Origin of the sequence: Marinobacterium stanieri, from assembly GCF_900155945.1 — a bacterium.
GTDB lineage: Bacteria > Pseudomonadota > Gammaproteobacteria > Pseudomonadales > Balneatricaceae > Marinobacterium > Marinobacterium stanieri.
In genome coordinates, this window is record NZ_FTMN01000011.1 from 1 (window position 1) to 115,343 (window position 115,343).

At 56.9% G+C, this 115,343-nt stretch carries 100 protein-coding genes and 7 tRNA genes (1 of these 107 running past the window's edge); 67 read left to right on the forward strand and 40 right to left on the reverse strand.

Translation table 11 applies throughout. The annotated features are described in order from the left end of the window. Positions 1–132: 132 nt before the first annotated feature. From tatC to BW956_RS19180, 9 genes are all read right to left on the reverse strand, one after another. Positions 133–933 carry a twin-arginine translocase subunit TatC gene (gene tatC, locus BW956_RS19140; RefSeq protein WP_076465444.1) on the reverse strand — a complete coding sequence of 267 codons (801 nt, stop codon included), beginning with the start codon at positions 931–933 and terminating at the stop codon, positions 133–135. Next, complete coding sequence (tatB, locus tag BW956_RS19145; protein ID WP_076465447.1) at positions 930–1,289, reverse strand: Sec-independent protein translocase protein TatB; 360 nt, start codon at positions 1,287–1,289, stop codon at positions 930–932. Before tatB ends, tatC begins: the two co-directional genes overlap by 4 nt. A gap of 11 nt (positions 1,290–1,300) precedes the next feature. Beyond that, positions 1,301–1,558, reverse strand: coding sequence for a Sec-independent protein translocase subunit TatA (gene tatA / locus BW956_RS19150; RefSeq protein ID WP_076465450.1), 258 nt, complete (start codon positions 1,556–1,558; stop codon positions 1,301–1,303). Between the two features lie 90 nt (positions 1,559–1,648). Continuing rightward, positions 1,649–1,978: a phosphoribosyl-ATP diphosphatase gene (locus BW956_RS19155; protein WP_010324389.1), complete on the reverse strand. Its 330-nt coding sequence runs from the start codon at positions 1,976–1,978 to the stop codon at positions 1,649–1,651. Between the two features lie 3 nt (positions 1,979–1,981). Then, positions 1,982–2,380: a phosphoribosyl-AMP cyclohydrolase gene (hisI, locus tag BW956_RS19160; RefSeq protein ID WP_010324390.1), complete on the reverse strand. Its 399-nt coding sequence runs from the start codon at positions 2,378–2,380 to the stop codon at positions 1,982–1,984. Between the two features lie 68 nt (positions 2,381–2,448). Beyond that, on the reverse strand, positions 2,449–4,080 hold the full coding sequence (gene ubiB, locus BW956_RS19165) for a ubiquinone biosynthesis regulatory protein kinase UbiB (protein ID WP_076465453.1): 1,632 nt from the start codon (positions 4,078–4,080) through the stop codon (positions 2,449–2,451). Positions 4,081–4,118: 38 nt separating this feature from the next. After that, positions 4,119–5,684: a GGDEF domain-containing protein gene (locus BW956_RS19170; RefSeq protein ID WP_139327236.1), complete on the reverse strand. Its 1,566-nt coding sequence runs from the start codon at positions 5,682–5,684 to the stop codon at positions 4,119–4,121. 125 nt (positions 5,685–5,809) lie between these two features. Beyond that, positions 5,810–6,436 carry a thiol:disulfide interchange protein DsbA/DsbL gene (locus BW956_RS19175; protein ID WP_076465458.1) on the reverse strand — a complete coding sequence of 209 codons (627 nt, stop codon included), beginning with the start codon at positions 6,434–6,436 and terminating at the stop codon, positions 5,810–5,812. Positions 6,437–6,584: 148 nt separating this feature from the next. Next, positions 6,585–7,187, reverse strand: a complete 603-nt coding sequence (locus BW956_RS19180; protein WP_010324394.1) for a c-type cytochrome — start codon at positions 7,185–7,187, stop codon at positions 6,585–6,587. A 200-nt stretch (positions 7,188–7,387) separates the two neighbouring features. Between BW956_RS19180 and yihA the strand changes: the two genes are divergently transcribed. After that, the gene (gene yihA, locus BW956_RS19185) at positions 7,388–8,035 is read left to right on the forward strand and encodes a ribosome biogenesis GTP-binding protein YihA/YsxC (RefSeq protein ID WP_076465461.1); all 648 of its coding nucleotides are present in this window, start codon (positions 7,388–7,390) and stop codon (positions 8,033–8,035) included. 170 nt (positions 8,036–8,205) lie between these two features. Here the strand turns inward: yihA and polA are convergent, their stop codons facing one another. Then, on the reverse strand, positions 8,206–10,950 hold the full coding sequence (gene polA / locus BW956_RS19190) for a DNA polymerase I (protein WP_076465686.1): 2,745 nt from the start codon (positions 10,948–10,950) through the stop codon (positions 8,206–8,208). Between the two features lie 95 nt (positions 10,951–11,045). Here polA and BW956_RS19195 point away from each other — a divergent pair, with 95 nt between their 5' ends. From BW956_RS19195 to uvrD, 3 genes are all read left to right on the forward strand, one after another. Continuing rightward, positions 11,046–11,330 carry a DUF2782 domain-containing protein gene (locus BW956_RS19195; protein WP_237708666.1) on the forward strand — a complete coding sequence of 95 codons (285 nt, stop codon included), beginning with the start codon at positions 11,046–11,048 and terminating at the stop codon, positions 11,328–11,330. Positions 11,331–11,336: 6 nt separating this feature from the next. Continuing rightward, on the forward strand, positions 11,337–12,320 hold the full coding sequence (locus tag BW956_RS19200) for a homoserine kinase (RefSeq protein ID WP_076465689.1): 984 nt from the start codon (positions 11,337–11,339) through the stop codon (positions 12,318–12,320). Positions 12,321–12,437: 117 nt separating this feature from the next. Continuing rightward, the gene (uvrD, locus tag BW956_RS19205; RefSeq protein WP_076465464.1) at positions 12,438–14,648 is read left to right on the forward strand and encodes a DNA helicase II; all 2,211 of its coding nucleotides are present in this window, start codon (positions 12,438–12,440) and stop codon (positions 14,646–14,648) included. A gap of 17 nt (positions 14,649–14,665) precedes the next feature. Here uvrD and BW956_RS19210 read toward each other — a convergent pair whose 3' ends face one another. Both BW956_RS19210 and BW956_RS19215 read right to left on the reverse strand, forming a co-directional pair. Then, entirely contained in the window at positions 14,666–15,445 is a 780-nt protein-coding gene (locus BW956_RS19210) for a sulfite exporter TauE/SafE family protein (protein ID WP_076465467.1), read from the reverse strand. After that, positions 15,445–16,692: an EAL and HDOD domain-containing protein gene (locus BW956_RS19215; protein ID WP_237708667.1), complete on the reverse strand. Its 1,248-nt coding sequence runs from the start codon at positions 16,690–16,692 to the stop codon at positions 15,445–15,447. Before BW956_RS19215 ends, BW956_RS19210 begins: the two co-directional genes overlap by 1 nt. Positions 16,693–16,831: 139 nt before the next feature. Here BW956_RS19215 and BW956_RS19220 point away from each other — a divergent pair, with 139 nt between their 5' ends. The 3 genes from BW956_RS19220 to BW956_RS19230 all read left to right on the forward strand — a co-directional run bounded on the left by BW956_RS19220 (position 16,832) and on the right by BW956_RS19230 (position 20,945). Next, positions 16,832–17,623, forward strand: coding sequence for a TIGR00266 family protein (locus BW956_RS19220; protein ID WP_076465469.1), 792 nt, complete (start codon positions 16,832–16,834; stop codon positions 17,621–17,623). Between the two features lie 65 nt (positions 17,624–17,688). After that, on the forward strand, positions 17,689–20,064 hold the full coding sequence (locus tag BW956_RS19225) for a bifunctional diguanylate cyclase/phosphodiesterase (protein ID WP_083703159.1): 2,376 nt from the start codon (positions 17,689–17,691) through the stop codon (positions 20,062–20,064). Then, positions 20,046–20,945, forward strand: coding sequence for an ABC transporter substrate-binding protein (locus BW956_RS19230; protein ID WP_076465475.1), 900 nt, complete (start codon positions 20,046–20,048; stop codon positions 20,943–20,945). Before BW956_RS19225 ends, BW956_RS19230 begins: the two co-directional genes overlap by 19 nt. 35 nt (positions 20,946–20,980) lie before the next feature. Here the strand turns inward: BW956_RS19230 and BW956_RS19235 are convergent, their stop codons facing one another. The 5 genes from BW956_RS19235 to BW956_RS19255 form a co-directional block, all read right to left on the reverse strand. After that, positions 20,981–21,532, reverse strand: coding sequence for a hypothetical protein (locus BW956_RS19235; RefSeq protein WP_010324405.1), 552 nt, complete (start codon positions 21,530–21,532; stop codon positions 20,981–20,983). Between the two features lie 173 nt (positions 21,533–21,705). Continuing rightward, positions 21,706–21,782: transfer RNA gene (locus BW956_RS19240), tRNA-Asp, on the reverse strand. Positions 21,783–21,791: 9 nt separating this feature from the next. Further along, a tRNA-Asn gene (locus BW956_RS19245) sits at positions 21,792–21,867 on the reverse strand. A gap of 12 nt (positions 21,868–21,879) precedes the next feature. Further along, positions 21,880–21,955, reverse strand: a tRNA-Thr gene (locus tag BW956_RS19250). Positions 21,956–22,066: 111 nt separating this feature from the next. Further along, positions 22,067–22,143, reverse strand: a tRNA-Arg gene (locus BW956_RS19255). Positions 22,144–22,370: 227 nt separating this feature from the next. On the opposite strand from BW956_RS19255, the gene BW956_RS19260 reads away from it, so the two are divergent. The 6 genes from BW956_RS19260 (at position 22,371) to BW956_RS19285 (ending at position 28,343) form a co-directional block, all read left to right on the forward strand. Continuing rightward, positions 22,371–22,658, forward strand: a complete 288-nt coding sequence (locus BW956_RS19260) for a hypothetical protein (protein WP_076465478.1) — start codon at positions 22,371–22,373, stop codon at positions 22,656–22,658. Positions 22,659–22,948: 290 nt separating this feature from the next. Beyond that, entirely contained in the window at positions 22,949–23,374 is a 426-nt protein-coding gene (locus BW956_RS19265) for a c-type cytochrome (RefSeq protein WP_010324406.1), read from the forward strand. Between the two features lie 97 nt (positions 23,375–23,471). Beyond that, positions 23,472–24,317: a DNA ligase gene (locus tag BW956_RS19270; RefSeq protein WP_076465481.1), complete on the forward strand. Its 846-nt coding sequence runs from the start codon at positions 23,472–23,474 to the stop codon at positions 24,315–24,317. A 72-nt stretch (positions 24,318–24,389) separates the two neighbouring features. After that, on the forward strand, positions 24,390–25,313 hold the full coding sequence (locus tag BW956_RS19275; protein ID WP_083703160.1) for a phosphate/phosphite/phosphonate ABC transporter substrate-binding protein: 924 nt from the start codon (positions 24,390–24,392) through the stop codon (positions 25,311–25,313). After that, positions 25,310–27,460, forward strand: a complete 2,151-nt coding sequence (locus BW956_RS19280) for a putative bifunctional diguanylate cyclase/phosphodiesterase (RefSeq protein WP_076465487.1) — start codon at positions 25,310–25,312, stop codon at positions 27,458–27,460. Before BW956_RS19275 ends, BW956_RS19280 begins: the two co-directional genes overlap by 4 nt. Next, positions 27,435–28,343 carry a hypothetical protein gene (locus tag BW956_RS19285; RefSeq protein ID WP_139327237.1) on the forward strand — a complete coding sequence of 303 codons (909 nt, stop codon included), beginning with the start codon at positions 27,435–27,437 and terminating at the stop codon, positions 28,341–28,343. Before BW956_RS19280 ends, BW956_RS19285 begins: the two co-directional genes overlap by 26 nt. A 148-nt stretch (positions 28,344–28,491) precedes the next feature. Here the strand turns inward: BW956_RS19285 and hisF are convergent, their stop codons facing one another. The 4 genes from hisF to hisB are packed head-to-tail and all read right to left on the reverse strand — an operon-like array spanning position 28,492 to position 31,313. Then, complete coding sequence (gene hisF / locus BW956_RS19290) at positions 28,492–29,265, reverse strand: imidazole glycerol phosphate synthase subunit HisF (RefSeq protein WP_010324411.1); 774 nt, start codon at positions 29,263–29,265, stop codon at positions 28,492–28,494. A gap of 11 nt (positions 29,266–29,276) precedes the next feature. Beyond that, a complete protein-coding gene (gene hisA / locus BW956_RS19295; RefSeq protein ID WP_010324412.1) occupies positions 29,277–30,017 on the reverse strand; it encodes a 1-(5-phosphoribosyl)-5-[(5-phosphoribosylamino)methylideneamino]imidazole-4-carboxamide isomerase in 741 nt (246 codons plus the stop codon). A 51-nt stretch (positions 30,018–30,068) separates the two neighbouring features. Beyond that, entirely contained in the window at positions 30,069–30,716 is a 648-nt protein-coding gene (gene hisH / locus BW956_RS19300; RefSeq protein ID WP_010324413.1) for an imidazole glycerol phosphate synthase subunit HisH, read from the reverse strand. A 3-nt stretch (positions 30,717–30,719) separates the two neighbouring features. Next, on the reverse strand, positions 30,720–31,313 hold the full coding sequence (gene hisB, locus BW956_RS19305; RefSeq protein WP_010324414.1) for an imidazoleglycerol-phosphate dehydratase HisB: 594 nt from the start codon (positions 31,311–31,313) through the stop codon (positions 30,720–30,722). 145 nt (positions 31,314–31,458) lie between these two features. On the opposite strand from hisB, the gene BW956_RS19310 reads away from it, so the two are divergent. The 4 genes from BW956_RS19310 (at position 31,459) to BW956_RS19325 (ending at position 35,075) form a co-directional block, all read left to right on the forward strand. Then, the gene (locus BW956_RS19310) at positions 31,459–33,618 is read left to right on the forward strand and encodes an AsmA family protein (RefSeq protein ID WP_076465492.1); all 2,160 of its coding nucleotides are present in this window, start codon (positions 31,459–31,461) and stop codon (positions 33,616–33,618) included. Further along, positions 33,615–34,658 carry an A/G-specific adenine glycosylase gene (gene mutY / locus BW956_RS19315; RefSeq protein WP_076465495.1) on the forward strand — a complete coding sequence of 348 codons (1,044 nt, stop codon included), beginning with the start codon at positions 33,615–33,617 and terminating at the stop codon, positions 34,656–34,658. The genes BW956_RS19310 and mutY overlap by 4 nt, the downstream gene beginning before the upstream one ends. A 14-nt stretch (positions 34,659–34,672) precedes the next feature. Further along, on the forward strand, positions 34,673–34,945 hold the full coding sequence (locus tag BW956_RS19320) for an oxidative damage protection protein (RefSeq protein ID WP_076465498.1): 273 nt from the start codon (positions 34,673–34,675) through the stop codon (positions 34,943–34,945). 54 nt (positions 34,946–34,999) lie between these two features. After that, positions 35,000–35,075: transfer RNA gene (locus tag BW956_RS19325), tRNA-Phe, on the forward strand. A gap of 476 nt (positions 35,076–35,551) precedes the next feature. On the opposite strand, the gene BW956_RS22555 is transcribed toward BW956_RS19325, so the two are convergent. Continuing rightward, positions 35,552–35,728 carry a hypothetical protein gene (locus BW956_RS22555; RefSeq protein WP_217695154.1) on the reverse strand — a complete coding sequence of 59 codons (177 nt, stop codon included), beginning with the start codon at positions 35,726–35,728 and terminating at the stop codon, positions 35,552–35,554. A gap of 293 nt (positions 35,729–36,021) precedes the next feature. On the opposite strand from BW956_RS22555, the gene BW956_RS19335 reads away from it, so the two are divergent. The 18 genes from BW956_RS19335 to BW956_RS22805 all read left to right on the forward strand — a co-directional run bounded on the left by BW956_RS19335 (position 36,022) and on the right by BW956_RS22805 (position 59,689). Next, positions 36,022–36,909, forward strand: coding sequence for a hypothetical protein (locus BW956_RS19335; RefSeq protein WP_076465500.1), 888 nt, complete (start codon positions 36,022–36,024; stop codon positions 36,907–36,909). Positions 36,910–37,366: 457 nt separating this feature from the next. Further along, complete coding sequence (locus BW956_RS19340) at positions 37,367–38,248, forward strand: PhnD/SsuA/transferrin family substrate-binding protein (RefSeq protein ID WP_076465503.1); 882 nt, start codon at positions 37,367–37,369, stop codon at positions 38,246–38,248. Continuing rightward, complete coding sequence (locus BW956_RS19345; protein ID WP_076465506.1) at positions 38,241–41,696, forward strand: response regulator; 3,456 nt, start codon at positions 38,241–38,243, stop codon at positions 41,694–41,696. The genes BW956_RS19340 and BW956_RS19345 overlap by 8 nt, the downstream gene beginning before the upstream one ends. Continuing rightward, positions 41,696–43,774, forward strand: a complete 2,079-nt coding sequence (locus BW956_RS19350; protein ID WP_076465509.1) for a putative bifunctional diguanylate cyclase/phosphodiesterase — start codon at positions 41,696–41,698, stop codon at positions 43,772–43,774. Before BW956_RS19345 ends, BW956_RS19350 begins: the two co-directional genes overlap by 1 nt. A 253-nt stretch (positions 43,775–44,027) precedes the next feature. Continuing rightward, on the forward strand, positions 44,028–44,309 hold the full coding sequence (locus BW956_RS19355) for an STAS domain-containing protein (protein WP_076465512.1): 282 nt from the start codon (positions 44,028–44,030) through the stop codon (positions 44,307–44,309). A gap of 9 nt (positions 44,310–44,318) precedes the next feature. Next, positions 44,319–44,681 carry a response regulator gene (locus BW956_RS19360; protein ID WP_010324422.1) on the forward strand — a complete coding sequence of 121 codons (363 nt, stop codon included), beginning with the start codon at positions 44,319–44,321 and terminating at the stop codon, positions 44,679–44,681. A 19-nt stretch (positions 44,682–44,700) separates the two neighbouring features. Beyond that, on the forward strand, positions 44,701–47,136 hold the full coding sequence (locus BW956_RS19365) for a chemotaxis protein CheA (protein ID WP_076465515.1): 2,436 nt from the start codon (positions 44,701–44,703) through the stop codon (positions 47,134–47,136). Position 47,137: 1 nt separating this feature from the next. Next, positions 47,138–47,641, forward strand: coding sequence for a chemotaxis protein CheW (locus BW956_RS19370; protein WP_010324424.1), 504 nt, complete (start codon positions 47,138–47,140; stop codon positions 47,639–47,641). A gap of 20 nt (positions 47,642–47,661) precedes the next feature. Next, entirely contained in the window at positions 47,662–50,001 is a 2,340-nt protein-coding gene (locus tag BW956_RS22800) for a methyl-accepting chemotaxis protein (protein WP_076465518.1), read from the forward strand. A gap of 12 nt (positions 50,002–50,013) precedes the next feature. After that, on the forward strand, positions 50,014–50,901 hold the full coding sequence (locus BW956_RS19380; RefSeq protein ID WP_083703161.1) for a CheR family methyltransferase: 888 nt from the start codon (positions 50,014–50,016) through the stop codon (positions 50,899–50,901). 1 nt (position 50,902) lies between these two features. Beyond that, the gene (locus BW956_RS19385; RefSeq protein WP_076465522.1) at positions 50,903–51,514 is read left to right on the forward strand and encodes a chemotaxis protein CheD; all 612 of its coding nucleotides are present in this window, start codon (positions 50,903–50,905) and stop codon (positions 51,512–51,514) included. Beyond that, on the forward strand, positions 51,514–52,602 hold the full coding sequence (locus tag BW956_RS19390; protein ID WP_076465524.1) for a protein-glutamate methylesterase/protein-glutamine glutaminase: 1,089 nt from the start codon (positions 51,514–51,516) through the stop codon (positions 52,600–52,602). The genes BW956_RS19385 and BW956_RS19390 overlap by 1 nt, the downstream gene beginning before the upstream one ends. Further along, positions 52,599–53,774: a methyl-accepting chemotaxis protein gene (locus BW956_RS19395; protein ID WP_076465526.1), complete on the forward strand. Its 1,176-nt coding sequence runs from the start codon at positions 52,599–52,601 to the stop codon at positions 53,772–53,774. Before BW956_RS19390 ends, BW956_RS19395 begins: the two co-directional genes overlap by 4 nt. Positions 53,775–53,787: 13 nt before the next feature. Further along, the gene (locus tag BW956_RS19400) at positions 53,788–54,096 is read left to right on the forward strand and encodes an STAS domain-containing protein (RefSeq protein ID WP_076465528.1); all 309 of its coding nucleotides are present in this window, start codon (positions 53,788–53,790) and stop codon (positions 54,094–54,096) included. Between the two features lie 2 nt (positions 54,097–54,098). Further along, on the forward strand, positions 54,099–55,805 hold the full coding sequence (locus BW956_RS19405; RefSeq protein WP_076465531.1) for an ATP-binding SpoIIE family protein phosphatase: 1,707 nt from the start codon (positions 54,099–54,101) through the stop codon (positions 55,803–55,805). 132 nt (positions 55,806–55,937) lie between these two features. Further along, positions 55,938–56,927: a substrate-binding domain-containing protein gene (locus BW956_RS19410; RefSeq protein WP_083703162.1), complete on the forward strand. Its 990-nt coding sequence runs from the start codon at positions 55,938–55,940 to the stop codon at positions 56,925–56,927. Next, positions 56,924–58,981, forward strand: a complete 2,058-nt coding sequence (locus tag BW956_RS19415) for a putative bifunctional diguanylate cyclase/phosphodiesterase (protein ID WP_076465534.1) — start codon at positions 56,924–56,926, stop codon at positions 58,979–58,981. The genes BW956_RS19410 and BW956_RS19415 overlap by 4 nt, the downstream gene beginning before the upstream one ends. Positions 58,982–59,563: 582 nt before the next feature. Continuing rightward, on the forward strand, positions 59,564–59,689 hold the full coding sequence (locus BW956_RS22805) for a hypothetical protein (RefSeq protein ID WP_276327840.1): 126 nt from the start codon (positions 59,564–59,566) through the stop codon (positions 59,687–59,689). Positions 59,690–59,883: 194 nt separating this feature from the next. Here BW956_RS22805 and BW956_RS19420 read toward each other — a convergent pair. From BW956_RS19420 to BW956_RS19430, 3 genes are all read right to left on the reverse strand, one after another. Beyond that, positions 59,884–59,970, reverse strand: a tRNA-Leu gene (locus BW956_RS19420). Positions 59,971–60,044: 74 nt separating this feature from the next. Next, positions 60,045–60,131: transfer RNA gene (locus BW956_RS19425), tRNA-Leu, on the reverse strand. Between the two features lie 62 nt (positions 60,132–60,193). After that, the gene (locus BW956_RS19430; RefSeq protein WP_076465537.1) at positions 60,194–61,261 is read right to left on the reverse strand and encodes a zinc ABC transporter substrate-binding protein; all 1,068 of its coding nucleotides are present in this window, start codon (positions 61,259–61,261) and stop codon (positions 60,194–60,196) included. Between the two features lie 68 nt (positions 61,262–61,329). Here BW956_RS19430 and BW956_RS19435 point away from each other — a divergent pair, with 68 nt between their 5' ends. The 5 genes from BW956_RS19435 to BW956_RS19455 are packed head-to-tail and all read left to right on the forward strand — an operon-like array spanning position 61,330 to position 65,902. After that, entirely contained in the window at positions 61,330–61,827 is a 498-nt protein-coding gene (locus tag BW956_RS19435) for a Fur family transcriptional regulator (RefSeq protein WP_076465539.1), read from the forward strand. Beyond that, positions 61,820–62,608 (forward strand): zinc ABC transporter ATP-binding protein ZnuC, encoded by a 789-nt coding sequence (znuC, locus tag BW956_RS19440; RefSeq protein WP_076465541.1) that lies wholly within the window; start codon positions 61,820–61,822, stop codon positions 62,606–62,608. The genes BW956_RS19435 and znuC overlap by 8 nt, the downstream gene beginning before the upstream one ends. After that, positions 62,547–63,398 (forward strand): zinc ABC transporter permease subunit ZnuB, encoded by an 852-nt coding sequence (znuB, locus tag BW956_RS19445; RefSeq protein WP_420173856.1) that lies wholly within the window; start codon positions 62,547–62,549, stop codon positions 63,396–63,398. The genes znuC and znuB overlap by 62 nt, the downstream gene beginning before the upstream one ends. Beyond that, on the forward strand, positions 63,395–64,741 hold the full coding sequence (locus tag BW956_RS19450) for an MATE family efflux transporter (RefSeq protein ID WP_076465544.1): 1,347 nt from the start codon (positions 63,395–63,397) through the stop codon (positions 64,739–64,741). The genes znuB and BW956_RS19450 overlap by 4 nt, the downstream gene beginning before the upstream one ends. Before the next feature lie 60 nt (positions 64,742–64,801). Continuing rightward, the gene (locus BW956_RS19455; RefSeq protein WP_076465546.1) at positions 64,802–65,902 is read left to right on the forward strand and encodes a PQQ-dependent sugar dehydrogenase; all 1,101 of its coding nucleotides are present in this window, start codon (positions 64,802–64,804) and stop codon (positions 65,900–65,902) included. 66 nt (positions 65,903–65,968) lie between these two features. Here the strand turns inward: BW956_RS19455 and BW956_RS19460 are convergent, their stop codons facing one another. Both BW956_RS19460 and prlC read right to left on the reverse strand, forming a co-directional pair. After that, the gene (locus tag BW956_RS19460) at positions 65,969–66,244 is read right to left on the reverse strand and encodes a YheV family putative zinc ribbon protein (RefSeq protein WP_076465549.1); all 276 of its coding nucleotides are present in this window, start codon (positions 66,242–66,244) and stop codon (positions 65,969–65,971) included. Between the two features lie 11 nt (positions 66,245–66,255). Beyond that, entirely contained in the window at positions 66,256–68,286 is a 2,031-nt protein-coding gene (gene prlC, locus BW956_RS19465) for an oligopeptidase A (RefSeq protein ID WP_076465552.1), read from the reverse strand. Between the two features lie 100 nt (positions 68,287–68,386). On the opposite strand from prlC, the gene BW956_RS19470 reads away from it, so the two are divergent. From BW956_RS19470 to BW956_RS19500, 7 genes are all read left to right on the forward strand, one after another. Further along, positions 68,387–68,926, forward strand: a complete 540-nt coding sequence (locus tag BW956_RS19470) for a gamma carbonic anhydrase family protein (protein WP_010324442.1) — start codon at positions 68,387–68,389, stop codon at positions 68,924–68,926. A gap of 124 nt (positions 68,927–69,050) precedes the next feature. Further along, positions 69,051–70,364 carry an imelysin family protein gene (locus tag BW956_RS19475; RefSeq protein WP_076465554.1) on the forward strand — a complete coding sequence of 438 codons (1,314 nt, stop codon included), beginning with the start codon at positions 69,051–69,053 and terminating at the stop codon, positions 70,362–70,364. Positions 70,365–70,372: 8 nt separating this feature from the next. Further along, positions 70,373–71,809: a di-heme oxidoreductase family protein gene (locus tag BW956_RS19480; RefSeq protein ID WP_076465556.1), complete on the forward strand. Its 1,437-nt coding sequence runs from the start codon at positions 70,373–70,375 to the stop codon at positions 71,807–71,809. After that, positions 71,809–72,879 carry an imelysin family protein gene (locus BW956_RS19485; protein ID WP_076465558.1) on the forward strand — a complete coding sequence of 357 codons (1,071 nt, stop codon included), beginning with the start codon at positions 71,809–71,811 and terminating at the stop codon, positions 72,877–72,879. Before BW956_RS19480 ends, BW956_RS19485 begins: the two co-directional genes overlap by 1 nt. Further along, a complete protein-coding gene (locus tag BW956_RS19490; protein WP_076465560.1) occupies positions 72,869–73,993 on the forward strand; it encodes a DUF1513 domain-containing protein in 1,125 nt (374 codons plus the stop codon). Before BW956_RS19485 ends, BW956_RS19490 begins: the two co-directional genes overlap by 11 nt. A gap of 2 nt (positions 73,994–73,995) precedes the next feature. Continuing rightward, complete coding sequence (locus tag BW956_RS19495; protein ID WP_076465562.1) at positions 73,996–75,123, forward strand: cytochrome-c peroxidase; 1,128 nt, start codon at positions 73,996–73,998, stop codon at positions 75,121–75,123. A 133-nt stretch (positions 75,124–75,256) separates the two neighbouring features. Beyond that, a complete protein-coding gene (locus BW956_RS19500) occupies positions 75,257–77,743 on the forward strand; it encodes a TonB-dependent receptor plug domain-containing protein (protein WP_083703163.1) in 2,487 nt (828 codons plus the stop codon). A 66-nt stretch (positions 77,744–77,809) separates the two neighbouring features. Here BW956_RS19500 and BW956_RS19505 read toward each other — a convergent pair whose 3' ends face one another. From BW956_RS19505 to BW956_RS19540, 8 genes are all read right to left on the reverse strand, one after another. Continuing rightward, positions 77,810–80,182, reverse strand: a complete 2,373-nt coding sequence (locus BW956_RS19505) for a Lon protease family protein (RefSeq protein ID WP_076465566.1) — start codon at positions 80,180–80,182, stop codon at positions 77,810–77,812. 103 nt (positions 80,183–80,285) lie between these two features. Next, positions 80,286–81,116, reverse strand: coding sequence for a shikimate dehydrogenase (gene aroE, locus BW956_RS19510; RefSeq protein ID WP_076465568.1), 831 nt, complete (start codon positions 81,114–81,116; stop codon positions 80,286–80,288). 1 nt (position 81,117) lies between these two features. Next, entirely contained in the window at positions 81,118–82,032 is a 915-nt protein-coding gene (gene hemF, locus BW956_RS19515) for an oxygen-dependent coproporphyrinogen oxidase (RefSeq protein WP_076465570.1), read from the reverse strand. 32 nt (positions 82,033–82,064) lie between these two features. Next, positions 82,065–82,622: an L-threonylcarbamoyladenylate synthase type 1 TsaC gene (gene tsaC, locus BW956_RS19520; RefSeq protein WP_076465572.1), complete on the reverse strand. Its 558-nt coding sequence runs from the start codon at positions 82,620–82,622 to the stop codon at positions 82,065–82,067. 75 nt (positions 82,623–82,697) lie between these two features. Beyond that, positions 82,698–83,762: a 5-(carboxyamino)imidazole ribonucleotide synthase gene (purK, locus tag BW956_RS19525; RefSeq protein WP_076465574.1), complete on the reverse strand. Its 1,065-nt coding sequence runs from the start codon at positions 83,760–83,762 to the stop codon at positions 82,698–82,700. Between the two features lie 5 nt (positions 83,763–83,767). Further along, positions 83,768–84,256 (reverse strand): 5-(carboxyamino)imidazole ribonucleotide mutase, encoded by a 489-nt coding sequence (gene purE / locus BW956_RS19530; protein ID WP_076465576.1) that lies wholly within the window; start codon positions 84,254–84,256, stop codon positions 83,768–83,770. A 163-nt stretch (positions 84,257–84,419) separates the two neighbouring features. Next, positions 84,420–85,529 carry a DNA-processing protein DprA gene (gene dprA / locus BW956_RS19535; protein WP_076465579.1) on the reverse strand — a complete coding sequence of 370 codons (1,110 nt, stop codon included), beginning with the start codon at positions 85,527–85,529 and terminating at the stop codon, positions 84,420–84,422. Between the two features lie 14 nt (positions 85,530–85,543). After that, positions 85,544–86,566 carry a LysM peptidoglycan-binding domain-containing protein gene (locus BW956_RS19540; protein ID WP_010324456.1) on the reverse strand — a complete coding sequence of 341 codons (1,023 nt, stop codon included), beginning with the start codon at positions 86,564–86,566 and terminating at the stop codon, positions 85,544–85,546. A 153-nt stretch (positions 86,567–86,719) separates the two neighbouring features. Between BW956_RS19540 and def the strand changes: the two genes are divergently transcribed. Genes def through BW956_RS19565 form a run of 5 tightly spaced genes read left to right on the forward strand, consistent with a single transcriptional unit; the run spans position 86,720 to position 92,399 of the window. Continuing rightward, positions 86,720–87,235 (forward strand): peptide deformylase, encoded by a 516-nt coding sequence (gene def / locus BW956_RS19545; protein ID WP_076465581.1) that lies wholly within the window; start codon positions 86,720–86,722, stop codon positions 87,233–87,235. Between the two features lie 60 nt (positions 87,236–87,295). Then, positions 87,296–88,246, forward strand: a complete 951-nt coding sequence (gene fmt / locus BW956_RS19550; protein WP_076465584.1) for a methionyl-tRNA formyltransferase — start codon at positions 87,296–87,298, stop codon at positions 88,244–88,246. Next, entirely contained in the window at positions 88,239–89,567 is a 1,329-nt protein-coding gene (gene rsmB, locus BW956_RS19555; RefSeq protein ID WP_244894396.1) for a 16S rRNA (cytosine(967)-C(5))-methyltransferase RsmB, read from the forward strand. The genes fmt and rsmB overlap by 8 nt, the downstream gene beginning before the upstream one ends. Beyond that, on the forward strand, positions 89,564–90,940 hold the full coding sequence (gene trkA / locus BW956_RS19560) for a Trk system potassium transporter TrkA (protein WP_010324460.1): 1,377 nt from the start codon (positions 89,564–89,566) through the stop codon (positions 90,938–90,940). Before rsmB ends, trkA begins: the two co-directional genes overlap by 4 nt. Positions 90,941–90,950: 10 nt before the next feature. Beyond that, entirely contained in the window at positions 90,951–92,399 is a 1,449-nt protein-coding gene (locus tag BW956_RS19565; protein ID WP_076465587.1) for a TrkH family potassium uptake protein, read from the forward strand. On the opposite strand, the gene BW956_RS19570 is transcribed toward BW956_RS19565, so the two are convergent. Then, positions 92,400–93,299, reverse strand: coding sequence for a lysophospholipid acyltransferase family protein (locus BW956_RS19570; protein WP_083703164.1), 900 nt, complete (start codon positions 93,297–93,299; stop codon positions 92,400–92,402). A 163-nt stretch (positions 93,300–93,462) separates the two neighbouring features. On the opposite strand from BW956_RS19570, the gene glyQ reads away from it, so the two are divergent. The 3 genes from glyQ (at position 93,463) to BW956_RS19585 (ending at position 97,321) form a co-directional block, all read left to right on the forward strand. Further along, a complete protein-coding gene (glyQ, locus tag BW956_RS19575; protein WP_076465589.1) occupies positions 93,463–94,428 on the forward strand; it encodes a glycine--tRNA ligase subunit alpha in 966 nt (321 codons plus the stop codon). Between the two features lie 2 nt (positions 94,429–94,430). Continuing rightward, positions 94,431–96,479: a glycine--tRNA ligase subunit beta gene (gene glyS / locus BW956_RS19580; RefSeq protein WP_076465592.1), complete on the forward strand. Its 2,049-nt coding sequence runs from the start codon at positions 94,431–94,433 to the stop codon at positions 96,477–96,479. Between the two features lie 266 nt (positions 96,480–96,745). Further along, on the forward strand, positions 96,746–97,321 hold the full coding sequence (locus BW956_RS19585; protein ID WP_076465594.1) for a glutathione S-transferase family protein: 576 nt from the start codon (positions 96,746–96,748) through the stop codon (positions 97,319–97,321). Positions 97,322–97,381: 60 nt separating this feature from the next. Here BW956_RS19585 and gyrB read toward each other — a convergent pair whose 3' ends face one another. From gyrB to dnaA, 4 genes are read right to left on the reverse strand one after another with little or no spacing between them, the layout of a single operon-like run. Next, positions 97,382–99,802, reverse strand: coding sequence for a DNA topoisomerase (ATP-hydrolyzing) subunit B (gene gyrB / locus BW956_RS19590; RefSeq protein WP_076465597.1), 2,421 nt, complete (start codon positions 99,800–99,802; stop codon positions 97,382–97,384). Further along, on the reverse strand, positions 99,799–100,908 hold the full coding sequence (gene recF / locus BW956_RS19595) for a DNA replication/repair protein RecF (protein WP_076465600.1): 1,110 nt from the start codon (positions 100,906–100,908) through the stop codon (positions 99,799–99,801). The genes gyrB and recF overlap by 4 nt, the downstream gene beginning before the upstream one ends. A 48-nt stretch (positions 100,909–100,956) precedes the next feature. After that, on the reverse strand, positions 100,957–102,063 hold the full coding sequence (dnaN, locus tag BW956_RS19600) for a DNA polymerase III subunit beta (protein ID WP_010324468.1): 1,107 nt from the start codon (positions 102,061–102,063) through the stop codon (positions 100,957–100,959). A 30-nt stretch (positions 102,064–102,093) separates the two neighbouring features. Then, positions 102,094–103,737, reverse strand: a complete 1,644-nt coding sequence (gene dnaA, locus BW956_RS19605; protein ID WP_076465603.1) for a chromosomal replication initiator protein DnaA — start codon at positions 103,735–103,737, stop codon at positions 102,094–102,096. 460 nt (positions 103,738–104,197) lie between these two features. Between dnaA and rpmH the strand changes: the two genes are divergently transcribed. The 12 genes from rpmH to atpB form a co-directional block, all read left to right on the forward strand. Beyond that, the gene (gene rpmH, locus BW956_RS19610; RefSeq protein ID WP_010324470.1) at positions 104,198–104,332 is read left to right on the forward strand and encodes a 50S ribosomal protein L34; all 135 of its coding nucleotides are present in this window, start codon (positions 104,198–104,200) and stop codon (positions 104,330–104,332) included. Between the two features lie 37 nt (positions 104,333–104,369). Continuing rightward, entirely contained in the window at positions 104,370–104,738 is a 369-nt protein-coding gene (rnpA, locus tag BW956_RS19615) for a ribonuclease P protein component (protein ID WP_010324471.1), read from the forward strand. An 18-nt stretch (positions 104,739–104,756) separates the two neighbouring features. Then, the gene (gene yidC / locus BW956_RS19620) at positions 104,757–106,430 is read left to right on the forward strand and encodes a membrane protein insertase YidC (protein ID WP_076465606.1); all 1,674 of its coding nucleotides are present in this window, start codon (positions 104,757–104,759) and stop codon (positions 106,428–106,430) included. Between the two features lie 71 nt (positions 106,431–106,501). Next, positions 106,502–107,869, forward strand: a complete 1,368-nt coding sequence (mnmE, locus tag BW956_RS19625; protein WP_076465609.1) for a tRNA uridine-5-carboxymethylaminomethyl(34) synthesis GTPase MnmE — start codon at positions 106,502–106,504, stop codon at positions 107,867–107,869. Positions 107,870–107,996: 127 nt separating this feature from the next. Further along, positions 107,997–108,563, forward strand: a complete 567-nt coding sequence (locus BW956_RS19630) for a cytochrome b (RefSeq protein ID WP_076465611.1) — start codon at positions 107,997–107,999, stop codon at positions 108,561–108,563. Between the two features lie 3 nt (positions 108,564–108,566). Further along, positions 108,567–109,145: a YceI family protein gene (locus BW956_RS19635; protein WP_076465614.1), complete on the forward strand. Its 579-nt coding sequence runs from the start codon at positions 108,567–108,569 to the stop codon at positions 109,143–109,145. Between the two features lie 848 nt (positions 109,146–109,993). Continuing rightward, positions 109,994–111,898, forward strand: coding sequence for a tRNA uridine-5-carboxymethylaminomethyl(34) synthesis enzyme MnmG (gene mnmG, locus BW956_RS19640; RefSeq protein WP_076465616.1), 1,905 nt, complete (start codon positions 109,994–109,996; stop codon positions 111,896–111,898). Continuing rightward, complete coding sequence (gene rsmG, locus BW956_RS19645; RefSeq protein WP_076465620.1) at positions 111,898–112,521, forward strand: 16S rRNA (guanine(527)-N(7))-methyltransferase RsmG; 624 nt, start codon at positions 111,898–111,900, stop codon at positions 112,519–112,521. Before mnmG ends, rsmG begins: the two co-directional genes overlap by 1 nt. A gap of 2 nt (positions 112,522–112,523) precedes the next feature. Next, positions 112,524–113,366, forward strand: a complete 843-nt coding sequence (locus BW956_RS19650; RefSeq protein ID WP_010324480.1) for a ParA family protein — start codon at positions 112,524–112,526, stop codon at positions 113,364–113,366. After that, entirely contained in the window at positions 113,366–114,262 is an 897-nt protein-coding gene (locus tag BW956_RS19655; RefSeq protein ID WP_076465623.1) for a ParB/RepB/Spo0J family partition protein, read from the forward strand. Before BW956_RS19650 ends, BW956_RS19655 begins: the two co-directional genes overlap by 1 nt. 145 nt (positions 114,263–114,407) lie before the next feature. Continuing rightward, positions 114,408–114,830, forward strand: a complete 423-nt coding sequence (locus BW956_RS19660) for an ATP synthase subunit I (protein WP_010324482.1) — start codon at positions 114,408–114,410, stop codon at positions 114,828–114,830. 26 nt (positions 114,831–114,856) lie between these two features. After that, positions 114,857–115,343, forward strand: partial view of a F0F1 ATP synthase subunit A gene (gene atpB / locus BW956_RS19665; RefSeq protein ID WP_010324483.1) — the 5' portion only. Its footprint extends 353 nt past the window's final position; 487 of the gene's 840 nt are visible here — the first part of the coding sequence; its start codon is at positions 114,857–114,859; the stop codon falls past the right edge of the window.

The window sequence follows — 115,343 nt, forward strand, 5'->3', positions numbered from 1 at the left end:
GAAAGGGCTTCAAAAGGCAACCAAGGAGTCCCGCTCAAATGATCTCAGCCTATACACATATAGAAGAGTAGAACAGAAACGACAACGGGCACCCAAGGGTGCCCGTTGTCGTCATATGAAGAGAGTCTTCACTCAGGAATTCGAATTCCTGTTTTCCTGCTCTTCATCGATTGCATCATCCAGTTCCTGATCCAGCTCTTCATCGGGTTTCGGCTTGATCAGGATACGCCCCATCAGAATACCCACTTCAAACAAGAGCCACATGGGAACAGCCAGCAGGCTTTGCGAAATGATATCAGGCGGTGTCAGCAGCATACCCAATACAAAGCAGGCAACGATCACATAATGACGCTTTGACTTGAGACTCTCTACCGTCACGATACCGGACCAGAGCAACAGCAAGGTTGCTACCGGAATCTCAAATACCACGCCAAAGGCGAAAAACAGCTTCAGCACGAAGTTGAGGTAGCTGCTGATATCGGTCATAACCGCGATATTTTCCGGCCCCACACTGGTGAAGAAGCCAAAGATCAGCGGAAACACCACGAAGTACGCAAAAGCGATACCGAGATAGAACAGCAGGATGCTCGATAGCAGCAGGGGAATAGCCAGGCGTTTTTCGTGTGTATACAGGCCTGGTGCAATAAAGCTCCAGGCCTGATGCAGCAGAAAGGGCATCGCCAGAAAGGCTGAAAACACCAGCGTCAGCTTGAAAGGTGCAAAAAACGGAGAGGTCACATCCGTGGCAATCATGCTGGTGCCTTCCGGCAAGAGCGCGGTCAGCGGTGCGGACAACCAGGTGTAGAGATCATTGGCGAAATAGAACAGGCACAGGAAAATAACCAGAATCGCCAACACACTGTAGAGCAAGCGTTGCCGTAACTCGACAAGGTGCGCAATCAGAGGTTGCTCCTGATCGGTATGCTGACTCATCGTGTTTCCTTGTTATCACTGCTCTGCTGTGTGCGGGTGTCGGTTTCACTGGTGGACGATGCTTCTGCGGCACCGGCCTCACTGTCGGCGCAGCTGTCAGCAAAAGGCTGTTGAAATGGCTGCCGCATTTCATTCAGCTCTTTGTCCAGCTGTTCTTTCTGCATGGCCGTGGTGCGTTTCAGCTCTTCCACACGTAACTCTTCGCGAATTTCCGTTTGGATCGAGGTAAGTGAACGACGCACCCGACCCAGCCAGAGTCCGCAAGTGCGTGCAGCCATAGGCAGACGTTCAGGCCCCAGCACCAGCAGAGCCACCACGCCAACCACCATCAGCTCAAAAAATCCGATATCAAACATCGGCTGCGATCTTACTTGTCTGTCTTACTGTCAGCTTTGCTGCCAGTCGTATCGCTGTCTTTGAACTGGGCGTCCTGCTCTTCAGACAATTTCTTCTGCGTATCAGCATCGTTCTTGGCACTGGTCTCGTCTTCGTTGACCGCCTTTTTGAAGCTTTTCAACGCGCCGCCCAGGTCACCGCCAATGTTGCGCAGTTTTTTGGTTCCGAACAGCAGAATGATGATTACCAGGACAATCAACAGCTGCCAAATACTAATACCACCAAGCATGATGCCTCCCGCAGGTACACATAAGGGCTAATTCGATGGGATAACGTTATACGCTATTTCCATGACATCGGCACCCTTGCCGATGTGCAATCACTTACTTCGTGACGCTTTTTCTTCCAGTCCGGACAGGTCAAAGCGTCGGGCCAACTCTTCCAGCACCGCTTCATGGCTCTCGCCCAGGTGTGACAACATCACCAGGGAGTGAAACCAGAGATCAGCCGTTTCATAAATCAGTTCACTGTGGTCGCCACTTACTGCAGCGTCCTTGGCCGCCAACAGCGTTTCCACGCTCTCTTCACCGACCTTTTCCAGAATCTTGTTCAAGCCCTTGGCATGCAATGAAGCCACATAGGAGCTGTCCGGGCTGGCGTTCTTGCGCGCCTCCAACACTTCGGCGAGGCGATCCAGTACTTCACTCATGGTTCAGTCCTTGTTTGCGTAGATCTGATTGGGGTCACGCTGGACCTCGTCCACTGTTTCCCACTCATGTTTATCATTCAGTACACGGTAGAAACAGCTTTCACGGCCGGTATGACAGGCAATGCCACCCAGCTGCTCAACACTGAGCAGGACGACATCCGCATCACAGTCCAGACGAATCTCGTGCAGCTTTTGCACATGACCGGATTCTTCACCCTTGCGCCAGAGGCGGTTGCGTGAGCGTGACCAGTAGATACCGCGGCCCTCTTCGACGGTCAGTCGCAACGCTTCCTCGTTCATCCAGGCAACCATCAGGATACGGCCGCTGATATGGTCCTGTGCAATAGCCGGTACCAGACCTTTTTCATCCCACTTGACCTGTTCGATCCATTGCTCAGACATATATCACCCACCGTCGTTGGTTAGTTAAGGGGGCGAAAGCATAACCGATCGATTGCACAGCGACCACCTCAGGCGCGCCAGAGCAGGATCCAGCCCGCACCTGCAGCCACACCGGCCAGCAGAGGCAGCTGCTGCAACGACTGCCAGAGTTGCGGCTGACTGGCAGCCAGGGCCGCTGCGACCAGTGTCGCGCCCGCCAGTAGGCTGCGACGCGTGCGGCGGCGCTCAACCTGTTGCTCCCGCGCCAACTGACGCTGAAACTCGGCATCGGTGGCCGAATGCAGTTTCATCTGTTCAAGACTGTCATAGACCATTTGTGGCAGGTGCGGCAGTTTTTCCAGCCACTCCGGCGCCTGCTCCTTCACATTACGGTAGACCGCCTTAACGCCCATTCGCTCCTGCATCCAGTTTTCCAGGAAGGGTTTGGCCGTTTGCCAAAGGTCCAGGTCCGGATACAGCTGACGCCCGAGGCCTTCAATATTGAGCAGGGTTTTCTGCAGCAGTACCAGCTGAGGCTGTACTTCCATATTGAATCGACGTGCCGTCTGGAACAGCCCCAGCAGCACCATGCCGAAGGAAATATCTTTCAGCGGTTTTTCGAAGATCGGCTCGCATACACTGCGAATGGCGGTTTCGAACGCATGTACGTTGGTATCCCTTGGTACCCAGCCCGAATCGATATGCAGCTGGGCAACCTGGCGATAGTCTCGTTTGAAGAACGCCAGGATATTACGCGCCAGGTAGTTCTGGTCTTCCGCGTTGAGCGACCCGATGATGCCGAAGTCCACTGCGATGTACTGAGGATCAGAAGGGTTATCTCGGGATACAAAAATATTGCCTGGGTGCATATCGGCATGGAAAAAGCTGTCACGGAACACCTGGGTGAAAAAGATCTCCACGCCACGTTCGGCCAGGCATTTCATATCCGTACCCTGAGCCCGCAGCTGAGCCACGTCTGCAACGGGCACGCCGTGGATACGCTCCATCACCAATACCTGCTGGCGGGTGTGGTCCCAAAAGATTTCGGGCACATAGAGAATACCTGAACCTTCGAAGTTGCGGCGCAGCTGGGAGCCGTTGGCCGCTTCCTTGCGCAGGTCGAGCTCATCAAAGATGGTTTGCTCATACTCGGCAACCACTTCCACCGGACGCAAGCGACGCCCTTCAACCCAGAGCTTTTGCACCAGACGTGCCAGCAGGTAGAGGAGGGCGACATCCTGGCGGATCACACGACCAATACCCGGTCGAATGACTTTCACCACCACCGAGCGACCATTCTTCAGTGTCGCGGCATGTACCTGAGCCACCGACGCAGACGCCATGGGTTCCTGTTCGAACACGGCGAAGATTTCACTCACCGGTTGCTTCAGTTCACGCTCAATAATCTGGCGTGCGCGCGCGCCTTCGAAAGGCGGCACCCGATCCTGCAAACGGGCCAGCTCTTCTGCCAGATCATCCGGCAGCAAGTCACGGCGCGTGGACAGCATCTGGCCAAACTTGATGAAGACCGGCCCCAGCGCTTCCAGCGCCAGACGCAACCGCTCGGCCTGGGAGTGTCGAGCCGGTATCAGGTAACGCCAGAACATGAGCCGGAACATCAGCTGCACGTACCAGGGCATCAGTGGCTGGGTGAAGAAGGTATCGAGTCGGTATTTGGCAAAGATCCAGGCGATCTTCAGCGAGCGGATCAGGGTTCGCACGGCGCGGTCTATCCTGTCATGGCACAAAAGAGGCTATTCTAGCCTTTTCCGCCCACCTGTGTCTGGTTGCGACCCTGTTGTTTTGCCAGATAGAGCGCCTGGTCGGCACGGTTGAAAAGGGCTTCAGGGTCATCCGCATCACGTATTTCGGCCACACCAAAGGAGAGTGTCACCTCAACGCGCTCGCCCTTGAAGTTGAACGGGCTGTCGGCGATCGCCTGACGCAGTTTCTCCGTTGCCTGCAGCGCCTCCTCCGCCCCGGTTGAGGGGAACAGGATCACGAACTCTTCACCACCGTAACGTGCGATAAAATCGTTGGAGCGCAGGTTGTGTTTCAAGACTTTCGCCACCAGGCGCAATACACGGTCACCCGCCAGGTGCCCGAGGTGGTCATTGATCTTCTTGAAGAAATCGATATCGCCCACCGCCAGCGAGAACTGGGTGCCATAGCGCTGCCAGCGTTCATGCTCGGAGCTCAGGTGATGGTCATAGGAAGTACGGTTGGGCAGTCCGGTAAGCGGATCAGTACGTGCCCGCAGCTGTTCCTCCTGCATCCGGGCTTTGACCTTGCTGGTTTCCAGCTCCATCTGCTCAACCTTGGTCAGCAGATCATCGTAGCGACGGTTAAGGCGCGTTTCGCGCTCCTGTTCCTGCTGACGATAACTGTCCATGGCCCGCACAATGGATGCCAGTTGCTGGGACACACTCTGCTTCAGGGTTTTGAGATCTTCAGATTCTTTCACAGAGCGGTGGATGTTACGCACATCCCGGCGCACCTGGGAGTCCAGCTGGCTGTGCGTCTGCACCGCCGAAAGCTCATCGTTGCGACTTTCTTCCAGAAACTGCTGCACAAAGCTGAGCTGGGAGTTCAGCGTGAGCAAATAGTTTTCAAAATCTTCCTGAGTATTGCCGTTTGCCAGGCGAACCAGCTGTACCAGTGACGACAGGATGGCCGGCAGACGCTCAAGGGTAATGCCCTGTTCAATTTCAAGCACCAGCCCACGTGCCTGTTCCACACCCTCGGCCGGAATCTGCAGCAGCTCGATCATCTGCAAAAGCTCTGCCGCCATGGACGCACCCAGCGTCTCAATGTCGCTGTCCTGCGAGGAGTTAAGCTCGAAATCCTGATCGGACTCGGGCATGGCACCGTTTCCAAGCATGCCGGCCTGTATTTCGATCAGTTCACTGATCAGCTCGGCCAGCGCATACAAATGCTCGGTTGCTTCAGGAACTCGGGTATCGATACTGCCAATCAGATTTGCGACCGAGGGCGCCGGATTGGCACGTCGCAACTGTTGCGTCCAGCGGTGGAGAATACGGATAAGCAGTTCGCGGCTGCTCTGCCGCTCCATATCCAACTGGCCAACTTCTTTCTTGATCTGGCGAAGAATAGAGGGAATACGTTTGCGGTTTTGTTCTTTGAGCACTTCGCCCAGCTGGGTCAACTCGGTGTCCAGCGAGCCGGATATGCCGTTCATACCCAGAGAAAGGTGGTCTACGAGGGAGCGGAGCTGTTCGTGGTAACGTTCTTCACTTTGCTGTTTGCGTTCAACTTCAAGCGTCAGTTCCGTGTATTTACGTTTCCAGTTTTCCTGGTCTGGCACCACGCGGTCCCCTCGTCGCAATACTCTATGAATATATCCCTAAAGCATATTCCCTTAGCCCCGGAATTGGAAATTTAAAACCGCCGTATGACGGCGGTTTTATTGAACTCAGATCAAGGCCGCGTTTACTGAGCAGCACGTTCCTTTTCGATCAGGTAATCCACCACTTCCAGCATCTGTTTGTGGCCACCCGCCGACTGGGCAGTGACGCGATACTTGCCATTCACGATCATGGACGGCACGCCAGTTACTTCATAACCTCGCAGCTTGGCATCACCCTGTTTCAGCTTCATATTGACCGCAAAAGAGTCATACAGCTTGTTGAACTTCTCTTCGGGCAGTCCCAGATCCGCATAGAACTCGGCCAGATCTTCAGCCGTGCGGAACCGCTTGCGCTGCAGGTGGATGGCATCAAACATCGGCTGGTGTGTGTCTTCCACCTTATCGGACAGTTCAGCTACGTAATAGGCACGCGCCAGCGGCTCCCAGCTGCGACCAAACACCACCGGCAAGCCAACAAAGGCCACGTCGTCAGCTTTCTTCTCGCGCCAGCTGGACAGCAGGGGCTCAAAGGTATTGCAGTGCGGGCAGAGATAGCCGAAGGCTTCAGTCACTTCAATCTTGTTTTCGTCCACGGTTTTCACCGGGAAGGGCAACTCGAAATAGTGCTGATTGGCACGGTATTCTTCAGCCCAGGCGGGCAGTGCCGCGAGCATGGATACACAGAGGGCGGCAAACAATTTCTTGAACATATAAGCGTCCTTTAGTGAGTCTGTTCAGTACATCGCGGATAGACCACCATACAGACCAATTGGTTCAGTCCGGTATAGCGCAACCGGTAGCTGGTGACAAAAAAGGCAGCCGAAGCTGCCCTTTAGGTCATGATGACTGTTTAGCCGATCAGTGCAGGCCCTGCACGTACTGGGAAACAGCCTTCATCTCTTCTGCACTCATCTTGGAGGCGATATCACGCATCATGCTGGACGGATCGTTGGCACGATCGCCGCTGGCAAATTTCTGCAGAGAGGTTTCGATGTACTGTGCGTGCTGACCACCCAGTTTCGGGTAGGCAGCCGTATCGATGCCAGCGCCGGACGGACCGTGACAAGCGGTACAGGCCGCAACACCTTTCTCGGCAACACCCGCGCGCCAGATTTTCTGACCCAGCTCGATCTGATCTTCAGCCGCCTGGCCCAGCTGCATGTTCTTGCTGGCGAAGTAGGCTGCGATATCGGCCAGATCCTGATCGCTCAGGTTGGTCAGCATGCCGGTCATTTCCGGAACCATGCGCGCACCGCTTTTGATGTCGTTCAGCTGTTTCAGCAGGTATTTTTCACCCTGTCCAGCCAGCTTCGGGAAGTTACCGACAACACTGTTGCCATCTGCACTGTGGCAGGCTGCACAAACGGCAGTCTTGGCCTGGCCTGCAGCTGCATCACCTGCCGCGTGAGCGACGCCGGTGAGGCCGATGCTTACCAGTAAGCTGATCAGTAGTTTGTTCATTGACTAACCCAGACTCTTGCTTGACGAAATGTGTGCATATCCCGGCATCTTGGATTGTAATTGTGCCAGAACAACCAATTTCCACTATTACCCTGACTGGAGACAGACTCTGTTCGCGGGTAAAATTGGCGGCATTATAAACCAATATCCCCACAAACTGGAACGGATATGTTCAGTTTGTGGCCACTGAGTGCTGCGCCATGTCAACCCCAGAGCCTGTCATCCATTACAACCTCGCCCGTTTTGAAACCAGCGCCGCACGTCTGGACCAGTGTCCAGCGGACGAGGGCGCAGAAGTCGCCTTTGCCGGTCGCTCCAACGCGGGCAAGTCCAGCGCCATCAATGCCCTGACCCAGCAAACCGGTCTGGCACGCACCTCGAAAACCCCGGGGCGCACCCAGTTGATCAACTTTTTCAGTCTGAATATCGAAGGCCTGAAGATTGTCGATTTGCCTGGTTACGGCTATGCCAAGGTGCCGATTGCCATGAAACAGCACTGGCAGCGCCATCTGGATGCGTACCTGCAGCACCGGGAGAGCCTGCGCGGCGTCGTGCTGGTGATGGATATTCGCCACCCGATGAAAGAGTTCGACGAGATGATGGTGCATTGGTGTGAAGCCACCGGCGTGCCGCTGCACGTGCTGCTGACCAAGGAAGACAAGCTCAAGCGCGGCCCGGCCAAAAGCACGCTGCTGCAACTGAAGAAAGCTCTGAAAGAACGTCTGGGCGACAAAGTCAGTGTACAGACCTTCTCTGCCCTCAAGCGTAGCGGTGTCGACCAGCTGCGCCAGCGCATCGACAACTGGCTGCTGGCCGATTTGATCGAGCCTGAGTCAGACGACATCTGATACAAATAAAAACCCCGGCTGGTGGAAGGGGAGCACCACAGCCGGGGCAAGGGATGTCATGACAGAGCGAGCCACGGTCCACGCTGGCACAGACAATGGACGTTTCTTACACGCGGCTCGTTAAATCAGACAATGTGTGTAGAAAAAGTTCACCACTGAGCAAAAAAAGATCAGTGTGCCTGCTCCCAGTTATCGCCGACGCCCGCATCCACCAGCAGCGGCACCGCCAGCTCGGCAGCATCCTCCATTAGGGGCTTCAGCTGGGCACAGAAGTTATCCACTTCGCCCTCACGCACTTCAAAGATCAATTCATCGTGCACCTGCATAATCATGCGGGCATCCATGTCACCCTGTTCCAGCCAGTTATCCACTGCCAGCATCGCCTTCTTGATGATGTCGGCCGCAGTCCCCTGCATGGGCGCATTGATCGCTGTACGTTCAGCGGCCTGACGCTTCATCGGGTTGCGGTTGTTGATATCCGGCAGGTAAAGGCGACGCCCGAACAGGGTTTCAACATAGCCCTGATCCCGGGCCTGGGCACGGGTTTCATCCATGTAGCGCTGAACACCGGGGTAGGTGGCAAAGTAATGCTCGATATAGGTACCGGCTTCCTTGTTGCCAATGCCCAGCTGCTTGGCCAGGCCAAACGCCGACATGCCGTAAATCAGACCGAAGTTGATCGCCTTGGCACTGCGGCGCTGGTCGGCGGTTACATTATCCACAGTGGTGCCAAAGACCTCGGCCGCCGTTGCCTTGTGGATATCTTCACCGTGACGGAAAGCATTCAACAAGCCCTCATCGCCGGACAGGTGCGCCATGATGCGCAGCTCAATCTGTGAATAATCCGCCGCTACGATCTTGTACCCATCGGGAGCGACAAAGGCGTTACGAATACGACGCCCCTCGGGCGTGCGCACCGGGATGTTCTGCAGGTTGGGCTCGGATGAAGACAGACGACCGGTCGCCGTCACCGCCTGGTGATAAGAAGTATGCACACGCCCCGTCGCCGGATTGATCATCTGCGGCAGCTTGTCGGTATAGGTGCTCTTGAGCTTGCTCAGACCACGCTGTTCGATCAGCAGCTTGGGTAATGGGTAATCCAGCGCCAGCTCCTGCAGTACTTCTTCAGCGGTTGAAGGTGCGCCCTTGGGCGTTTTCTTCTTAACCGGAAGGCCCATTTTTTCGAACAGGATCGCCTGCAGCTGTTTGGTGGAATTGAGATTGAACTCCTCGCCGGCCAGCTCGAACGCTTCTTTTTCGATTTCGCCCAAACGCTGTTCAAGTTCCCGACTCTGTTCACCGAGAATGCGAGCATCCACCAGCGCACCGCGATACTCCATCCGCGACAGTACCGGGATCAGTGGGCGCTCAATCTCGTCAAACACCCTCAGCAACTCACCTTCGGCCGCCAGCTGAGGCTGCAGTTTTTGATGCAGACGCAGGGTGATATCGGCATCTTCCGCGGCATAAGGCGCTGCCTGTTCCAGCTCGACCTGGTTGAATGTCAGCTGCTTCTTGCCCTTGCCGGCAATGCTTTCAAAACTGGTAGTGGTCACACCCAGATGACGATCCGCCAGGGTATCCATGTCGTGACGGCTGGCGGTGGAGTTGAGTACATAGGACTCCAGCATGGTGTCCGCTCCCACGCCCTGCAGTTCGATATCGTAGTGGCGCAGCACGTTCATGTCGTATTTGATGTGCTGGCCGATCTTTTTCAGCTCGGGATCTTCCAGTAGTGGTTTCAGCTGCGCCAACACCTCGGCGCGGTCCAGCTGCTCAGGGGCCCCCATATAGTCATGCGCCAATGGCACATAGGCCGCCTTGCCGGGCTCAACGGCGAAAGACACACCGACCAGCTGCGCTTCCATGTAATTCAGGCTGGTGGTTTCGGTATCAAAGGCAAATTCACCGGCAGCTTTCAGCTGCTTCAGCCAAGCATCCAGTGCTTCCTGGGTCAGCAGGGTTTCATATTCGGTTGCTATATCAGGTTCCGCTGTCACCGGTTCGTCGGCACCCAGCTCCTCGGCGTCACCGGCTTCCAGCTCACGTACCCAGCTTTTGAATTCGAACTGTTTGAACAGCTCGACCAGCTTTTCCGGCTCAGGGGCGGGCATGCCAATGTCATGCAGATGAATATGCAGGGGAACGTCGGTCTTGATGGTGGCCAACAGGTAGGACAGCTCCGCCGCTTCGCGATTGGCTTCCAGCTTTTTCGGCATGGACTTGGCACCACGGAAGGTCAGCTCCGGAATCTTGTCGAGGTTGTCGTAAAGATCGCTGATTCCGCCGATGCCCTGAAGCAGAGCCAGCGCTGTTTTCTCACCCACGCCCGGCACACCGGGGATGTTATCGACCTTATCGCCCATGAGCGCCAGCAGATCGATTACCAGGCGTGGCGGCACACCGAACTTCTCTTCAACCCCGGCTTCATCCATGGTGGTGTCGTTCATGGTGTTGATCAGGGTGACATGCTGATCCACCAGCTGCGCCATATCCTTATCACCGGTGGAGATCACCACCGGGCGACCGGATTCACTGGCCTGACGCGCCAGCGTACCGATCACATCATCGGCTTCGACGCCTTCTTCCACATACAGGGGCAGACCCATGGCACGGATAATGGCGTGAATCGGTTCCACCTGAGAGCGCAAGTCATCCGGCATGGGTGGCCGCTGTGACTTATACTCAGCATAGATCTCGTCGCGGAAGGTTTTGCCCTTGGCATCAAAGATCACCGCGACCGGACTGTCGGGATAGTCCTTCAGCAGCCGCTTGAGCATGGAGGTCACCACCCGGATGGCGCCCGTCGGAGTGCCATCGGCGGTGCGCAAATCCGCCTGCTGAGAGGCAAAGAAAGCGCGATAAAGGTAGGAGGAGCCATCCACCAGAATGACCGGGGCGTGCTGTTCGCTCATGGGAATATCCGTTAAAAGCTGTTTGGGGTTGTTCATGCCTGCGACAAGGCCCACAATCATAGACAATTCAACCCGGACTCACCAACTGAGACGCAATGATGCTGAAACAACTGACCCTGGCGACACTTCTTGCAGTGGCCCCCTTGGCTCAGGCCGAGGTCGTGGATGACCCGGCGGCGAACGAGCCTGAGATCACGATCACCCACGATGCTGGCAACACCTACTATGAGTACACCATTAATGGTCAGCTCAAGGAGATCAAGGTCGTGCCCAAGACAGGCAAGCCGTATTATCTGGTGCCGGCCGAGGGTTCACAAAAATTCATCCGCATGGACGAATCACAGTTGCTGATTCCGAAATGGGTTATCTTCCGCTGGTAATTGATCTTGGCCGTATACACCCATATCAGCCGCCCCCAACTTGAAGCCCTGCTCGAGGACTATAGCCTCGGCCAGCTGGTGGAATTCAAGGGCATCGAAGGCGGCATCGAAAACTCCAACTATTTCGTCACTCTGGAGCAGGATGGCAGCCAGATCGACTACGTGCTGACGCTCTTTGAAGAGCTCGGCTACGACGAAATGCCCTTTTTCGTAGAGCTGGGGCAATGGCTACAGGCACGTCAGGTACCCGTACCCTTCGCGATCAAGGACAGAAATGGTATTGCCCTGAAGCAGCTCGGTGGCAAACCCGCATTCTTCCAGCCCCGCTTCCATGGCCAGCATGTAGAGCGTGCCGAGATAACACCCGAGCACTGTGCCGAAATCGGTGCGGCCCTGGCGCGCTTTCACCTGGCCGGTGAAGAATTTTACCTGCGCCGCCAGGCACAGCGCGGTGTTTTCTGGTGGCGCCGCGAAAGCCAGGCAATCCAGCACCTGCTCAAGCCCGAAGATGCGGAGCTGCTGCGTCAGGAAGTGGCCCTGTTCGACGAGTTGCGTGACAAGCCATTCGGCCTGCCGCTGGGCACCATTCATGGCGATCTCTTCCATGACAACGCCTTGTTCGCCGGCGATCGCCTGGAAGCCATACTGGATATCTATAACGCCGCTACCGCATTTCTGCTGTTCGACCTGGCCATCGTCGCCAACGACTGGTGCACCGATGCTCAGGGCAATGTAGACCCTCAACGCGAACAGGCACTGACCCGAGCTTACGCCGGTGTCCGTCCCTTCAGCGATGAAGAGTGCGCTGCCTGGCCCAAGCTGACCCGAACCGCTGCCATGCGTTTCTGGCTGTCACGCCTGATTCCCTGGCTCGGTGTGGAACAGGCATCACGGCAGGGCGCGGAGATGCGCCTCAAGGATCCGGACGAATTGCGCCGCATTCTGCTCAATCGCATCGCCCAGCCAGCCAGTATCAGCCCCGCTGGCTAAGACAATACACGGCCCCGGCTGCCCGAGAGTTCAGGCAGAGCACCCGGGGCTGGTATACTGACTGCATTTCCCGCACGCGACTCTCGCTTCAACCCAGGTTTCAATTCGGCAGGTCCCATGGACGTTACACATATCATCGATTCGCTCAACGACGCCCAGCGGCAGGCAGTGTCCGCTGATCTGAAAAACCTGCTGGTACTGGCCGGTGCCGGTTCCGGCAAGACCCGTGTGCTGGTGCACCGTATCGCCTGGCTGATCGAGACCGAAGGTCTCTCGCCCTATTCGATCATGGCGGTGACCTTTACCAACAAGGCCGCACGAGAGATGCGTGGGCGTATTGAACATCTGCTGGGGATCAACACCCACGGCATGTGGGTCGGCACCTTCCATGGTCTGGCGCACCGACTGCTGCGCGCCCACTGGCGTGATGCCGGCCTGCGCGACAACTTCCAGATCATGGACAGCGACGACCAGCTGCGTCTGCTCAAGCGGTTGTGCAAGGAGATGAACCTGGACGACAGCCGCTGGCCGGCACGCCAGTTCCAGTGGTTTATCAACGGTCAGAAGGATGAAGGACTGCGCAGCGCGCATATCGAGCGTACCGGCGACCCCTACCAGACCATGATGATCCGGGTATACGAAGCCTACGAAGATGCCTGCGAACGCGGCGGCATGATCGACTTCGGCGAGCTGCTGCTGCGGGCACTTGAGCTGTTGCGTGATCGTGCGCCCCAACTGCTGGCACATTACCGTGAGCGCTTCCGCTATGTCCTGGTGGACGAGTTTCAGGATACCAACGCCATCCAGTACGCCTGGCTACGTCTGTTGTGTGAAGGCGAGAACAAGCTGATGGCGGTGGGTGATGACGACCAGTCGATCTACGGCTGGCGTGGCGCCCGCATCGAGAACATCCAGCACCTGGAAGAGCATTTCCCGGGTACCGAAACCATCCGTCTGGAACAGAACTACCGTTCCACCGGCACCATTCTGCAGGCCGCCAACGCGGTTATTCAGAACAACTTCGGTCGTCTGGGCAAGCAGCTGTGGACCGAGCTGGGCGAGGGCGAGCCGATCTCTCTCTACAGCGCGTTCAACGAACAGGACGAAGCCCGTTTTATTGTCGACCAGATCCAGAAGTGGGTCGATGACGGCAACCGCCGCGACGAGTCAGCCATTCTTTACCGCTCCAACGCCCAGTCCCGTGTACTGGAGGAGATGCTGATCCGTGCCGGCATGCCCTACCGCATTTATGGCGGCCAGCGCTTCTACGACCGTCTGGAAATCAAGAACGCGCTGGCTTACCTGCGCCTGCTGGCCAACCGCGATGACGACACCGCCATGGAGCGTGTCATCAACGTGCCCACCCGCGGCATCGGCACCCGTACCATCGAAGCCATCCGTGAACATGCCCGTGGTGAAAACGTTTCCATGTGGCGCGCCGCCAATGAAATTACCGAGCTGCGCACACTGCCGGCACGGGCCAACAATGCCCTCCAGGCCTTTATCGACCTGATCAACCAGCTCGATTCCGGCACTCGCGAGGTGGAGCTGCATGAGCAGACCGAACATGTAATCGAACACTCGGGACTGATCCAGCATCACGAGAAAGAGAAGGGCGAGAAGGCTCAGTCACGTATCGAGAACCTGGAAGAGCTGGTCACCGCCACCCGGCAGTTTGCCGGTCAGTGGCAGGAAGATAATGAAGAGGGCTTCAACTCGCCTCTGGCTGCTTTTCTGGACCAGGCCGCGCTGGATGCCGGCGAGACCCAGGCCGATGTGAATACCGACAGCGTACAACTGATGACGCTGCACTCGGCCAAGGGTCTGGAGTTCCCGCTGGTGTTCCTGGCAGGTATGGAAGAGGGCCTGTTCCCGCACAGCATGTCGGCGGAGGAACCGGGCCGTCTCGAAGAAGAACGCCGCCTCTGCTACGTCGGCCTGACTCGCGCCATGCAGAAGCTGCACCTGACCTATGCCGAGTCCCGCCGCCTGCACGGCAAGGAAACCTTCAACCGGGCATCCCGCTTCGTTAACGAGATCCCCAGCGAGCTGATCGAAGAAGTTCGCCTCAACGCCAGTGTGCGCCGCCCATACGGTGCTCAGGACGACAGGGGCAGCAGCCTGTTCGGTGGCGGCTCATCCCTGTCCAGCGCGGAAGTCCCCAGCACGGATCTCAAGCTTGGCCAGACCGTAATGCATCAAAAATTCGGCATGGGCATGGTGACCAACTTTGAAGGCAGCGGCCCCAAGGCACGGGTGCAGGTGAACTTTGAAGAGGTGGGCAGCAAGTGGCTGGTGGTGGGCTTTGCCAACCTGCAGCCGGTCTAAACCAGAGGGCTGCAGGCCTAACCCAGGAGGCGGGGCAAAAGCGTCTCGCCGGCCTGCCACAACAACCGCAGCGCCAGCAGGGTCACCACCACACGGAACAGGCGGTTGAACCAGACCGATGACACCCGGTGCAGCAGGTTAAGCCCGATCCAGGTGCCCAGCATGCCGCTGAGCACCATCGCGACTATCAATGGCAGCCAATCGGCAAAGGAAAATCCCACCACCGAAAACACCACCCCCTTAAGCAGATGCTGGCCGGTCATGGTGGTGGCGAAGGTCGCTACCGTCTGCATTTTGTCGTGGCTGTGACGATGCACAAAAGCCGCAACCAGTGGCCCGGTGGCACCAACAAACATGGAAAAGAAGGTGGTCAGGCCACCTGCCATCAGGGTTTTCAGCGGTGACAATGTCTTGGCCGCCGGCTTGGGGCCCCAAATCATCCACAGAATAAAACCGCCCACCGCCAGCTGAATCAGCTCCAGCGGCAGCTGCACCACCACCAGCGACGCCAGTGCAGCACCGCAAGCAGCCCCAATCAGAAAACGCCGGCTCAAGGGCCAGTCGATATGCTGACGCGTCATCAGCGCACGGTTGGCGTTGGACCCCAGCTGCACCAGACCATGTACGGGAATAAGCGCAGCAATGGGCACCAGCTGTGCCATGATCACCAGCAGCAAGACACCCCCGCCAATACCCAGAGTGGCTGTCATGAGCGAGGTCAAACCCGCCATTGCCACCAGCAATAAAGCATCCAGTGGCAGCAGGTCGGCGGGAATAAGGCTGAGGAGTTCGGGCATTAACCGTCCTGCATCGCCTGCAGGATCTGCTGTGCCCAGTTCAGGCTGTGGCGATAGGCCACTTCATAGAAGGGTCGGTCGAGGCCGGTATTAAGCTGGTCGAACTGGCCGCGCTCATAGAATTCGATCTGTTTGAGCAGCTCACCGTAGGAATGCGCCCGGCTCAGCAGGGCGTCTTTCATCTCCTGCTGCAGTGGCACCTGGTCCATCAGGTCATCCATGCTCATGTCGAGCAGGACATCCAGCTGTGACAACAGGCCAACGATAAAGTGGTTGATCGGCTCATCACGCCCCATCATCTCCGCCAGCAACTCACAGAAGCGGCCTCGAATCAGCATGTTGCGGGTCAGTTCGTCCGGCTTGGTACTGTCACTGCTGGTCAGGAACAGCATCACCCAGCGCTTGATCTGATCGACACCCAACAGGGAAATGGCATGGGACAGGGAGCTGATTTCGCGCTGCAGGTTGAAGGCCGCCGAGTTCACCACACGCAGAATACGGTAGGTGAGGGCAGGGTCATGCAGGGCGACCTGCTCGATCGACTGGGCCGTCGCGGCCGGACGTTGCAGTTCTGCCAACAATTGCAGCAGCACCACCTTGTTACCGGTGATCTTCTTGCCTTTCACCGGCTCAGGCTTGTTGAGGAAGTACCCCATATACAGCGCGAAGCCCATCTCCAGACAACGGCGAAACTCGTCCTGAGTCTCCACCTTATCCGCCAGCAGTTCCAGCTGGTAAGGGCGCAGACGCTGCAGCAGCGCCGGAATGTTGTCCAGGCCCAGCAACTGAATATCCAGCTTGAGCACATGCACAATATTGAGCAGGGGTTCGAACTTGGGATCACGCGGGTCATAGTCGGCCAGCGCCAGACGATAGCCCTGGCGTGCCAGCCCTTTCACGCGGCTGATCAGCTCAGGGGTAATATCTGAATGCCCCAGCAGTTCCAGTACAAAGCTCTCGCGAGGCAACTCGGGCACATCGTTGTTGAGCAGGAAACTGTCGGTCACTTTAAGGAAACAGGGTACTGACCGGATGGCGCCTTTCTTGAAGATACTGGAGTAGGTACCCAGCAGGACACCCAGAGTGGCCTCCTCGTCCTTCAGCCCTTCAACAAAGCGGCCTTCAGAGTCACGGAACAGCAGCTCGAAGGCTACCACGTCCTGGCTTTTGGTATAGATGGGCTGACGCGCCATCAATACATCCAGCTGCGGCTCTTCGGCCATTAATTTTGCACCGGTCGATGCCACTGATGTCTCCTTTTCAATGCGATGCGGACCCAAAACTATCGTTTGAGTATATCGGCTCTGCTACGGGTCGAACAGAGTCTTGGCAACCTTCCCGGTGAGCGGCATGATAACCTTTTAACCACTTAGCAGGAGCACGACGATGCGCTGTCATGAACTGGACTACGAGCTGATCGGCTCTGAAATGCAATTGGTCGAGGTGGAGCTGGACCCCAACGAGACCGTTATCGCCGAAGCCGGCGCCATGACCTACATGGAAGAGGACATCCAATTCGAGACGCGCATGGGCGATGGCTCCAACCCGGATGAAGGTATTATGGGCAAGCTTTTTTCAGCCGGCAAACGGGTTTTCACCGGCGAGTCCATTTTTACCACCCACTTTACCAACCAGGGCATTGGCAAGCGCCGCGTTGCTTTTGCAGCACCCTACCCGGGCAATATCGTGCCGCTCAACATGGCTGAGCTGGGTGAGCGCATTGTCTGCCAGAAAGATGCCTTCCTTTGCGCCGCACTGGGCACCCGAGTCAGCATCACCTTCAACCGCAGGATTGGCGCCGGCTTTTTCGGCGGCGAAGGCTTTATCCTGCAGACGCTGGAAGGTGATGGCATGGCCTTTATCCAGGCCGGTGGCACCGTGATCAAAAAAGAGCTGAAGGGCGAAACCCTGCGCGTGGATACCGGCTGTCTGGTCGGCTTTACCGAAGGCGTCGAATACGACATCCAGCGTGCCGGCGGCCTCAAGTCGATGGTATTTGGCGGCGAAGGTCTGTTCCTGGCCACCTTGAAAGGCACCGGCACCGTCTGGTTACAGAGCCTGCCATTCTCACGCATGGCCGACCGTATTCTGGCCCACGCGCCCTCCAGCGGCGGCAGTGACCAGGGCGAAGGATCGGTACTGGGCGGCATCGGTCGCATGATCGGCGGCGACCGCTAGCCCCTCTGTACACAAGCCTCATCATCCCCTAATGTTTGAACCATATAACAGGAGATGATGGGGCTATGCCAAAGCGGTTAAGGACCTTGCTGCAGGAGCGGCGACTATCGCTGAAAGTGCTTGCTGCAATCCTGGCCTGCAGCAGTCTGGTGGCACTGGCTGTGGCCAGTATTCAGCTCTACACACGCTACCTGTCTGACACAAAAGTGCTTGAGGAGCGCCTGGCCGATGCCGAGGTGATGTTCCTGGACGACCTGAGAGAGTCACTCTGGCGTCTGGATGAACCCATGATAAAGCACAACATCCGTTCCCTGACCCGTCTCCCTTTCATTACCAGAGCGCAGCTGCTGACCGCGGAACTGAAGGTTTACTCAGCCGGCAAAGACACCGAAAGCCCCTGGGTCAGTCAACGGCAGTATGCGATCACCTATCACTTCGCCGGCGAGCAAGTGCCTCTGGGCGAGTTGAACATCTGGGTGGATCAACGCTTCATTCTCACCAACCTCAAACGCCAGGCCTGGCAGACACTGGTACTGCAAACCAGCAAGACGCTGATCGTCTCCTTCCTGATACTGGCTATTCTGCACTTCTTCCTGTTTCGGCATCTGCGCACACTCTACCGCACCGCCATGAATCTCAGTGCGGATGACCTGAGCACCCCTTTCCAACTGAAACGCAATATCACACACCCTGATGAGCTGGGCAGCATGTGTGATGCGCTCGAGAACATGCGCCTGCGTCTTCGCGATGGGCTGGACGAAATCCACAGCATGCAAAGCGAAATGCAGCGTGTGTTCATGGCCGCCAACAGCAGCCCATCGGCCATCGCCATTTTCAATGCCGACAATGGTATACGGGTGTACAGCAATTCGGCCTACGAAAACTACTTCGGCGCGCGGGACCACCTGATGCAGGTATTGCACATAGTCGCGCCGGAACAACAGTTCCCTGAGTGGCTGGGCCAGCTCAAGCAGAAAGGCAGCTGGAAGAATGAGCGTTTCTGGCCCGACAAGGATCAGCCCCGATGGCTCAGTACACGCTGCCTGTTCTATCGTTCCGATGGCGAAGAGCTGATTCTTGTCACCACCACCGATATCAGCGAGCTGCGTCAGGCGCGCGACCAGGCCCGCCACCTGCTGGAACATGACAACCTGACAGGACTGCCCAACCTGCAGGTAGGCCTCAAAGAAGCCCGGGGCCTGCTGACAAAAGCCGATAGCGAAGGCTTGCGCGTTGCGATGGTGACCTTTTCTCTGGAAGCCTATAAAGCGGTCAAGGAATCCTTTGGCAGCGAATGGGCCAACCAGTTGGTACAGGAGGTGGCCGAGCTGCTGGATACGTCATTGCCGGATGATGCCCAACTGGCACGCAGTGCGGATAACCAGTTTTTGTGTGTACAGATACTGGACAAGGAAGGGGACGATTATCTGTTACGAATGCTGGAGCAACTACGCGCCCTGCTGGCCCAGCCTATCCAGCTGCAGCAACAGAATATCGACTGTGGCTTTTATGCAGGCGTAGCCCTTTACCCCCGCGATGGCGGGGATGTAGACACCCTCTACCAGCGCGCCCTGTCTGCCTTGCAGCAAGCCGAAAACCAGCGTGCACGCATTCGGCACTGCTTCTTTGCCCCATCCATGGAGGGGATTGCTTCACGCAAGCTGAAGATTCAGAGTTTGCTCAATACCGGGTCGGCTCTCGAAGAGCTTGATGTCTATTACCAGCCCCTCATCGACGCCACGACCGGTCACATTGTCAGCTTTGAAGCCCTGGCACGCTGGCACAATGCCGAGCTGGGGTTTATTCCGCCACCGGAATTCATCACCGCGGCAGAGGACGGCGGGCAGATTGTCGAGCTGGGTGAGCTGATCATGCAGACTGCCTGTCTGCAGCTGGCTCAATGGCGTCGACTGGCGCCTGCGCTCAAGATCAGCGTCAACATCTCCCCGCTGCAATTACTGGACCCCGCATTTGAATCCATGGTCGCCAATGCGCTGCAACTGGCTGGCTTGCCGCCGCAGGCATTGAAGCTGGAAGTCACGGAACAGCTGATGCTCCAGTCCAGTGACCAGGTCTTACACAAACTGAACAGCCTGCAGTCGCAAGGTATCCAACTGGCCATCGATGATTTTGGCAGTGGCTACGCCTCATTGAATTATCTCAGCAGCTATCCTTTTGAATTACTGAAAATCGATCAATCCTTCATCATGGATATTATGCGGGAAGAGCGGTTATTAACCCTGACACGCACCATTACCGAACTGGCCCATTCACTGGGTTTGAAAGTTGTTGCTGAAGGCGTGGAAACAACCGAAATTGCCAGCCTGCTTCAAACGCTGGAGTGCGACCTGATGCAAGGCTACCTGTTCAGCCGACCATTGCCGGTTGCTGAGGTTACCAGCATGTTAGAGAACGGTGTCCCATGGCCCCCCAACGCCTGACAGTCCTGCTGCTGGTACTGATTCTGTGCTGGGCCGGCACTCTGCAGGCACAAACACTCGGCATCCGTTACCAGCTGGGCGAGAGCACCAATGACGCCCGATACAGTTACTTCTTGACCATATTGAACATGGCACTGGAGGCAACACGTCATGATTATGGTCCCTATCAGTTGATCCGGCCCGAAACCGGCACCTCACAACAGCGTGCCTTCGAGCTGGTCAGCTCGGGACAGGGGCTGGATATTTTCTGGGGCATGAGCAGCATTCGCCGCGAGCACCTGGCACATGCGGTGCCGTTTCCGCTTATGCGAGGACTATTGGCCGTTCGTGTTCCCCTGGTGCCAAAAAACAAAACGCAGATATTCAATGACATCGACAGCGTCAAAGCGCTCAGTGCATTGACCGCTGTACAAGGAGCCGGTTGGCCGGATACCCGAATCCTGCGACACAATGGTCTGCCCGTGCTGACATCAAGCCGGTATGAAAGCCTGTTCGACATGTTGCGCAGAGGACGCGCCGATTATTTTCCGCGCAGCGTGATGGAAGTCTGGGACGAGCTGAACAGCCCATTGGGGCAGGATCTCAGTATCAGTTCAAAACTCCTGCTGGTCTACAAGGGGCCGATCTACTTCTTTGTCCACAAGGAGAATCATGCCCTGGCAGAGCGTTTACAGGTGGGGTTGGAGCGCTTATGGAGAAGTGGCCGTTTTAACAGCCTGTTTTTTTCCCGGCCTGAAATCAGGAAGGCCCTGGCCCTGATCAATAACCGTGGGTATCAGGTAATTCGCCTGTCCGCACCCTGGCGACTGCCATCACTGGATAAAGTCCAGGATGCATACTGGCTGCCGTTGCCGGCACAGGCACGTGAACAGCGCAGGTAGCCTGTACATCGAGCAGGCTACCTGACCAGACCACATTACATGTTGTGCTGTTTGAACGCCTGCATCAGCTCAACCGGCTTCTGCTTTTTGTTGTCGCTACGCAGCACGTACACCAGTGTTTCACCCTTGGGACCCGCGCCGATCTGGGTAAAACGTAGCGGTGCTTCACCGGTGGCACGGACAGCTTCCATGTCGGCCAGGCTATCGAAAATGTAGATGCGGCCTTCCATGCGCATTTCGCCATAGAACCCTTCCGCCGGCTTCAGGTTGCCGTGGTACAGGTTATAGCCTGCAATTTTGTCGTAGGTTTTTTTCTTGTCCGCGCCGGTAACACCGAACACCAGGGTTTCACCCTTGGGACCAGCACCGATAAAGGTCTGGCGGAAGGAGGTTTCACCCACTTCCAGATACTGCTTGTAGGTGGCCAGATCATCGAATACATGTACTCGGCCATCGTGGTGAACTTCGTACAGGTCTTCGTTGTTCAGGTCCATCTGCGCAGCAGACTGTTCGGTTTTGGTACCGGTGGTGCAGGCAGTGATTGCAGCGACAAGGCCGCCCAGAATGGCTGTTTTGAGTACTCGCATCAAAATCTCCCAGGAAAGTCAGGCAATAGGCAAACCCTGAGCCTAACGTCGGAGTATTTCGATTATTTTACAGCCGGCAGATCAACCCTTGGCATCAGGCGTTAGGAGGCAGTTGAAACACGTTTAGCCGGGAGAGGTAACAAATCGAGCCCATGGATATGGGATAAATGAAGTGGCGGAACGGACGGGACTCGAACCCGCGACCCCCTGCGTGACAGGCAGGTATTCTAACCAACTGAACTACCGCTCCGCATCAGGATGGCTCCTCGAGCTGGACTCGAACCAGCGACCAATAGATTAACAGTCTACTGCTCTACCAACTGAGCTATCGAGGAATACCCTGTAAATGGTGCCGGCACCAAGAGTCGAACTCGGGACCTACTGATTACAAGTCAGTTGCTCTACCAACTGAGCTATACCGGCACTGAAGACCAAATTATGACTGTATCAGCCTTTTGAACGCAAGCAAATTTCGTAAAAAAACCACACTCAGTTCAAGTAAAATTCCATTATATACAAGCACTTGCATAAAAATGGCGCGCCTGGAGGGATTCGAACCCCCGACCAACAGGATCGGAACCTGCTACTCTATCCAGCTGAGCTACAGGCGCGCAATGGAAGTGTTTGCGGGCAGCAATGTTACCTGTTCGGCAGCGCTTTGCAAGTTCTCAGTAATAGTCCTGTCATTGCCCCTCCAGGGGGCCAGCCGCGCTGGCCAGACAGGCCCGAACTGCTATGCTGCTCATATTGTTTTTGCTCTAACCTTTACCCCGCTTTAAGCAGATCACAGTTCACCAGCAGGGCCTAAAGCCCGGTAAACGTTGTTAAGGAGAACAGTATGTACAAAGTGACTTTGATGTTGGCCCTTGCGTTAACGGCTGCACCGGCAAGTGCCGACCTGCTTGACCCTGACTGTAATGCCGAAAAGGCTGCCAAAAGTGCGGTGGCCAAATCGACCATTGGTGTCGGCGGACGTTGTACACCGGCGGAAGCCGCCAAGGATATGGCTACGGACAAGGTTGAAGACATGGCTCCACAGGGAAAAGTCGCCGGCAAAGTGAAGGACAAGATCGACGATAAAAAGGAGCCTAAGGTGAAAAAGGCGGTCAAGAAAGCGCTCGACTGAACAGGTGTTACCGCCGGTGAACCCTGGCCTGAACCTGTACGTACACAGCCTGGGTATCCGGCTCGGGAGTTGCTCAACGCCTGAAATGGTATCTTTTACAGCCGGCAATCGACATAAAGATCGAATGCTGTTTTAGCGCAATTTCCGTACGGGCATTTTTGCCGGTATAATCCCCGATCAGATTTTGAGAGCGCAGTCATGTCTGCATCAGGTCCCAGCCACAGGCACTCCAAGGCCTTCAGCCAGGCATCACTGCTCCGACAACTTACTCAAGTGATGAGGTCGTGACTGTGAAAAAATTTGCTGCCAAAGCTGCATCCGCACTCTGTGCATTCGGTCTGGGTATGGCGCTGACTGCGTCCGTTCAGGCAGCTACCGATGAAGCCATTATCGAACGCATCAAACCGGCAGGTTCTGTATGTGTTCAGGGCGACGACAGCTGTGGTGGCGCTGCTGCAGCGGCTCCGGCATCTTCCGGCGGTGCTCGCTCCGGTGAAGAGATCTACACTGGCAAGTGTGCTGCCTGCCACGCCAGCGGCGTTCTGGGTGCACCGAAGTTCGGCACCAACGAAATGCAGCTGCGTCTGGACGAGAAAGGCATGGAGACCCTGCTGTCACACGCTATCAACGGTTTCAACGCAATGCCGCCGCGCGGTACCTGCGCTGACTGTTCTGACGACGAAATCCAGGCCGCTATCGATCATATGCTGAAGTAATATGATGATCGCCTGAACCCAAAAAGGGCTGCTTCGGCAGCCCTTTTTGTTATGCGCCGGTCACGGATCGACCGGTTTGTCATTCAAGGAGAGAATAATGCTCAAATATCCTGCCCTGATACTGGCTGGCCTGGTGGCCGTGCCTGCCCAGGCTGACGCGGAACTGACTCTCATGCACGGCATGGAGATTGGCGACCAGCTCAGCCAACCGGAAGATCTTGCCAACTGGCTGGTCAGTGAAAAATTCGATGGTGTCCGCGCCTACTGGAACGGTCAGCAACTCCTGACCCGCAGCGGTTACCCCATCCATACCCCACCCGGTTTTACGGATGGTTGGCCAGGCCAGCATCTGGAAGGCGAACTGTGGATCGGATATGGCCAGTTTTCCCGGCTGTCCGGACTGGTTCAGCGTTACGATACCCAACCCGATGACTGGCACGACGTACGTTTTATGGTGTTTGATCTGCCCCAGTGGCCCGACACCTTCACCGGCCGTCAGCAGCGTTTGCAACAGTTGCTAAAGAGTCATCCCGTCCCGCTCAACCTGAAGCTTGTCCCGCAATACTCGGGCCTTGATGAAGCGGCCTTGCAAGCTCGGTTACAGCAGGTTCTGGCCAAAGGCGGCGAAGGGCTGATGCTGCACCGCGCCAACGCGCTCTATCAGGTGCAGCGTACGGCTGACATTCGCAAGCTCAAACCCTTTCAGGATGCCGATGCCAAAGTCCTGGCACACCTGCCAGGCAAGGGTAAATATGTCGGTATGCTGGGTTCAGTTCAAGTCGAGCTGGAGGATGGCACCCGGTTGAGAATAGGTTCCGGCTTCAGCGATACCGAACGCGCCGACCCGCCACCGATCGGCAGTACAATCACCTTCAGATATAACGGTCTGACTCGTCATGGCAAGCCTCGCTTTGCCCGCTTTCTCCGAATAAGGCCAGACTAGATCAAGGCGGCGGTCATCGGTTTATTGGAACTATGGTATAAGGCGGGCCTCTCGAGTAGGATCAACCTGATAATGACTACTCCAAGCGTACCGGCCATGATGACACGCCTACTGCTGCACCCGACGGTTACACTGCTCTGTTGTCTTGGGCTGATGTTGTCCTCACTGCCGGCATCAGCCAAGACACTGGTGCTGGCCCAGATCAGTGACCGCCCCAAGAAAGACTTCCGCCAACTAAGACCCATGGCCGACCACATCCAGTCCTTGATGGCGCACCAGGGCTATGATCGCGCTGATGTCGAGCTCTTTCCGGACATAGAGTCTCTCATGTCTGCCATCCGCCAGGGCCGGGTGCATTGGGTGTCGGAGACTGCACTGACATCCGCCAAACTGGTTCAGGCCGGGTTGGCCAGCCCGGTAGCGCTGAAGTGGAAGCGTGGCCAGGCAGAATATCGCAGCCTGATTTATGTGCGTAAGGATAGCCCGGTAGAAACCCTGGCGGATTTGCAAGGACGGCGTGTTGCCTTTGAGCATCCGAACTCGTTCAGCAGTTATTATCTGCCCGCAATCGCGCTGAAGCAGGCTGGCTTGAACCTGCAACAGTTGGATACCCCCACCAGTAGCGTCGCGCCGGACAAGGTTGGCTATATTTTCAGCCGGAATGAACGTAACAATCTGCTCTGGGTCCACAAATCGATCGTCACCGCCGGCAGCCTCAACGACGGCGACTGGCAGCACCCACAGCGTTTGCCTGAAAGCCCCAAGCAGGCCATGCGCATCATCCACCGCTCAGCGGCTTTTCCAAGGGCTTTTGAACTGGCAACTTCAGTACTTTCGCGTGAAGAGCGCCAGGCTCTCAAAAAGGCGCTGCTATCGCTGAGCCCTGAGGAGCACGCAAACCTGTTGGCACGCTATGAACAGACCGAGAGACTGACGCCGGTTACTCAGGAACACACAACGCTATTACAGCAGCTGGACCTGAGCATCCTGCCATGAAAGTACGCTTACTGACGTCGTTGGCTAACCGGCTGACGCTGGGGTTTACCCTGCTGGCCTGCATCCTGGTCGCCATCATGCTGGTGACTCTGCACCACAGCCTGAATCGCTTCACTGAAGACACCATTCAGCAGGGCAAACAGCAGTTGGCAGAGGCACTGCGGGCACAGCTGGAACAGGACGCCCAGCTCCTGTCCCGAACCCTGAGCTCTCATCTGAGCATTCCGCTCTATCATCTTGATCTCAGCGCTATCGAAAAACAGCTATCGCTGGTTCGCCAGCACCGCAGCCTTGAGTACGCTTACCTGTTCAGCCGTGAAGGAAGATTAATCCACGACGGCAGCGAGACCATCCCCGAGTTTGGTCTCGCCATGAAATCGCTCACTCCACTGTCACCAGAAGCAGACCTGCACTTTGCCTGGCATGGCAGAACCCTGCATCTGTTGCAGCCGGTGATGACTTCCAGCCAGCGCTCGGGCTACCTTGCACTTGGCGTGGACTTCACCCAGGCGCTGACGGCACTTGACCGGCATGGCGAAGTGATCGGTGCCAGCGCGGAAGCCACCTCAGAAAACACCTTCAATGAGCTGTTTCTGATCGCCTTGCTGATTCTGGCCGTGACTATCTGGTTCATGTACCGCTTCTGCCGCCACCAGTTTGCACCGCTACAGGCTCTGACAGAGAAGAGTATCGCCTTTGGTGAAGGCGACCGCAGCGTACGCTTTGGTGTCACCCAGTCCGGCGAACTGGGCCTGCTCGGCAAGGCACTGGAACAGATGCGCCTGAGTCTGGAGCAAAGCCACCGCCAAACCACTCAGCTTGCCTATCTGGATAACCTGACACAGCTGCCCAACCGGCACTGGTTCCAGCAGTCACTGGAACGCCTGCTGGAGCTAAGCCGACAGAATCAGCAGCGCATGGGCGTCGTCTTCATTGATCTGGACCACTTCAAGGAAGTCAACGACACAGCGGGTCACGATATGGGCGACCTGCTGCTATTCGAGGCAGCCGCACGTCTGCGTAACCTGCTGATGGAGATGGATATCTCCGCGCCCGATACCGAAGAGCCGTTGCTGGCACGCCTGGGTGGCGACGAATTCGTAACGCTGTACCCGGACCTCCAGCACACCGAGCAGTTATCAGAGCTGGCGCGACGTATTGCCCAGACACTGGATGAGCCTTTCCTGATCGATGGCCGTTACTTCAACATCTCCAGCAGCATCGGCATCACCATCTATCCGGACGACGGCAACAGCAGCAGCGAGATTCTCAAGCATGCTGATATCGCCATGTATGCGGCCAAGCAAAGCGGGCGTAACCAGTACGCCTTCTTCTCCATGCAGATGAACCACCAGCTGCAACAACGTATCGAAACCATTCAGGGGGTGCGCACCGCACTGGACCAGGGCCATTTCCACCTGGAATACCAGCCGGTGGTCGACTTGAGCACCAACCGCATCCGTGCCGCTGAAGCCCTGCTGCGCTGGAATCACCCCGAACGGGGCCTGATCCCGCCCGGCCTGTTTATTCCTGTTATAGAAGACTCCGACCTGATCGAACCCGTCACCCAGTGGGTGGCCCAGCAGGCCGTACGTGATCTGATGACCTTGCAGGCCCTGAAACCGGGGTTTGCCATCTCGATCAATATCTCCGGCGCAGCCCTGCACCAGGAAAGTACCCGCGACTTCCTCACCGACCTGAAACAGCGTGAGCAGGTACCGGACTACTGCCTGAGCATAGAACTGACCGAGACCAGCATGATTCGCCATCTGGATGACTGTCGCCAGACACTCAAGCAGTGGAAGGATGCCGGCATGAATATCTGGATTGATGATTTTGGTACCGGGTATTCCTCGCTGAGCTACCTGCACCAGCTCCCCATTGACGGCCTCAAGATAGATCGCAGTTTTACCCGTGATCTCAAGCCGGACAGCAGTAATTCACTGGTGGCAACCGTACTGACACTGGCCGAGTCCATGCAACTGCAGGTGGTAGCGGAAGGCATCGAAACTGACTCCCAGCTGGAATGTTACCGCCGCCTCGGCAGCCGTTATGGCCAGGGATTCGGCCTTTACCGCCCCATGCCCTATAACGACCTGAAAGCCCTATTGGAAACAACCGATGAAGTACACACTGCCACTTCTTAGCCTGTGCCTGCCCATGCTGGCACAGGCCATGGACCTGGAGCTCAAGACGGACCTGGAGTACAACCGCTCCCCATCCAGCAACACCATCAAGTACGACGATGGCGAGTTCGACGAGCGCGATTATCGGCGCAAGGAAAAATACGAAAGCAAAACCCTGTTCCTGCTGAACCAGCCGGTCAATGAACGTCTGGAGTGGCAAGCCCGCCTGGGCATGCAATATGAGCGCACCCGCGATACCAAAAAGGAGTACCGCGAGGATGGTTCACTGAAAAAAGACAAAAGCCGGACCGAATGGCAAAACACCCCGATTATCGGACTGGGCTTTGACTGGGAAATTGGCCGCGCACTGGGGGGCTATCATTGGCGGATACAGGGCTATCATGACCGCCTGTTTGATATTGAATACAAGGCCACCAGTCTGGCAGAAGATGCCAAACCCAGAGCTGGCCGCGGCGCCGGTTACGAAACACGCCTGCGCTTGCAGGGCGAATACATGACGCCTGTCAGCAGCCTGTTTTTAACGCCCCGGCTGGAGGTAAAGCACGAACGCTACCAGCAATGGTATGACTCGGCCCGTGAACGTGAAGAAGATGCCGAGCAGGAGCTGCAGTACGAAGCCAGTCTCTGGCTCAATTGGATTCCGCCTGTGGATGGCTGGGAAATGACGTTTGGCCCTACCTGGCAACGGGAAAACAAGGCGGAACGTGACAGCGACACTCACCGCTGGGAATGGGAAGACGAGGAGCGCTGGCAGGCCCGCGTGCAGCTGGAATACGAAACGCCGATGCCCGGCTTCGAATTTGAGTTCAAGGTGGAGCGCGACCTGAACGGTCCCGATGAGGACAAGATGAAGTATGAAGTGGGGTTAAGCTACGAGTTTTAACACAGGCTAATGAAAAACTATCTGCGTTACCGAGGACATCGTTAAAAACAGGCTCAAAATGCTCATTTAGTTCACTAAACTGCGCTTTCTCGCCTGTTTTTGCCTTGCCTCGGCGGCCTCGATAACGTTTTTCAAATAGCCTGATTACTCAAAGACGGACTTCAATCCCGCGTTCGCGCATGTACTCTTTCGCCTGCGGAATGCTGTACTCGTTGAAGTGGAAGATCGATGCTGCCAGCACCGCATCCGCCTTGCCTTCTATACAGCCTTCCACCAGGTGATCCAGGTTGCCCACACCACCGGATGCGATGACCGGTACGTGCACGGCTTCGCTGATGGCGCGGGTGACGCCGATATCATAGCCGCTTTTGACGCCATCCTGGTCCATGGAGGTGAGCAGGATTTCACCGGCACCCAGCTCGACCATCTTTTTCGCCCACTCAACCGCATCCAGGCCGGTCGGCTTGCGACCACCATGGGTGAAGATCTCCCACTTGTCCGGCTCGCCCGGCTGACTGACCTTCTTGGCATCGATCGCTACAACGATACATTGGCTGCCAAATCTTTCCGCTGCTTCGCGCACGAAGTCAGGATTTTTCACCGCCGCGCTGTTGATCGATACCTTATCGGCACCGGCATTGAGCATGGTGCGGATGTCTTCACAGGTACGGATACCACCGCCAACGGTCAGCGGGATAAACACCTGTGACGCCATCTTCTCCACGGTATGTACCATGGTGTCACGGCCTTCGTGGGTCGCGGTGATATCGAGGAAGGTGATCTCGTCGGCACCCTGCTCATCGTAGCGCTTGGCCACTTCCACCGGGTCGCCGGCGTCGCGGATGTCGAGGAACTTCACCCCTTTCACCACTCGGCCGTTTTCCACGTCGAGGCAGGGAATAATGCGTTTTGCCAGAGCCATATCCGGTCCTCTTACTTGGCGGTCAGCTCGTCGCTCAGGGTCTGAGCTTCAGCCACATCCAGCGTACCTTCATAGATGGCACGGCCGGTGATGGCGCCCAGAATGCCCTGATCCGCCACTTCAGCCAGCGCCTTGATATCGTCGATGTTGGTCACGCCACCAGATGCGATCACCGGGATACCCGCTTCACGAGCCAGCTCAACCGTGGCATCCACGTTCACACCCTGCATCATGCCGTCACGGCTGATATCGGTATAGACAATGGCGCTGACGCCATCGTTCTTGAAGCGCTTGGCCAGGTCCACCGCTTTAACGTCGGTGATTTCCGCCCAGCCATCAATCGCCACGTAACCGTCCTGTGCGTCCAGACCTACAATGATGTGGCCTGGGAACTGCTTACACATTTCGGTAACGAAGTCCGGCTCTTTCACCGCCTTGGTGCCGATGATGACGTACTCAACACCTGCATCCAGGTATGCCTGGATGATTTCGGCCGAGCGGATACCGCCACCGATCTGAATCGGCAGATCCGGGTAGGCTTCGGCAATTTTCTTAACGATCTCGCCATTTACCGGCTCGCCGGCGAAGGCACCGTTGAGGTCAACCAGATGCAGACGACGGCAACCGGCCTCGACCCATTTGGCGGCCATCTCAACCGGGTTATCGGAGAATACAGTGGAGTCGTCCATGCGGCCCTGACGCAGGCGGACACAGGCACCATCTTTGAGGTCAATCGCGGGAATAATCAGCATAAGGGTTGAATCCGGAATCAGTCTCTAAAAATTGTCGGGCGAATGTTTAGCTCAAGGCTGGCCATTCCAGTTAAGGAAATTCTGCAACAGTTGCAGGCCTACCTTTTGGCTTTTCTCCGGGTGGAACTGCACCGCAAAGACGTTATCGCGGGCGATGGCCACGTCGAAGTCCACGCCATAGTTGCAAGTCGCGGCGACCAGGTCGTTCTGCTGCGCTTTCACGTAATAGCTGTGCACGAAGTAGAAGCGGCTGCCGTCTTCGATATTGGCCCAGAGCGGATGATCCTGCGTCTGGTACACCTGGTTCCAGCCCATGTGGGGCACTTTCAGACGCTCGCCATCGGCATCCTTGAGATCATCGCCAAAGAAATTGACGCGACCCTCAAATTCACCCAGACAATCGACGCCGTTGTTCTCCTCGGAGAACTGCATCAGTGCCTGATAGCCAACACAGATACCCAGAAACGGCTTGCCGGAGGCGATCGCTTCGCGCACCTCAGCATCCACACCCAGACGTCGAATTTCAGCCATGCAATCACGGATGGCGCCAACACCGGGCAGCAACACACGGTCAGCCGTGCGCACCTGTTCAGGGTCAGCCGTCACACGGACTTCTACACCGGGCTGTACATGCTCCAGCGCCTTGGCAACGGAGTGCAGGTTGCCCATGCCATAGTCAATTACTGCAATACTGCTCATCGCTTAGAGACACCCTTTGGTAGACGGCATCATGCCCTTGCCACGCGGATCGACTTCCAGCGCCATGCGCAATGCGCGACCAAAGGCCTTGAAGATGGTTTCAGCCTGGTGATGGGTGTTTTTGCCCTTCAGGTTGTCGATGTGCAGGGTCACCATCGCGTGGTTGACGAAGCCATGGAAAAACTCGGAGAAGAGGTCCACATCGAAGCTGCCAACGCGGCCACGGGTGAATTCCACATCCATTTCCAGGCCCGGACGGCCGGAGAAGTCGATAACAACACGGGACAGGGCTTCATCCAGCGGCACGTAGGCGTGGCCGTAACGGAAGATGCCTTTCTTGTCGCCCACGGCCTGCTTGAAGGCCTGACCCAGCGTGATGCCGATGTCTTCAACCGTGTGGTGGTCATCGATATGCAGGTCGCCGATCGCGCTGATCTCCAGATCGATCAGGCCATGTCGGGCGATCTGATCCAGCATGTGATCAAGAAAGGGGACACCGGTATCCACGTCCAGCTGTCCGGTGCCATCAAGGTTAACCGCTACGGTAATCTGCGTTTCCAACGTATTGCGGGTTACCTGGGCTTTGCGCTCGGCCATTTTTCTCTCCGCCTGGGGTTTCCGAAAGCGCTCATTATACATCCAACGGCACCGTAACGGCAGGCTCATCCACCCATGCCAATCGGCAAGGCAGATCCGCTATACTGCCGGTGTCTAATATGCAGGGAAACAACGGGACCTCGTCATGAAAGCATTCAAGTGGATTTTTGGCCTGCTGCTGGGGCTGGTAGTACTGGTAGGCGTCGCATTGACGGTGCTGGCAATGGTGATCGATCCCAATGACTACAAGGATGATATCCGCCAGGCGGCGCTGGATAACGCTGGTGTCGAGCTGGAACTGGACGGTGATATCGGCTGGTCCTTTTTCCCCTGGCTGGCACTTGAACTGAACGCGGTTGGCGTGGGCTACCCTGAACAACCTCAGGTCGGCCGCCTGCAGCGTGTAGAAGTTTCCCTGAGTATCCCTGCACTGCTGCAGCAGGAGTTGCAGATGAACCGGCTGGTGCTGGATGGCCTCAGCCTGAACCTGGTACAGAAGGCCGACGGCAGCAATAACTGGCAGCCAACGGCAACCAGCAACACTGAATCCGCCAGTAAGAGCGCATCTGACACCTCGACCGGCAGTGCCACCGAATCCACCCCGCTGACCCTGAACATCGAAGCCATTGAGGTACGTAATGCCGCCCTGAGTTTCACCGATGAAGGCAGCGGCACGCGTTCTGAGCTTGCCGAGCTGAACCTGACCACCGGTCGCATCAGCACCGAACAGGCCATTCCACTGGAACTGTCCTTTGCCCTGCGCCAGTTTGCCAATGATCAGTTGCAGCTGAGCACTCAGGCCGAGCTGGATACCGTTGTTCTGCTGGACCTGGACAATCAGCATTACCAGCTATCAGACCTCAGCACCCGCATTCAACTGCTGCAGGGCGCAAGTCTGCCTGCCGAGCTGCAAGCAGCTTTGGCGGCCAGTAAGCTGGACGTTCGCCTCAACGAACAACAGCTGGCCATACACGACCTGAAAATCGAGTCGGACCCGGTCCAGATCGATGGCGAACTCAATGTGGAAAACTTCAGTCAGCCGCAGATCACCGGCCAGATCAGCAGCAACAGCATCAATCTGAAGCAGCTGCTGGAAAAACTGGGACAGGCAGTGCCCGAAACCGCCAGCGACAAGGCACTGACCGATCTGTCGTTCAGCGCCAGCATTAACGGCACCGCCGACGCGATCAGTCTCAAGCCACTGACGCTGAAGCTCGATGACACTCAACTGGACGGCGAAGCCAGTCTGGCACTGGCGACTCAGGCCATTGGGCTCAAGTTGAAAGGCAACGACCTGAACGTTGATCATTACCTGCCACCCAAGGCAACTGCTGAAAACACTCCGAAGCAGAGCGAAGAGAGCACCCCGGCCAACAAGACACCCCAGGAGTGGCCCAAGGATGAAATCGTGCCGCTGGAGCCCCTGCGCGCGCTCAACCTGAATGCCGTCCTGGATATGGACAGCCTCACCGTCAATGGCATCGAGCTGGGCCAGCCGGGACTGAGCCTGAGTGCCGATGCCGGCCTGATCCAGCTGACCCGTTTCAACGCCAAGGTATTTTCCGGGCAGGCCAAGGCCAGTGCCCGTATCGATGCCCGCAAGGCCCCGCTGAAAGTGAGCGTCAACAAGCAGCTCACCAACCTGGAGATGGGTGACGCTCTGCAAACCCTGGCCAATAACGACACCCTGGCCGGCAAATTCAGCGCCAGCACCGATCTGAGCATGAGCGGCCAATCTATCCACGCCTGGGTGAACTCCCTCAACGGCAACGCTCGTATTCAAATGGCAGAAGGTGTGATTAACGGTATCGATGCGGCCCAGTCCCTGTGTCAGGGCATCAATAATGTCTCCGCCCTCTGGGTGGATGCCGAACAGGTGGACAAATCCACGCCCTTCGCCGATATGAGCGCCAGCTTCGCTATCCGCAACGGTGTAGTCAGCAACCAGGACTTGAGCGCCAAGCTGGATGCCATCAGCGTAGCGGGCAAGGGCAGTGTCAATCTGCCTCAGCAGACGCTGGATTATCGCGTCGGGGCAACCGTGGAGAACAACCTGTTCAACGAGAGCTGCTCGGTCAACAACCGTCTGGAAGGACTGGAGGTCCCCGTTGACTGTAAAGGCAGCTTCTACGATGAACCTGCCAAGCTCTGCCGCCTGGATACCCGTTTCATCACCGATATCCTCAAGGCCGAAGCCAAACGCAAGGTAGAAGAAAAAGTGAACGAAGAACTGGAAGACAAACTGAAAGAGAAGCTGGGCGAAGAGGGCGCCGGCAAGCTGCTGAAGGGGTTGTTCGGACAATGACACCTGATCAGTTTCATACTGCCGTACTGGAATGGTATGACCGGCACGGCCGCCATGACTTGCCCTGGCAAGCGGAAAAGACTGCCTACTTCACCTGGATCTCCGAGATCATGCTGCAGCAAACCCAGGTAAAAACGGTCATTCCCTATTTCGAGCGCTTTATCGAACGTTTTCCTAGCGTGCATGACCTGGCCGATGCCGAGCAGGACGAAGTACTGCACCTCTGGACCGGGCTGGGCTATTACGCCCGTGCACGCAACCTGCACAAGACCGCGCGCATCGTCAGCCGCGAGCTGGGCGGCGAGTTCCCGACCACAGTAGACGACATGGAAGCTCTGCCCGGTATAGGCCGCTCCACTGCCGGTGCCATCGTTTCCATCTCCACCGGCAACCGCGCCGCCATTCTGGATGGCAACGTCAAGCGAGTGCTGGCGCGTTTCTACGCCATCGAAGGCTGGCCCGGCTCGCCTGCCGTGATGAAGGAGCTGTGGGGCTACGCCGAACGCAACACTCCGCACCAGCGCGTGGGCGACTACACCCAGGCAATGATGGACCTGGGCGCAACCCTTTGCACCCGCAGCAAGCCCAGCTGCCTGCTATGTCCACTGCAGTCGCATTGTGAAGCCAAAGCACTGAGCCTGACCGACAAACTGCCGTCACCACGACCGAAAAAAACCCTGCCGGTCAAACAGACGCTCATGCTGATGATCCACAACGACGCCGGTGAAGTGCTACTGCATCAGCGTCCACCCAGCGGCATCTGGGGCGGGCTCTGGAGCCTGCCGGAAGTGGCTGATCTGCGCGATGCCCCTGCAACCCTGGGTGTAGAGCTGGAGGCTGATGCCACTGAAGTGCTGGAGCCGCTGCGCCACACCTTCAGTCACTACCATCTGGACATCACCCCCGCCCGAGTGACGCTGAAAAGCCCTACAAACTCTGTCATGGAAGGTGCGCCGGCACTCTGGTATAACGTGGACCAACCTGCAAATATTGGTCTGGCAGCCCCGGTCAAGCGACTGCTTGAGCGCTACGCCAGCTGACACCGGAGATCGACATGACACGCACCGTTTTCTGCCGTAAATACAAACAGGAACTGGAAGGCCTGGAGCGTCCGCCGTATCCCGGCGAACTGGGCCAGAGCATCTTCGACAATGTATCCAAGAAAGCCTGGCAGGAGTGGACCGACCATCAGACCATGCTGATCAACGAGAAGCACCTGAGCCTGATGGATCCGGAAAGCCGCAAGTACCTGCAGCAGGAGATGGAGAAGTTCCTGTCGGGCGAAGAGTACGACAAAGCTGACGGTTACGTACCGCCGGGAAAATAATTTTAAATTATTGCTTGACCGATCAGAGGCTTTCCGGTTTAATACGCCCCCGTTGCCCGGATAGCTCAGTCGGTAGAGCAGGGGATTGAAAATCCCCGTGTCGGTGGTTCGATTCCGCCTCCGGGCACCAAAATTTCACAAAAGAGCCTCGCGCAAGCGGGGCTTTTTTGTATCTGTCGTGTGCCGATAATGTGCCTTCAACATGTTGTCCCGCCGCCGCTTTCAGCACTCTCCCGCCATATGCTGCGCGTAACGCAGCACCATGTCTAACGACGACCAACTTCCCAACTCCATCAACTCGTACAGACTGCACATGCCTTAACGCCCAGATGTGCCTGAGATCATGCCAGCGAAAATCGATAACACCCGCTCGTTCCAGATCCACCTAATCCCACCGCAGATAACTGACATTCCGTTGCCGCAGTCCGGTCGCCAGTGAAAATGCCGTCATCGCTTTCAAATGGGGAGGCAGTTCGGCCAACAACTACTCCGCTTCCTTGGGTTTGAGCCAACGCACACGCTTTTGTGGCTCACGATACAGTTGAAAATGCGGTACCCGGTCGATCCAGTCCCACTCATCCCGCGCCATCCGCAGAATTGCCCTAACTAGGGATTGGCCGTTGAAGGGCTGGACTCATCCCGTTTCAGGCGTCCAATAGTATCGATAAGGTCACGGTCGATCTGATCGAGGTGCTTATCGCCCAGGTGTTCGCCCAACCACTTCAGTTTGCCAATGTCCTTGGAGTGGTCCGCTTTTTCTTTCGTATCGGCAAGCCACCGCACCACAGCTTCCTGCCGGGTGTGCCGGAGCTTCTCCTCCAGCATGTGTACACGCCAAGCTGCATGCTTCAATTGATCGTGGTACTGCTGTGCTAGCGTTTTGTCCGAAGCCCCAGCAGAGCTGGATATAGGCTAGTAGTAAACGACTCGCCTTGGTGCTCGACACCGCAAACGGTTGATCAGTGAGGAGTAGCCTGCTCACCACTTTTCCAGCCGGAAATTCAATGCTGGCATTACAATAAAAAACTCATTACCGTTTTCAAAAGCCTTTCCAACTGTAAGCAACAAATTAAACGATGCCAGAAGACGACGACCAAGCCCAAGCCGCAGTACATGAGATACAGCGTAAAGTTGGCCGCAACTTGCTGATGTTTCAGGAATTCGAAAGGCTCTTTAAAGTACTGCTCATAGAAAGCGACATCTCAGGCCCAGCTGAACAGCTTTTAGAGTGTCGTGAGATGCGGAAAGCCCGTGTCCATAACAAAACTCTGGGGTACGTGACGAGTGAGCTTGCACAAACTGTTTATGGGGAGGAGAGCGTCTCAGAAGACGAAGATGAGTATCCTGGTTCGCTCTACTTTAGAATCCGCATAACTTTATCGGGAGAGGATTCACTCTACCAAGAGAAGCAAAAGGAGCTACATGCCTCTCTGGTAGAGGCTAGAAACGAGCTCGTTCACCACCTATTTCACAAGTTTGATTTTAAACCAACAGCGTATAAGCAAATCGAAAGCTACCTTGATGAGCAACATGAACGATTCCTACCCGAAATAGACAAGCTACAACGCCAACTCAAAGCTGTTGATGAGGCAAGGAAAATTCAATCCCGTGTCCTGTCATCTCAAAGATACCAGCAGTTCTTTGTCGACGGAGTCCCATCCGATGAAACTAAATTTGAAGGTTTGATGCGCGAGCTCTGCGAGCTTACTCGAAGAGATGATGGTTGGATGCCACTAGCCACCGCAGGAAAACTATTGCGTGGGCTACCACCGGAGAAGGTATCTAAGGTTTACGATGAGCTTGGCGTTACTAAGATCAGCAATCTCAAAAACAGGATAGAAGCGTCGCAATACCTGGAGCTCAAAGAAGAGACTCGGAACGGGCAGTCAACATGGCTTTACCGCTACAAGCAGACCCTAGAGTATGACTTGGCCTATTTTCTAGAGCATGTGCCAAAGCCGTGACACTTCTCAGCTCGGTCACTGCACTCAATCATATTGCTAAAAGGCATTGCAATGGATAAAGCGCCGTAAGTGATTGAAAAATAGACAAGCAAAATCTAACTAAAAAATTGAAAGTCCCCATATCGGTGACCGAAGGCGGCCCCGTTCGATTCCACCACCAAACACCAAAACGTCACAAGAGCCTCGCGTAAGCGGGGCTTTTCTGTTTCTACGCAACCTTCCACTCCCGCCCAAAACGCCCTTTACACCTGATGTCTTCGAAGCAGCAATAGAACAACCAACAGAATGAAACTCACATATGGTGCAAAACAGATACACTTTATTTTGCACAAATGTCGCATAGTATATAAAATACAGCAATAAATAAGCCCACGCTTTTCCATAATGCACTAATATAAGGCAGAAGCGCGCAATACCCTTTTCGTTTCAAGCCCTTCACCATGCTCGGGGACCTGTGATGCGACACCTGCTCAGCTGCTTCAGCTTCACCATCTATCTCTGTGCATTACCGGCCGACGCGCAGCCATCTCAACAGCGCCCCTACCGTTTTGCTCCCATCCCCATGGCCAGCGAGGCGCAGATGACACGCACCTACCTGCCCTTTTTGAGCTATCTGGAACAGGAGACGGGTGAAGCCTTTGAACTGAGCTATTTCGCCAGCTACCAGGACTTGCTGGACGCATTCACGGCAGGCGAGGTCGATCTGGCCTATCTGGGGCCGCTGCCCTATGTGGTATTACGCCAGCAAAGCGATGCGGTTGAGCCACTGGTACAGCTGTTGGACCAACAGGGCAACAGCCAATACACCTGCGCCATCGTCAAGTTTCTTGGCCCACCTGAACACCACAACTCATCCCGCAAGGTTGCCCTGACGCAGCCCCTTTCTACCTGCGGCTATCTGGCCATGGAGACCTATTTCAGCCGCCTGGGCAAAAGCCTGGAAGATACCGATATCCGATACTCTTTTACCGGTAACCATGAGCAAGTTGCATTGAAGGTGATTCTGGGACAGTTTGACCTGGGTAGCATGAAAACCCGGATTGCCCAACGCTACCAACATCTGGGACTGCGCGTGATCGATCAAACCGCACCGGTACCCGGTTTCCTGCTGGTCGCCAACCGCCACACGCTCCCTACCGAGACAGCGGACAGAATTCGCAGCCGCTTGCTGGCATTGCAACCCTTAAGCAGCGAAACAGACCGCCGCACCGTCCAGAGCTGGAGTAACAACCTGCGTTACGGCGCGACACCTGTTGAACTGTCACCCTACGATCTCATCGCCGAACAGTGGCAGCAGATCAGGGCTGATCTGCTGAGCGAGGTGCACACGCATGACTAAACACCTTGCCGCACTTTCCATCAGTGGCTTTCTTCTGGCCAGCATACTGGGGCTTGCCGTAACCGAAATGCTGCTGGAAGACGAACAGGTTGAGCAACTCGAGGTTCGACTGAGCAACGAACACGTCGCCTACACAGCCACGCTGAGAGCCCAGGAGCGCCTGGCGAATACCCTGTTTGCAGAACACATCAACCAGCCAGCAGTCACCTCATTGATACGCAGGGTGACCGAATCCAGTGGTGACGCCCGAGATATCGCCAGGGGTCTGCTGTTTCGCCAGCTTCACCCGCTGTACCTCAGCCTGCAACAACAGGGGTTTCGTCAGTTTCATTTTCATACTGCAGAGGGCAAAACCCTGCTGCGCTTTCACAGCCCGCTGAATTACGATGACGAGCTCTTTGATATCCGCCCCTCAGTCAAACTGGCCAATACCGAGCAAACAGCGGTAGAAAGTTTTGAGATGGGCCGCCTGTTTCATGGCTTCCGTTTCGTTTACCCCCTGTTTGACGGCGAGCAGCACCTGGGAAGCGTGGAGTTGGGCGTACCCTTCAGCACGCTTGAGCAGGAACTGGATGCGCTGGTGGAAAACGACTTTTTCATTTTTGCGCTCGAGCGTGACACCGTATTTGCAAAACTGAGCCCGAGCCAGCAGTCGATCTACTTTCCCCTGGCGCTGAATGAAGATTTCGTAGTTGAAGATACCGGGGCACGTATGGGCCATCCCGCGCCCAGGCTCCCGATCCAGACAGCACTGGAACAGGCACTCAGCGACCACCATGGCGACATTCGTGGTGGCATGAGCTCAGGCGAACCTTTCGGCATGACGCACGATATTGCCGGGACGCTCTACGCTGTTCTGTTCTTGCCTGTGCCCGACCTGTCCGGTGCAACACGGGCCTACATCATTACCGCCACCCAGGTGCCCGAAATCGAAGCGCTGTATTTCCGAGGCCGCTGGTTACAGTTATTGCTGGTGGTTATGCTGGCCGGCCTGGCCCTGCTGTTTTACCGCAAGGAACAGAGTGCGCGCAGTACTCTCAACGAGCGCAACAAGCTGCAGGCAATCACTGAACGCATGGCGGAAGGCCTGTTTGTACAGGACAACAGAGGGCGTATCACCTTCATCAACACCGCCGCTCAACGCACCCTCGGTATCAGTGAAGAGGAAGCCCTGGGCCAGATCGCCCACGACCTCTTCCATGTCCATTACGGCGATGATGGCAAACCGGTGCCAATCGAACAGTGCCCCATCCGCACCACCACAGCCAGGGGCCAGGTATATTCCAGCGAGGATGAATATTTCCGCCGCTTTAGTGACCATGAACTGGTGCCGATCCAGGTTACCAGCGCCCAGCTCAGGGTTAATGAAGAAGACACCGGTTCCATTACCATCTTTCGTGATATCACCCTGCGCAAGCAGTATGAATCACAACTGGTGCAGGCACGCCAGGAAGCGCTGCAAAGCACCCAGGCCAAATCCGAATTCCTGGCCAACATGAGCCATGAGATACGCACGCCCATGAACGGCATTCTGGGCATGCTGGAGCTGGTACTGGATGCCGACCTGCCGCCAGAGCAGAAAGACTATATCCGCATTGCCAACAGTTCCGGCCAAACCCTGCTCGCGCTGCTCAACAGCATTCTCGATCTGTCCAAGGTCGAGGCCGGCAAGATGGAGCTGGAACACCTGGATTTCAACCTGCGTGAAACCCTGGAAGAAACCACCAAACTCTTTGCGCCCCAGGCGCAGGGCAAAGGGCTCGAAATTGCAGCCCTGATCGATGACAGCGTGCCCGAGTATGCCAATGGCGACCCGACCCGGTTACGCCAGGTCATCACCAACCTGCTGGGAAATGCCATCAAATTTACCGAACAGGGTGAGATCACACTGGCAGCCGATGTTACTCAGGAAGCCGATCAGAGCTGGCGTTTGCACATCGGTATTCGCGATACCGGTATCGGCATAGCCGCAGACGCCCAGGAACGGATTTTCGAAGGTTTTACCCAGGCGGATGGCTCCACCACCCGGCGTTATGGCGGCACCGGTCTGGGCCTGACGCTGAGCCGAAGGATTGCGACCCGCATGGGTGGCCAGATCTGGCTGGAATCGACGCTGGGTCAGGGCAGTACCTTCCACTTTACAGCGCACCTGAAACCAGCCCTGGAACCCGAGGCACTTTTCGTCCCCAACGAAGACTTGCGCGGCCTGCGTGCGCTGATTGTGGATGACAAGGTCACCAACAGGGTTATTCTGCAACGCTTCTGCGATGCCTGGGGCATCTATCATCAAAGCGCCGACAGTGGCGTCAACGCACTGGCCAAACTGGAACAGGCAGCCGAGCAGGGCAAGGCATTCGACTGTGTTCTCAGCGATATGATGATGCCGGATATGGATGGTGTGGAGCTGGCCCGACAGATACATTCCAATGCGCAACTTGGCGACCTCAAGCTGTTGTTGATCACCTCTTACACTGGCCGCGGCCTGAGGGATAAAGCCCGATTGGCCGGTTTCGACCGCCTGCTGCCCAAGCCCATTGGCCGTCGTGAGCTGCATGATGCGCTGGAACAGGTGCTCCTGGGCCCTGCTCAAACGCCCGCAAGCGCCCCCGCATCAGGTGAACACTCAGCCACGCCGGGAGGCCTTCGCATTCTGCTGGCGGAAGACAATCAGGTGAATCGCCAGGTGGCCTCTGCCCATCTGGAGAAATTCGGCTGTACTGTCGTATCGGCCGAGCATGGTGCCGAAGCCCTTGAGCGGTTCTGCCAGCAACCCTTTGACCTGGTTTTGATGGATTGCCAGATGCCGGTGATGGATGGTCTTGAAGCCACTCGGGCCATACGCCAGTGGGAAGGGGTGCAGGGCTGTGACAGCACACCGATCATTGCCATGACGGCTTTCAGTTCGGAGCAAAACCTGTCCGACTGCCGGGCAGCTGGCATGGATGGCAAGATCGGCAAGCCCTTCCGGCCCGAAGCGCTCTATCAGCTGCTGCTCGAGCACGCAGCGAAAGAGCCAGCCCACTCTTCTTTCACGGAACCCGAGCACCCGGCTAACAATACGGCCACAGCGGTCACAACCGATACCGGCTATACAATCTTGCATCAGCAGACGCTGGATGAACTGAATGTGCTGCTGGATGGGGAAATTGACACCATTATTGTGCCCTTCATGGAGCAGCTGCCGCCTCTGATTACACAGCTGAGGCAGGCACTGGAGCATGTGGACAGGGAAGCTTTGTTCATGGCAAGCCACACATTGAAAAGCAGCGCTGCCAACGTGGGGGGCCTTGAAGTCTCCGAACGGGCACGCAAGCTTGAAGCAGGCGCCAAAACAGGCGCTATAGCCGAGCTGGAAACCGGCGTGTCACAACTGGTACAGGCCACCGAACGCTTGACCCAGGCACTGGCCACCTATACTGATACTGAAAATGAGGCTCTGGAGAGTTGATGCCTACCGAAATGCGCGCTGAAGCCCCTGTTGAACGTATTCTGGTTGTCGACGACGATGTCGCCACGCGCCTGACACTGGTCAAGCTCCTGAGCAAGGAAGGATACGAGGTACTCCAGGCCAGCAATGGCGAGCAGGCACTGGATGCCATTGCCGAGCAGATGCCCAGCCTGATTCTGCTGGATGTCATCATGCCCGGCATCAGCGGTTTCGAGGTCTGTGAAGCCATTCGTGCAAGGGATACCAGAGTCCCGATCATCATGCTCACCGGCATTGAGGATGTATCCTCCATCGATAGCGCCTTCGCCAAAGGCGCTACTGACTTTATTACCAAACCGATCAACTGGCCCCTGCTGATTCGCCGTGTGCGCTACTCGCTGCGCACCCATGCGCTCAGGGTCGATCTGGAGCGCATCCAGATCATCCAGTCCGAGGCTCAGGAAATCGCGCGCCTTGGCTATTTTGAATGGTGCCCGACCTTCAACCGCATTCACTGGTCATCCGGTCTGCTGAATCTGTTCGAGCTGCCAAAGAGCATTGACGGTACAGGCCTGTCCACCTACCTCAGCATGTTGCCACCTCAGGACAGGACCGACATCAGCATCCAGCTTGATCAGGTCGCAAGCGGGCAGCTGAAGAAAGCGGTCTTTGAACATGCATTCTCCACCGACGCCGGCAACTTTCATGTCAGAGCCATGGCGCGCAGCACCCGTGACAAGCAGGTACTGGTGGTACTTCAGGATGTTACCGACAGTTACCAGGCCAAGGCGACGGTCGAGTTCCAGCGCTCGCACGATACCCTGACTCACCTGGTCAACCGTACCCAGTTTTTCCGCCTGCTTGATGACAGCCTGGCACAGCAGCAGCGTTGTGCCGTGATCACCATCGACATCGATCGTTTCCACATGATCAATGATTCGTTCGGGCAGGATGAAGGCGATAACCTGCTGCAGCTGTTTTCACTAAGGCTGCATGCGCTAACCCACGGCTTCTACTCTCTGGCACGGCTGGGCGGTGACGAATTCGGCATTCTGGTGGAAGAACTTGAAGGAGAAGACGAACTGCACGAATGGCTCTCAGCCATGCAGAAACGCCTGAGCGAACCCTATGAGCTGGCGGGTCAGCCCGTGTTTATCGAAACCAGTGTGGGGGTATCGGTTAGCCCCGAACATGGTAACAACGCGCATGCACTGCTCAGTGCCTCCCTGCAGGCACGCCTGGTCGCCAAACGGCGTGGCGGCAGCTGCTATCAGGTATTTGACCAGAGCTGTCAGCAGGACTATGCGCGCCAGCTGTACCTGGAAACCGAACTCAGGCACGCCATCTCACGGGATGAATTCGAGCTGTTCTATCAACCGCAACTGGAGCTGGCCACAAACCGCATCATTGGTGCCGAGGCACTGATCCGCTGGCGTCACCCCGTTATGGGGCTGGTGTCCCCGGGTGAGTTCATCCCGCTGGTTGAAGAGATGGAGCTGATTCACAACCTGGGCAGCTGGGTAGCGGAAGAGGCCGTGAGACAGCAGGCACGCTGGCAAGCCGAGGGCCTGCAGCTGCGTCTAGGCTTCAACATGTCGGCTCGACAGTTCAATGATACCTATTTCGCCAATCGTCTCGAGCGCATGTTGGCTGCGGCCGGGGTCGCCGCCGAGTCCATGGATATCGAGATCACCGAAAGCAGCGCCATGGATAACCCGGGCAATGCCATGGGCATGGTGAAGTCTCTCAAGGCACTGGGCTGCAGCATCGCCATCGATGACTTCGGTACAGGCTATTCGTCGCTTGAGTACATGCAGAAATTTGCTGTGGACTACATCAAGATCGACCGTGTCTTTATCTGCAACCTGCTTAACAGCACTGCGGACCAGGGCATCGTTAAGGCAATTCTGGGCATTGCTGCCAGTATGGATATGAAAGTGATCGCAGAAGGGGTTGAGCAAAAAGAAGAGATGGACTTCCTGCGTGACCTGGGCTGTCATGAAATGCAGGGGTTTTATCTCAGCAAGCCTTTGCCGGCGGAGGAGTTTGCCTGCTTTACTCATCAACACAACGGCCAGCAAAGTCCCTTACCTGCGTGATATGTGCGCAAACAGGGGGCCTTTCGTCTGTTGTTTGCGCCGCATCAATCCGGCACCCGCCTTCCGCAACTATAGTGGCAGCCAGGATCGGGGCTCCCCCTAAGCACAGCTGTAACTTTCTTATGACAGAATCGAAATTCTCGGCTAGAGTGAAGTGAACGGCAAAACCTGAACTAAAGTCTCAAATGTCATCATTGCGACATCCATAGAGACATGCTTTGATTAACTACAGTTCGCTTTCAGGGGTTTCCCAATGGCTGATTCCACACTTCAGTTGCCCAATTCACTTGTTATACAGAATGTCGCCGAATGGAAAGAGCGCTTTGTGGCGCTGCTTGCGAACGGAGGACTGCCATCGCTGGATGCAAGTCCATTAAAGGATATCGATACTGCCGGCCTGCAACTGCTGCTGGCGGTAGCCGTCGAAGCTGAAAAGCAGGGAAGCACAATTAACTGGGAGTCGACTTCGTCCGAACTCCAAGATTTTGCCAAGGTTCTCGGTGTCACGGAGCCGCTGAATCTCGAACCTGCATGAGGAAATGACATGGCCCACATTCTCGTTGTCGACGACTCCGCTTCCCTGCGCAGCATGGTTGCTTTTACACTCAAGAAAGAGGGACACCAGGTAACCGAAGCCGCCAATGGTCAGGAAGCACTGACCAAGGCTGATGCCGGCAATTACAATCTGGTGCTGACCGATGTCAACATGCCACAGATGGATGGCGTAACCCTCTGCGGAGAACTGCGCAAGAAGCCTGCCTTCAAGTTCACACCCATCCTGATCCTGACCACCGAAAGCTCAGCCGAGATGAAGCAACGCGGCAAGGCCGCGGGCGCCACCGGATGGCTGGTTAAACCATTCAACCCGGATACTCTGCTCAGCACGATCAAGCGCGTCATCCGTTGACACCCACTGGAGTCTTTAGATGAGTGTCGACCTGTCGCAATTTATCCCGGGTTTTCTGGAAGAAAGTGACGAGGGTCTCCAGGTCATGGAGACTTCGCTGCTGGCATTAGCCCCCGGTGATAACGAGACCATCAACGAAGTGTTCCGCGCCGCCCACTCCATTAAAGGCGGTGCCGGCACCTTTGGTTTCACCGGAGTGGCCGAGTTCACCCACGAAGCGGAAACCCTGCTGGATGCCATGCGCAACGGCAGCGTTGAAGTCACCTCGGCACGCACCCAGCTGTTGCTGCAATCCGTGGATATAATTCGCGACCTGCTCGACCGTGCCGCCGGCGGTGATAACGCACTGCCCCCCGAGGCACAGGCCCTGGCAAGTGCACTGGCACAGGCGCAGACCGACTCATCACCTGCCGCCTCAGATTCGGGTGACGAGCCCTCAGCGCAGACTAAAGAGCCTTCGGTGCAGGATACAGCGCCATCAGCGACGCAAGCAGACGACCTCAACACCGGCTCAGCCATCTGGCAGATCAGCTTCAAGGCTGACCCGAGCCTGCTCGCTACCGGCAACGACCCCTTATTCCTGTTTCAGGCACTGGCAGACCTGGGCCCCTTAAGGGTTCAGGTATTGCAAGATACGCTGCCGGCACTGTCAGAACTGGACCCTGAGCAGCTTTACCTGCAGTGGCAGCTACAGCTGGACGCCGATTGCAGCGAAGCCGATATCCGCGAAGTGTTTGAATGGGTGGAGGATGATATCGAGCTGGAGGTATCTCGCGGCGGCGCCGATGATCTCTCTTCCGCGACCGATACAGCTCAAGGTTGGCAGATCCGTCTACACCCCAGCGAAGATCTGCTGCACACCGGCAACGACCCGCTATTGCTGTTCGCCTCTCTGGCAGATCTGGGCCGTCTGGACGTTCAGGCCCATTTCGAGCGTTTGCCCGACCTGGCCCTTCTCGACCCGTCAGCACTTTATTTGGACTGGTCTCTGACGCTTTACAGCGAGTGTGACGAAGCCGCCATTCGCGAAGTGTTCGAATGGGTAGAGGATGAGGTCGAACTGGAGATCCAGCCGCTTACCCCAGCCGCTCCTGAGCCTGAAGAAGAGACCATCGAAGCAGTCCCTGAGACTGCCGCCGAGCCAAGCGCAGCAGAACCCTCACCCGCCCCCCAGGCAGCGCCAGCTCCACGTCCTGCTGCAACAGCAAAAGCCAAGCCCGCGGCGCGGGAATCCTCCATCCGTGTCGATACCGGCAAGGTCGATTCACTGGTCGACCGTGTTGGCGAACTTGTGATTACCCAGGCCATGCTGCTGGAAGTCAGCCAGGCGCTGGAAGAACTGGAACATCCGGCGCTGGAGGAGCTGCAAAAGGGTCTGCTACAGCTGGAGCGCAACACCCGCGAGCTGCAGGAAGACGTCATGCGTATTCGCATGCTGCCTATCAGCTTCGTGTTCAACCGGTTTCCACGTCTGGTCCACGACGTCAGTCAGCAGCTGGGCAAGCAGGTTGAGCTGCACCTGGAGGGTGAGCACACCGAGCTGGACAAGACCGTACTGGAGAAGATCGGCGACCCGCTGGTGCACCTGGTTCGCAACGGACTGGATCACGGCCTGGAAGGCCCTGAAGAGCGTCAGGCCGCCGGCAAAAGCGCGACCGGCCATCTCTGGCTTACAGCCTTTCAACAGGGAGGCAGCATCCTGATTGAAATTCGCGATGATGGCCGCGGGCTCAACCGCGATCGTATCCGCAGCAAGGCCATTGAACGAGGCCTGATCGACGCTCAGGCACAGCTGTCCGATCAGGAAGTCGACGAACTCATATTCCTGCCCGGCTTTTCGACTGCCGAGCAGGTCAGTGACCTCTCGGGCCGTGGTGTCGGCATGGATGTGGTACGGCGCAATATCGAATCCCTGGGCGGCAGTATCGAACTGCTCTCTAACCCCGGAGTGGGTTCCTGTTTCACCATCCGTCTGCCTCTGACTCTGGCCATCATGGATGGCCAGCTGGTGCGGCTGGATCAGGACCCCTACGTGATCCCGTTAATCTCCATCGTGGAAACCCTGCAGGCGACACAAGCCATGCTGGTATCGCTGGCCGGGAACCGCTGTCTGCTGCACTTCCGCGATGAGTACCTGCCATTGCTCCGCCTGACCAGTGCTTTTGGTCTGGCGCAAGAACAACCGTTGCAGCCGGGCTGTATCGTCGTGGTAGTGGAAAGCGGCGGTCAGAAAGCCGGCCTGGTCGTCGACGAGCTGATGGGGCAACAACAAACCGTCATCAAAAGCCTGGAGCAGAACTATCGCAGGGTGCAGGGGCTCTCCGGTGCTACCATTCTGGGTGACGGCAGCGTGGCCCTGATTCTGGATATTGCCGGCCTGATCAGCCGCAATGTGGACGCCGATACGGCACTGATCGCACGACAGAAAAACGAACAACAAGAGGCACAAGCCTGACATGGCAAGCGAACACACATCCGGAGAACTGCTCAGCGGCGAACAGTACCTGAGCTTCATGCTGGACGAGGAAGAATACGGCGTCGACATCCTGCGCGTGCAGGAAGTGCGAGGCTGGACACCGGTGACCCGCTTGCCGGCCAGCCCGTCCTACATCAAGGGTGTGCTTAACCTGCGCGGTGCCATCGTTCCCGTTGTCGACCTGCGTGAACGCTTTGGCTTCCCGACGCTGCCGTACGGGCCCACCACCGTGGTGGTGGTGGTACGTGCCATGCAGGAGGATCAGGAGCGCGTTATCGGTCTGGTAGTGGATGCGGTGGCCGAAACCTATCACATCAGCGCTGACCAGATCCGTCCGGCCCCACGCCTGGACACTGCGATCCGACCGGATTTCATAGCCGGCCTGGCAACTGTAAACGAACGCATGATCGTTATGCTGGATCTGGACCACCTGCTCAGTGCTGATGAGCTGGCTCTGGACGATGTGACGACTGAAGACGAATAAAACGACAAAGAGACGCGACCATGAAAAAGAACCTGCCGGTGACCGATAACGAAGTCAAACTCAGGGATGGTCAGGAACTGGTAACCATTACCGACCTTAAAGGGACCATTACCTTCACCAACCCCGCCTTTGTCGAAGTCAGTGGCTTCAGCCGTCAGGAACTGGTGGGATCCAATCACAATGTTGTGCGCCACCCGGATATGCCACCGGCGGCGTTCAAGGACCTGTGGGACCACCTCAAGGACGGCCGCCCCTGGTCGCGCCTGGTTAAAAACCGCTGCAAGAACGGCGATTTCTACTGGGTCCGCGCCAACGTCACCCCGATTTATCGCGACGGTGAAGTAGTGGAGTACATGTCCGTGCGCGTGCGCCCCGACCAGGACGAAATTGATGCCGCCGAGGCGCTCTACCGTCGCATGAACAAGGGCGAAGCCGGCCTGCCGCCGCTGAGCTCGATCCCGGCCCGCAACCTGGAAGCCGCCATGAGCAAGACCACAACCCTCGCGGTGGTGGTCGCCGTGCTGCTGGCGCTGGCGTTCTGGTTTGCCCCGGTCAACCCGGCGCTGGTCGCGCTGGGTCCGGCCGTGGGCATGTTGATGCTGATGCTGGGCAGCAACAAGACCCTGAAAACACTGGCGCTGGACCCCATGCGTGAAACCATCGAACGCATGAAACGTGTTGCCGAGGGGGATTACTACCAGGATATTCCCTTTGACGTACCGGGCGAGGGCGGTGAACTGCTGCGCATGACCAAGAGCCTGGCCATAAAACTCGGCTTTGACGTCAATGACGCCCGTACTCAGCAACGTAGCGCTCAACGCATCAAGGTGGCGCTGGATAACGTCTCCTCTAACGTAATGGTGGCGTCCAATAATGGCGAAATCATCTACCTGAATGAATCCGTGCTCAACATGATGCGCAATGCCGAGCAGGACCTGCGCAAGGACTTGCCGAACTTTGCCGTTAATGAACTGCAGGGTGCCAACATCGATGTGTTCCACAAGAACCCCGAGCACCAGCGCCGCCTGCTGGAGTCCTTGCAGGATACGTTCAGCAGTCGCATCAAGGTGGGTGGGCGCAGCTTTGACCTGGTCGCCAACCCGGTGATCGATGATGAAGGTAACCGCCTGGGCACTGTCGTGGAGTGGCAGGATATTACCGAGCAGCTGCGGGCCGAAAACGAAATTGAAGACCTGATCGCCAATGCCACCATGGGGCAGCTGGATACGCGCCTCAACACTGAAGGCTATGCCGACTTCACCCGCACCGTAGCCAACGGCGTCAATGCACTGCTGGATGCGGTGGTTGAGCCGCTGCGCGATATCAAGCGTGTGCTCGCTGCGCTGTCCGAAGGCGACCTGACCCAACAGATGCAGGGCCAGTATCAGGGTGAGTTTGCCGAATTGAACAACTCGCTGAACACCTCGCTGGGCCGCCTGGAAAACATGGTGAACGAGATTCGCCGCGCCGGCTCCAGTATCGCCGTGGGTGCCTCCGAAATCGCCACCGGCAACACCACGCTGAGCGAGCGCACCGAATCCCAGGCGGCCAGCCTGGAAGAAACCGCCGCCAGCATGGAGCAGATGACCAGCACCGTTAAACAGAATGCGGATAACGCCCAGCAGGCCAGCCGCCTGGCGGAAGAGGCCCGCACTCTGGCCGAGCAGGGCGGTGATATCTCCACCCGCGTAGTTGATTCCATGGGTGCCATCAGCGCCAGCTCCAACAAGATTTCCGAAATCATCGGCGTCATCGACGAGATCGCCTTCCAGACCAACCTGCTGGCGCTCAACGCAGCCGTGGAAGCGGCCCGAGCCGGCGAGCAGGGCCGCGGTTTCGCCGTGGTTGCTTCCGAAGTGCGTAACCTGGCCCAGCGCAGTGCCGGCGCCGCCAAGGAGATCAAGGAGCTGATCGGTGACAGCGTCAACAAGGTCGATGAGGGTGCCCGTTATGTCGATGAGTCCGGCGAGGCGCTGAAGCGCATCATGGATTCCATCAATCAGGTCTCCGATATCATTTCCCAGATCGCCAAGGCCGGTATCGAACAGGCGCAGGGTATCGACCAGGTCAATACCGCCGTTTCCAGTATGGATGCCGGTACCCAGCAAAATGCGGCTCTGGTGGAAGAGGTGGCTGCCGCCTCCGCGTCCATGGAGGAGCAAGCCAGTCAGCTGCAGCGTCTGGTCAATGCATTCCGCGTCAATACCGCACATCAGGCCGAGCAGCAGCAGACGTCTGCCGCTCCCCAGGTCAGCAGGATTCGCGACCTGGCCGCCCAAACACAGGCACCGGAAGCCAATCAGCGCAAACTCGGTGTCATGACCGCCAACAGCAGTCAGGACGAGTGGGAAGAGTTCTAGAGGGCTACCCCTTTGCATACTGCACCCGATGGTACACAGTCCGCATCCCTGGCCGCCGCTATCGCCGGCCAGGGACGCACCAGGGAGTTTCCCTATACCCGCCGGGATTTCGACTGGGTTCGGCGTGTATTGCATGATCATGCCGGTATCGAGCTGGCCGAACACAAGATCGACATGGTGTATAACCGTCTGGTCGGTCGGCTAAGAGCCCTGTCGCTCAGCAGTTTCAGTGACTATGCCAAGCGGGTGGAAAGCGACCCTCACGAGTTCGGTGAATTCATCAACGCAATGACCACCAACCTGACCGCTTTCTTTCGCGAACAGCACCATTTCGACTTTCTGGCCGGCCCCTTCCTGGAGCAGTGCCGCAGCCGTGGCAAGCGCCAGCTGCGTATCTGGTCAGCCGGCTGTTCCATGGGAGAAGAACCCTATTCCATCGCCATGACTCTGGCAGAAGCCCTGGGTAACGAGCTGGCCGAATGGGATGTGCGTATTCTGGCGTCGGACATCGACTCACGTGTCCTGCAAACCGCAGCCGATGGAATCTATAGCCTGGAGCGCATCTCCAAACTCGACCCGAAACGGCTGGCCCGTCATTTTTTGCGCGGCACCGGCAGCAATGCAGGACGGGTGCGGATCAAATCGCATATCCAGCAGTTGATCAGCTTCCGTCAGATCAATCTGATGCGGCCTCTGCCACTGAAAGGCCCCTTTGATCTGATTTTCTGCCGCAATGTGATGATCTATTTCAACAACGAGTCCCAGGCGCAATTACTGGATCGTTTTGCCGATCTGCTGGATGCCGATGGTGTTCTGGTGGTCGGACACTCGGAATCGCCTTACCGACTGACGCAACGTTTGCGTCTCAGCGGCAGTACCATCTACCGGAAGGTGCATTGATATGAATGCCCCCCGCGCACCTCGTCCGTTTGTCGGTTTTGAACATTTCATGCCGATTTGGCAGGAACGCTGGCAACGGTTCGTGGTGAAGGTAAAGCCGGGGGAGTTCTATGTCGCACCGCCCAGCATGGGCATTTCTACCGTGCTGGGTTCCTGTATCTCCGCCTGTATTCGTGACCCGGACACCGGCATTGGCGGCATCAACCACTTCATGCTGCCGGATGCCATGGAAGGCAATAACCGACTCAGCAGCGCCAGCTATGGTGCCTTTGCCATGGAGCAGCTGATTAACAGCCTGCTCAAGCTGGGCTGTCGCCGTGACACCCTTGAGGTCAAACTGGCCGGTGGTGCCGACATGCTCAGTGGCGGCTACCGGGTGGGCGAGCAGAATGTGCACTTTGTGCGCGACTATCTGGTCCGCGAGGGCCTGAATCTGTGCGCTGAAGATGTCGGTGGCAGGCAGGCCCGGCGCCTGATCTATTTTCCCGATCAGGGCCGCATGCTGATCAAGCGAATGGAAGCCGAGGGTGCCGATCAATTGTTGCGGGATGAGCGCGTCTATCGTGAACAGTCGCGTGAGCAAACCATTCACCAGGATGTGGAGCTGTTCTGATGCCAACAAACGCCAACCGCCCGGTACGGGTGTTGATTGTGGATGACTCCCTGGTCGTACGTGATGTGATCAGTGAACTGCTGGGACAGCAAAGCACCATTGAAGTGGTCGGAACCGCTGCCGATCCCTATGAAGCTCGCCAGCAGATCAAGGCCCTGCAGCCGGATGTCATCACGCTGGATATCGAAATGCCACGTATGGATGGGGTTACCTTTCTGCGCAACCTGATGCGTTTGCACCCCATGCCGGTGATCATGCTGTCATCGCTGACCCACGAGGGCGCCGATATTACCCTGGAAGCACTGGAGGCTGGTGCGGTGGATTTCATCGCCAAACCCGGTGCCGACAGCTCCGACAGCTCCCTTGAGCACTTTGCCCAGGTGCTGCAACAGAAAGTCATGACGGCAGCCGGTCTTGGCCAGCGCCTGACCGCCCGCGCGCGACAGCGACCGAGCACGGCGCCACAGACCCAGGCCAAAACGACCGGGCGCCCTGCCTTCGACTTCAGCCGCAACCTGATCGCCATCGGTGCCTCTACTGGCGGCACCGAGGCCCTGCGCGACTTGCTCCAAGCTCTGCCGCCGGAGCTGCCGCCTATCATTGTCACCCAACATATCCCGGGCGGTTTCAGCGCCCGCTTTGCCCGCCGCCTTAACAGCAATTGCCGCCTGACGGTCAAGGAAGCGGAGCAGGGCGAAAAGCTGCTGCCGGGACAGGTCTATATCACCCCGGGTGGCTTGCATCTGCAGCCGGTCCGTATCGGCGGTGAACTGCGGGTCCAGCTGGATGACAGCGAGCCGGTCAACCGTCACAAGCCCTCTGTGGAAGTGATGTTCAATGGCCTCTTGCGTCTGGATACCACTAACAGCGTATTGGTCATGCTCACAGGCATGGGAGAAGATGGTGCCGACGCCATGACAACAGGCCACCGGGCCGGTCTGCTGACGCTGGTACAAGACCAGGCCTCCAGCCTTGTCTGGGGCATGCCCGGGGCGGTGGTCAAACGGGGAGGTGCCAGCCAGACGCTGGCGCTGGACCAGATTCCCTCCGCTCTGCTCAAACACTGTTATGCCGGGAGTTCTCTATGAATTGGATCAACATCAAGGCCATTACCGTTCTGGTGCTGGTACTGATCATGGCGCTAGCCGAGTGGCTCGGCTGGAGCGACTGGATTCGCTGGGGCGCCATGGCTGCCATTTTCGTCCTGGTCCTGACCATGATGCACCTGGTCAAGCAACAGGTAGAAGAGCTCAACGAGTCTCCCAGCAGCGAGCAGGAAGAGGAGCTGCGTAACCTGTTAACAGAGCTGGAGCAGAACCTGCAGCAGGAGAGCAGTCAGGTTGAGCAGGAACGGGCACGACTGGAAGCCCTGATTCAGGATGCCGTGCAGACGTTGAGCGGCAGCTTCATGAACCTGAACGACCTGTCGACCCGTCAGACCGTACTGGTAGAGCAGGTTCTGTCCCGCTCACAGGAATCTGAAGCCGGCACAGAACATCTTTCGGTTTCCCAGTTCATGGGCAAGGCCGAGCAAACCCTGGATCAGTTCGTCTCGGTTATCGTCGATGTCAGCCGCAACAGTCTCGAAATCGTACACCGTATCGATGACATGATGGAGCAGCTGGAAAGTATCTTCACGCTGATCGAAAGCGTTGAAGGCATCGCCGAGCAGACCAATCTGCTGGCCCTCAATGCCAGCATCGAGGCCGCCCGTGCCGGTGAAGCCGGACGCGGCTTTGCCGTAGTGGCAGACGAGGTGCGTAATCTTTCACGCAGCTCCTCTGAGCTTAACCAGCAGATACGTGAACATATCCAGGGCGCCAAGGGCACCATCGACAACCTGCGTGAATCCGTATCGGTGATGGCCTCCAACGACATGAGCGGCACCATCAGCACCAAGGAGCAGATGACCGCCATGATGGAAAGCATGGCCGACGTTAACAGCCAGCTCAGTGGCGGGGTTAATGAACTGTCTGACATTGGCCAGACACTGGCCGTCGCGATCCAGGATGCGGTTCGCTCACTGCAGTTCGAGGATATGTGTACCCAGATTCTGCAGGCCATGAAAAACAACACCAACGCCATGCAGGAACTGGCGCAACTGGCACAACAGCTCAAGAGCGCCGACTCACTGGATGCCGACACCATGAAGCAATTCAGCAAAGCCTGTAATGACCTGCTGCAGCGCTCTCGTGAGCTGGACTCTCGCCGTGCCGTATCCCAGCAAAGCATGGACGAAGGCGACATAGAACTCTTCTGAACAGGACTACACGATGGGAATCAGCTGTAAACGTAATGACGAAAAGAAAACCGCCACCATTCAGGTGGAAGGGCAATTCGATTTTTCCCTGCACCAGGCATTCCGTGATGCCTACCGGGACCTGACCCTGCCGGGTACCCATGTTCGCCTTGATCTGAGCAAGACCAGTTATATGGACAGCTCGGCACTGGGCATGATCCTGTTGCTCAAGGAGCATACCGATAAGCTGGGTGGCAAGATCACCCTGGTATCGCCCTCCGAAGCAGTCAACAAGATTCTGACCATAGCCAACTTCCATAAACTGCTGCCGGTCGAGAACTGAGCATGGCAGACCAGGGGCTCTATCCGAACAATCAGGCGGTTCCACGTGTTTTGATTGTCGATGACTTCGACACCAACCTGATTCTGCTTAACCGACTGGTTAAACAGTTGGGCATGCAACCAATCGCGGCCAATGGCGGACTCGAGGCCCTGGAACTGTTCAAGCAACATCGCCCCGACCTGGTGATCACCGATGTGTGCATGCAGGACCTGGACGGCATTGAGCTGACCCGCCAGATCAAGGCCCTGTCTGGTGATCAGTTTGTACCCGTCATTCTCGCCACGGCGTCGAATGAAGAAAAGCTGCTCGAAGACAGTCTGGACGTTGGCTGGGATGCGTTTATCCATCGGCCCTTCTCTCTCAATCTGATGAAGGGCAAGATTCACTCCATGTTGCGTTTTGCCCATATGCACCAAACAACGCAGCAGTTGATTGAAGCCCGCGAGCGCGAGGAACAGCTGGCCGAGCAGCTGTTCAGCCGCGCGGTTGAGCAGGCCAACGTCAACGACCCCCGGCTTACCTTTTACAAGCAACCGGCTGAAACCTTCAGTGGCGACGTCCTGCTGAGTGCCCGACGCCTGGATGGCGAACTCTTTTTCCTGTTGGGTGACTTCACCGGCCACGGCCTGACGACAACGGTTGGCGCACTGCCCCTGTCGGAAACTTTCCGCGCCATGGTGAACAAGGGGTATGACTCGCACCACATACTCGATCAGATCAATCGCAAACTGAGGAAGCTGCTGCCCGTCAACATGTTCCTGGCGCTGGCCATGGTCGCGGTTTCCAGTGATGGCCAGCTGGTACGTGTGTGGAATGCAGGGCTGCCGGATGTACTCCTGCTGCGCACCGACGGCTCCATTGAGCATATTCCATCGGTAAACCCGCCGCTGGGGATTCTGGAAAGTGTGCAGCACTTTACCGCGTTCAGTACCACCCTCGAAGAGGGCGACCGCCTGCTGCTGTGCAGTGACGGTGTCATCGAGGCACGTGATATGGCCGGCGAATTGTTTGGCGAAGGGCGGCTTCTGTCCTGCTTCACGTCTGATCAGGACAACCTGACCCAATGCCTGCAGGACTCCTTGCACAGTTTTACCTCCGGTGAGGCACAGGGCGATGATATCTCGATGATCGAGTTTCAGGCAGCTCCCGCCACCGATTTGATGCCCACCGGTTTTTGCCCCATCAGCCAAAGCAGTGCCGAAGCGCTGCCTGGCAGCTGGCGCTGGAGCCTTGAGTTGGAAGGGCCGGATCTTGCCAGTGCCAACCCGGTCGCCCAGGCCATGGGGTTCCTGCTGGAGACAGAGGGCCGTAGCGAACGCTGGGACCCCGTGTTCACCATTTTGACCGAGCTGTATGTTAATGCCCTGGATCATGGCGTGCTGGGGCTAGACTCCGCACTCAAGCACTCGGCTGAAGGCTTCATGCAGTACTTCCAGCAGCGTGAAGCACGGCTGCAGAATCTGACCACCGGCAGTGTCCAGATCAACCTCAAACTGACACGACTCAGTGATGACCACCATCGTCTGGATATCCGTGTCATCGACAGTGGTGAAGGTTTTAATGTCAAAAAGGTGCTGCAGCAGCAGGCGCAACAGCAGGAGCACACTCAGTTAATGGGTCGCGGCATCAAGCTGGTGTCATCCCTGTGCAGCAGCGTCGAATATTTTGATCAAGGTAACGGAGTTCACGTGGTCTATGAGGCCGTATAGCTGACATTTCCGCTGGCCGCCCTGTTGATATATGCTTATAAACATTATGGATTTGGCAAATGCTGAACACCTCCTGCTCCTGAACCGGATTTCCCTCAAGGCAGGGCATCACTTTTGACCAGGGAGGGCGTAATGCGCCTGCGTCTGACATCGATATTCCTGCTACTGGTTTTACTGCCTCTGAGCCTGGCATGGACCTCTGTTGCACGGGCAGATCAGGCTCAAAGCGGTAAACAGCTTGTCTATATTACCTCCGACCGGCGCATTCCCTTCTGGGATATCATGTCCCGCGGTATCCAGCAGCGGGCGCAACAGCTGGGTCATCAGGTTCAGATACTCAGTGCCAACAACAGCACAAAACGGGAGCTGGAGCACCTGGCCCTGGCCCTGCGGCAGCAGGTTGATGGCCTGATCATCTCGCCCACCTCCTCTTCAGCAGGCGCAACCCTGATCAAACTTGCCAGTGCCGCCGGCATCCCGGTGGTGGTGGCAGACATTGGTGCCGACTCAGACAAATATCTCAGTTTTATCGCCTCTGACAATTATCAGGGTGCCTACGAACTGGGTCGGATTCTGAGCCGCGCCCTGATCCAGAAAGGCTGGCAGTCCGGTCGCGTGGGCATCGTTGCGATTCCCCAACGTCGCCAGAATGGCCGCGAACGCACAGCAGGCTTCATGCAGGCGCTGGATGAAGCAGGCATTCTGGCCGCCGGCATGCGCCAGCAAGTGGATTTTTCCTATACCGAAACCTACACCTTCAGCCGCGAGCTGATCGACAGTGAACCCGAGCTGCGAGCACTCTGGCTGCAGGGCTCAGACCGCTACCAGGCGGCGCTGGATGCGATCAAGGATGCCGGGCGCGAGGGCGAGATTCTGCTGGCCACCTTTGATGCCGAACCGGAGTTCATCGACATGATCCAATCCGGGCAGCTCATCGGTGCCGCCATGCAGCAGCCCTTTTTAATTGGAGAGGAAGCCGTCATCAGACTGGACCGCCACTTTCATGGTGAAAGTGTTACTCCGGAGCACAAACTGTCCGTACTGGCCGTCTCTGCAGACAACCTGCAAACGCACCTGCCCACCATCCGCCGTAATGTGCTGGGGCAACAGGTAACGCCATGATCAAGCGACTGCCATCTCTGTATCTGCTGCTGGTTGGGCTGGTATTGCCCGCCATCCTGGTCACGCTGGCGCTCAGCGCCAGCTTTAACTACCACCAGGCGAAAAGCTCGATACTGATGGAGGTGGATCGCGAGTCGCAGAACAGCCTGAAATCCCTGAACAGTACGATCAGCGGCCTGCTGGAAGCCTATGCCGTCAATGAGTATGAGCAGATTCTAGGCAACGAGATTGCTCTGACACCTCACTGCGCCCTGATCGTCGAAGATTTCAATCTGAGCAAGATACTGGGCAGCCAATATATAACCGGCTATATCCGCTCCTCCAGTGGCAAGATCCAGAGCTATGAACCGGATAACCCGGCGCACAAGGAGCACTTGAACAGCTGCCTGCAACGCTATCAAACCAGCATTCTCAGCAACCAGGATGAGGCCATAGGGTCACTGCAGCTATACTCATCCGATCAGCCCCTGCAGGCAGAGCTCAAGGATACGCTCAGCCAGTCCTTGCTCAGTGCGTTGTTAACCTGCGTATTGATGGCCATTCTGCTGATGGTGCTGAGCCGGGTCTTCTTCATCACACCGCTGGACCAGATCATGGCGGCCATTGGCGATACCGACAAGACCGGCCTTCCCAACAAGGCGATACCTGAGCAGGGTCCCCGGGAATTGCGTGCCCTGGCCCGCAGCATGAACAGCATGATTACCTCTGTGCGCCTGTCACAGCGTGACCTGCAGCAGGAAAAAGACACGGTCAATCACATGGCGCATTTCGATGCGCTGACAGGGCTGGCCAACCGCACCCTGTTTAACGACCGACTGGAAAGCGGTATTGCCCGCGCCCAGCGTCATCATTACAAACTGGCGCTGCTGGTGATCGATCTGGACCACTTCAAGCGCGTAAACGACTCACTGGGCCATAACGCCGGTGACCAGGTCCTGACCCTCATTACCCAGCGTCTCAGCCAGTTGATTCGCTCCGATGATACCCTGGCCCGCCTGGGGGGCGATGAGTTTACCATCGTGCAGGAAGGTCTGGATAACACTGACGAGGCCTGTTATCTGGCGCAACGGGTATTGCACGCGATCGGACAGCCGCTGGAGGTCGATAACCAGCTGCTGTACATCAACAGCAGTATCGGCATCAGTATCTACCCGGATAATGGCCAGAGCAGCGCTGAATTGTTGATGCAGGCAGATGCTGCGATGAACCTGGCCAAAAATGAGGGCCGCAACGATTACCGCCTCTTTGACAGCAGCCTGACTCAAGACGCTCAAGAGTGGCTGACAATGGAGGCACGCCTGCGAAAGGCACTACAGCAGGACGAATTGGAGCCTTTCTTCCAGCCTCAAATCAACATTCGAACCGGCCAGATTGAAGGCTTTGAAGCACTGGCACGCTGGATCAGTCCGGAAGAAGGGTTGATTTCGCCGGGACGCTTCATTCCGCTGGCTGAGCAATCCGGTCTCATTGAAGCGCTGGACCTGCAGATCATCCAGAAATCGATGCAACACTTCGCCGACTGGCACCGACAGGGCCTCAATCCCGGCATTTTGTCGGTTAACCTCAATGCCCGCCATTTCCAGAATCCGGCACTGATTAAAACCTTGCAGGACCTGATGAGCCAAAGCGGCTTCAAAACCGAATGGCTGGAAGTTGAAGTCACCGAAACCCAGTTGATGACCAAACCCGAAGACGCCATCCAGGTGCTCAACCAACTGCATGACTCCGGTATCCGTATCGCCCTGGATGATTTCGGTACCGGGTATTCATCGCTGTCCTACATCAAGCGTTTGCCCATCACCAAACTCAAGATCGACCAGTCATTCATCCGTGACCTGCCGGATGATTCCGAAGATGCGTCTATTGTTCGCTCGGTTATCGCCCTGGCCAAACACCTGGGCCTGGAAATCCTGGCAGAAGGTGCCGAGACGGAACAGCAGATCAACTTCCTTCTCAACAACCGCTGTGATCGAGTACAGGGTTACTTTTACGCCCGTCCCATGCCCGCAGACGCAACGCAGCTTTATCTCACCCCTGAGCCTGTTAGGGCCTGAATCTGATAGTTTATCCACAGGCCTTGCCAACACAGCCTGTGGGTTATTTTTATAGCGATTTCAAAGCAATTTCGAGCTGTGAATAAAACACCTTTTAGTTTTCCACACCTCTGATGAACAACCCTGTTAACAAGCTTATAACAAACCAGCACGAGCATAACTAAGCCCCTAATATATAAGTACTTTTTATTTCTGATCACGCAATAACCAGCGCAGTTCAAAAAAACAATTGCCCACAGGCTACTGACATTACACTCACATGACCGAATGTCTTCGGCATTAGCTCCTGTCTCAGAACAAGCTGTATATAACTTTATACAGTGGCTTCCTGCTCGCCATGAGCTGTTATTCGCTCCTAAGGTAAAATAATCTTAACACTGTCATATTTGGCGCAGTCCCAAGACCGTCTGACACGGTTGTCATGCAAACGACTGGAAGAGGCAGGCAGGGCTGATCGATAAAACAAGAAACTCCATGATATATAGGCACTTACCATCATTGGCACCGGCCTTGCTCTATACAGAGTGAATTGAGAATACAGCCTGCTGGCTGTTACTGCAGATGTCAGATGAGGATTACATCATGAGCCATGCACATGACGATCAGGACTATGAAGTAATTGGTGTCGTACCATCCATTGCCATGGTACTGGCGGGGTTGATTGTCGCCATTCTGCCGGCGCTGATGCAGCTTTACCTGTTGATGTGACAGTAAACAACGCAAGAGCCTGCAGATACATCCGGATGATGCCCTGATAGTCTGACTGTCGGGGCGTTTTTGTATGAAATGATGCTCTGCCCGAGTACAGCATAAACGGCAAAAAACCAGGATATTCCTAGCGTAATGAATAAATTCTGAGTATTAAATTGCCAGAGAAGGCACAGGATAAAACCGGAAGGGGATGGTGCAGATGGGGAGACTCGAACTCCCACGCCCGTGAAGGCACTAGCACCTGAAGCTAGCGTGTCTACCAATTCCACCACATCTGCGTTGTCCAACGTTTTAACGTGCGTTACCACCCAAATTGTCGCTTTCGAAGAGCCTGACATCTGACGATGAAAGGTGGTGCAGATGGGGAGACTCGAACTCCCACGCCCGTGAAGGCACTAGCACCTGAAGCTAGCGTGTCTACCAATTCCACCACATCTGCTTCGAAAGTGGGGCGCATTATATCGGCCCCCTTTCACCTTGTGAAGCACTTTTTTGAATTAATTAATCTTTTTTCGTCAGACAGGCTTCAAATGCGTTCCCCAGCGAGGTCAGGTAGCGGATGTAGGCATCCTGGCCCGGCTCAATATCACGCGCCAGCGGGTCCAGCTCACCCAGCTGCACCGGCAGCTCACCCACAATCGCGTGCACCACGGCACTGGTGAACTGAGGTTCACTGAATACACATACTGCCTGACTCTGTTCCAGCTGCTCCCGAATCTCGGCCAGATGACGAGCACCCGGCTTACGCGCCGGATCAACGGTGAAGTATCCCAGCTGATTCAGCTCATAATGATTCACAAACCCGCTGTAGGCATCGTGGAAGACGAAGAAACCACTATCCTTGACCTTGGCCATCTGAGCAGAGAGATCCGTCTCCTTGGCACGTACTGCTTGCTCAAAGGCATTACGGTTGGCCTCAAGCTGATCGACCTGGTTCGGGAAGGTCTCAAGCAGGGCAGGCATGATTTGATCAGCAATGGCGATGGCGTTCAGCGGATCGAGCCAGATATGCGGATCATCGCCATCAGCATGTGAATGGTGCTCTTCGGCTTCATGCTCGTGCTCGTCATGGCCAGCATCAGCATGTTCATCCTCATGATGTTCATGACTATGCTCTTCATGAGCTTCTTCATGCTCATCGTGCCCATGCTCGTCATGACCATGTTCTTCCGCCTCATGTGCATGTTCGTCATGTCCGTGTTCATCAGCATGATCGTCAGTGTCGGTACCGTGGCTATGCGGCTTGCTGTCCGGCAGAAGGGTTACAATCTGTGCCTCGGTGCGGGACAATGGCTTCTGCAGAAACTGTTCCAGTCCCGGCCCTACCCAAACCAGCACCTTGGCTTCTGTCAGCTTACGCATATCAGACGGTTTGAGTGAGTAATGGTGCGGCGTACCCTCTGCAGGCAACAACAGCTCCGGTTCCGTTACACCGGCCGTCAGAGCGGATGTAATCAATTGCAGGGGTTTAATGCTGGTAACAACGTCTGCCGCTGTAGCCGGCAACGCTGTCAGCATTGCCGCCGAGAGTGTCAGGCTGGACAATGTAGAACGAAGGCAGGGTTTCATTAGTCGGAGCTCTCTTCTTGACCATTAATATTGTTATACTATAACAAAACAAACGATAGACGAACCCGATGAGCATGGATAATCTGGCCTTTGAGTCCGGCCACAATCACCAGCATTGCATTGATCAGGCACTGCAGCAGGCAAGAACCCTTTGCAAAGAGCGGCAGCAACGCCTGACCCCGGTGCGTGAGCTGGTGCTCAAACTGATCTGGCAAAGCCATCAGCCCATCGGCGCCTATGAGCTTCTGCCCGCATTGGCAGAAGCCGGTTTCAACTCAGCGCCACCAACAGTGTACAGGGCACTGGAGTTCCTGCAGGAGCAGGGGTTCGTTCACCGTATAGCCTCGCTGAATGCGTTTGTCGGCTGCCCACACCCGGAAGACAAGCATCAGGGCTATTTCCTGATCTGCCGCAACTGCCACTCTACTTCAGAGCTGGAGTCGGCTCCGGTGCATGAAACGCTGAAACAAAGTGCGGCGGAACTGGGCTTCAGTATCGAGCAGGAAACCATTGAGGTCACCGGCCTGTGCCCCAACTGCCGCAATCGGGAGGGCAGCGATGCCTGAGCACAATCCAGACCTGATTCGGCTGGACAATATCAGCGTTAATTTCAATCACCAGGTTGCCCTCAGCCAGGTCAACCTGAGCCTGCATGACGACTGTATTACTACCCTGATTGGCCCCAACGGCGCCGGCAAGACCACTCTTGTCCGTGTGGTGCTGGGCCTGATCAAACCTTCTTCGGGCAATCTTTGGCGCAAGCCGGGTTTACGCATCGGTTATATGCCACAGAAGCTGCATATCGATCATACACTTCCATTGTCAGTGGAACGTTTTCTGCAAACACCGGTAAAAACCGATAAGCAGCTGATGATAAAGGCACTTGAGGATGTGGGAGCCGCCCACCTTATCAAACATTCCATCCACAATCTTTCGGGTGGCGAGACCCAGCGGGTGCTGCTGGCCCGCGCACTGCTGCGCGACCCTCAGTTGCTGGTGTTGGATGAACCCGTACAGGGTGTGGACCTGAGCGGTCAGCTTGAGCTGTACCAACTGATTGCCGATATTCGCAAACAGCGCCATTGCGGCGTGCTGATGATCTCCCATGATCTGCACCTGGTCATGGCGTCTACCGACCATGTCATCTGCCTGAATCGACATATCTGCTGCTCGGGCAATCCCGAACATGTCAGCAACGATCCGTCATTCATTGAGCTGTTTGGCCCCGCACAGGCCAGTACCCTGGCACTGTACAACCATCACCACAGCCACCAGCATGACGCCCATGGCGATATCATCGTCGACCACCCTCAACCCCATAATTGTGACGGACACCACTGTGGCTGAGTTTCTGATTCTGGCTCTGGCCGGCGGCCTGGGTATTGCAGCACTGGCCGGTCCGCTGGGCGCCTTTGTCGTCTGGCGCCGCATGGCCTACTTCGGCGATACCCTGGCACACTCGGCACTAATGGGTATCTCGCTGGGTTTTCTGTTCGATATAAACCTGAACCTGGCCGTCGTTTTTTGCTGTGTCCTGCTATCGGTATTGCTGGTCAGCCTGCAGCGCCAGCATCTGGTCGCGACGGACACCCTGCTGGGGATCATGGCACATAGTTCACTATCGCTGGGCCTGGTCGCCGTTGCCTTGCTGGATAACGTGCGAATCGACCTGATGGAATACCTCTTTGGTGATCTGCTGGCCATCGCGCCTGCTGATCTCTACTGGATTTATGGGGGCGGAGCACTGGTACTGCTGTTGCTCTGGCGCCTGTGGAACCCCTTGCTCGCCATCACCATCAACGAGGAACTGGCCCAGGTCGAGGGCGTCCCGGTTGCCCGCACCCGGCTGGCCCTGATGCTGCTGATTGCCGTGGTGATCGCTGTTGCCATGAAGCTGGTGGGCATTCTGCTGATCACCTCGCTGTTGATCATCCCGGCGGCTGCAGCACGGCGTCTGTCCAACACACCGGAGCAGATGGCCATTTTCGCATCGGTGCTGGGCATGCTGGCAGTGCTGGGCGGTATCAGCGCCTCCTGGTTCTGGGATACGCCGGCCGGCCCCTCGGTCGTGGTGACCGCCCTGATTGAATTCCTGCTGCTCTACACACTGCCGATCCGGGGCCTGCAGGCACGATGATCCAACCCGAACACTGGCCCGACCGCGCCACCCACAGCCGGGTCTGGGCGCTGGCCTGGCCGATGATGCTGTCCAACATCACCGTACCCGTGCTGGGGCTGGTAGATACCGCCGTGATTGGCCACCTGCCCGAGCCTCACCACCTGGGTGCCGTGGCGGTGGGCAGCATGATTTTCTCGATCCTCTACTGGGCCTTCGGGTTTCTGCGCATGGGCACCACCGGCATGGTGGCCCAGGCCTGCGGTCGCAATGATGGTGCCGCCATTCGCACACTCCTGGGCCAATCACTGGTACTGGGTGCAGTCATCGGTCTGGTGATCCTGCTGCTGCGCACTCCGCTGACTGAGCTGGCGTTGCAGCTGATGGACCCGGCGTCGGATGTCCTCGCCTCCGCCACTGAATATACCGCCATCCGCGCACTGGGTGCGCCCGCCGTACTCTGCAATTTTGCCCTGCTGGGCTGGTTTGTCGGCAACCAGAACACCCGCATTGCGCTGATATTGCTGACCAGTACCAACCTGCTGAACATGCTGCTGGATCTGCTGTTCGTGTTTGGCCTGGGAATGGCCGCCGACGGGGTTGCTCTGGCGACTGTCTGTGCCGAGTATTTCAGTCTGCTGTTGGGCCTCTGGTTCTGCCGCCGCATGCTGGCACGACTGCCCGGCGAATGGATCTGGCAGCGCCTGCGCCGGCTCAGTGATTACCGTGAACTGATCAGCGTGAATCGCTACCTGTTCGTGCGTACTCTGCTGCTGTTGATGACGCTGGCCTTCTTTACCGCCCAGGGCGCACAACAGGGCACTACGATCCTGTCGGCCAATGCCGTGCTGCTCAACTTCATGCTGCTAATCTCCAATGCTCTGGATGGCTTTGCCCATGCCACCGAAGCATTGACCGGCCGGGCACTGGGCCAGCGCCAGCGACGGCCGTTCTACCAGGTACTGGTATGTACTACGCTCTGGTCTGCGGTCAGTGCGGTACTGCTGACGCTGGTGTTCTGGCTTGGAGGCCAGCCGATCATCCACCTGCTCACCGATATTCCCGACGTGCGTGAAGCCGCGGTACGCTATCTGCCCTGGATCATTCTGCTGCCACTGGTCAGCACCTGGGGCTTCCTGCTGGATGGCATCTTCATCGGCACCACCCGCGTCAAGGCGATGCAGGATACGATGCTGGTCTCGGTGCTGCTGGTATTCGCACCTGTCTGGTGGCTCACACAGTCGATGGGCAATCAGGGGCTCTGGCTTTCCTTCCTGTGTCTGTTTGCCGCACGCGGCATCACCGGCGCCTGGGTGTTCTGGCGCCTGAACCGGCGCGATGCATGGTTTGAGCAGCGCACCTGAGGTGGCAAAAAACCGCAGGGGCAGCCACACTCTCCCTTGAACCGGGAAGGAGATAGCCTGATGCACCTGAGACTGACATCCTTACTTGCTCTTGCCCTGGCCAGCACGGTACAGGCGCTGCCGCTGGAGCAGCTGCAGCTGCAGCTGCCTCCCGGCTACCGCATCCAGGTCGCGGCAGAAGTGCCCAACGCCCGCCAGATGGCACTCAGCCCCAAGGGCGTACTGTATGTCGGCACACGCAGGGACGGCCGGGTATTCGCTCTGCAGGATCTGGATGGCGACCAGCACTACGAAACCCGCCATACCCTGATGTCGAATCGCCGCCTGCCCAACGGCGTCAGCTGGTCCGACGGCGACCTCTACGTCGCTGAACTGACACAACTGGTGCGCCTGCCTGACATCGGTTCACGCCTGAGTAACCCGCCAGCACCTGAGTCCATACTCACCGGGCTGCCGGATATCACCCACCACGGCTGGAAATATCTTAAGCAGGCACCCGATGGCGCCTTCTTCTTTACCCTGGGCGCGCCCTGTAATGTGTGTCTGGAATCGGACCCTCGCTTTGCCAGCATCATGCGCTTTGACCCTGCCACAGGAGATGCTTCGCCCTGGGCGCACGGCGTGCGCAATTCCGTCGGTTTTACCTGGCACCCCAATGACGGTAGCCTCTGGTTTACCGATAACGGACGCGACCATCTGGGCGATAACCAACCGGATGATGAGTTGAACCGGGCCGGACAGGAGGGACTGCATTTCGGCTTCCCGTTCCGGCATGCCAGGGAGGTGGTGGACCCGGACTTTGGCGAGGGAGCCAACGCGGTTAACAGTCAGGCCCCGGCTGCCTTGCTCGGCGCCCATGTCGCCGCTCTGGGCATCAGCTTCTACACCGCCGACCAGTTTCCGGACACGCCTGAAACCACCCTGTTCATGGCACAGCATGGCTCCTGGAACCGTTCCAGCAAGGTCGGCTACCGTGTCATGCGTGTTGAGACAGAAGGCAAGCAGGTCAGGTCGGTTGAGCCCTTTATTACCGGTTGGCTGCAGGGCGAACAGGCCTGGGGACGGCCAGTGGATGTATTGGTAGAGCCGGATGGTGATCTGCTGATTTCCGATGACCGGGCCGATGTGATTTATCGGGTCTGGTACCAGCCGGATAGCTGAAAAGGCGACAACAGCCAAGGGCATCCGGTGCTGACCGAATGCCCTTGGCTGTTCTATAAAGCCGGCTCAGTGGTCCCGGCGCAAGGTGCCTGGATCCATGATGCGAATAGGCTGGGGATTGTCATCGGCAACGGCCGCCGGCGCCTTATCAGAACGGTCACCGCTGACCCGGGTCTCAATCTGTTCCGGGTCCGGGCGGCCATCCAGGCGCAGGGAGTCGGAAAAACCGCACTTCACGCACTCGCGGTGCTCGCGCTCCTCATCCCGGTACATGCGTACCGTATCCATCTCCCCGCAACGCGGGCATACCGCCCCGGCAATAAAGCGTTTCTGTACACTCATGTCGGTTCCTCTCAGCGAATACCGGAGTGACGCAGCAGGGCGTCCACACTGGGCTCACGGCCACGGAAGGCAACGAACAGATCCATGGGATCACCGGAGCCACCCTGTTCCAGAATTTCCTGACGGAACGCCAGGCCCGTATCCGTATTAAAGATGCCTTCCTCCTCGAAGCGGGAGAATGCATCTGCAGACAGGACTTCGGCCCACTTGTAGCTGTAATAGCCTGCCGCATAACCACCGGCGAAGATATGGCTGAAGCCATGCTGGAAACGGTTTTCAGAAGGCGGACGAATCACCGCCACCTGGTCACGCACACGATCCAGTACCGCCTGAATTTCAGTTTCACCCGGCTGATATTCATGGTGCAGACAGAAATCAAACAACGAGAATTCCAGCTGACGCATCATCATCATACCGGACTGGAAGTGCTTGGCTGCCAGCATCTTGTCGAGCAACGCCTGCGGCAGCGGCTCGCCTGATTCGTGGTGACCGGAGATCAGCGCCAGCGCTTCCGGCTCCCAGCACCAGTTTTCCATGAACTGGCTGGGCAGCTCCACCGCATCCCAGGCTACGCCGTTAATACCGCTGATATCCGCTTCTTCCATCTGCGTCAGCATATGGTGCAAACCGTGGCCGAACTCATGGAACAGCGTGGTCACTTCGTCATGGGTCAGCAGGGCCGGCTGGCCTGACAGCGGCGGGGTGAAGTTACACACCAGGTAGGCCACCGGCAGCTGCAGATCGGCATCGTTCAGGCGACGGCGCACACGGCAGTCATCCATCCAGGCACCGCCACGCTTGCCACTGCGGGCGAAGGGGTCCAGGTAACAGTAGGCCAGAGGTTCGCCGTTGCGCTTGAGCGCAAACAAACGGGCATCACTGTGCCAGCTGTCGAAATCCTGCTGCTCCTCGACCTCGATATCAAACAGACGGCCGGCAATGGTGAACATGCCGTCCAGCACTTTGGGCAACGGGAAGTAGGGGCGCAGTTCCTGCTGGGAGATTTCGTAGCGCGCCTGCTTCAGCTTCTCGCCGTAGTAGGTCACATCCCAGGCGTTCAGGGTGTCGATACCATCCTGTTCACGGGCAAAGGCCTGCAGTTCGGCCAGTTCCTGCTCCGCAACCGGTCGGGTTTCGGTGGCCAGGTCTTCCAGGAAGCTCACCACCTGCTGCGGTGACTGCGCCATCTTGGTCGCCAGCGAGTAATCGGCATAGGTATCAAAGCCCAGCAACTTGGCCATCTCGTGGCGCAGATCCAGAATTTCGGTCATTACCGCAGAGTTGTCCCACTCACCGGCCTTGGGCCCCTGATCAGAGGCGCGGGTGCTGAACGCACGGTAAAGTTCTTCCCGCAGGCTGCGGTTATCGGCAAAGGCCATCACGGCATAGTAGGCGGGGAAGTCCAGAGTGATCACCCAGCCATCCACGTCTTTGGCCCGGGCGGCTTCTTTCGCGGCGGCAATGGCATGCTCGGGCAGGCCAGACAGTTCCGCTTCATCGCTGATCTCTTTCCACCAGCCCTGGGTCGCATCCAGAACATTTTCGGCGAACTTGGTGGTCAGCTCGGACAGGCGCTGCTGCAGCTCGGCATAACGCTTCTGCTGCGCTTCCGGCAGGGCAATGCCGGACAGACGGAAATCGCGCAGGGCGTTATCCACCACCTTGCGGCGTGCCGGGCTCAGCTGCTGGTAGGCATCGCTGCCCGCGAGGGATTCAAAGGCCTTGAACAGGCCCTGATGCTGACCCAGTTCGGTCCAGTATTCAGACAGCTTGGGCAGGCAGGCGTTATAGGCTTCGCGCCATTCATCGGAGTTCATCACCCCGTTCAGGTGCGATACCGGTGACCAGGCCTGCGCCAGCTCGTCATTGAGCTGCTCAAGCTCGGCCACCAATGCCCAACCACTGACCGCTTCATCGGCAGTCAGCTCGGCAATACGGCTGCGGTTCCGCGCCAGCAATTCGTCAACGGCAGGTTCGGCATGTTCCGGCAGAATACGGCTGAACGGCGGCAGCAGATGGCGTTCGAGCAGGGGGTTGGACATCAGACTCTCTCCAATATGGATCGGCTTTCAGGGTGTATACGTCAATTACTATACAATGGGGCTCAGGTAAGTCGATTTCAATCAGCATCAGGAGAGCCTCATGAACGTACGACCCTACCAGGGGATGACCCCGCAACTGGCTGACAATGTGTTTGTGGACCCCAGCGCTGTGGTTCTGGGGGATGTAGAGATCGGCGAGCACAGTTCCGTCTGGCCCATGACCGTGATTCGGGGTGACATGCATCGCATCCGTATCGGTCGCTACTCCAGCATCCAGGACGGTTCGGTGCTGCACATTACCCATGCAGGCCCCTATAACCCGGACGGCTTCCCGCTGATTCTGGGGGATCATGTCACCGTCGGCCATCAAGCCATGTTGCACGGTTGTACCCTGGGCAGTCGTATTCTCGTCGGTATGGGCGCCATGATCATGGATGGTGCCGTGGTTGAAGACGAAGTGATCATCGGCGCAGGTAGCCTGGTTCCGCCCGGCAAAACACTGAAAAGCGGCTATCTCTATGTAGGACGCCCGGCCAAGCCCCAGCGTGAACTGACGCAGAAAGAGAAGGAATTCTTCACCTACACCGCTGAAAATTACGCCCGCCTGGCAGCCAAGCATCAGGCAGAAGACTGGGCCTGATTAAAGAATAAGACACTGACCGGCCCCAGGGCCGGTTTTTTTGACCTCAAGCAAATAATACTATTGATAACGATTTGCATTTAGTTTATTGTGATTTGATAAATTCAGATCTAAGGAAGCAGTCATGTCACTTAAACGCCTTCTGCTGCCGGCCGCTATCGCAGCTGCCGTCATGTCCCCGCTTACACCGGTTGCCATCAGCCAGGCCAGTGCCGCCACGGCGACCGTCGAAGCACAAGCCAACAGCGTAAACACCCACTACGCCGACATTGCCGAAGCCGTTTTTGCCGACTCCCTGAGCGCTGCCAAACAACTGCAGCAGGCCATCAACACGCTGCTCGATGATCCCACTGACGCCAACCTTGCTGCGGCCCGTGAAGCCTGGGTCGCCGCGCGTGTGCCTTATCAGCAGTCCGAGGTTTACCGTTTCGGCAATGCCATCGTGGATGACTGGGAAGGCAAGGTAAACGCCTGGCCGCTGGACGAAGGCCTGATCGATTACGTCGATACCACTCATTACGGTACCGAATCCGACTTCAACGGCTGGTACAGCGCCAACATTATCGCCAACCCCGAGCTCAACATCGGTGGCAAGTCTGTTGATGCCTCCACCATCGACAAGGCGCTGCTAGCCGAAACCCTGCACGAGATCGACGGCGTCGAGGCTAACGTGGCTACCGGTTACCACGCCATTGAATTCCTGCTCTGGGGCCAGGATCTGAACGGTACCAACAAGGGTGCCGGCAACCGTCCTGCCAGCGATTTTGATGCCGACAACTGCAGCAACGGCAACTGCGAACGCCGTCGCGACTACCTGAAAGCCGCCACCGAGCTGCTGATCGATGATCTGACCGAGATGGCCGATGCCTGGAAAACCGGTGGCGAAGCACGCCAGCAATTGATGGCAAAAGGCGAGCTGGGTGGTCTGGCCACCATCACCACCGGTATGGGCAGCCTGTCCTACGGTGAGCTGGCCGGTGAGCGCACCAAGCTGGGTCTGATGCTGCATGACCCGGAAGAAGAGCATGACTGCTTCTCCGACAATACCCACTGGTCGCACTACTATGACGCCCTGGGTATCCGTAACGCTTACCTGGGTGAATACAGCCGTATTGATGGCAGCCAGGTAACAGGGCCGTCCCTGTCCGATCTGGCCAAGGCTGCTGACCCGGCATTGGACCAGAAGATGCGTGACCACCTGAATGCGACTCAGGCCGCCGCTCAGGCGATGGTCGATGCTGCCAAGCAGGGTGAAACCTTTGATGTACTCATTGCCGCCGGTAACACCGAAGGCAATGCCAAGGTACAGGCATTTGTTGATGCCCTGACCGAGCAAACACAGGTCCTCGAAGAGGTGATGGCAACACTGGGTATTTCCGATGTGGAACTGGAAGGTTCCGACAGTCTGGATAATCCCTCAGCTGTTCTTGGCGGCTGAATGACTCGATGACCCGTTATGCACACAGTCTGACAGGCTGGCTCTCCCTCTGGCTGGCGTTGTGCACCAGCCAGGCCGCTATGGCAGTGGCGGCCGAACCGAGCCGGGCTCTACCTGATGAGGGTAAGCCCGGTTCTTCTTTTTCAGTCGCCGAGCGCAAGGCCTTCATGCAACCGATGGCACAGATCGGTTTCGATACCCGCATGGACTTCGTGCTGGGCCGCGCCATATTTGAAAAAATCTGGGTGCCCTCGCCTTCATCCACTACCGCCAGTGATGGCCTGGGGCCGCTCTACAACGCCCGCTCCTGCCTGCAGTGCCACATCAATAATGGCCGTGGCTTGCCGCCCGACGAGCAGGGCAGTGCCAACCGCAACGGACTGCTGATTCGGCTGGGCATCCCCGGAGATGGCCACAATTCGCCTCTGGGCGTCACCCCTGAGCCTACCTACGGCACTCAGCTGCAGACCTTTGCTGCCACTGGCCTGCCGGCCGAAGCGCGGATCAATGTACGCTACCGTACCCGACTCGTCGAACTCAACGGGGGTGAGCAGGTTGAACTGCGCCAGCCCGAGTACCGGCTCAGCCAACCGGGCTATGGCAACTTCCATCCGGACTTGCAGCTGTCACCACGCCTGGCACCGGCCATGATCGGCCTCGGACTGCTGGAACAGATCCCGGAAGCCGATATCCTGGCGCAGGAAGACCCTGATGACCGTGACGGAGATGGTATCTCCGGGCGCGCCAACCGGGTATTTCATCCTGAATACGAACAGCCACAACTGGGCCGTTTTGGCTGGAAAGCCGGAGCACCCTCTCTGCAGCTGCAAAATGCCAGTGCGTTGAATACAGACCTGGGTATTTCCAACCCCGACTACCCCATGGCGGCAGGGGACTGCACAGCCCGGCAACCGGGATGCCTTAAGGCGCCTCACGGCAACACTGAGTTGCAGGGCGGTTTTGAGGCCTCAGCCCAAATGATGGATGTGTTACTGTTTTATACACGACATTTGGCGGTACCCGCGCGCCGTAACCGCGACCAGCCGGACGTTAAAGCCGGTGAGCAGCTGTTTACGGCAATCGGCTGTGCCAGCTGCCACACCCCTATACAGAGGACGGGCAACAACCCGGCACTGCCGGCGCTGAGCGAACGCCGCCTTGAGCCCTATACCGATCTGCTGCTGCATGACATGGGCGAAGCCTTGGCTGACCAGCGTCCCGAATTCGGTGCCAATGGCCATGAGTGGCGTACCCCGCCGTTGTGGGGTCTGGGCCTTCATCAGGCCGTTACCGGCGAACGGGCACTGCTGCATGATGGCCGCGCGCGCACCCTGGCGGAAGCCATCCTCTGGCATGGCGGTGAAGCCGAATCTGCACGTGAGCGTTTCCGCCAACTGTCTCCACATGCTCGTAAGCAACTGATCCTGTTTCTGGAGTCACTTTGATGCAACCGATTCATACTCGCCGGTGGCCACGAGGCCTGCTGGCGTCCACAGTGATGTTCATGTCCAGCCTGGCCTGCGCGGCGACACCGGACTGGTCCCACTACAACTATCAGGCGGTCCAGCAGCATGTGCTGCCGCGTTATGCGGCTCTGGACGAAGCCAGCGCAGCGCTGTCAGCCTCAGCCCAAACCTTCTGTGCGGCCCCTTCGGAAGCGGGGCTGGTGCAAGTGCAGGACCAGTGGCGCCAGACCATGCTGAGCTGGCAGGGCATACAGCACGTTCAGTTTGGCCCGGTGCAGTTTCTGATGCGTAACTTTGGCCTCCAGTTCTGGCCTGACCGCAAGAACATCGGCGCCCGCCAGCTCCGTCAGGCTCTGGCGAGCGACCAGCCCTATGATGCCGAATTCTTCCGCCATGCCAGTGTCTCCATTCAGGGCTTCCCGGCGCTGGAACGACTGCTGTTTGCCGATAACGCCCTGCAAACGCTGCAAAACGGTCGCGGCTGTGAACTGACCCAGGCCATTGCCGGCCATGTCGCGCAGATGAGCCATGCCATTCACAGCGAATGGTCAGCACAGGCCAAAAGCGATTTTCAGCCCGAGCAGGATCCGGATGTTGCCGCTGAACTGGCAGTGGAGCTGATGGCATCTCTGGTGGAACCCATCGAAGCCATTCGCGACAGCAAGCTGCTCAAGCCCATGGCTGAGTCTGCCGAATCCGCCCGTCCCAAATTGCTGGAAAGCCATCGCAGCAGTGCCTCACTGGCTAACATTCGGGCCAATCTGGAGGCGTTGAACGCGCTCTACCAGGGCACTGATCCCAGCGTGCGCAGCCTGCTGGAGGAGGCAGGGTCAGAACAGCTGGCCAAGGATATTGCCGAGCGTTTTGAGCACATCAACGCCCAGCTGGACGCTGTTCAGGGGCCGTTGAAGCAGGCCGTCACCCGGGCTGAAACCCATACCCGCCTGCTGGGCGTTGCCACATCGCTGAAACAGCTGAGTGAACAGCTGGATACCGCCATGGAAGTGCTGAACATCCAATTGGGGTTCAACAGCCGTGATGGAGACTAATCGCCGCCGTTTCCTGAGCCTTCTGGCCGCGGGTTGCCTGCTGCCTGCCACCCGTGTCCTGGCCAGTGGCACAACCACAGGGCAGACCGATGCAGGCCTGCTCGTCAGTGCCGCCAGTGACCGGCGCCAGCACTGGCTGCTGGTAACCGATGCCGAAGGGCAGACGCAACTGCGCTACCCGCTGCCCGAGCGTGCCCATCACGTGGAACTGCATCCGCAGCAGCCCTGGGCAGCCGCCGTTGCACGTCGCCCGGGCCGGTTTATTGAGATAGTCGACTATCACAGCGGTCAGCAGGTTCAGCGGGTGGATGCAGGGGAGGGGCATCACTTTTTTGGCCACGCCCTGTTCACTCCCGATGGCCACTGGCTGGTCAGCACCGAGAACGATATCGCCAGCGGGCAAGGCCAGATCGTCATTCGTGATGTAAGCAATCACTTCGCCGAGGTAAGCCGTACACCAAGCTATGGCATTGGCCCCCATGAGCTGCTGCTGAATGGCAACCAGGTCCTGGTCGCCAACGGCGGTATCCTTACACACCCGGATCATGGCCGTGAGAAACTTAACCTGGACAGCATGCAGCCCAGCCTGGCCTATATCGACTTGAAGTCGGGTGATCTGCTGGAACAGGTGAGCATGAGTGCGGATAACCACCAGCTCAGCATCCGCCACATGGATCAAAGTGCTGCGGGTACCGTAGCCATTGCCTTGCAGTACCAGGGTGCCATCAGCGACAACAAGCCACTGGTTGCCGTCCACCGCCGGGGCGAGCCTCTCAAGCTGCTGCGCGCACCTGAGCCGATCAACAACCAGATGGAGCAGTATGCCGGCAGTGCCCGTATCGACCGATCCGGACGGGTTGCGGCGATCTCGGCGCCACGCGGTAACCTGATCACCTTCTGGGATATTGAACAGGACCGCTTTATCAACGCCATGCGCTGTCGCGACGGCTGCGGCCTGGCGGCAACAGACCAGGCTGGTGAGTTTCTGGTGAGTTCAGGATTGGGCCACCTGTACCGCATGCGTCCTCTGGATAACCTGCGCGAGCGCCTGCCACTGGACCCAATCGCCGCCCAATTAGCCTGGGACAACCACATGAATCTGCGTTTGGGCTAGGAATGTCATCCAAATGGACCTACCGACGACTGATCTGCACCTTAAGTCTGCTGTTATATCTGGGTATTCCGCATCAGGCATGCTCCAGCACTTTTTCCGCCGAAGCCTACCGCCAGCCACCTGAACGCTGGCCAGCAGCAACCACCCACCCGGAAGCAGGCAAGGTGCCAGAATTGGCCCCTCTGCCTCCATTGCCGCCTGAGGACTGGCATACTCCTGCCAGTGAAGCACTAGGGCGGCAACTATTCTTCGACCCACGCCTGTCGGGCTCAGGCCAAGTTGCCTGTGCCAGCTGCCATGACCCGGACCTGGGCTGGGCTGACGGCAGGCGTGTTGCATTCGGCCATGACCGCCAAAGCGGAACCCGCAACAGCATGAGCATCCTCAATGCCGCCTGGTTCGATCAGCTGTTCTGGGATGGCCGTGCCGGTGGTCTGCTGGATCAGGCACTGCAACCGATCACCAACCCGATAGAGATGAACGCCAACCTGGAGGACGTCCTGTCCCGGCTCAACCGTATTCCGGGCTACCGCCAGGCCTTCAGTGCAGCCTTCGGTGTAGGCCCTATCGACGCCGATCAGCTGGCCAAGGCCCTGGCGGCTTTCGAACGCCGCATCGTTTCCCGACCCAATCGGCTGGACCGTTTCATCAGCGGGCAATATGACGCCCTCAACGATCAGGAGATCTTCGGCTTGCACCTGTATCGCACCAGGGCCGGGTGCCTCAACTGCCATAACGGCTCACTGTATTCGGACGGCCAGTTCCACCATACCGGCCTGAGTTACTACGGTCGTCAATACCAAGATATCGGTCGCGAACTAGCCACCGGGCAGGCGGCAGATCGCGGTAAGTTCCGTACGCCCAGCCTACGCGACCTGGCCTATACGGACCCCTGGATGCATAACGGTTTATTCCCCAGCCTGCGCGGCATCCTCAACATGTACAACGCCGGCATGATCGGCAGCAGCCAGCTGCACCCGGACCTGCCACCGCTGTCACCACTGATTCGCCCTCTGCAGCTGGACACTGCGGAGCTGAATGCACTAGAGGCATTTCTCGCCAGTCTCAGCCACCGACCTTTGAAGCTACGGCCCCCGGAGTTGCCAACTGGAATCCCGCAGAAGGAATAGCCAACCCTCAAATGATAATGATTATTGTGTTTAATTAGTTTATTATCCCTATGGCTGCCGGCTATTCTATTGCGCCCCAGGAATGGCCGCAACCACATAGCACTCCCCCCATGTTTGCCTGTAAAGGGATGATATGCGATCTCACAACGCCTTAACGCCATTCATCGCGGTCCTGGCGGGGCTATATGCCACCCCGGCAGCGGCCGACACCGCCGCGAAGACCAGTAACACTTGTAACCAGGATCAATCGGACACCTGTATGCAGACACTGCCGGACGTCACCGTCACCGGTCGTGAAATCGCTTTCGGTCTGCAGGTCATCAATCAGGAACTGATCGAGCAGCTGCCCACCGGAGAGGGTAACCTGGCCGACCTGCTGCGTACCAACCCGGCGGTGGACTTCTCTCGCAACGGCCGAAGCTCGGCAAACAGTGGCGTAATGCGTCCAGAAGAGTTCTCCTTTCATGGTCAGGCGTACTACCAGAACCTGTTCATGATTGACGGCATCGACACCACCAGCGATATCAACCCCGGCTCCGGCGGCGACCTGTTCAGCAGCCCTAGTCTGACCGGTGTGATAGGTGGCAGCTCGCCCCAGGGCTACTATCTGGACGTGGACCTGCTGGAACAGATCGAAGTCTACGACAGCAACGTGCCCGCCAGCTTCGGCGGCTTTACCGGCGGGGTGGTCAGCGCCAAGGTCAAGCGTTACGACGGCAACGACTTCGTCGACCTGCGCTACGGCATCCAGCGTGACGAATGGGAGTCTTTCCATATCGACGAACGTGACCAGGAAGAGTTCGACACAGCTGACAGCTATGGTGCGGAATACACCCCTATTTATCGCAAGGACAACTACACCCTGTCAGCTCAACAGGGCATCGGTGAGGATACCGGACTGACCCTAGGTGTCAGCCGACGCAGCTCCAGCTTCCTGCAAAGCTACAGTGATGGTCTAGACAGACTGCACCGGGTTTACTATGACGACCGAATCAACAACCTGCACGCCAAGCTGGATCACCGCTGGCATGAGCGACTGCACACCAGCTTCAGCCTGAGACATTCCGATCGTAGCCATGACGGTCTGACTTCCACTCGCTATGACGACATGTTCACCAAGAGCCATGGCGGCTGGGGCTTGGGCGGCAATCTGGAATACACGCTCGACTCCGGTGCACGCTTCAACCTCGACATGGCGATGGATCGCATGAGCGACGAACTGGACAGCGGCAGCAACCTGTTCACCCGCCACGAGTCACTTGAAGGCATCCTGCCAACCCAGTCCGGAGGCTATGGCGATACCACCCAGCGACAGACTGCCTTTTCCCTGTCGCCCGAACTGGAGCTGGCCCCCATGTCCTGGGGCAGCAGCCGCCATAACCTGATCGTCGGAGGCGACCTGAAATACACCGAAAGCTTCTATGAGCGACCTGAGGGTGCTTTCTTCCGTGAATACAGCTGCCTTTCCGACAGCGACATCAACGGCTGTATTGACCAGAATGGCAGTGGTGACAGTGACTTCGGCGATGAATATCTGGCCCGTGCCTTCGATTATGGCGCCGGCAAAGTTTCTCTGGACTACACCACTGCCGCTTTGTACGTGGATGACCATATCGAACAAGGTAACTGGCAATTCCGGCTTGGCCTGAGAGCTGATTACAACAGCTGGCTGGAAAATCTGGACATGGCCCCACGACTAAGTGCGACCTGGGATAGCTTCGGTGACGGAAGCACCCGACTGACAGCCGGCGCCAACCGTTATTACGGTCGCAACTTCCTGCGCTATGCCATCAATGATGTGATTAAAAGCTGGAACACGCTCACCTTTTATGACACCAATGGCAACATCACCCGAGAAACTACATACGATGACAGCTCTCGCAACAATAGCCTGGCCACCCCCTATTCAGATGAACTGATGCTGGGTTGGGCACAACGCATGGGGCCATTTAACAGCCATCTGAAATTTGTTCACCGCGCCAGCCGTGACAGTATTCGCCGAATCGAAGACGGTGATGGCAAATATTACTATGACAATACTGGCCGCAACGATACCGACAGCCTTACCTGGACCTTGGATCATGCCGATCACCCTCTAAAGCTGGCAGGCAGTGAAACCATTACCAGCTTGTCGGTCGGCTGGAAACAGACCGAAACGGACCTCCAGAGCGACGATGCATATGATCAAGAGCCCGAACCGGTCTATTATGAGGGGCGCGTTATCGACGGCAGCGAGCTTCCTGCCTGGGATTACAATATTCCGCTCAATATCAGCCTGAGCACCCAGACCCGAGTCCCGCACTGGCATTTGACCTGGTCAAACTTTGTCAGCTTGCGAAGTGGAAGCACTATTGCCCGTGACAGCGGCGATAGCTACACCGATAGCAATGGCAATCGCTACGATGTCTATGAAGACTACACGCTTGCAGATTTGGTAACGCTCGACACCAAAGTACTTTGGAAACCTCGTCTATGGTCATCTCAGCAGGGGTATATGATGATCGAGGTAAGCAACCTTTTCGATCAATCGATCAGCACTAAAACCAGCCGCTTTGACAGTATCAGTGACAGCTATACCCCTGGACGCAAAGTCTGGCTGGAAGTGGGAATGCGATTCTAGTTAATCAAACTCTATTACCCGGCTGGTGGGCTATCCCACCCATTAGCCGGGTTATAGTGCCCAGATTTACGCCTTGGCCTTGGCGATCTCCCGCAAGCGTTTCACCACCTGTGCATTGATACTGCGCTGGGTGAAATGGCCATCGTCCTTGAGTACACCGGCCGTGCGGCCCATCAAAATCTCAAGACAGTCGTCCACCGTGGACACCGCATGGATATGGAACATGCCATCCTCCACGGCCTGAACCACTTCTGCCTTGAGCATCAGATGGCGTACATTGGCCTTGGGAATGACACAGCCCTGCCAACCGGTCAGGCCTCGGGTTTTACACAGGTGGAAGAAGCCTTCAATTTTCTCGTTTACGCCACCAATCGCCTGCACCTCACCATACTGGTTGATCGAGCCGGTGATGGCGTACTGCTGGCGAATGGGGATATGGGTGAGTGCCGAGATCAGAGCGCAGATTTCAGCCAGAGAGGCACTGTCTCCGTCCACATAGCCATAGGACTGCTCCATGGCCAGACTGGCCGAGAGCGCCAGCGGGAAGTCACCGGCATAGGTGTGACCGAGGAAACCGGACAGGATCAGGACCCCCTTGGAGTGAATCGGCTGCCCCAAAGTAACCTCACGTTCGATATCGATAATGCCCTTGTTACCCGGATGTACCGTAGCAGTGATGCGTGCCGGGCTACCGAAGGAGACATCGCCCACCTGCAGCACCGTCAGGCCGTTGGCCTTGCCTACGGCTTCCCCGTCGGTGTCGATCAACACCGTTTCATTGAGGATGCTTTCCAGTATTTTCTGTGACAGCCGGCCGGTACGACGCTCCTTGGCTTCCAGCGCCAGCTCCACATGTTCGGCGTTGATCTGGGTGTCACCCTGTTCACGACGACGAAAATCCGACTCGCACAGCAGGTCCACCAGCTCTCCTACATGCGCCGACAGCAGATCCTGATCACCCGACAGCCTTGAACTGTGCTCCACCAGACGGGCAACGGCACGGCGCGTCAGAGGCGCCAGGTTTTCTTCCGTAGCCAGCGTTTTCATCAAACGGGCATACTGGCGAATGGAGTGGGGCGTACGGTGCACATCCTCATCGAAGTCCACCACTACACGGAACATCTTCTCGAAGTCATGATCCAGCTCCTGCAGTAGATAGTAGGTATCCCGTTCACCTACCAGAACCACTTTCACTTTCAGCTTGGCCGGCTGGGGACTGAGGGTAATGGCGCTGATACCGGTGTATTCGCTGACCGGATTTTCGATGCGAATCTCGTGCGATTTGAGCGCGCGTTTGAGCGCGCCATAAACGAACGGCTGCTCCAGCAGCTTTTCCGCTTCCAGCACCAGGTAGCCGCCATTAGCGCGATGCAGGGCACCGGAACGAATCAGCGTGTAGTTGGTGACCATCGCCCCCATGTCACTGATGTATTCCACCCGGCCAAACAGGTTTTCATAACTGGGATGCGCCTCGAACACCACCGGCGCACCTTTGGTCTTGTGATTGTCGACCAGCAGATTGAGCCCGTAGTTACGCTCAAGATAGTCGCGCCGCATGGCATCGGTCTTGGCTTCCAGCGGGTTGTCATCATTGACGATCTCGCCGGCGTTGCGGATCAGGTCCGATTCAACATGCTTCAGGTAGTCGACAATGCATGAGATGTTGGCGTACTTGTCGCGCAGGGGCTGCAGCAGCGGCGACACTGCCTGGCGCGCGGTATTACGATCCAGCGTTTCTATCCGCTCCGAGGCTTCACGACGCCACACCGGCAGCTCGGTCAGGCTATCGTTGAGCATCTCCTCCAGCTCGGAGATATGTGCCTGAATGGCATCCCGCTCCTCCTCGGGTAACTGCGAGAACGCCGCCTCATCAATGGCCTGGCCATTGGCGACCGGGGTAAAGCCGACGGTAGCCCCATCACGAAAGACGGCAATGTTGTATTCGCGTCCCTTGCGCTCCACCTGATTCAAGGCTTCGTCATAGTGGCCGTTGAATTCTCGCTCGATCTGGCTCTTCATGCGTTGATAGGCCGGATTCTCGAACGCGGCCGGCAACTCGGCCAGCACCCGGTCGAGCAGGTGGCGAATATCACGTTTAAGCTGATTGGCACGCCCGGAAGGCAGTTCCAAAATAACGGGGTAGCGGTTATCGCTGAGGTTGTTGATGTAGCACCAGTCACTGGGCTTGTGCTGTTTTTTCGCCGATGCCTTGAGGCTTTCCATGGCAAAGGAGAAGCGGCCGGTATGCGGGTTGCCCATAACGAAGAGGTTATACCCCGGACGTTGCATGCCGATGCCAAAGGCCATGGCTTCGATGGCCCTTTCCTGGCCAAAGAATCCGGAGAAGGGTTCCAGCGACTCGGTCGTTTTGAACGGCAGGAGTTCAGGGTCGCAGCGGCAGTAGAGCGCCTCGGGCGCCAGCGGCAGATGCTTGTCCATGCGCGTACTCCACAGCAGAGGGTCTGCCTCTGTTATACCGCCTCGCATTTGCCGGATGCAAGGCGGTGAGTGAAAACGCGTTGAGATTCAGCTGACTAGCTGATCATTTTGTATCCAGGCTGGCACGCAGCTGGTCAATCACACTGGCCGTCTCCGGGGTCACACCGCGCCACACTGAAAAAGCTTCAGCAGCCTGTTCAACCAGCATGCCCAGGCCATCAATGACACGACCGGCATCCAGATCCATGGCCCACTGACAGAAAGGCGTAGGTTCTGCGCCGTACATCATGTCATAGCAGGCGGTGTTGGCGGCAACAACCGCCGCAGGAACCGGTGGCAGCTCCCCCTGAAGACTGGCAGAGGTGCCATTGATCACCAGATCAAACGCCTCGGCGGGGATGGCATCAAAGCCACAGGCCGATACCTCGCCTTCGTCGGTGAACAGACTGGCCAGCTCTTCAGCACGGGAGACCGTTCGGTTGGCAATCAAAACCGAACCCACACCGGCTTCCAGCAGCGGGTGCATCACACCGCGTACCGCGCCACCGGCACCCAGTACCAGAACACGCGCGCCTGCCAATTTGACGCCATGGTTATCCCTGAGATCACGGACCAGACCAACCCCGTCGGTATTGTCCGCCGCCAGACGGCCGTCTTCCAGGCGGTACAACGTATTGGCCGCCCCTGCACGTTCAGCACGTTCACTGCGCCACTGCGCCAGCGCCCAGGCACGCTCCTTGAACGGAACCGTGATATTCAGTCCTTTGCCATCGCCCTGCAGGAAACGCCCGACTTCGGTTTCAAAATCGGGTGATTCTACATGCACAGCACCATAGGTCAGCGCCTGGTCGGTCAGCTCGGCAAAGCGGGTATGGATCTGCGGCGATTTACTATGGGCAACCGGATTTCCCATGACTGCGTAACGATCGCTCATCTCAAACCTCCAGCCAGTTGCGCGGCTGCAGGTAACGGTCATACAGCTTGGCTTCTTCCGTGCCGGGCTCCGGCTTCCAGTCATAGTCCCAGCGCACTTCCGGCGGCAGCGACATCAGGATGGATTCGGTGCGGCCACCGGACTGCAGACCAAACAGGGTGCCTCTGTCCCAGACCAGGTTGAACTCGACGTAACGTCCGCGACGGTGCAACTGGAAGTCACGCTGGCGTTCACCATAGGGCGTATCCTTGCGCTTCTCGATGATAGGCACGATAGCCGGTGCATAGGCATCACCAATGGATTGCATCAGGGCAAAGCTCTTGTCGAAGCCCAGTTCGTTCAGGTCATCAAAGAAGAGGCCACCAATACCGCGCGGTTCCTGACGATGTTTCAGGTAAAAATAGTCATCGCACCACTGTTTGAAACGCGGGTAAATATCGTCACCGAAGGGCGCACAGGCATCATGTGCCATCTGGTGCCAGTGGCGGCAGTCATCGTCGTTGCCGTAGTAGGGCGTCAGATCGAAACCGCCACCAAACCACCATACCGGCTCTTCACCTTCTTTCTCGGCAATGAAGAAGCGCACATTGGCATGCGAAGTCGGCACATAAGGGTTATGCGGGTGGATCACCAGGGATACACCCATGGCTTCAAAGCTGCGACCGGCCAGCTCGGGGCGGTGCGCCGTCGCCGAACCGGGCAGGGCTGAACCATGCACATGGGAGAAGTTGACGCCGCCTTTTTCGATGACAGCGCCCTGACCGATCACACGGGTGCGGCCGCCACCGCCTTCGGCGCGGTCCCAGCTGTCTTCCGTGAAGCGTGCTTCGCCATCGGCCTGTTCCAGGGCAGCGCAAATGCGGTCCTGCAGGTCCAGCAAATACGCTTTTACCTTGTGTACGTCAGGTGCCGACATGTGTCTCCTCCAAAATGGTTAGCGAACGCTCACTACGCCCGTATTGTTTGCATATCCTGAATGTTTCGAATCACTGTTGGCCTGCCAAGGCCACCCAGCTCGCCTGGCAATACAAAATCAAGGCTGGAGCCGAAGTAAGTACTGACTTTCAGTTTTGACCTTGCAGGCTCTGCAGCACTGCGATTGGCCGAGGTCGAAACGATGGGGCCACCGTATTCACGGCACAGCGCCTGAACCAGCGGATGCGCACTGACACGCACCGCCACCGGCGAATGGCAACCTTTAACCCAGCTCGGAATCATCTGCTTGGGATCCGGCAGCAACCAGGTGTTCGGGCCAGGCCAGGTGTCACGCAGGCACTGGCGCTGCTCTTCGTTCAGAGGGCTCAGCAGGGGTTCGATCTGGGATTCATCGGCCGCAACAAGTATCAGGCCCTTGTGCTCAGGGCGGCGCTTCAGCGCCAGCAATCGTTGCACGGCAGCCTGGTTGTAGGGGTCACAGCCCAGGCCCCAGACGGCTTCGGTGGGATAGGCGATCACGCCCCCGGAATTCAGACAGCGTACCGCTTCTTTCAGTTGCCAGTGATTCATGGATGTCACCGAGAATGAAAACAGAAGGGAAGCCGGGCCGTCAGGGGCGACGCCCGGCCAATATCAGGTCAGTTTTTAGCCCTGCAGCTGATCAATACTCCACTCAAAGACAATCTTGTCTTCGTCATCAACCAGCGCCTGCAGCGCCTTGAGGCTCTCGATCAGGGAAGCCTGGTCGGCACGGCAGATATTCACGTGTCCTACCTTGCGGCCCGGGCGGATCTCCTTGCCATACCAGTGGACATGAACGCCGGGGACCTGCAGCCACTCGGGTTTCCAGTTTCGTCCCAGCAGGTTATACATCACTGAAGCGCCATCAACCGGCGGAGTGATAAGCGGCAGATCTGCCAGCGCACGCAAGTGCAGCTGGAACTGGCTGATAGCCGAGCCTTCCTGAGTCCAGTGGCCAGAGTTGTGTACACGCGGCGCCAGCTCATTCACCAGCAGCTTGCCATCAACAACGAAGCACTCCATCGCCATCACGCCGATATAGTCTTCGTCGTCCATGATACGGCCGAGCCAGTCTTCCGCATCCTTCTGCTGCTGTGCGGGCACCTGCAGATTGGATACGCTGGCACGCAGAATACCGTTTTCATGCCAGTTGCGTGTCAGCGGGTAAAACACCTTTTCGCCAGCGGCGTTGCGTGCACCGACCAGGGATACCTCATGGCTGAACGGGATCATCGCTTCGGCGATGCATTCGCCGGCCCACTCGGCCTCCGGCTGGTCACCTTTCTGCCAGCGCCACTGGCCACGACCGTCATAACCGCCACGGCGGCGCTTGACGATCACCTTGTCTGCCACGGACTCCAGCTGCGCATTCAGGTCACCGGATTCCAGGCTTACCCAGGGCGAGGTTGGTACATCCAGTCGGTCCAGCAGTGCTTTCTGACGCTGGCGGTCGATCACCGCATGCAGGGCAGCGGCATTACGAAAATTGGGGTGCTGCTTCAGCTGCAGCCCGCTGACACTGTCAGACCAGTGTTCGATTTCAACGGTGATGACATCATCAGGGCGCAGGCCCAGCTCGATATCGGCATTGGGATCAACCGGCATCACCTCCAATTGCAGGGGTGCGCCAGCCTGCTGCAGCATCTGGCCCAGCTGGCCGTTACCGGCAACGACGATTCGTGGCAGCATCTGTATCAACCTCGCGGATCGGGATTATCAAGAACGGTCTGGGTCTGGGCCTGACGCCAGTCGGACAGGCGCCGGGCCAGCTCGGAGTCATCGGTTGCCAGCATCTGCGCAGCCAGCAGGCCTGCATTGAACGCACCGGCACCACCGATGGCCAGGGTACCGACAGGCACGCCACGCGGCATCTGCAGGATCGACAGCATGCTGTCCTGACCGCTCAGCGCCTTGCTCTGCACCGGCACACCCAGTACAGGTACCAGTGTCTTGGCCGCAATCATGCCCGGCAGGTGGGCCGCACCGCCGGCACCGGCGATAATGACCTTATAGCCGTTTTCAGCGGCCTGCTCGGCGAAGCGGAACATCTTGTCCGGCGTACGGTGCGCTGATACCACCTCGGCATCATATTCAACACCCAGTGTATCGAGAATTCCGGCCGCTTCTTCCATGGTAGGCCAATCCGAACGCGAACCCATCACGATCGCCACTTTTGCACTCATCGGTTACTCCCGTCATCACTCTGACCGCGCAGCAGGGCAGAGGCGCCGCTACCACTTCAGGGTCTGGCTTTCCGGCCTGGCCGGAAAAAAGGAAAGTCAGCGATTATAGCAAGCACTGGACGAAAATTCCCCACTCCAGTCCCTGCAGATGAACAGAAGGAGATCAGCCGCGAATGCGCTGTACACGGGCGCCGAGCAATTCTACCCAGCCTGACATTTCCAGGCGGATCAACTGCACCTGCAAGTCGGCTGATGAGAGGCCGCTATCCACGGCCAGCTGGTCGATCCACAGGGGTTCGAAGGGGATCAGTGCCAACAAGGGGTCATCAGGTACCGGTGGAGGTTCCTCGGTCTGAACAGACGGCGCGGAAGTATCCAGAGCTCCCAGCAGGGGGCCCAGATGTTCAATAATATGTTCGACCTGCTCTACCAGCACCGCACCCTCACGAATCAGGGCATGGCAACCACGGCTGAGCGGATTATTGACCGAACCGGGGATGGCAAAGACTTCGCGCCCCTGCTCCAGAGCCTGGCGCGCCGTAATCAGCGAGCCGCTGCGTGGCGCAGCCTCAACCACCAGCGTTCCCACCGACAGGCCGCTGATAATCCGGTTACGCCGGGGAAAACTGGCCGGGCGGGGCGGAGTGCCCGGCGGATACTCAGAGACAATCAGGCCGCCTGCATTCAGTATCTGCTGCGCCAGCCGCGCGTTGCGCCTTGGATAGACCTGGTCCAGTCCGGTGCCGACCACCGCCAGCGTTGGCTGTGCATGGTCAACACACCCGCGATGCACCTCCGCATCGATACCCAGAGCCAGCCCGCTGATCGGCATAATGCCAACCTGACTCAGGGCCGCGGCAAAATCATAAGCCAGGCGCAGGCCGGGGCGGCTGGCATTGCGACTGCCGACGATACCGAGCATGGGGCGCGCCAGAGCATCCAGATCACCCTGACACCAGAGTACCAGTGGCGGGTCCGGAATTTCGCGCAGCAGTGGCGAATAGAGGGGATGACTGGGCGTCAGTAAACTCCAGCCGTTATCATGGGCCTGCTGAACAAGGCTGTCGGCTCGTTGTTGAAGTTCGCCGCCGCGTTGAAAGTCATGGAGGGCATCGAGCGTCTGTCGACGCAGGCGCACATGCGCCGGAAGACCACATTCACCTCGCAGCAACTGTGGCAGGGAGACGCCTTCCTGGCTTAATCGGGTTGCTGTTGCCGGACCCAGGCCCGGCAACAGGCCGGCGGCGATCCATTCCCTTGGATCACCGTGCATTGCATTATCCTGTGTTAAGGCTGGTGCAGGCTGTCACCCACTGAAATAACGTTGGTGGCATCCATCACCAGACCGTAACTGACGCGTTCAAAGGTCTTGAACACCATCAGTTCACCGGCGTGCTCATCCGGCAACTTAACCATTTCACCGTTAACCGGGTCTTTTACCATCTCGCCTTTCTTGTAGATGGCAAACACGTGACCGGGCTCAACACCTTCCTGGTCACCGAAGCTCAGTGCTACCGCATCGAACTGACCGATCTTGGCCACGCCACCCAATACATCGATGATCAGCGCATCTTCAATGGCCGGACCCGGCTTCGGATAAAACACCGATTCAATGCGCGAGGTATCGTTGGGCAGCAGACGGTCGCGGGTACGTACTTCTTCGCGGGTTTTGGTCAGGTCAAGCGTCAGGATGTCGCCTTCTTCGGCTCTTACCAGTGCATCCGCTACTTTATAAAGTTCATAACCCAACAGCTCACCGGTCACCGGATGGGTGTACTGGCGTGCCGGACGGTACAGGCTCTGCTGATCGATATCCTCGTCGATACGCTGACCACGGGCATAGACACGATCACCGGCACCGGCAATGATGCTTTCATTACGGCCACCGATAACATACGGCGCAGTAATCAGGGTATCGTCCTGCACCACACGGTTTTCATTCAGGAAGCTGGAGATATCACGCAACGGAATCGCCGGTATCGGCTGTTCCAATTGCTGAACGCGTACCTGTGGCGACAGTTTGCGTACGCCACGACGCAGGCTCAAACGGGGTTGGCCGTCGACCCAGGTCAGGTAAATCACGTCACCAGGATAGATCAGGTGCGGGTTATCGATCTGCGGGTTGACGTTCCAGACTTCTGGCCAACGCCAGGGGCTGCGCAAAAAGCGGCCCGAAATATCCCACAGGGTATCGCCCTTAACCACTACGTACTCGGTCGGATGACCCTCCTGCAACTGCACACGATCCGCGTTGGCGGCACCGGCCCAGAGCAGACAGCCCCCGATCAAGCCATACAGCACTCCTCTCATCGCTCAACTCCCTTGTCTTGTTCCGGCCTTGGACCACCCGACCCTTAAGGTCCCCAAAGCAATGCATTAGGCACGTTATTCAGTATAATGAGGGTAGCTCATTTATTTTGCCACCAAATGGTCGGAATTTAACCTCCGAAAAAGCATATACCTATGGCCAAGCTCAATATTCTCGAATTCCCTGACCCGCGTCTAAGAACCATCGCTGAACCGGTGGAGCAAGTTGACGACGAAATCCGCAAAATCGTGGATGACATGTTCGAAACTATGTACGACGCGCCCGGAATTGGCCTGGCTGCGACCCAGGTAAACGTACACAAGCGCATCGTGACCATCGACATTTCCGAAGAGGGCAATGACCCCCTGGTCATGATCAACCCCGAATTTACCGTCCTTCAGGATGAACTCGAGGAAATGCAGGAAGGTTGCCTGTCGGTTCCCGGTTTTTATGAAGAGGTAAAGCGCCCCAATCGCATTTTGCTCAAGGCGCTGGATCGAGACGGCAACCCCTACGAACTGGAAGCCGAGGGCCTGCTGGCCGTTTGCATTCAGCACGAACTGGATCACCTCAACGGCAAGCTCTTTGTCGATTATCTGACCGCTCTCAAGCGCAACCGCATCCGCGGCAAGCTGGAGAAAAAGCACCGCCTGGAATCACAGCAGGCCTGAGCCGCTGGTCACTAGAACAGGTTTGCAGATGCAAACCTGTTTTTGTATGGAGCCTACCTGATGAGTCAGACCCCTCTGCGTATTATTTTTGCCGGCACACCCGATTTCGCAGCGTCCAGCCTGGCGGCTGTTCTGGCCAGCGAACATGACGTGGTGGCCGTGTATACCCAACCAGACCGGCCTGCCGGTCGTGGCCGCAAATTACGCCCCAGCCCGGTAAAGAGCCTGGCCCTGGAGCACGACATTCCGGTGTATCAGCCTTTATCGTTGAAAGATGAAACCGAACAGCAGACGCTGGCAAGCCTCAATGCCGATCTGATGATCGTGGTCGCCTATGGCCTGATTTTGCCACAGGCAGTGCTGGATACGCCGCGACTGGGCTGCATTAACGTGCATGCCTCACTGCTGCCACGCTGGCGGGGCGCTGCGCCCATTCACCGGTCACTGCTTGCGGGTGACACACAAACAGGCATCACCATAATGCAGATGGATGCGGGGCTTGATACCGGCGACATGCTGAGCAAAGCCGTTTGCGATATTGAAAGCAGCGATACCAGTGGCAGCCTGCATGACCGCCTGGCAGACCTCGGCGCTCAGACTTTGATCAGCACACTGGCACCACTGGCTGCAGGTGAACTGACCCCTGAAGTACAGGATGACAGCCAGGCAACCTATGCACACAAGCTGGAAAAGCGGGAAGGGCAGATCGACTGGACCCAGCCGGCCGCTGAAATTGCGCGTCGCATTCGTGGTTTCAACCCCTGGCCGGTGTGCTTCAGTGCACTTGAGGGCGATAACCTGCGCATCTGGGCCGGTCACGCTGATGAACAGCCTACTGATGCAGCTCCAGGTACCATTATGTCCGCCGATGCCGAGGGCATTCGCGTCGCAGCAGGCTCTGGCAGCGTTTATTTAACTGAACTACAGCTTCCCGGCGGCCGCCCGCAAACCGCCCGCAACCTATTGAATGCACACAGTGCCCGCCTGGCACCGGGAGTCACCCTTGGTTGAGTCAATCAATGTGCGTGCCCTGGCAGCTCAGGTGCTGGCACCTCTATTGCGCCAGCACGGCTCTCTGAGTACCCACCTACCGGCACACCTGGCGCACTGCCCTGAACGTGATCGCGCACTGCTGCAGCAACTTTGCTACGGCACCATGCGCGAACTGTTTCGCCTTGAGCAGCTTGCCAACCATTTTCTGCGCAAGCCCTTCAAACAGCAGGACCTGGATATCCATGCGCTGCTGCTGATCGGCCTTTGGCAGCTGCGTTCCAGCCGCATTCCGGCACATGCGACGCTGAACGAAACCGTTGATGCCTGTGCTGCACTGAACAAGCCCTGGGCGAGCAAGCTGCTCAACGCCATTCTGCGCCGCTACCAGCGCGAGCAGAAGCAGGCTGAAGAAGCACTGGCGCAAGATCCTGCCTTTCAGTGGAACCACCCTCAGTGGATGATCAGCAAACTGCAGCCCAACTGGCCGGAGCATTGGCAGAGCATCCTGCAGGCCAACGATCAGCAGGCGCCGATGACACTCCGCGTTAATAAGCGCTTACTTACTCGCGAAAAGGCTCTGCAAAAGCTGCAAGAGGCAGATATTCCCGCAGCGGCCTGCCAGTTCAGTGATGATGGTATTGGGCTGGACTCACCCTGTGATGTCAGCGCCTTGCCCGGTTTCGCCGAGGGGGAGTTGAGCGTTCAGGATGAAGCGGCGCAGTTGGCTGCCGGTCTTCTGGCTGCCGAAAACGGCCAGCGCGTCCTGGATGCCTGTGCAGCCCCGGGCGGCAAGCTTTGCCACCTGCTGGAGCAGAACACGCACTTGCAGGATGTCATTGCCGTCGAGCTGGAGCCGGAACGGGGACAGCGAATTCACGACAACCTGCACCGCCTGGGTCTGCAGCTGGGTTGCGAAGTGCTGACCGCTGATGCCAGCAGCCAGGATTGGTGGGATGGGCAACTGTTCGATCGTATCCTGATCGACGCGCCCTGCAGCGGAACGGGCGTGATTCGCCGTCATCCCGACATCAAGCTCTTGCGTCGCGGTGAAGATATCGCTGCACTGGCCAGCGTACAGCTCAGCATTCTCAATAACCTCTGGTCCATGCTGCAGCCGGGTGGACGCCTGGTGTACGCCACCTGTTCCATCTTTGGACAAGAGAATGAACGGGTGATTGAGCGCTTCATCAAGCAGCATCCCGACGCCATCCATCAGCCGATCGATGCCCCCTGGGGCGAAGCACGTCCCTTCGGCCGCCAGCTGTTCCCGCAGCCTGACGGCCATGATGGTTTCTACTATGCCGTACTGGACAAACAGGTAGACGACAAACTCGCATGAAGATCATTATCCTGGGCGCCGGCCAGGTCGGTGGCTCACTCGCCGAACACCTGGCCAACGAAGCCAACGACATCACTGTGATCGATACCAATGGCGCACGCCTGCGCGAACTGCAGGACCGCCTCGATATCCGCACGGTAGAAGGCAAAGCCTCCTACCCAAGTGCTCTGGATCAGGCTGGTGCCCAGGACGCCGACATGCTGATTGCTGTGACCAACAGCGATGAAGTCAACATGATCGCCTGTGAGGTGGCGCGCAGCCTGTTCAACATCCCCACCAAGATTGCCCGTGTACGAGAGCATGATTACCTGCAGCGGGATCATGCCATTTTCAGTGACAAGGGCATTCCGGTGGATGTTTTGATCAGCCCCGAGGAACTGGTAACTCAGCACATCAAGCGCATGATCCAGTACCCCGGTGCGCTGCAGGTGCTCGACTTTGCTTCCGGCCAGGCCCAGCTGGTGGCGGTAAAGGCCTACTATGGCGGACCGCTGGTCGGGCGCGAAATTTCTTTCCTGCGCTCTCACATGCCCAATATCGATACCCGCGTCGCGGCCATCTTCCGTCAGGATCATCCAATGATCCCGAAAGGGGATACGGTCATCGAAGCCGATGATGAAGTGTTCTTTATTGCCGCCCGACGCGATATCCGTGCCGTAATGAGCGAGCTGCGCCGTCTGGACCGTTCCTATAAACGCATCATCATTGCCGGTGGCGGTAATATCGGTGCACGGCTGGCAGGCTCCCTGGAGCGGGACTATCAGGTCAAATTGATTGAGCGGGATCTGACCCGCTGCAATCTGCTGGCACGGAACCTGAACAACACCATCGTACTGCATGGCAGCGCCTCCGACCGTGACCTGCTGGTCGAAGAGAACATCGAAGACACCGATGTGTTCTGTGCGCTGACCAACGACGATGAAGCCAACATCATGGCTTCCATGCTGGCCAAGCGTTTGGGCGCACGCACCGTGATGACCCTGATTAACAACCCGGCCTATGTTGACCTGGTGCAGGGCGGGGTGATCGACATCGCCATTTCACCGCAGCAGACCACAATTGGCGCACTGCTGACCCATGTACGCCGAGGCGATGTGGCGGCGGTGCACTCGTTGCGTCGCGGTGCTGCCGAAGCGCTGGAAGCCGTGGCACATGGTGACAAGCGCAGCTCACGCGTGGTTGGCCGTGCCATTGAAGAGATTGATCTGCCGCCCGGAACCACCATCGGCGCAATCATTCGCGGCAGCGAAGTACTCATCGCACACGATGATCTTGTTATTGAAAACGACGACCATGTAATCCTGTTCCTGGTAGACAAGCGCCGCATTGCCGAGGTCGAGCGCCTGTTCCAGGTGGGTCTGACTTTCTTCTGAGGCTCTGTCGATGCACTTTCAAGTGATTCTGCGCATTCTGGGTATTCTGCTGATGATCTTCAGCATTACCCAGCTGCCGCCGCTACTGGTCTCTGCCTACTACCAGGACAACACCCACTGGGCCTTTATTACCGCCTTCATCATCACGCTGACTACCGGCTTTATTATCTGGGTACCGGTGTACGCCGTGCGTCAGGAGCTGAGTATTCGCGACGGTTTTCTTGTCACGGTGCTGTTCTGGACGGTACTGGGGGTGTTCGGTTCGTTGCCGTTGATGCTATCGGAACAGCCCGGACTCAGCGGCGTCGATGCCGTTTTCGAGTCCATATCCGGCCTGACGACGACCGGGGCAACGGTCATGACAGGGCTGGACCAGCTGCCGCACTCCATTCTCTACTACCGCCAGCAGCTCCAGTGGCTGGGCGGTATGGGTATCATCGTACTGGCCGTGGCTATTCTGCCCATGCTCGGTATCGGGGGGATGCAGCTGTATCGTGCTGAAGCGCCTGGGCCGGTGAAGGACAACAAGCTGACGCCACGCATCACGGAAACGGCCAAGGCACTCTGGTATATCTACCTGTCCCTGACCATCGCCTGTGCCGCCGCATACTGGCTGGCGGGCATGACGCCCTTTGACGCTATTGGTCACAGCTTCTCGACGGTCGCCATCGGCGGGTTTTCTACCCATGACGCCAGCATCGGCTACTTCAATAACCCCACCATCGAGATGATCGCCATCTTCTTCATGGTGATTGCCGGCATCAACTTTGGCCTGCACTTTTTTGCCTGGCGTCATCACACGCTGCTGCACTATCTGCAGGATCCGGAGGTACGTTTTTACCTGTCGCTGCTGGGCCTGATCACGCTGTTGACGCTGTTCGTACTGGTGATCACCGAAACCTATCCAGCCGTTGAGTCGCTGCGCAAGGCTGCCTTTATGGTGGTATCGGTTGCTACGACCACCGGCTTTGCCACCGCAGACTTCGCCCACTGGCCCGCCATGCTGCCCTTTATGCTTTTTGTACTGGCCTTTGTCGGCGGTTGTGCCAGCTCCACGGCGGGTGGCATGAAAGCGATCCGCATCCTGTTGATCCTGAAGCAGGGCTACCGCGAGATTCTGCGCCTGATTCACCCCAACGCGGTGATCCCGGTCAAACTGGGGCAGCGACCCATTTCAGACCGAATTCTGCAGGCGGTCTGGGGCTTCTTCTCGGTCTATCTGATCGTATTTGTGGTGATGCTGTTGGCGTTGCTGGCCACGGGTCTGGATCAGGTCACGGCCTGGTCAGCGATCGGTGCCACATTGAACAACCTGGGCCCGGGCCTGGGAGATGTCTCGGCGCATTTCGGCGGCCTCAATGAGACCGCCAAATGGATTCTGTGCTTTGCCATGTTGCTGGGGCGATTGGAGGTGTTCACCATGCTGGTCCTGTTCACCCCCGCCTTCTGGCGCCGCTGATTACTTATAGAAGCGCGGCTCATCTTTACTGGGGCGAGTATTGAAACGGCGGTACTCCCACTGGTACTGCTCCGGAAAGTCTCGCACACAGGCTTCCATCGAGCGGTTCATGGCAGCAGCGGATAGTGCCAGATCCTTGCTGTTGATGTCCCCTTCCGCTTCACGAAAGTAGAGATCAAACCCCTCTGCATCCGGCAGGCGCTTGCTGTACGCACAGAGCACTGTAGCGCCGGTTTGTGCCGCCAGTTGCGGTACCAGCTTCATGGTAAGGGCATCGATGCCAAAGAAGGGCGCATGAATACCGCCCTTACGGTCAGGCTCCTGGTCCGGCAGTATGCCCACCATTTCACCTTTCTTCAGTGCCTTCATCACCATACGAACCCCGCGACTGTCGGCTGGAGCCATCCGTGTTCCCAGGCGGGCACGCATCTTCTTGATCAGATCATCCATCAGTTTGAGGCGAGGGGGCTTGTACATCGCCGTAAACGGGTAGTGGTTAGCCAGGTAGAGATTGATCAGCTCCCAGTTACCCAAATGAGGAGCGATCAGAATAACGCCTTTGCCTCGTGCCTGGGCTTCCTGCAGTAACTCTTCCTTATGGATATTGCGTACCTTCTTCAAGGTTCGCTTCGATGACCAGAACCAGGCCATTCCCATTTCACACATGACACTGCCGGTATGCTCCAGACTTTCCTTCATCAGTTTCTCCCGCTCTGCCTGCGGCAATTCCGGAAAGCACACATCGATATTGCGTCGTGTCTGACGCACCATCTGTGAACGCTCCCCCTTGTTCCAAAGGCGACGTCCCACCCAGCGACCCAAAGCCTGAGCTGCGCCCAGGGGCAATAATGACAACAGCCCCAGCAGCATAACCGCCAACAGCGATTTAATCAGTTTCACAGCCAAGCTCCCTTCATTTACGCGTATGACTCAGGATTATAGTCAGTGCCGACACGGCGGTTAAGAGGGGAGGCTTTCACGCCAGATTTTCCCCTGAGGGTCAAGCTTTACCCCCTCCAAATCATGTATAATTCGGCTCCTATTTCGACCACATTCAACAGCAATGGTGATTTCTGTGACTGACAAGGTGACTCCAGACGTTAGCACATTCCAGGGACTGATCCTGGCCCTGCAACAATACTGGGCCGAACAGGGCTGTGTCATCGTGCAGCCACTGGACCTGGAGGTAGGTGCAGGGACCTTCCACCCGGCAACTTTCCTGCGGGCAATCGGACCCGAGACCTGGCGCTCGGCCTACGTGCAGCCCAGCCGCCGTCCGACCGATGGCCGCTACGGCGACAACCCCAACCGCCTGCAGCATTATTACCAGTTCCAGACTGTACTCAAGCCTTCACCCGACAACATTCAGGAACTGTACCTGGGCTCGCTTGAGCGGCTGGGCATCGACCTGTCCGTGCACGACGTGCGCTTCGTAGAAGATAACTGGGAATCCCCGACACTGGGTGCCTGGGGACTGGGCTGGGAAGTCTGGCTCAACGGCATGGAGGTGACTCAGTTCACCTACTTCCAGCAAGCAGGTGGTCTTGAGTGCTACCCGGTGACCGGTGAAATCACCTACGGTCTGGAGCGTATCGCCATGTACCTGCAGGGCGTCGACAGCATCTATGACCTGATCTGGACCCGCTACCCGGATGGCAGCGTTGTTACCTATGGCGATGTTTTCCACCAGAATGAAGTGGAAATGTCGACCTACAACTTCGAACACGCTGATGTACCGGCACTGTTCGGCAGCTTTGACCACTACGAGTCCGAGTGCCAGAAACTGCTGAAAGCCGGCCTGCCGTTGCCGGCCTACGAGATGGTGCTGAAGGCGTCACACACGTTCAACCTGCTGGACGCCCGCCACGCCATTTCCGTTACTGAACGCCAGCGCTACATCCTGCGTGTCCGCACTCTGGCGCGTGAAGTAGCCCACGCCTATTTCGAAGCCCGTCGCAAGCTCGGCTTCCCCCAGGCACCTGAAGCGATCCGTGCCGAAGTCCTGGCTGCCTGTGAGGAGGAGAAGTAATCATGTCACAACACGATTTTCTGGTTGAGCTGGGCACAGAAGAACTGCCTCCCAAAGCACTGCCAACCCTGTCCGCTGCCTTTATGAATGGCATCACCGCGGGCCTGGATGCTGCCGGCATCAAGTATACCGAGGCCAAGCCTTATGCCAGCCCGCGCCGCCTGGCTGTACTGATCACCAATATCGATGCTCAGCAGCCTGATCGCGCCATCGAAAAACGTGGTCCCGCTACCCAGGCCCCCGAGAAGGCGGTTCAGGGCTTTGCCGGTTCCTGTGGCGTCAGCGCCGACCAGCTGGAAGTCATGGAAACACCCAAGGGCAATTACTATGTCTACCGTGGCGTGGAAGCAGGGCAGAGCACTGCGTCTCTGTTGCCGGGTATCATTTCAGAATCCCTGAACAAACTGCCGATTCCCAAGCGCATGCGCTGGGGCGCGTCTCGCACCGAATTCGTTCGTCCGGTCAAATGGCTGTGCATGCTGCTGGGTGACGAAGTGGTTGAAGCCGAAGTACTGGGCCTGAAAGCCGGTCGCAAGACCCGTGGTCACCGCTTCCACTATAACCATGATATTGAGCTGATGGCCCCCGCTGACTATGCCCAGGTACTGAAAAATACCGGCAAGGTTCTGGCGGATTTTGCCGAGCGCCGTGAACTGATCCGTGAGCAAGTTAAACGTGAAGGCGAACGCCTTGGTGGCATCGCACAGATTGATGAAGACCTGCTGGACGAAGTGACCGCGCTGAATGAATGGCCCGTTGCTCTGACCGGCCGCTTTGAAGAGCGCTTCCTGGAAGTGCCGGCGGAAGCCCTGATCTCTTCAATGAAAGAGCATCAGAAATATTTCCACGCGCTGGATAAAGACGGCAAGCTGATGCCATTCTTTATCACCCTGGCCAATATTGAATCCAAGGATCCGCAGCAGGTCATCGAGGGTAACGAAAAGGTTATTCGTCCTCGCCTGGCTGATGCGCTGTTCTTCTTTGAGACCGACAAGAAGCACCCGCTGGCTAACCGTATTGAGAAGCTCAAAAGCGTGGTTTTCCAGCAGCAGCTGGGTACCGTTTTTGACAAGACTCAGCGTATCGAAAACCTGAGTGCAGCCATTGCTGAACTGATCGAAGGCGATGCCGATATGGCTCGTCGCTCCGCCCAGCTGAGCAAGTGCGACCTCATGACCGACATGGTGTTCGAATTCACCGACCTCCAGGGCCTCATGGGTTACCACTATGCGCTGCATGATGGTGAAGCTGAAGAAGTCGCGCTGGCCCTGAACGAGCAGTACATGCCACGCTTTGCCGGCGATGAACTGCCCACTACCAAGTCCGGTATCGCACTGGCTATCGCTGATCGTCTGGACACACTGACCGGCCTGTTCGGTATTAACCAGCCACCAACAGGCTCAAAAGACCCGTTCGCACTGCGTCGTGCCGCTCTGGGTGTGCTGCGCATTATTGTTGAGCACAAACTGGATCTGGATCTGCACCAGCTGCTTAGCATCGCTGCTGAACAGCACGGCGACTTACCGGGTAGCGAAGGCCTGGCCGACCGCGTGTTGGACTTCATGCTGGAGCGTTTCCGTGCCTGGTATGAAGATCGTGAGATCAGTGCTGAGACTTTCCTATCTGTTCACGCACTGCGCCCGACCAGCCCGCTGGACTTTGACCGTCGCGTTCAAGCCGTGAGCCACTTCCGCAACTTGGCAGAAGCAAACTCCCTGGCTGCCGCCAATAAGCGTGTAAGCAACATTCTCAGCAAGCAGCAGGCTGACGTGGCTGCCGATATTGATGAGTCCCTGCTGTCGGAAGATGCCGAGAAGGCACTGGCAACTGCCATTACCAATATCGAGTCTGAAATTCAGCCGCTGTGCGAGCAGGGTGACTACCGCTCGACACTGGAGAAACTTGCATCCTTGCGCGCGCCTATCGACAGTTTCTTCGATAACGTCATGGTTATGGCTGATGATGCAGCTGTGCGTGCCAATCGCTTGGCTCTATTGAAACGTCTGCGCCGTCTATTCCTGGGTGTTGCTGATATTTCTCTGCTTGGCTAAATAAAGCACCAGTTCCGGCTAATCTAAAGCCCCGTGCTCCTTTATGGACGCGGGGCTTTTTTGTTTCACGTGAAACACACCCCCTGTCTTTGTCTCCCGCTCATAATCCAATTGATAGATGTTTCACGTGGAACATTGTTCGATATATTCCAAAAGCATGATCGCTGAGATCGTATTTACCTATTATTCCAACCCGAACGACTGACCTATACTCGAAGCTACAAAGTAATATGTTTCACGTGAAACAAACCCAGAAGGACAAAGCAATGGAACTGATAGGATCGAGTACATCACCGCTCGTGAGACGCATACGGATACTGTTGGCAAACACACCACATACCTATACAGAACTCGACATCTATGCAGGTGGGCGCAACGCCCTGGCACAGCAAACACCGATCATGAAAATTCCGGTATTGGTTGATAAGGGTATGCACCTCTATGACTCCCGAGTCATAGCACGTTATCTGCAACAGGAACACGGATTGGGAAGGGCGCTCAGCTGGGAGGAAGAGAACCAGCTCACGCTCATAGACGGCGCCCTGGACTCGCTGGTCGTGCTATTGCTGAGCCAACGATCAGGGCTGGATACAGAAGCTGATGCCATGTATTACAGGCTACAGAAGGAACGAATCAGCAGCACCTTGAGTGCACTGGAAGAAAGCCTGAATCAGGGGCAATTTTCAGAATGGGATTACCCGGGTATCTGCCTGTACTCTTTGGTCGACTGGGCCAGCTTCCGCGAGCTGATCGAACTGAACGACTACCCGCAACTACAACAGTTTCGTGAACGCTTCTGTGGCAGAGATGAAGTCCTGGCCACAGACCCAAGGAGCGCCTGAACGATAGACACAAAAAAGCCGCTCAAGTGAGCGGCTTTTCGGTATGGCATCCAACGAGCATCAGATATCCAGATTGGATACGTTCAACGCATTCGACTCGATGAAGTTGCGACGCGGCTCAACTTCATCACCCATCAGGGTGGTGAACAGCTGATCAGCAGCAATCGCATCATCAATGGATACCTGCAGCATACGGCGGGCATCAGGATCCATGGTGGTTTCCCACAGCTGATCCGGATTCATTTCACCCAGACCCTTATAGCGCTGTACCGCATTGCCGCGACGCGACTGGTCCAGCAGCCAGAGAATACCCTGGCCGAGTTCGGTCAGGCTGAAGCGACGTTCACCACGCTGAAGGAAGGCGCCATCATCCAGCAAGGACTGAAGCTCAGAGCCCAGCTCAACAATGGTGGCATAGTCACGTGAACGGAACAGCTCGACATCCAGCACATAGTCAGTGTCCACGCCATGCTGAACAATCTTCACTTCCGGCAAGAAAAGACTGTGTTCACGGTCTTCGCGCAGGGTGCAGGAGTAACGTTCGCCGCCATCAACATAGTTGGCCAAAGCATCACAAAGCTTGGCAGACCAGGCTTCAACTGTTTCCTTCACCGCCAGGTCTTCAAGGCTAAGCGTCGGCAGATAGAGCAGGCGCTTGAGCACTTCCAGCGGATAGACGCGACTCAGTCGCTGGCAGATACGCTCAACCTTGCGGTAGCGGGTAATCAGGGACTCAAGAGCTGCACCGGAGATAGCCGGTGAGTCTTCACCCGGGTACAGGCTGGTACCGTCCAGCGCACCTTGCAGCAGATGGTTATCCAGCGCCTCGTCGTCCTTGAGGTACTGTTCCTGCTTGCCTTTCTTGATCTTGTACAGAGGCGGCTGAGCGATGTAGATATGACCGCGCTCGATCAGCTCCGGCATCTGACGGAAGAAGAAGGTCAACAGCAGGGTACGGATGTGAGAACCGTCAACGTCGGCATCGGTCATGATGATGATGCGATGATAGCGCAGCTTATCCGGGTTGAACTCCTCACGACCAATACCACAGCCCAATGCCGTAATCAGCGTACCGACTTCGGCAGAGGTCAGCATCTTGTCAAAGCGGGCTTTCTCGACGTTCAGGATCTTACCCTTGAGCGGCAGGATGGCCTGGGTACGACGATCACGACCCTGCTTGGCGGAACCACCCGCAGAGTCACCCTCCACCAGGTAAAGTTCAGACAGTGCCGGATCCTTTTCCTGACAATCCGCCAGCTTACCCGGCAGACCCGCCACATCCAGCGCACCTTTACGGCGTGTCATTTCACGCGCCTTGCGCGCCGCTTCACGGGCACGGGCGGCATCAATCATCTTCTGAACAACAGCCTTGGCGTCCTGAGGGTTCTCCAACAAGTACTCATTGAGGAACTGCCCCATCATCTGCTCAACCGCCGTTTTCACCTCAGAGGAGACCAGCTTATCCTTGGTCTGAGAGGAGAACTTGGGATCAGGCACCTTAACCGAAATGATCGCGGTAAGGCCTTCACGGCTGTCGTCACCACTGGTGCTGACCTTGCCGGTCTTGTTTAGCTGTTCAGATTCAATGTAGTTGTTCAGGCAACGTGTCAATGCGGTACGGAAACCGGACAGGTGCGTACCACCGTCACGCTGCGGGATGTTATTGGCGAAGCAGTGCAAACTTTCCTGGAAGCTGTCATTCCACTGCATGGACACTTCAACACCGACGCCGTTTTCATGCATGGCGTTGAAGTGGAAAATCTTGTTGACCGGTGACTTGTTCTGGTTGAGGAACTCAACAAACGCAGCCAGACCACCTTCGTATTCGAACACTTCCTCGCGACCGGAGCGCTCGTCCTTCAGACGGATACGCACACCGGAATTAAGGAAGGAAAGCTCACGCAGGCGCTTGGCCAGAATATCGTACTGGAACTGGATATTCGTGAACGTCTCTTCAGACGGCTTGAAGCGTACGATAGTACCGGTCAGATCGGTTTCACCCACAATCTTCAGCGGCTCTTCAGGCACACCGTGATGATAGATCTGCTCGTGGACCTGGCCAGCACGACGAATGGTCAGTTTGAGGTCTGAAGAAAGGGCGTTTACAACAGAAACACCCACGCCGTGCAGACCACCGGATACCTTGTAGGTATTGTCATCGAACTTGCCGCCGGCATGCAGCACCGTCATGATGACTTCAGCCGCTGACACACCTTCTTCTTCGTGAATGTCGGTCGGGATACCACGGCCATTATCGGAAACCGTAATGCTTTCATCCGGGTGGATGATCACCCCGATTTCAGAGCAGTGGCCCGCCAGCGCTTCGTCGATACCGTTATCAACAAGCTCAAACACCATATGGTGCAGGCCGCTGCCATCATCCGTATCGCCGATATACATACCCGGGCGTTTACGGACGGCATCCAGCCCCTTCAGTACCTTGATACTGGACGAGTCGTAATCTTGGTTTTCACCACTCATTCTTGATCTCCTGGCGCACCCCTGTGCGTTAACGTACCGGACTCCACCCTGAACAGCGCAACATCCGTCTCCGGCTGCCAGATCCTGCTCAGGTAGGCGGGATCCACGCAGGTAATGAAGCACTGGTTGGCGCTCGCCTGCAGGAATTCACAAAACTGCCGACAGTGACGCTCATCGAGCTCTGACGGCAGGTCATCGATCAGATAAATACAGGCGCGGTTACTCAAACGGTGAAACAGCGCGCCCTGGGCCAGCCTGAACGCACTGACCACCAATTTTTTCTGTCCGCGGGAAAGGCGATCAGCGGCATTAAGTGTACCGACCTTGAATCTGAGGTCGGCCCGCTGAGGGCCCAAACTGGTAAAGCCCTGACGCAAATCGCGCTCGAAGCTGTCATGCAGCAGCGCTTCAAGCCCCTTGCCTTGATCCCAGCCCGGACTGAACAGAAGACGAACTTCGATACCCTGCAGGAGGGCACCTAACGCCGCTTCAAAATCCGGTTTGAGCTGGTCAATATAGGCTTGCCGCAATGCCGTCATTTGCTCGGCATATTGAATAAATTCAGCGTCCCAAACCCGCCTGACGCGAGGGTCAATTTTACCACATTTCAGCAGTGAATTCCGCTGCTTAAGCGCACGTTTAAAGCCGCGCCACTGGTGGATGAAAGCGGGGTCAGCATGGAAAGCACCCCAGTCCAGAAACTGCCTGCGCACACCGGGTGAGCCATCCAGCAGATCAAAGGTGTCACTGTTGATCACCTGGATCGGCAGCAGCTCGGCCAGGTCGGTAGCCCCCAAAGAGCTGCCGGCATAACGGGCACGCACCTGTCCGTCCAGATGACGCTCAACGCCGAGTGGTTTGGCCTGACCAGTCGCCAGAGGATCTGCCTGAGCAAATACCAACGCCTGCTCCTGCCCCTCACTGACCAGATGCTTGAACTGGCTGTTACGAAAAGAGCGGGTCAAACCCAGAAAATGAATCGCCTCCAGTACACTGGTTTTGCCACTGCCGTTTTCACCATAGAGGATATTGATCCGACTCAACGGCGACAGGCTGACATCATCCAGGTTGCGGACGTGCTGAATCTTGAGTTGCTTGAGGGGCATGAAGAGGGGGATAGAAGCCCCTTGATCGGCAAGGGGCCCCTGAGAGCATTACATGCGCATGGGCATGACGACGTAGAGTGCATCAGGCTCATCATAACCCTGGATAAGGGCACTGCTGTTGGAGTCCAGCAGAGTGAAGCGCACTACATCGGAGTTAAGGATCGACAGCACATCCAGCAGGTAGTTGACGTTGAAGCCAATCTCCAGCGGACCACCCTGATAATCCACGGCAACAGTCTCTTCCGCTTCTTCCTGTTCAGGGTTATTGGCCATTACCTGCAGGTAGCCGTTGTTCAGTGTCAGGCGCACGCCGCGGTATTTCTCATTGGAGAGGATGGCAATACGACTGAATACCTGACGCAGCTCCTGACGGTCACCCAGAAGCTCCTTGTCACCATTGCGCGGAATCACGCGTTGGTAGTCCGGGAACTTGCCGTCGACCAGTTTGGAGGTGAAGGTAAAGTCTCCTACATTGGCCCGGATATGGTTTGCACCGATCACCAGGCGCACATGCTCGTCGCCGCCCTGCAGCAAACGCGCCAGCTCCAGGATGCCCTTGCGCGGAACGATAATCTGCTGCTGTGACGCCGTATCGGTCTGCACGGTGTTGACGGCAGTAGCCAGACGATGACCGTCCGTAGCCACGCTGCGCAGCTCACCATCCTTCACTTCCAGCAGCATGCCGTTGAGGTAATAGCGAACGTCCTGCTGAGCCATGGAAAAACCGGTCTGCTCGATCAGGCGACGCAGGGCCGACTGAGGCAATTCCAGCTCAAAGGTTTCCGGGCTGTCTTCCACATTGGGGAATTCATGTGCCGGCAGTGTGGACAGACTGAAGCGGCTGCGACCTGACTTGATCATCATTTTCTGACCAGACAGCTCAAGTTCGATACGCGCATCGTCAGCCAGTGACTTACAGATGTCCATCAGCTTGCGTGCCGGTACGGTGACCGAGCCGGCTTCGGCAACGGGCTCATCCAGCTGCACACGGCCGACCAGTTCCACTTCCAGATCGGTGCCGGTCAGTGCCAGTTGCTCACCTTCTGCGACCAACAGGATGTTGGACAGCACCGGCAGAGTCTGACGGCGTTCCACAACACCAGCTACCAGCTGCAGTGGTTTGATGAGCGCTTCGCGAGATATAACAAGTCTCATGATTCGGGCTACCCTGTTCAGGTCCTTTCACTACGCCGTCAGATGACGCAGCAGGTTTTTGTAATCTTCAGCAATATCGGTATCGGTTTCGCGCAATTCCTTGATCTTGCGACAGGCATGCAACACCGTCGTATGATCGCGCCCCCCGAAAGCGTTGCCGATCTCCGGCAAGCTGTGGTTGGTCAGCTCCTTCGCCAGGCTCATGGCCATCTGGCGAGGACGCGCTACCGAACGACTGCGTCGCTTGGACAGCAGGTCGGCGACCTTAATCTTGTAGTAATCCGCCACAACCCGTTGAATGTTATCAATACTAACCTGTTTATCCTGTAACGCCAGCAGGTCCTTCAGCGATTCCTTAATAAAGGGCGTATTAATGGCATTCCCGGTAAAGTGGGCGTTGGCGATGACGCGTTTCAGCGCGCCCTCAAGCTCACGCACATTGGAGCGAATTTTCTGCGCCAGGAAGAAGGCAGCATCATCCGGCAGGTTGACCTGGGCTTCCTGCGCCTTTTTCATCAGAATCGCAACACGGGTCTCAAGCTCAGGCGGCTCAATGGCAACCGTGAGGCCCCAGCCGAAACGTGACTTAAGACGCTCTTCAACACCGCTGATCTCTTTCGGATAGCGGTCACTGGTGAGAATCATCTGCTGACCGCCTTCCAGCAGGGCGTTGAAGGTATGGAAGAACTCCTCCTGCGAACGCTCCTTGCCGGCAAAGAACTGGATATCATCGATCAGCAGCGCATCAACGGAACGGTAATAACGTTTGAAATCGTTGATTGCATTGAGCTGCAACGCCTTCACCATATCGGCTACGAAGCGCTCGGAGTGCAGATAGACGATTCGAGCATTGGGATTACGCTTGAGCATCTCGGTACCCACCGCATGCATCAAGTGCGTTTTACCCAGGCCCACACCACCATAGATGAATAGCGGGTTGTAAGAACCGCCCGGGTTGTCCGCGACCTGCTGTGCAGCTGCAAGCGCCAGCTGGTTGGACTTACCCTGAACAAACGACTCAAAGGTGAACATGGGATTGAGATTGGACTGATGGCGAACACCGCCTTCAACCTCAACCCGACGACCGCCCGGTGCACTGACAGGGTGTTCCGGCGCCGTTTCAAACTGGTCAAAGAAGCCCATTTGCGGCGTTGCATCATCTGCAGACGCAGGCTCAACCGCCGGTCCCTGACCAGCAAATGATGGCACAGGAGGTTCTGCTGGCGCGGACATCTGCTCGGCGGCCGGCATGACCGGGGCAGGTGCCTGGGTCGTTTGCAGGCTGTCGTTATGGTTCAACACCGTATCCGGAACCGGTGAGGGGGCGGGGCGCTGGGGTGCAGGAGCCGGCGCAGGCTGCATATCAGCCGTGCGCTGCTGACGCATACGCGACATACCCGTACGAGCCCGTGGCGCAGCGGCAGAGCTGCCACCGGAAACTTCCAGTCGCACTTCAGTATTCATGCTGCCGGTCACTTCACAGACGGCCTGTTGAATGCGGGCAAGAAACTTGTCGGCCACCCAGTCACGCACAAACCGGTTGGGCGCCATCAGCACCAGCTCGGACGCCGAGCAGGTTCCGGCCTGCAACGGTCTGATCCAGGTGTTGAATTGCTGGGACGGGAACTCCTGTTGCAGCGAGTTCAAGCACTGTTCCCAAAGGTCAACCGACATCCATTAAGCTCCCAAGCGTAAAGCCTGCCACCAATATGCGCGCAGTAAAAATGCTACTGCCAGCATTCTACCTGCTGAAGCAACGGTTATCCACAATACTCGGATATTTTTTTATGCCCCTCTGAATAACTTTATTCGAGGTATGAAAAAACAGCCAAAAAAGCCCCAAAAAGGGCAAAAATCAGGTTTAAAACAGCTTCTCCTCATGGTTATCAACACGCTAACATGTATGTTTTGAAAAGATATTTATTAATTACTAACAGAAATCACTGATCTAAGTAGGCTTTTTACTCTCCGACTCCCCGAATACCTAACCCGGGCCTGAAAGCCGGAATTTCTTTGCCTCAAGGCCAAAAAGTGTTTGCAAGATAACCAGTAATTCCTTAGAATTTCGCGTCTTGATTTTTTACCCGTGGATATCAGCCACCTCACGTACATCAGTGTAAGTAGGACTGAGGCAATGAAAAGAACATTCCAACCCAGCGTTCTGAAACGCAAACGTACTCACGGTTTCCGTGCTCGCATGGCCACCAAAAATGGTCGTCAGGTTCTGAACCGTCGTCGTGCAAAAGGTCGTAAGCGTCTGTCTGCCTAATATCAGACTTTGCATCTGCATAAGGTCGCATGACTGAATGACCGATTTCCGATATCCCCGCCGGCTACGTCTGTTAACCGGCGGGGATTTCAAGCGCGTGTTTGATCGTGCTGACGTTAAAGTACCAGACCAGCGCCTGCTGATACTGGCCCGCCCCAACAATCTGGGTCATCCCCGGATTGGCTTCGTCATATCCAAGAAAAATGTCCGTCGGGCGGTGCAACGTAACCGTGTTCGGCGTATCATTCGCGAATCCTTTCGCCTGCACCAGCATCAACTTCCGGCACTGGACATGATCATTCTCGCCCGCAAGGGTCTGGATGAACTCGACAATGCGGATGTGCATGCAATGATCAGGCGGTGCTGGACCCGCGCCGGCAAAAAAGCCCGAAAGCTCACACAATAAACTGATGGTTCTACCACCATGGATGTACAGCGAGTCATTTTGATCGCCGCTCTGGCACTGGTCTCCTACCTGATGGTGCTGCAGTGGAATGAAGATTACGGCCCCGCACAGCAACCCCAGCAGCAACAGACGGCCACTGTTTCAGCGTATGGCGACAGCAATAGTCAGCCTGTTTCTGAACTGCCCCTGGCTTCTGATGCAAACCAGGATGCCGACGTACCGGTCAGCGGTCAGGAGGCAGTTGCCACACCTGTCGACAGCAACAAGCTGATCTCTGTTCGTACCGATGTACTCGAACTGCTGATCGACCCCAAGGGTGGCGATGTTATTCACGCCGCACTGCCTGAGCACGAGTCAGCACTGAGTTCCGGTCAATCCTTTGTCCTGCTTGAGCAGAACGCCAACCGTACCTATGTCGCCCAGAGCGGCCTGGTGGGTCAGGATGGTCCGGATGCCAACAGCGAAGGTCGCCCGGTCTACACCAGTGCCCAGTCGGAATACACCCTGGAAGGTGACAGCCTCACTGTTGATCTGAACTTGAACACTGAGACGGGTGTACAGATCACCAAGCGCTTTATATTCCAGCAGGGCCAGTATGATGTAGCTGTCGAATACCTGGTGAACAACACCGGTGCAGAGCCCTTCGATGCCGTACTCTTTGGCCAGATCAAACGTGATGGCACTGCAGACCCGTCCCAGCAGACCTCCATGGGCATGCAGTCCTACCTGGGTGCAGTCTTCTCCACAGCCGAGAACAACTATCAGAAGGTTGATTTTGGTGACATGGATGAAGAGCGCTTCAAGGCAACCAGCCCTGATGGCTGGGTTGCCATGGTGCAGCACTACTTCCTGAGTGCCTGGATTCCGGCACCGGGTGCCGAGTACACCTACCAGTCACGCAAGATCAATGGCCAGTACCTGGTCGGCTTCCTGTCGCCGAGCTTTACCGTTGCTCCGGGCCAGGAACAGACGGTTTCCGCGACTTTCTATGCCGGTCCCAAAGACGTGGACCAGCTGGAGCAGATCGCACCGAACCTGGAGCTGACGATCGATTACGGCTGGCTCTGGTGGATTGCATCACCGCTGTACATGCTGCTGAAGTGGATCCACTCGGTAGTTGGCAACTGGGGTCTGGCGATCATTGGTATCACTATCCTGGTGAAAGCGGCCCTGTTCCACCTGAACGCCAAGGCGTTCAAGTCCATGGCCAAGATGCGCAAGTTCGCACCTGAGATGACACGCCTGAAAGAGCTGTACGGCGACGACCGTCAGAAGATGTCTCAGGAAATGATGAAGCTTTACCAGAAGGAGAAGATCAATCCTCTGGGTGGCTGTCTGCCGATCCTGGTACAGATGCCGGTGTTCATCGCGCTGTACTGGGTACTGATGGAATCCGTCGAACTGCGTCACGCGCCTTTCTTCGGCTACATTCAGGACTTGTCGCAGATGGACCCGTACTTCATTCTGCCGATTCTGATGGGTGCGACCATGTTCATCCAGCAGATGCTGAACCCGACACCGCCTGACCCCATGCAGGCCAAGATGATGAAGATGCTGCCCATTATCTTCACATTCTTCTTCCTGTGGTTCCCGGCAGGTCTGGTTCTGTACTGGCTGGTCAACAATATGCTGTCCATTGCCCAGCAGTGGGTGATCAACAAGCAGATCGAATCCGGCGAAGCCAAAGACTAACGTCTGCTTCCACAGTAGAATAAAAAGGCTCCTTCGGGAGCCTTTTTGCGTTCAAGCGTCAGGAGACCCGCATGCTCGGCACACAACAGGACACCATTGCAGCCCAGGCGACCCCACCCGGACGTGGCGGTGTCGGTATTATCCGCCTGTCAGGCCCGGAAGCTCTGACTCTGGCCGAACAGTTGCTGGGCTTCACCCCCAAGCCACGTCATGCTCATTACACTCCCTTTTTGGGCGAAGATGGAGAGGAGCTGGACCAGGGCATAGCACTCTACTTCCCGAACCCGCACTCCTTTACCGGTGAAGATGTGGTCGAACTGCAGGGACATGGCGGCCCGGTGATCATTGACCTGTTACTTCAGCGCGTAATCAAGCTGGGCGCACGTCTGGCACGACCGGGCGAATTTTCCGAGCGCGCCTTCCTTAATGACAAACTCGACCTGGCCCAGGCTGAGGCGATTGCCGACCTGATCGACAGCTCATCGGAGCAGGCTGCACGCTGTGCCTTACGCTCACTTCAAGGAGCGTTTTCCGAGCGTGTACATGCGCTGGTGGAATCACTGATCCAATTGCGTATCTATGTGGAAGCGGCCATCGACTTCCCCGAAGAGGAGATCGACTTCCTGGCCGACGGCAAGGTTCAGAATGATCTGGACCAAATTCTGAACCATTTGCAGACCGTACGTCAGGAAGCACGCCAGGGCAGCCTGCTGCGTGAAGGCATGAATGTGGTGATTGCCGGCCGCCCAAATGCCGGCAAATCAAGCCTGCTCAATGCGCTGGCCGGGCGTGAAACCGCTATCGTGACGGATATCGAAGGCACCACCCGCGATGTGCTGCGCGAACATATCCACATTGATGGCATGCCGTTGCATATCATCGATACCGCCGGCCTCAGGGATGCACCTGATGCCGTGGAACGCATAGGTATTGATCGCGCCTGGGAGGAGATTCGCAAAGCCGACCGCATCCTGATGATGGTCGACAGCACCCAATCTGCCACCACCAATCCGGCGGAGCTCTGGCCTGAGCTGGCCGATCACCTGGATGACTTCAGTCACGTCACGCTCATCCGTAACAAGGCAGATCTGACCGGGGAAAGCATCGGGCTTGAGCAGCAGGGCGAATACACCCTGATCCGGCTCAGCGCCAAAGGCGGTGACGGCGTCGACCAACTGCGCCAGCACTTGAAGGAAGTCATGGGGTTCAGCAGCACGACAGAAGGCGGCTTCATGGCACGTCGTCGTCATATCGATGCACTTGAGCGCGCACGCGAGCTGCTGGAGACAGGATCTGAACAATTACAAATGCACGGAGCCGGTGAGCTGTTGGCAGAAGATCTGCGTCAGGCTCAGCAGGTACTCAGCGAAATCACTGGCGAATTCACCTCCGATGATCTCCTGGGCAGGATCTTCAGTTCTTTCTGTATTGGTAAATAAGTAATTCGAATAACCACCCCTTATTAAAGACTAATATCGAATATATTGATCATTTTGGTCAAATTACTCTGATTCATCTCCTCCAAACAGGCTGCCACAATAAGCCTATTAAATTGGAGGAGACCCCATGCAGCTGAACAACCACACATCATCCTATGGCTGGATCGCCATTTTCATACACTGGGGTATGGCGATTACACTCATTGGCCTCGCTATTGTCGGACTCTGGATGGTGGATCTGGGCTATTACAGCCCCTGGTATCAGGTCGCACCCTTTTGGCATAAAAGCATCGGTCTCCTGCTGATCCCGCTGCTCCTGTTCCGTTTTTACTGGCGCTGGCGCCAGCCCACACCCGCAGCCCCCAAAGGTCATAGCCAGTGGGAGCGAGTGATGGCGGGCATGACACACACCCTTCTTTACGCACTGCTGGCCGTGATTCTGGTCAGTGGTTACCTGATTTCCACCGCCAAGGGCGAAGGCATCAGCCTGTTCGGCTGGTTTGAGGTGCCTGCCATCATCAGCGGCATCGAAGGCCAGGCCGATCTTGCCGGCAAGGTGCATTATTGGGCCGCCATCAGCATGCTGGCTCTTGCGGCACTTCACGCCCTGGGCGCAGTCAAACATCACCTGATTGACCGGGATACCACTTTGGTTCGCATGCTTAAACCTTCATCACCGACATACGAGGATTAATCTATGAAAAAAACTCTGGGCTCCATCGTTCTGGGCGCATCTCTGGCACTGACAGGTATATCGGCACAGGCTGCTGATTACGCCATCGACACTCAGGGCCAGCATGCTTTCATCAACTTCAAGATCAGCCACCTGGGTTTCAGCTGGCTGTACGGACGTTTCAACGATTTCGAAGGTACCTTCAGCTGGGACGCGGAAGCCCCCGAAGCCAGCCGCATCAGCGTCAATATTGATCCTGCCAGTGTTGATTCCGACCACGCCGAGCGTGATAAGCACCTGCGCAGCGGTGACTTCCTGGATGTCGATGCATACCCGGAAGCCAGCTTTGTATCCACCGGTGTCGAAGCGCTGGATAATGGTCGTCTGGCCGTTACCGGTGACCTCACTCTGCACGGCGTAACCAAGGAAGTGGTTATCGATGCTGCGGTCGTCGGCGAGGGTAATGACCCCTGGGGTAACTACCGCGCCGGTTTTGAAGGCACCACCAAGATCCGTCTGGCCGATTTTGGCATCAATGCACAGTTGGGCCCCAAGTCTGAAGAAGTCTTCCTGACCCTCAGTGTTGAAGGCATTCGCCAGTAACTGTCAGCCTCCCTGCCTGCGGCCGCTCCAGCGGCCGCAACTTACCCACAGCTCATTTTACGCCCGCCTGAAATTTTTTTCACTTTCCACAGGCCAATTTTCAACCCACTCAAGTGTATAAATACCAATCAATGATTGAGTTCAACGACTTGCACAGCTGTTGAAAAGTACACTACTCACATACATACCCACATACAAAAGACCTACAACGCACTGATTTTGCTGGTGTTTTCAGGATACGCCTGCTTTCATGGGAACTTTATTAACAACGAACGCTTGTCTGCCGCTGACAGGTTATACACTTCATTCACAGACTTACGCACATAGGGGACCACAGATTTTCTGTATTAAATTTTGCATTCCAGAAGGATATCCATAAGATATGAGGTGCTTATCCAAAGCTGATTCACAGTGTTGTGCAATCAAAATGTTATGCACAAGAGGCTGAAGATTTGCTGTGATACTGACCGGTGAATAACTGTGATCAGGTTCGGGACAGTTTTACCCTGTGCATAAACAGCCATTCTGCCCACAAGCTGTCCTCAGCACACAACCAGCTCCAGGGGATTCGGACAACAGGGTTTGGATCGCTATAAGATGATGATTTATAAAGAAAAATCACAGATATCCCGAAAAAATGCTGTCGCCATACATAACAAACAATAACAATCTTCTTTAAATATATATTCTCTCTTCTTTCTATATATAAGGAGAGAAAGGTCAAACAGGGCCAGATAGGGTCTGATTAAATTTTGACCATTTCTTAACGCTTCCCGGAACGCTATACTTGTCATCCTTTTCTCCGGCCATACACGGCCAGCTCTAACCTGTAATCTGTGAGGCCTTCAGTGGACTACCCTGACCGCTTTGATGTGATCGTGATTGGTGGCGGACATGCCGGCACCGAAGCTGCTTTGGCAGCCGCCCGCATCGGTGCCAAAACGCTGCTGTTAACCCATAACATCGAGACGCTGGGACAGATGTCCTGCAATCCGGCAATTGGTGGCATCGGCAAAAGTCATCTGGTGAAAGAGATTGATGCTCTGGATGGCGCCATGGCGCGTGCAACGGATCGAGGTGGTATTCAATTCAGGGTACTGAACGCGCGTAAGGGACCAGCGGTACGTGCAACCCGTGCTCAGGCAGACAGGGTCTTGTACAAGGCAGCGGTGCGCTCGATTCTGGAAAATCAGGTCAACCTGCAGATTTTTCAGCAGGCAGCCGATGACCTGATCATGGATGGCGAACAGGTTGCTGGGGTTGTCACCCAGACCGGTATCCGTTTCCATGCCAAATCAGTGGTACTGACCGCAGGAACATTCCTCGGGGGTGTCATCCATATCGGTCTGGATAATCATGATGGTGGCCGTGCCGGGGACCCGCCATCCATTCGTCTGGCACAGCGCCTACGTGAAATGCCATTTCGTGTAGACCGACTTAAAACGGGAACACCGCCACGTATTGATGCGCGCAGTGTTGATTTCTCGGTCATGGAAGCACAGCCCGGTGATACGCCAACACCGGTAATGTCGTTCATGGGCAGCCAGGACGAACACCCGCAGCAGGTGAACTGTTTCATCACCTACACCAACAATCGCACCCATGACATCATCCGCAACGGCCTCGATCGTTCGCCCATGTATACCGGTGTGATTGAGGGCATAGGCCCGCGTTACTGCCCGTCGATTGAAGACAAGATCAACCGTTTTGCCGACAAGGATCGCCACCAGGTGTTTGTCGAGCCGGAAGGTCTGACCACCCATGAGCTTTACCCCAACGGTATCTCCACCAGCCTGCCCTTTGATGTACAGATGGAACTGGTGCGATCGATCACAGGGTTTGAGCAGGCCCATATTACGCGCCCGGGTTACGCCATTGAGTATGACTTCTTCAATCCTCAGGATTTGAAGCACACGCTGGAAACCCGTCATGTACCGGGTCTCTTCTTTGCCGGCCAGATCAACGGCACCACAGGCTATGAAGAGGCGGGTGCCCAGGGTTTGCTGGCCGGTTACAACGCAGCGGCTCGCTCACTGGAGCGCGACAGCTGGTATCCGCGCCGTGATGAAGCCTACATCGGTGTCATGGTGGATGACCTGATAACCCACGGTACCTCCGAGCCCTATCGCATGTTCACCAGCCGTGCGGAATACCGTTTGATCCTGCGCGAAGACAATGCTGATCTGCGCCTCACCGAGAAGGGCCGTCAGCTCGGTCTGGTGGGTGACCAGCGCTGGGCGCGTTTCGAGGCCAAGCGCGAGGCGATGGAGCAGGAGTTACAGCGCCTGCGCAGCACCTGGGTTCACCCGGCTACACCTGAAGCGGAACAGCTGGATAGCAAACTGAAAACTCCGTTGGGACGCGAATACAACCTGGCTGACCTGATCAAGCGCCCCGAGTTGGGCTACGCCGATGTGGCGAGTCTGAAAGGCGAGGCGGTTGAGGATGTTCAGGCAGCTGAACAGGTCGAAATCCAGCTCAAGTATTCCGGCTACATCGATCGCCAGAAAGATGAGATCGACCAGATGCGCCGCCAGGAAAATACGCCGCTGCCGGACGATTTTGACTATGAGCAGGTGAGTGGCCTGTCCAACGAGCTGAAGGCAAAGCTGATGCAGCAGCGTCCGGCCACTCTGGCACAGGCCTCAAGAATCCAGGGGATGACCCCGGCAGCCATTTCCCTGTTGCTGGTATACCTCAAGAAACGCCATATGAAAAAGGCAGTCGCTTCACAGGAGCAGGTGGCGCGTTAATGCAGGAATATCGTGAACTTTTGCTGCAGGGCATCAAGCCGCTGCAGATTGAACTGACCGACACCCAAATCGACCAATTGCTGGCCTACCATGGTCTGCTGGTGAAATGGAACAAGGCCTACAACCTGACCGCGGTCAGGGATCCGGCGGCCATGATTGGACGCCATCTGATCGACAGCCTCAGTGTCCTGCCCTGGATCGGCGAAGGGCGCTTGCTGGATGTGGGCAGTGGTCCCGGCTTGCCCGGCATTCCGCTGGCCATCTGCCGACCGGACCTGCAGGTGACAACACTGGACAGCAACGGCAAAAAGACTCGTTTCCAGGTGCAGGTCAAGGCAGAACTGGGGCTGGATAACCTTCAGGTCATCAATGGCCGTGTTGAAGCGGTTGAAGAGCCGCCGTTTGACATGGTGATCTCCCGCGCCTTCGCATCCTTGCAGGATATGCTCGATCTGAGTGGCCATCTGTGTGCGCCCTCAGGTGTTTTTCTTGCCATGAAAGGGCTGTATCCTGATTCCGAAATCGAACAGATTCCATCAGGGTATACCCTCAAGGAAAGCCACCGGCTTGAGCTGCCGGTCAGCGACGGCGAGCGGCACCTGCTGGTTCTAGGGAGCGTATAAGCGTGGCCAAGATCATCACCATCACCAACCAGAAAGGTGGCGTGGGCAAGACAACGACCTGCGTCAATCTGGCAGCCTCATTGGCGGCAACCCATAAACGGGTACTGATGATTGATCTGGACCCCCAGGGTAATGCCACCATGGGCAGCGGTATCGACAAGCATGCGCTGGAGCACTCGGTGTATGAGCTGCTGACCGGTCAGGCCGATGTACGCGCCTGCATCCTCACCGATACCGAATGTGGTTACCATGTAGCCGGTGCCAACGGTGATCTGACTGCGGCCGAAGTGGAGCTGCTGCAGCTGCCACGACGCGAGTTCCGCCTCAAGATGGCACTGACCGATGTCATGGATGACTATGACTACATCCTCATCGACAATCCGCCCTCACTGAGTCTGCTGACGGTCAATGCACTGGCGGCCTCATCCGGTGTCATCATCCCGATGCAGTGTGAATACTATGCGCTGGAAGGGATCAGTGCGCTGGTGGGCACCATCAACAAGATCAATCAGCGCCTCAACCCTTCGCTGCGTATCGAAGGCATACTGCGTACCATGTTTGATCCGCGCATGAGCCTGACCAAAGACGTTTCCAGTCATCTGGTCGAGTATTTTGGCGATAAGGTATACCGCACGGTCATTCCGCGTAACGTACGCCTGGCCGAAGCGCCCAGTCATGGCCTGCCGGCACTGCAGTATGACAAGCACTCCCGTGGTGCCCTGGCCTATCTGGCACTGGCCGGCGAGCTGATTCGACGCACGGAACAAGAAGCCGGTGATAGCGCAGCTGAAGCAGCGACAGCGGAAGAGGTTACAGAGGCAACAACGGAACAGGAAACGGATTGATGGTGGCGAAAAAAAGGGGATTGGGGCGCGGTCTGGATGCGCTCCTGTCGGATGTATCTGCCGACAATGTGCAGGCAAACGACTCAGCGGACAACACCGCCGGCGTAACAGCAGACCAGCCTCTGCGTGAGCTGGCGCTGGAAGATCTGCAACGCGGCCGTTACCAGCCGCGTCGCGATCTGGAACCCCAGGCGCTGGAAGATCTGGCCAGCTCCATCAAGTCCCAGGGCGTCATGCAGCCCATCGTTGTACGCCCGCTGGATGATGGCCGCTATGAGATCATCGCCGGCGAGCGCCGCTGGCGTGCGGCGGAAATGGCGGGCCTGAGCCGTATCCCGGCCATGGTGCGGGATGTGCCTGATGAAGCGGCCATTGCCATGGCGCTGATCGAAAACATCCAGCGCGAGAACCTGAACCCGATCGAAGAAGCCATTGCGCTGCAACGCTTGCAGACCGAGTTTGAGCTGACGCAGCAACAAGTGGCCGATGCGGTAGGCAAGTCCCGCTCAACCATTGCCAACCTGCTGCGTCTGATGAGCCTGAGCGATGAAGTGAAGCGGATGCTGGAATACGGTGACCTCGAAATGGGCCACGCCCGTGCCTTGCTGGCGCTGGAAGGTCTGCTGCAGATCAAGGCGGCCGATGAAGTGGTCGCCAAGGGGCTGTCGGTACGTGAAACCGAACAGCTGGTAAAACGTTATCAGCAGCAGGGCGAGGCACCCGAACCCAAGCCGGCGGTTCAGCCGGATCCCGAGTTGCAGCAGCGTGCAGGTGAACTGTCACAGCGCTTTTCGGCGCCTGTCAGCATCAAGGCAAGCAGCAACGGCAAGGGCCGGATTGCGATCGATTTCAAATCCCGTGAAGAGCTTGATGCCATTCTGCAGCTGCTTGGCTAGGCCGCTGCAGAGGGGGAGGGGTTAAAGGGATGATCCTGCTAAGACCTTAGTGCAAAAGGGTCCGGTTTCAGTTGAGAATATGAGGGCAAATGCCTATAATCGGGCCGCAATTTGGGCACTGTTCAGGCTGAAAGCAGGATCGAAATTGAGAAAAGATGAGGCAGGACAGGCGCCGGCAGCGCGCAGTCGCCATGGGCGACGCAGCTTTGGCGGCTTCATGCGCATCTTTGCCTACCAGGCCGCGTTGGTACTGTTGGTATCTGCGGCCTGTTTGCTGCTCGGCACAGTAGAAGCCTATTCAGCCCTGCTGGGCGGGCTGCTTTACCTGCTGCCCAACTTGTATTTTACCTGGCGTGCCCTGGGTAACCGGCACGACAGTAGCGCACGACACGTACTGGTCAGTATGTACGCGAGCGAAATAGGGAAAATGATGCTGGCGGTCGCGCTTTTCAGCGCAACCTTCCTGCTGGTTCGACCTCTGAGCCCATTTTCCCTATTTGGCACCTTCATATTGCTGCAACTATCCGGATGGATGCTGCAATTGAAGCTGTTCAAGACCAGTTCCTGAAAAACTTTGAATGAGAGACGCTGAGAATGGCAAGTGGAACAGTTACATCCTCAGAATACATATCCCACCACCTGACCAACCTGACATTCGGTCTTCATCCCGAAAATGGCTGGGGGTTTGCACATGGTGCAAATGCTGCTGAGACAGCACAGCAGGCGGCGGAGATGGGTTTCTGGGCAATCAACGTGGATAGCATGCTCTGGTCTGTTGGCCTGGGTCTTCTATTTGTATGGTTCTTCCGCAAGGTGGCCAAGTCCGTGACTTCCGGTGTTCCGGGCGGAGCACAGAACTTCGTTGAGAGCATCATCGAGTTCATCGATGACAGCGTGAAGGGTATCTTCCATCACAAGAATCCGGTGATCGCGCCGCTGGCGCTGACCATCTTCGTCTGGATCTTCCTGATGAACCTGATGGACCTGGTGCCGATCGACTGGGTTCCGTACATTGCCGGCCAGATGGGTATCGGCTACTTCAAGATTGTACCGACCACCGACGTTAACATTACCGGTGGCA

What these genes read in the sequence shown, in the direction of transcription:
- tatC (WP_076465444.1), bottom strand. Translation starts at nt 933, where the DNA reads ATGAGTCAGCATACCGATCAGGAGCAACCTCTGATTGCGCACCTTGTC.
- tatB (WP_076465447.1), bottom strand. Translation starts at nt 1,289, where the DNA reads ATGTTTGATATCGGATTTTTTGAGCTGATGGTGGTTGGCGTGGTGGCT.
- tatA (WP_076465450.1), bottom strand. Translation starts at nt 1,558, where the DNA reads ATGCTTGGTGGTATTAGTATTTGGCAGCTGTTGATTGTCCTGGTAATC.
- BW956_RS19155 (WP_010324389.1), bottom strand. Translation starts at nt 1,978, where the DNA reads ATGAGTGAAGTACTGGATCGCCTCGCCGAAGTGTTGGAGGCGCGCAAG.
- hisI (WP_010324390.1), bottom strand. Translation starts at nt 2,380, where the DNA reads ATGTCTGAGCAATGGATCGAACAGGTCAAGTGGGATGAAAAAGGTCTG.
- BW956_RS19175 (WP_076465458.1), bottom strand. Translation starts at nt 6,436, where the DNA reads ATGTTCAAGAAATTGTTTGCCGCCCTCTGTGTATCCATGCTCGCGGCA.
- BW956_RS19180 (WP_010324394.1), bottom strand. Translation starts at nt 7,187, where the DNA reads ATGAACAAACTACTGATCAGCTTACTGGTAAGCATCGGCCTCACCGGC.
- yihA (WP_076465461.1), top strand. Translation starts at nt 7,388, where the DNA reads ATGTCAACCCCAGAGCCTGTCATCCATTACAACCTCGCCCGTTTTGAA.
- polA (WP_076465686.1), bottom strand. Translation starts at nt 10,950, where the DNA reads ATGAGCGAACAGCACGCCCCGGTCATTCTGGTGGATGGCTCCTCCTAC.
- BW956_RS19195 (WP_237708666.1), top strand. Translation starts at nt 11,046, where the DNA reads ATGATGCTGAAACAACTGACCCTGGCGACACTTCTTGCAGTGGCCCCC.
- uvrD (WP_076465464.1), top strand. Translation starts at nt 12,438, where the DNA reads ATGGACGTTACACATATCATCGATTCGCTCAACGACGCCCAGCGGCAG.
- BW956_RS19210 (WP_076465467.1), bottom strand. Translation starts at nt 15,445, where the DNA reads ATGCCCGAACTCCTCAGCCTTATTCCCGCCGACCTGCTGCCACTGGAT.
- BW956_RS19220 (WP_076465469.1), top strand. Translation starts at nt 16,832, where the DNA reads ATGCGCTGTCATGAACTGGACTACGAGCTGATCGGCTCTGAAATGCAA.
- BW956_RS19225 (WP_083703159.1), top strand. Translation starts at nt 17,689, where the DNA reads ATGCCAAAGCGGTTAAGGACCTTGCTGCAGGAGCGGCGACTATCGCTG.
- BW956_RS19230 (WP_076465475.1), top strand. Translation starts at nt 20,046, where the DNA reads ATGGCCCCCCAACGCCTGACAGTCCTGCTGCTGGTACTGATTCTGTGC.
- BW956_RS19235 (WP_010324405.1), bottom strand. Translation starts at nt 21,532, where the DNA reads ATGCGAGTACTCAAAACAGCCATTCTGGGCGGCCTTGTCGCTGCAATC.
- BW956_RS19260 (WP_076465478.1), top strand. Translation starts at nt 22,371, where the DNA reads ATGTACAAAGTGACTTTGATGTTGGCCCTTGCGTTAACGGCTGCACCG.
- BW956_RS19270 (WP_076465481.1), top strand. Translation starts at nt 23,472, where the DNA reads ATGCTCAAATATCCTGCCCTGATACTGGCTGGCCTGGTGGCCGTGCCT.
- BW956_RS19275 (WP_083703160.1), top strand. Translation starts at nt 24,390, where the DNA reads ATGACTACTCCAAGCGTACCGGCCATGATGACACGCCTACTGCTGCAC.
- BW956_RS19280 (WP_076465487.1), top strand. Translation starts at nt 25,310, where the DNA reads ATGAAAGTACGCTTACTGACGTCGTTGGCTAACCGGCTGACGCTGGGG.
- BW956_RS19285 (WP_139327237.1), top strand. Translation starts at nt 27,435, where the DNA reads ATGAAGTACACACTGCCACTTCTTAGCCTGTGCCTGCCCATGCTGGCA.
- hisF (WP_010324411.1), bottom strand. Translation starts at nt 29,265, where the DNA reads ATGGCTCTGGCAAAACGCATTATTCCCTGCCTCGACGTGGAAAACGGC.
- hisA (WP_010324412.1), bottom strand. Translation starts at nt 30,017, where the DNA reads ATGCTGATTATTCCCGCGATTGACCTCAAAGATGGTGCCTGTGTCCGC.
- hisH (WP_010324413.1), bottom strand. Translation starts at nt 30,716, where the DNA reads ATGAGCAGTATTGCAGTAATTGACTATGGCATGGGCAACCTGCACTCC.
- hisB (WP_010324414.1), bottom strand. Translation starts at nt 31,313, where the DNA reads ATGGCCGAGCGCAAAGCCCAGGTAACCCGCAATACGTTGGAAACGCAG.
- BW956_RS19310 (WP_076465492.1), top strand. Translation starts at nt 31,459, where the DNA reads ATGAAAGCATTCAAGTGGATTTTTGGCCTGCTGCTGGGGCTGGTAGTA.
- mutY (WP_076465495.1), top strand. Translation starts at nt 33,615, where the DNA reads ATGACACCTGATCAGTTTCATACTGCCGTACTGGAATGGTATGACCGG.
- BW956_RS19320 (WP_076465498.1), top strand. Translation starts at nt 34,673, where the DNA reads ATGACACGCACCGTTTTCTGCCGTAAATACAAACAGGAACTGGAAGGC.
- BW956_RS19335 (WP_076465500.1), top strand. Translation starts at nt 36,022, where the DNA reads ATGCCAGAAGACGACGACCAAGCCCAAGCCGCAGTACATGAGATACAG.
- BW956_RS19340 (WP_076465503.1), top strand. Translation starts at nt 37,367, where the DNA reads ATGCGACACCTGCTCAGCTGCTTCAGCTTCACCATCTATCTCTGTGCA.
- BW956_RS19345 (WP_076465506.1), top strand. Translation starts at nt 38,241, where the DNA reads ATGACTAAACACCTTGCCGCACTTTCCATCAGTGGCTTTCTTCTGGCC.
- BW956_RS19350 (WP_076465509.1), top strand. Translation starts at nt 41,696, where the DNA reads ATGCCTACCGAAATGCGCGCTGAAGCCCCTGTTGAACGTATTCTGGTT.
- BW956_RS19355 (WP_076465512.1), top strand. Translation starts at nt 44,028, where the DNA reads ATGGCTGATTCCACACTTCAGTTGCCCAATTCACTTGTTATACAGAAT.
- BW956_RS19360 (WP_010324422.1), top strand. Translation starts at nt 44,319, where the DNA reads ATGGCCCACATTCTCGTTGTCGACGACTCCGCTTCCCTGCGCAGCATG.
- BW956_RS19365 (WP_076465515.1), top strand. Translation starts at nt 44,701, where the DNA reads ATGAGTGTCGACCTGTCGCAATTTATCCCGGGTTTTCTGGAAGAAAGT.
- BW956_RS19370 (WP_010324424.1), top strand. Translation starts at nt 47,138, where the DNA reads ATGGCAAGCGAACACACATCCGGAGAACTGCTCAGCGGCGAACAGTAC.
- BW956_RS22800 (WP_076465518.1), top strand. Translation starts at nt 47,662, where the DNA reads ATGAAAAAGAACCTGCCGGTGACCGATAACGAAGTCAAACTCAGGGAT.
- BW956_RS19385 (WP_076465522.1), top strand. Translation starts at nt 50,903, where the DNA reads ATGAATGCCCCCCGCGCACCTCGTCCGTTTGTCGGTTTTGAACATTTC.
- BW956_RS19390 (WP_076465524.1), top strand. Translation starts at nt 51,514, where the DNA reads ATGCCAACAAACGCCAACCGCCCGGTACGGGTGTTGATTGTGGATGAC.
- BW956_RS19395 (WP_076465526.1), top strand. Translation starts at nt 52,599, where the DNA reads ATGAATTGGATCAACATCAAGGCCATTACCGTTCTGGTGCTGGTACTG.
- BW956_RS19400 (WP_076465528.1), top strand. Translation starts at nt 53,788, where the DNA reads ATGGGAATCAGCTGTAAACGTAATGACGAAAAGAAAACCGCCACCATT.
- BW956_RS19405 (WP_076465531.1), top strand. Translation starts at nt 54,099, where the DNA reads ATGGCAGACCAGGGGCTCTATCCGAACAATCAGGCGGTTCCACGTGTT.
- BW956_RS19410 (WP_083703162.1), top strand. Translation starts at nt 55,938, where the DNA reads ATGCGCCTGCGTCTGACATCGATATTCCTGCTACTGGTTTTACTGCCT.
- BW956_RS19415 (WP_076465534.1), top strand. Translation starts at nt 56,924, where the DNA reads ATGATCAAGCGACTGCCATCTCTGTATCTGCTGCTGGTTGGGCTGGTA.
- BW956_RS22805 (WP_276327840.1), top strand. Translation starts at nt 59,564, where the DNA reads ATGAGCCATGCACATGACGATCAGGACTATGAAGTAATTGGTGTCGTA.
- BW956_RS19430 (WP_076465537.1), bottom strand. Translation starts at nt 61,261, where the DNA reads ATGAAACCCTGCCTTCGTTCTACATTGTCCAGCCTGACACTCTCGGCG.
- BW956_RS19435 (WP_076465539.1), top strand. Translation starts at nt 61,330, where the DNA reads ATGAGCATGGATAATCTGGCCTTTGAGTCCGGCCACAATCACCAGCAT.
- znuC (WP_076465541.1), top strand. Translation starts at nt 61,820, where the DNA reads ATGCCTGAGCACAATCCAGACCTGATTCGGCTGGACAATATCAGCGTT.
- znuB (WP_420173856.1), top strand. Translation starts at nt 62,547, where the DNA reads ATGGCGATATCATCGTCGACCACCCTCAACCCCATAATTGTGACGGAC.
- BW956_RS19450 (WP_076465544.1), top strand. Translation starts at nt 63,395, where the DNA reads ATGATCCAACCCGAACACTGGCCCGACCGCGCCACCCACAGCCGGGTC.
- BW956_RS19455 (WP_076465546.1), top strand. Translation starts at nt 64,802, where the DNA reads ATGCACCTGAGACTGACATCCTTACTTGCTCTTGCCCTGGCCAGCACG.
- BW956_RS19460 (WP_076465549.1), bottom strand. Translation starts at nt 66,244, where the DNA reads ATGAGTGTACAGAAACGCTTTATTGCCGGGGCGGTATGCCCGCGTTGC.
- prlC (WP_076465552.1), bottom strand. Translation starts at nt 68,286, where the DNA reads ATGTCCAACCCCCTGCTCGAACGCCATCTGCTGCCGCCGTTCAGCCGT.
- BW956_RS19470 (WP_010324442.1), top strand. Translation starts at nt 68,387, where the DNA reads ATGAACGTACGACCCTACCAGGGGATGACCCCGCAACTGGCTGACAAT.
- BW956_RS19475 (WP_076465554.1), top strand. Translation starts at nt 69,051, where the DNA reads ATGTCACTTAAACGCCTTCTGCTGCCGGCCGCTATCGCAGCTGCCGTC.
- BW956_RS19480 (WP_076465556.1), top strand. Translation starts at nt 70,373, where the DNA reads ATGACCCGTTATGCACACAGTCTGACAGGCTGGCTCTCCCTCTGGCTG.
- BW956_RS19485 (WP_076465558.1), top strand. Translation starts at nt 71,809, where the DNA reads ATGCAACCGATTCATACTCGCCGGTGGCCACGAGGCCTGCTGGCGTCC.
- BW956_RS19490 (WP_076465560.1), top strand. Translation starts at nt 72,869, where the DNA reads ATGGAGACTAATCGCCGCCGTTTCCTGAGCCTTCTGGCCGCGGGTTGC.
- BW956_RS19495 (WP_076465562.1), top strand. Translation starts at nt 73,996, where the DNA reads ATGTCATCCAAATGGACCTACCGACGACTGATCTGCACCTTAAGTCTG.
- BW956_RS19500 (WP_083703163.1), top strand. Translation starts at nt 75,257, where the DNA reads ATGCGATCTCACAACGCCTTAACGCCATTCATCGCGGTCCTGGCGGGG.
- BW956_RS19505 (WP_076465566.1), bottom strand. Translation starts at nt 80,182, where the DNA reads ATGGACAAGCATCTGCCGCTGGCGCCCGAGGCGCTCTACTGCCGCTGC.
- aroE (WP_076465568.1), bottom strand. Translation starts at nt 81,116, where the DNA reads ATGAGCGATCGTTACGCAGTCATGGGAAATCCGGTTGCCCATAGTAAA.
- hemF (WP_076465570.1), bottom strand. Translation starts at nt 82,032, where the DNA reads ATGTCGGCACCTGACGTACACAAGGTAAAAGCGTATTTGCTGGACCTG.
- tsaC (WP_076465572.1), bottom strand. Translation starts at nt 82,622, where the DNA reads ATGAATCACTGGCAACTGAAAGAAGCGGTACGCTGTCTGAATTCCGGG.
- purK (WP_076465574.1), bottom strand. Translation starts at nt 83,762, where the DNA reads ATGCTGCCACGAATCGTCGTTGCCGGTAACGGCCAGCTGGGCCAGATG.
- purE (WP_076465576.1), bottom strand. Translation starts at nt 84,256, where the DNA reads ATGAGTGCAAAAGTGGCGATCGTGATGGGTTCGCGTTCGGATTGGCCT.
- dprA (WP_076465579.1), bottom strand. Translation starts at nt 85,529, where the DNA reads ATGCACGGTGATCCAAGGGAATGGATCGCCGCCGGCCTGTTGCCGGGC.
- BW956_RS19540 (WP_010324456.1), bottom strand. Translation starts at nt 86,566, where the DNA reads ATGAGAGGAGTGCTGTATGGCTTGATCGGGGGCTGTCTGCTCTGGGCC.
- def (WP_076465581.1), top strand. Translation starts at nt 86,720, where the DNA reads ATGGCCAAGCTCAATATTCTCGAATTCCCTGACCCGCGTCTAAGAACC.
- fmt (WP_076465584.1), top strand. Translation starts at nt 87,296, where the DNA reads ATGAGTCAGACCCCTCTGCGTATTATTTTTGCCGGCACACCCGATTTC.
- trkA (WP_010324460.1), top strand. Translation starts at nt 89,564, where the DNA reads ATGAAGATCATTATCCTGGGCGCCGGCCAGGTCGGTGGCTCACTCGCC.
- BW956_RS19565 (WP_076465587.1), top strand. Translation starts at nt 90,951, where the DNA reads ATGCACTTTCAAGTGATTCTGCGCATTCTGGGTATTCTGCTGATGATC.
- glyQ (WP_076465589.1), top strand. Translation starts at nt 93,463, where the DNA reads ATGGTGATTTCTGTGACTGACAAGGTGACTCCAGACGTTAGCACATTC.
- glyS (WP_076465592.1), top strand. Translation starts at nt 94,431, where the DNA reads ATGTCACAACACGATTTTCTGGTTGAGCTGGGCACAGAAGAACTGCCT.
- BW956_RS19585 (WP_076465594.1), top strand. Translation starts at nt 96,746, where the DNA reads ATGGAACTGATAGGATCGAGTACATCACCGCTCGTGAGACGCATACGG.
- gyrB (WP_076465597.1), bottom strand. Translation starts at nt 99,802, where the DNA reads ATGAGTGGTGAAAACCAAGATTACGACTCGTCCAGTATCAAGGTACTG.
- recF (WP_076465600.1), bottom strand. Translation starts at nt 100,908, where the DNA reads ATGCCCCTCAAGCAACTCAAGATTCAGCACGTCCGCAACCTGGATGAT.
- dnaN (WP_010324468.1), bottom strand. Translation starts at nt 102,063, where the DNA reads ATGAGACTTGTTATATCTCGCGAAGCGCTCATCAAACCACTGCAGCTG.
- dnaA (WP_076465603.1), bottom strand. Translation starts at nt 103,737, where the DNA reads ATGTCGGTTGACCTTTGGGAACAGTGCTTGAACTCGCTGCAACAGGAG.
- rpmH (WP_010324470.1), top strand. Translation starts at nt 104,198, where the DNA reads ATGAAAAGAACATTCCAACCCAGCGTTCTGAAACGCAAACGTACTCAC.
- rnpA (WP_010324471.1), top strand. Translation starts at nt 104,370, where the DNA reads ATGACCGATTTCCGATATCCCCGCCGGCTACGTCTGTTAACCGGCGGG.
- yidC (WP_076465606.1), top strand. Translation starts at nt 104,757, where the DNA reads ATGGATGTACAGCGAGTCATTTTGATCGCCGCTCTGGCACTGGTCTCC.
- mnmE (WP_076465609.1), top strand. Translation starts at nt 106,502, where the DNA reads ATGCTCGGCACACAACAGGACACCATTGCAGCCCAGGCGACCCCACCC.
- BW956_RS19630 (WP_076465611.1), top strand. Translation starts at nt 107,997, where the DNA reads ATGCAGCTGAACAACCACACATCATCCTATGGCTGGATCGCCATTTTC.
- BW956_RS19635 (WP_076465614.1), top strand. Translation starts at nt 108,567, where the DNA reads ATGAAAAAAACTCTGGGCTCCATCGTTCTGGGCGCATCTCTGGCACTG.
- rsmG (WP_076465620.1), top strand. Translation starts at nt 111,898, where the DNA reads ATGCAGGAATATCGTGAACTTTTGCTGCAGGGCATCAAGCCGCTGCAG.
- BW956_RS19655 (WP_076465623.1), top strand. Translation starts at nt 113,366, where the DNA reads ATGGTGGCGAAAAAAAGGGGATTGGGGCGCGGTCTGGATGCGCTCCTG.